The 109915-nt window shown below is 66.3% G+C and carries 115 protein-coding genes and 1 pseudogene (1 of these 116 cut by a window edge); 67 read left to right on the top strand and 49 right to left on the bottom strand.

The features are described 5' to 3' along the window. The 6 genes from VF631_RS12945 to VF631_RS12920 form a co-directional block, all read left to right on the top strand. On the top strand, window positions 1-732 hold the 3' portion of the coding sequence (locus VF631_RS12945; protein WP_431850725.1) for a segregation and condensation protein A. 30 nt of this gene lie to the left of the window's left edge; the window shows 732 of its 762 coding nt (coding positions 31-762); its start codon lies off the left edge, out of view; its stop codon occupies window positions 730-732. Beyond that, the gene (gene scpB / locus VF631_RS12940; protein ID WP_431850724.1) at window positions 729-1307 is read left to right on the top strand and encodes an SMC-Scp complex subunit ScpB; all 579 of its coding nucleotides are present in this window, start codon (window positions 729-731) and stop codon (window positions 1305-1307) included. The genes VF631_RS12945 and scpB overlap by 4 nt, the downstream gene beginning before the upstream one ends. 56 nt (window positions 1308-1363) lie before the next feature. Continuing rightward, complete coding sequence (locus VF631_RS12935) at window positions 1364-1603, top strand: twin-arginine translocase TatA/TatE family subunit (protein ID WP_431850723.1); 240 nt, start codon at window positions 1364-1366, stop codon at window positions 1601-1603. 25 nt (window positions 1604-1628) lie between these two features. Further along, on the top strand, window positions 1629-1952 hold the full coding sequence (gene tatB / locus VF631_RS12930; RefSeq protein ID WP_431850722.1) for a Sec-independent protein translocase protein TatB: 324 nt from the start codon (window positions 1629-1631) through the stop codon (window positions 1950-1952). Next, a complete protein-coding gene (gene tatC / locus VF631_RS12925; protein WP_431850721.1) occupies window positions 1949-2722 on the top strand; it encodes a twin-arginine translocase subunit TatC in 774 nt (257 codons plus the stop codon). Before tatB ends, tatC begins: the two co-directional genes overlap by 4 nt. A gap of 68 nt (window positions 2723-2790) precedes the next feature. Beyond that, window positions 2791-4485: a phospholipase D family protein gene (locus VF631_RS12920; RefSeq protein WP_431850720.1), complete on the top strand. Its 1695-nt coding sequence runs from the start codon at window positions 2791-2793 to the stop codon at window positions 4483-4485. 60 nt (window positions 4486-4545) lie between these two features. On the opposite strand, the gene VF631_RS12915 is transcribed toward VF631_RS12920, so the two are convergent. Beyond that, window positions 4546-4671 (bottom strand): hypothetical protein, encoded by a 126-nt coding sequence (locus VF631_RS12915; protein WP_431850719.1) that lies wholly within the window; start codon window positions 4669-4671, stop codon window positions 4546-4548. A 467-nt stretch (window positions 4672-5138) separates the two neighbouring features. Between VF631_RS12915 and VF631_RS12910 the strand changes: the two genes are divergently transcribed. Both VF631_RS12910 and VF631_RS12905 read left to right on the top strand, forming a co-directional pair. Further along, the gene (locus VF631_RS12910; RefSeq protein WP_431850718.1) at window positions 5139-5327 is read left to right on the top strand and encodes a hypothetical protein; all 189 of its coding nucleotides are present in this window, start codon (window positions 5139-5141) and stop codon (window positions 5325-5327) included. Next, the gene (locus VF631_RS12905) at window positions 5311-5802 is read left to right on the top strand and encodes a pyridoxamine 5'-phosphate oxidase family protein (protein ID WP_431850717.1); all 492 of its coding nucleotides are present in this window, start codon (window positions 5311-5313) and stop codon (window positions 5800-5802) included. The genes VF631_RS12910 and VF631_RS12905 overlap by 17 nt, the downstream gene beginning before the upstream one ends. A 25-nt stretch (window positions 5803-5827) precedes the next feature. On the opposite strand, the gene VF631_RS12900 is transcribed toward VF631_RS12905, so the two are convergent. Both VF631_RS12900 and VF631_RS12895 read right to left on the bottom strand, forming a co-directional pair. Continuing rightward, a complete protein-coding gene (locus tag VF631_RS12900; RefSeq protein ID WP_431850716.1) occupies window positions 5828-7405 on the bottom strand; it encodes a sensor histidine kinase in 1578 nt (525 codons plus the stop codon). 93 nt (window positions 7406-7498) lie between these two features. Next, entirely contained in the window at window positions 7499-7921 is a 423-nt protein-coding gene (locus tag VF631_RS12895; RefSeq protein WP_431850715.1) for a NepR family anti-sigma factor, read from the bottom strand. Between the two features lie 86 nt (window positions 7922-8007). On the opposite strand from VF631_RS12895, the gene VF631_RS12890 reads away from it, so the two are divergent. From VF631_RS12890 to VF631_RS12870, 5 genes are all read left to right on the top strand, one after another. Beyond that, on the top strand, window positions 8008-8802 hold the full coding sequence (locus VF631_RS12890) for a response regulator (protein ID WP_431850714.1): 795 nt from the start codon (window positions 8008-8010) through the stop codon (window positions 8800-8802). An 87-nt stretch (window positions 8803-8889) separates the two neighbouring features. Next, complete coding sequence (locus VF631_RS12885) at window positions 8890-9027, top strand: hypothetical protein (RefSeq protein ID WP_431850713.1); 138 nt, start codon at window positions 8890-8892, stop codon at window positions 9025-9027. A gap of 76 nt (window positions 9028-9103) precedes the next feature. Further along, entirely contained in the window at window positions 9104-9784 is a 681-nt protein-coding gene (locus tag VF631_RS12880) for a sigma-70 family RNA polymerase sigma factor (RefSeq protein ID WP_431850771.1), read from the top strand. Between the two features lie 277 nt (window positions 9785-10061). Further along, window positions 10062-12764: a bifunctional [glutamate--ammonia ligase]-adenylyl-L-tyrosine phosphorylase/[glutamate--ammonia-ligase] adenylyltransferase gene (glnE, locus tag VF631_RS12875; RefSeq protein ID WP_431850712.1), complete on the top strand. Its 2703-nt coding sequence runs from the start codon at window positions 10062-10064 to the stop codon at window positions 12762-12764. Between the two features lies 1 nt (window position 12765). Continuing rightward, window positions 12766-13230 carry a peroxiredoxin gene (locus VF631_RS12870; protein WP_431850711.1) on the top strand — a complete coding sequence of 155 codons (465 nt, stop codon included), beginning with the start codon at window positions 12766-12768 and terminating at the stop codon, window positions 13228-13230. 10 nt (window positions 13231-13240) lie between these two features. Here the strand turns inward: VF631_RS12870 and VF631_RS12865 are convergent, their stop codons facing one another. Together VF631_RS12865 and VF631_RS12860 are read right to left on the bottom strand one after the other, a co-directional pair. Further along, complete coding sequence (locus VF631_RS12865) at window positions 13241-13783, bottom strand: hypothetical protein (protein ID WP_431850710.1); 543 nt, start codon at window positions 13781-13783, stop codon at window positions 13241-13243. 74 nt (window positions 13784-13857) lie between these two features. Continuing rightward, a complete protein-coding gene (locus VF631_RS12860) occupies window positions 13858-14493 on the bottom strand; it encodes a hypothetical protein (protein WP_431850709.1) in 636 nt (211 codons plus the stop codon). Window positions 14494-14745: 252 nt separating this feature from the next. On the opposite strand from VF631_RS12860, the gene VF631_RS12855 reads away from it, so the two are divergent. Next, the gene (locus tag VF631_RS12855) at window positions 14746-17016 is read left to right on the top strand and encodes an ATP-grasp domain-containing protein (protein ID WP_431850708.1); all 2271 of its coding nucleotides are present in this window, start codon (window positions 14746-14748) and stop codon (window positions 17014-17016) included. Then, window positions 16997-17659, top strand: coding sequence for a hypothetical protein (locus tag VF631_RS12850; RefSeq protein WP_431850707.1), 663 nt, complete (start codon window positions 16997-16999; stop codon window positions 17657-17659). The genes VF631_RS12855 and VF631_RS12850 overlap by 20 nt, the downstream gene beginning before the upstream one ends. Before the next feature lie 4 nt (window positions 17660-17663). Here VF631_RS12850 and VF631_RS12845 read toward each other — a convergent pair whose 3' ends face one another. Continuing rightward, a complete protein-coding gene (locus VF631_RS12845; RefSeq protein ID WP_431850706.1) occupies window positions 17664-18596 on the bottom strand; it encodes an oxygenase MpaB family protein in 933 nt (310 codons plus the stop codon). Window positions 18597-18694: 98 nt separating this feature from the next. On the opposite strand from VF631_RS12845, the gene VF631_RS12840 reads away from it, so the two are divergent. Further along, a complete protein-coding gene (locus tag VF631_RS12840) occupies window positions 18695-18922 on the top strand; it encodes a DUF2188 domain-containing protein (protein ID WP_431850705.1) in 228 nt (75 codons plus the stop codon). A 46-nt stretch (window positions 18923-18968) separates the two neighbouring features. Here the strand turns inward: VF631_RS12840 and rarD are convergent, their stop codons facing one another. After that, window positions 18969-19880, bottom strand: coding sequence for an EamA family transporter RarD (gene rarD / locus VF631_RS12835; RefSeq protein ID WP_431850704.1), 912 nt, complete (start codon window positions 19878-19880; stop codon window positions 18969-18971). Window positions 19881-19975: 95 nt separating this feature from the next. On the opposite strand from rarD, the gene VF631_RS12830 reads away from it, so the two are divergent. From VF631_RS12830 to VF631_RS12790, 9 genes are all read left to right on the top strand, one after another. Then, window positions 19976-20485, top strand: coding sequence for a hypothetical protein (locus tag VF631_RS12830; protein WP_431850703.1), 510 nt, complete (start codon window positions 19976-19978; stop codon window positions 20483-20485). 6 nt (window positions 20486-20491) lie between these two features. Then, the gene (locus VF631_RS12825; RefSeq protein WP_431850702.1) at window positions 20492-20878 is read left to right on the top strand and encodes a ribose-phosphate pyrophosphokinase; all 387 of its coding nucleotides are present in this window, start codon (window positions 20492-20494) and stop codon (window positions 20876-20878) included. Between the two features lie 63 nt (window positions 20879-20941). Further along, entirely contained in the window at window positions 20942-21583 is a 642-nt protein-coding gene (locus VF631_RS12820; protein WP_431850701.1) for a hypothetical protein, read from the top strand. Between the two features lie 38 nt (window positions 21584-21621). Next, complete coding sequence (locus VF631_RS12815) at window positions 21622-22719, top strand: RluA family pseudouridine synthase (protein ID WP_431850770.1); 1098 nt, start codon at window positions 21622-21624, stop codon at window positions 22717-22719. Next, window positions 22719-23321, top strand: coding sequence for an FMN-binding negative transcriptional regulator (locus VF631_RS12810; protein ID WP_431850700.1), 603 nt, complete (start codon window positions 22719-22721; stop codon window positions 23319-23321). Before VF631_RS12815 ends, VF631_RS12810 begins: the two co-directional genes overlap by 1 nt. Beyond that, the gene (locus tag VF631_RS12805; RefSeq protein ID WP_431850699.1) at window positions 23318-23980 is read left to right on the top strand and encodes an HAD-IA family hydrolase; all 663 of its coding nucleotides are present in this window, start codon (window positions 23318-23320) and stop codon (window positions 23978-23980) included. Before VF631_RS12810 ends, VF631_RS12805 begins: the two co-directional genes overlap by 4 nt. After that, on the top strand, window positions 23977-24216 hold the full coding sequence (locus VF631_RS12800; RefSeq protein WP_431850698.1) for a hypothetical protein: 240 nt from the start codon (window positions 23977-23979) through the stop codon (window positions 24214-24216). Before VF631_RS12805 ends, VF631_RS12800 begins: the two co-directional genes overlap by 4 nt. Next, the gene (locus tag VF631_RS12795) at window positions 24213-24905 is read left to right on the top strand and encodes an ATP12 family chaperone protein (protein WP_431850697.1); all 693 of its coding nucleotides are present in this window, start codon (window positions 24213-24215) and stop codon (window positions 24903-24905) included. Before VF631_RS12800 ends, VF631_RS12795 begins: the two co-directional genes overlap by 4 nt. A 43-nt stretch (window positions 24906-24948) precedes the next feature. Next, a complete protein-coding gene (locus VF631_RS12790; protein WP_431850696.1) occupies window positions 24949-26985 on the top strand; it encodes a TonB-dependent receptor in 2037 nt (678 codons plus the stop codon). A 45-nt stretch (window positions 26986-27030) separates the two neighbouring features. On the opposite strand, the gene VF631_RS12785 is transcribed toward VF631_RS12790, so the two are convergent. The 5 genes from VF631_RS12785 to VF631_RS12765 form a co-directional block, all read right to left on the bottom strand. After that, a complete protein-coding gene (locus VF631_RS12785) occupies window positions 27031-27258 on the bottom strand; it encodes a WGxxGxxG family protein (protein ID WP_431850695.1) in 228 nt (75 codons plus the stop codon). Window positions 27259-27281: 23 nt separating this feature from the next. Continuing rightward, the gene (locus VF631_RS12780) at window positions 27282-27509 is read right to left on the bottom strand and encodes a WGxxGxxG family protein (RefSeq protein WP_431850694.1); all 228 of its coding nucleotides are present in this window, start codon (window positions 27507-27509) and stop codon (window positions 27282-27284) included. A gap of 77 nt (window positions 27510-27586) precedes the next feature. Beyond that, a complete protein-coding gene (locus VF631_RS12775) occupies window positions 27587-27826 on the bottom strand; it encodes a DUF6894 family protein (RefSeq protein ID WP_431850693.1) in 240 nt (79 codons plus the stop codon). A 97-nt stretch (window positions 27827-27923) separates the two neighbouring features. Beyond that, complete coding sequence (locus VF631_RS12770; protein ID WP_431850692.1) at window positions 27924-28520, bottom strand: hypothetical protein; 597 nt, start codon at window positions 28518-28520, stop codon at window positions 27924-27926. 32 nt (window positions 28521-28552) lie between these two features. After that, on the bottom strand, window positions 28553-28996 hold the full coding sequence (locus VF631_RS12765) for a hypothetical protein (protein WP_431850691.1): 444 nt from the start codon (window positions 28994-28996) through the stop codon (window positions 28553-28555). A 150-nt stretch (window positions 28997-29146) separates the two neighbouring features. Between VF631_RS12765 and VF631_RS12760 the strand changes: the two genes are divergently transcribed. Further along, entirely contained in the window at window positions 29147-29899 is a 753-nt protein-coding gene (locus VF631_RS12760; RefSeq protein ID WP_431850690.1) for a sulfite exporter TauE/SafE family protein, read from the top strand. A gap of 57 nt (window positions 29900-29956) precedes the next feature. On the opposite strand, the gene VF631_RS12755 is transcribed toward VF631_RS12760, so the two are convergent. From VF631_RS12755 to purD, 5 genes and pseudogenes are all read right to left on the bottom strand, one after another. Then, a complete protein-coding gene (locus VF631_RS12755) occupies window positions 29957-30382 on the bottom strand; it encodes a hypothetical protein (protein ID WP_431850689.1) in 426 nt (141 codons plus the stop codon). Between the two features lie 125 nt (window positions 30383-30507). Further along, a complete protein-coding gene (locus tag VF631_RS12750) occupies window positions 30508-31851 on the bottom strand; it encodes a surface lipoprotein assembly modifier (protein WP_431850688.1) in 1344 nt (447 codons plus the stop codon). 45 nt (window positions 31852-31896) lie between these two features. After that, window positions 31897-32700, bottom strand: coding sequence for a serine hydrolase domain-containing protein (locus VF631_RS12745; RefSeq protein ID WP_431850687.1), 804 nt, complete (start codon window positions 32698-32700; stop codon window positions 31897-31899). Between the two features lie 49 nt (window positions 32701-32749). Next, a pseudogene (locus tag VF631_RS12740) lies at window positions 32750-33076 on the bottom strand (serine hydrolase); the annotation flags it as partial. Then, window positions 33073-34314 (bottom strand): phosphoribosylamine--glycine ligase, encoded by a 1242-nt coding sequence (purD, locus tag VF631_RS12735; protein ID WP_431850686.1) that lies wholly within the window; start codon window positions 34312-34314, stop codon window positions 33073-33075. The gene purD and the pseudogene VF631_RS12740, both read right to left, overlap by 4 nt. Here purD and xseA point away from each other — a divergent pair. Genes xseA through VF631_RS12715 form a run of 4 tightly spaced genes read left to right on the top strand, consistent with a single transcriptional unit; the run spans window position 34313 to window position 38036 of the window. Next, the gene (xseA, locus tag VF631_RS12730; protein WP_431850685.1) at window positions 34313-35752 is read left to right on the top strand and encodes an exodeoxyribonuclease VII large subunit; all 1440 of its coding nucleotides are present in this window, start codon (window positions 34313-34315) and stop codon (window positions 35750-35752) included. The genes purD and xseA overlap by 2 nt on opposite strands. A 12-nt stretch (window positions 35753-35764) precedes the next feature. After that, the gene (locus VF631_RS12725; protein WP_431850684.1) at window positions 35765-35962 is read left to right on the top strand and encodes a DUF2093 domain-containing protein; all 198 of its coding nucleotides are present in this window, start codon (window positions 35765-35767) and stop codon (window positions 35960-35962) included. Continuing rightward, the gene (locus VF631_RS12720) at window positions 35959-36807 is read left to right on the top strand and encodes a M23 family metallopeptidase (protein ID WP_431850683.1); all 849 of its coding nucleotides are present in this window, start codon (window positions 35959-35961) and stop codon (window positions 36805-36807) included. The genes VF631_RS12725 and VF631_RS12720 overlap by 4 nt, the downstream gene beginning before the upstream one ends. Further along, window positions 36804-38036, top strand: coding sequence for an aspartyl/asparaginyl beta-hydroxylase domain-containing protein (locus VF631_RS12715; protein ID WP_431850682.1), 1233 nt, complete (start codon window positions 36804-36806; stop codon window positions 38034-38036). Before VF631_RS12720 ends, VF631_RS12715 begins: the two co-directional genes overlap by 4 nt. Here VF631_RS12715 and VF631_RS12710 read toward each other — a convergent pair. Continuing rightward, window positions 38033-38563 carry a hypothetical protein gene (locus VF631_RS12710; protein ID WP_431850681.1) on the bottom strand — a complete coding sequence of 177 codons (531 nt, stop codon included), beginning with the start codon at window positions 38561-38563 and terminating at the stop codon, window positions 38033-38035. The two genes, VF631_RS12715 and VF631_RS12710, sit on opposite strands and share 4 nt — an antisense overlap. A gap of 58 nt (window positions 38564-38621) precedes the next feature. Next, on the bottom strand, window positions 38622-39353 hold the full coding sequence (locus VF631_RS12705) for a 2OG-Fe(II) oxygenase (protein WP_431850680.1): 732 nt from the start codon (window positions 39351-39353) through the stop codon (window positions 38622-38624). A 326-nt stretch (window positions 39354-39679) separates the two neighbouring features. Between VF631_RS12705 and VF631_RS12700 the strand changes: the two genes are divergently transcribed. Further along, window positions 39680-42637, top strand: a complete 2958-nt coding sequence (locus tag VF631_RS12700) for a TonB-dependent receptor domain-containing protein (protein ID WP_431850679.1) — start codon at window positions 39680-39682, stop codon at window positions 42635-42637. Window positions 42638-42746: 109 nt separating this feature from the next. On the opposite strand, the gene VF631_RS12695 is transcribed toward VF631_RS12700, so the two are convergent. From VF631_RS12695 to VF631_RS12680, 4 genes are all read right to left on the bottom strand, one after another. Next, window positions 42747-44519, bottom strand: coding sequence for a tetratricopeptide repeat protein (locus VF631_RS12695; protein WP_431850678.1), 1773 nt, complete (start codon window positions 44517-44519; stop codon window positions 42747-42749). Between the two features lie 18 nt (window positions 44520-44537). Further along, window positions 44538-47159, bottom strand: a complete 2622-nt coding sequence (gene clpB / locus VF631_RS12690; RefSeq protein WP_431850677.1) for an ATP-dependent chaperone ClpB — start codon at window positions 47157-47159, stop codon at window positions 44538-44540. A gap of 135 nt (window positions 47160-47294) precedes the next feature. Next, window positions 47295-48989 carry a serine hydrolase domain-containing protein gene (locus tag VF631_RS12685; RefSeq protein ID WP_431850676.1) on the bottom strand — a complete coding sequence of 565 codons (1695 nt, stop codon included), beginning with the start codon at window positions 48987-48989 and terminating at the stop codon, window positions 47295-47297. A 162-nt stretch (window positions 48990-49151) separates the two neighbouring features. Next, window positions 49152-50783 carry a M28 family metallopeptidase gene (locus VF631_RS12680; RefSeq protein WP_431850675.1) on the bottom strand — a complete coding sequence of 544 codons (1632 nt, stop codon included), beginning with the start codon at window positions 50781-50783 and terminating at the stop codon, window positions 49152-49154. 181 nt (window positions 50784-50964) lie between these two features. Between VF631_RS12680 and VF631_RS12675 the strand changes: the two genes are divergently transcribed. The 3 genes from VF631_RS12675 to VF631_RS12665 all read left to right on the top strand — a co-directional run bounded on the left by VF631_RS12675 (window position 50965) and on the right by VF631_RS12665 (window position 56541). After that, window positions 50965-53109: an acylase gene (locus VF631_RS12675; RefSeq protein ID WP_431850674.1), complete on the top strand. Its 2145-nt coding sequence runs from the start codon at window positions 50965-50967 to the stop codon at window positions 53107-53109. An 87-nt stretch (window positions 53110-53196) separates the two neighbouring features. Further along, on the top strand, window positions 53197-56082 hold the full coding sequence (locus tag VF631_RS12670; RefSeq protein WP_431850673.1) for a M16 family metallopeptidase: 2886 nt from the start codon (window positions 53197-53199) through the stop codon (window positions 56080-56082). A 12-nt stretch (window positions 56083-56094) separates the two neighbouring features. Continuing rightward, the gene (locus VF631_RS12665; RefSeq protein ID WP_431850672.1) at window positions 56095-56541 is read left to right on the top strand and encodes a hypothetical protein; all 447 of its coding nucleotides are present in this window, start codon (window positions 56095-56097) and stop codon (window positions 56539-56541) included. A gap of 58 nt (window positions 56542-56599) precedes the next feature. Here VF631_RS12665 and VF631_RS12660 read toward each other — a convergent pair whose 3' ends face one another. Continuing rightward, window positions 56600-57688 (bottom strand): 5-(carboxyamino)imidazole ribonucleotide synthase, encoded by a 1089-nt coding sequence (locus VF631_RS12660; protein WP_431850671.1) that lies wholly within the window; start codon window positions 57686-57688, stop codon window positions 56600-56602. Next, window positions 57685-58170 carry a 5-(carboxyamino)imidazole ribonucleotide mutase gene (gene purE / locus VF631_RS12655; protein WP_431850670.1) on the bottom strand — a complete coding sequence of 162 codons (486 nt, stop codon included), beginning with the start codon at window positions 58168-58170 and terminating at the stop codon, window positions 57685-57687. The genes VF631_RS12660 and purE overlap by 4 nt, the downstream gene beginning before the upstream one ends. A gap of 133 nt (window positions 58171-58303) precedes the next feature. On the opposite strand from purE, the gene VF631_RS12650 reads away from it, so the two are divergent. Next, window positions 58304-58921, top strand: coding sequence for a GGDEF domain-containing protein (locus VF631_RS12650; RefSeq protein ID WP_431850669.1), 618 nt, complete (start codon window positions 58304-58306; stop codon window positions 58919-58921). Window positions 58922-59048: 127 nt separating this feature from the next. On the opposite strand, the gene gpmA is transcribed toward VF631_RS12650, so the two are convergent. From gpmA to VF631_RS12635, 3 genes are all read right to left on the bottom strand, one after another. Further along, on the bottom strand, window positions 59049-59735 hold the full coding sequence (gene gpmA / locus VF631_RS12645; RefSeq protein ID WP_431850668.1) for a 2,3-diphosphoglycerate-dependent phosphoglycerate mutase: 687 nt from the start codon (window positions 59733-59735) through the stop codon (window positions 59049-59051). Window positions 59736-59879: 144 nt separating this feature from the next. Next, window positions 59880-61010, bottom strand: a complete 1131-nt coding sequence (locus tag VF631_RS12640) for a M14 family metallopeptidase (protein WP_431850667.1) — start codon at window positions 61008-61010, stop codon at window positions 59880-59882. After that, window positions 61007-61498 carry a hypothetical protein gene (locus VF631_RS12635; protein ID WP_431850666.1) on the bottom strand — a complete coding sequence of 164 codons (492 nt, stop codon included), beginning with the start codon at window positions 61496-61498 and terminating at the stop codon, window positions 61007-61009. Before VF631_RS12635 ends, VF631_RS12640 begins: the two co-directional genes overlap by 4 nt. 80 nt (window positions 61499-61578) lie before the next feature. Between VF631_RS12635 and galE the strand changes: the two genes are divergently transcribed. The 5 genes from galE to VF631_RS12610 all read left to right on the top strand — a co-directional run bounded on the left by galE (window position 61579) and on the right by VF631_RS12610 (window position 65147). After that, a complete protein-coding gene (galE, locus tag VF631_RS12630) occupies window positions 61579-62592 on the top strand; it encodes a UDP-glucose 4-epimerase GalE (RefSeq protein WP_431850665.1) in 1014 nt (337 codons plus the stop codon). A gap of 73 nt (window positions 62593-62665) precedes the next feature. Next, window positions 62666-62791 (top strand): type B 50S ribosomal protein L36, encoded by a 126-nt coding sequence (gene ykgO / locus VF631_RS12625; protein ID WP_006833921.1) that lies wholly within the window; start codon window positions 62666-62668, stop codon window positions 62789-62791. A gap of 42 nt (window positions 62792-62833) precedes the next feature. Continuing rightward, window positions 62834-63466 (top strand): HAD family hydrolase, encoded by a 633-nt coding sequence (locus VF631_RS12620; RefSeq protein WP_431850664.1) that lies wholly within the window; start codon window positions 62834-62836, stop codon window positions 63464-63466. Between the two features lie 41 nt (window positions 63467-63507). After that, window positions 63508-64272: a histidine phosphatase family protein gene (locus VF631_RS12615; RefSeq protein WP_431850663.1), complete on the top strand. Its 765-nt coding sequence runs from the start codon at window positions 63508-63510 to the stop codon at window positions 64270-64272. After that, window positions 64269-65147 (top strand): NAD(P)H-hydrate dehydratase, encoded by an 879-nt coding sequence (locus VF631_RS12610; RefSeq protein WP_431850662.1) that lies wholly within the window; start codon window positions 64269-64271, stop codon window positions 65145-65147. The genes VF631_RS12615 and VF631_RS12610 overlap by 4 nt, the downstream gene beginning before the upstream one ends. On the opposite strand, the gene pyk is transcribed toward VF631_RS12610, so the two are convergent. Then, a complete protein-coding gene (pyk, locus tag VF631_RS12605; protein ID WP_431850661.1) occupies window positions 65144-66613 on the bottom strand; it encodes a pyruvate kinase in 1470 nt (489 codons plus the stop codon). The genes VF631_RS12610 and pyk overlap by 4 nt on opposite strands. A 135-nt stretch (window positions 66614-66748) precedes the next feature. Here pyk and VF631_RS12600 point away from each other — a divergent pair, with 135 nt between their 5' ends. The 14 genes from VF631_RS12600 (at window position 66749) to pal (ending at window position 76141) form a co-directional block, all read left to right on the top strand. After that, window positions 66749-66991 (top strand): DUF2312 domain-containing protein, encoded by a 243-nt coding sequence (locus VF631_RS12600; RefSeq protein WP_431850660.1) that lies wholly within the window; start codon window positions 66749-66751, stop codon window positions 66989-66991. 69 nt (window positions 66992-67060) lie between these two features. Beyond that, window positions 67061-67804: a YebC/PmpR family DNA-binding transcriptional regulator gene (locus VF631_RS12595; protein WP_431850769.1), complete on the top strand. Its 744-nt coding sequence runs from the start codon at window positions 67061-67063 to the stop codon at window positions 67802-67804. Next, complete coding sequence (gene ruvC, locus VF631_RS12590) at window positions 67801-68298, top strand: crossover junction endodeoxyribonuclease RuvC (RefSeq protein WP_431850768.1); 498 nt, start codon at window positions 67801-67803, stop codon at window positions 68296-68298. The genes VF631_RS12595 and ruvC overlap by 4 nt, the downstream gene beginning before the upstream one ends. Continuing rightward, window positions 68295-68891, top strand: a complete 597-nt coding sequence (gene ruvA, locus VF631_RS12585) for a Holliday junction branch migration protein RuvA (RefSeq protein ID WP_431850659.1) — start codon at window positions 68295-68297, stop codon at window positions 68889-68891. The genes ruvC and ruvA overlap by 4 nt, the downstream gene beginning before the upstream one ends. Window positions 68892-68912: 21 nt before the next feature. Continuing rightward, window positions 68913-69134: a type II toxin-antitoxin system HicB family antitoxin gene (locus tag VF631_RS12580; protein WP_431850658.1), complete on the top strand. Its 222-nt coding sequence runs from the start codon at window positions 68913-68915 to the stop codon at window positions 69132-69134. Beyond that, the gene (locus VF631_RS12575) at window positions 69112-69330 is read left to right on the top strand and encodes a type II toxin-antitoxin system HicA family toxin (RefSeq protein ID WP_431850657.1); all 219 of its coding nucleotides are present in this window, start codon (window positions 69112-69114) and stop codon (window positions 69328-69330) included. The genes VF631_RS12580 and VF631_RS12575 overlap by 23 nt, the downstream gene beginning before the upstream one ends. Next, the gene (ruvB, locus tag VF631_RS12570; RefSeq protein ID WP_431850656.1) at window positions 69327-70358 is read left to right on the top strand and encodes a Holliday junction branch migration DNA helicase RuvB; all 1032 of its coding nucleotides are present in this window, start codon (window positions 69327-69329) and stop codon (window positions 70356-70358) included. The genes VF631_RS12575 and ruvB overlap by 4 nt, the downstream gene beginning before the upstream one ends. Window positions 70359-70361: 3 nt before the next feature. Then, entirely contained in the window at window positions 70362-71579 is a 1218-nt protein-coding gene (locus VF631_RS12565) for a DUF3089 domain-containing protein (RefSeq protein ID WP_431850655.1), read from the top strand. 76 nt (window positions 71580-71655) lie between these two features. Next, window positions 71656-72111, top strand: coding sequence for a tol-pal system-associated acyl-CoA thioesterase (gene ybgC / locus VF631_RS12560; RefSeq protein ID WP_431850654.1), 456 nt, complete (start codon window positions 71656-71658; stop codon window positions 72109-72111). Window positions 72112-72140: 29 nt separating this feature from the next. After that, window positions 72141-72800: a protein TolQ gene (gene tolQ, locus VF631_RS12555; protein WP_431850767.1), complete on the top strand. Its 660-nt coding sequence runs from the start codon at window positions 72141-72143 to the stop codon at window positions 72798-72800. Next, window positions 72800-73240, top strand: coding sequence for an ExbD/TolR family protein (locus VF631_RS12550; RefSeq protein WP_431850653.1), 441 nt, complete (start codon window positions 72800-72802; stop codon window positions 73238-73240). The genes tolQ and VF631_RS12550 overlap by 1 nt, the downstream gene beginning before the upstream one ends. Continuing rightward, a complete protein-coding gene (locus VF631_RS12545; RefSeq protein ID WP_431850652.1) occupies window positions 73240-74199 on the top strand; it encodes a cell envelope biogenesis protein TolA in 960 nt (319 codons plus the stop codon). The genes VF631_RS12550 and VF631_RS12545 overlap by 1 nt, the downstream gene beginning before the upstream one ends. Next, a complete protein-coding gene (gene tolB, locus VF631_RS12540; protein ID WP_431850766.1) occupies window positions 74199-75560 on the top strand; it encodes a Tol-Pal system beta propeller repeat protein TolB in 1362 nt (453 codons plus the stop codon). The genes VF631_RS12545 and tolB overlap by 1 nt, the downstream gene beginning before the upstream one ends. A gap of 38 nt (window positions 75561-75598) precedes the next feature. Further along, window positions 75599-76141, top strand: a complete 543-nt coding sequence (gene pal / locus VF631_RS12535; protein ID WP_431850651.1) for a peptidoglycan-associated lipoprotein Pal — start codon at window positions 75599-75601, stop codon at window positions 76139-76141. Between the two features lie 186 nt (window positions 76142-76327). Here the strand turns inward: pal and VF631_RS12530 are convergent, their stop codons facing one another. Together VF631_RS12530 and VF631_RS12525 are read right to left on the bottom strand one after the other, a co-directional pair. After that, window positions 76328-77170: a S1/P1 nuclease gene (locus VF631_RS12530; protein ID WP_431850650.1), complete on the bottom strand. Its 843-nt coding sequence runs from the start codon at window positions 77168-77170 to the stop codon at window positions 76328-76330. Further along, window positions 77171-78100, bottom strand: a complete 930-nt coding sequence (locus VF631_RS12525; protein WP_431850649.1) for an isoaspartyl peptidase/L-asparaginase family protein — start codon at window positions 78098-78100, stop codon at window positions 77171-77173. A 144-nt stretch (window positions 78101-78244) separates the two neighbouring features. On the opposite strand from VF631_RS12525, the gene VF631_RS12520 reads away from it, so the two are divergent. The 7 genes from VF631_RS12520 to VF631_RS12490 all read left to right on the top strand — a co-directional run bounded on the left by VF631_RS12520 (window position 78245) and on the right by VF631_RS12490 (window position 84285). Beyond that, window positions 78245-79153 (top strand): SPFH domain-containing protein, encoded by a 909-nt coding sequence (locus tag VF631_RS12520; RefSeq protein ID WP_431850648.1) that lies wholly within the window; start codon window positions 78245-78247, stop codon window positions 79151-79153. 5 nt (window positions 79154-79158) lie between these two features. Then, window positions 79159-79359, top strand: a complete 201-nt coding sequence (locus VF631_RS12515; RefSeq protein ID WP_431850647.1) for a toxin-antitoxin system HicB family antitoxin — start codon at window positions 79159-79161, stop codon at window positions 79357-79359. 54 nt (window positions 79360-79413) lie between these two features. Beyond that, the gene (ispG, locus tag VF631_RS12510) at window positions 79414-80538 is read left to right on the top strand and encodes a flavodoxin-dependent (E)-4-hydroxy-3-methylbut-2-enyl-diphosphate synthase (RefSeq protein ID WP_431850646.1); all 1125 of its coding nucleotides are present in this window, start codon (window positions 79414-79416) and stop codon (window positions 80536-80538) included. A 76-nt stretch (window positions 80539-80614) separates the two neighbouring features. Continuing rightward, complete coding sequence (locus tag VF631_RS12505) at window positions 80615-81097, top strand: retropepsin-like aspartic protease family protein (RefSeq protein ID WP_431850645.1); 483 nt, start codon at window positions 80615-80617, stop codon at window positions 81095-81097. A 109-nt stretch (window positions 81098-81206) separates the two neighbouring features. Continuing rightward, the gene (locus VF631_RS12500; protein WP_431850644.1) at window positions 81207-82124 is read left to right on the top strand and encodes a DMT family transporter; all 918 of its coding nucleotides are present in this window, start codon (window positions 81207-81209) and stop codon (window positions 82122-82124) included. Next, entirely contained in the window at window positions 82124-82438 is a 315-nt protein-coding gene (locus VF631_RS12495; RefSeq protein WP_431850643.1) for a DMT family transporter, read from the top strand. Before VF631_RS12500 ends, VF631_RS12495 begins: the two co-directional genes overlap by 1 nt. 44 nt (window positions 82439-82482) lie before the next feature. Further along, window positions 82483-84285 (top strand): ABC-F family ATP-binding cassette domain-containing protein, encoded by a 1803-nt coding sequence (locus tag VF631_RS12490; protein ID WP_431850642.1) that lies wholly within the window; start codon window positions 82483-82485, stop codon window positions 84283-84285. Here the strand turns inward: VF631_RS12490 and VF631_RS12485 are convergent. The 6 genes from VF631_RS12485 to VF631_RS12460 all read right to left on the bottom strand — a co-directional run bounded on the left by VF631_RS12485 (window position 84274) and on the right by VF631_RS12460 (window position 93786). Next, window positions 84274-84960 carry a TonB family protein gene (locus VF631_RS12485; protein WP_431850641.1) on the bottom strand — a complete coding sequence of 229 codons (687 nt, stop codon included), beginning with the start codon at window positions 84958-84960 and terminating at the stop codon, window positions 84274-84276. The genes VF631_RS12490 and VF631_RS12485 overlap by 12 nt on opposite strands. Before the next feature lie 89 nt (window positions 84961-85049). Beyond that, the gene (locus VF631_RS12480) at window positions 85050-86960 is read right to left on the bottom strand and encodes a CocE/NonD family hydrolase (protein WP_431850640.1); all 1911 of its coding nucleotides are present in this window, start codon (window positions 86958-86960) and stop codon (window positions 85050-85052) included. Window positions 86961-87024: 64 nt separating this feature from the next. Then, a complete protein-coding gene (locus tag VF631_RS12475) occupies window positions 87025-88959 on the bottom strand; it encodes a tetratricopeptide repeat protein (protein ID WP_431850639.1) in 1935 nt (644 codons plus the stop codon). Further along, window positions 88956-90317, bottom strand: coding sequence for a PEP-CTERM-box response regulator transcription factor (gene prsR / locus VF631_RS12470; protein ID WP_431850638.1), 1362 nt, complete (start codon window positions 90315-90317; stop codon window positions 88956-88958). Before prsR ends, VF631_RS12475 begins: the two co-directional genes overlap by 4 nt. Continuing rightward, entirely contained in the window at window positions 90314-92398 is a 2085-nt protein-coding gene (gene prsK / locus VF631_RS12465; RefSeq protein WP_431850637.1) for an XrtA/PEP-CTERM system histidine kinase PrsK, read from the bottom strand. The genes prsR and prsK overlap by 4 nt, the downstream gene beginning before the upstream one ends. Beyond that, window positions 92398-93786, bottom strand: a complete 1389-nt coding sequence (locus VF631_RS12460) for a TIGR03013 family XrtA/PEP-CTERM system glycosyltransferase (RefSeq protein WP_431850636.1) — start codon at window positions 93784-93786, stop codon at window positions 92398-92400. Before VF631_RS12460 ends, prsK begins: the two co-directional genes overlap by 1 nt. Window positions 93787-94050: 264 nt before the next feature. On the opposite strand from VF631_RS12460, the gene VF631_RS12455 reads away from it, so the two are divergent. Both VF631_RS12455 and VF631_RS12450 read left to right on the top strand, forming a co-directional pair. Beyond that, entirely contained in the window at window positions 94051-94251 is a 201-nt protein-coding gene (locus VF631_RS12455; RefSeq protein ID WP_431850635.1) for a hypothetical protein, read from the top strand. A gap of 38 nt (window positions 94252-94289) precedes the next feature. Further along, window positions 94290-95345, top strand: a complete 1056-nt coding sequence (locus VF631_RS12450) for a mannose-1-phosphate guanylyltransferase/mannose-6-phosphate isomerase (RefSeq protein ID WP_431850634.1) — start codon at window positions 94290-94292, stop codon at window positions 95343-95345. A gap of 83 nt (window positions 95346-95428) precedes the next feature. Here VF631_RS12450 and VF631_RS12445 read toward each other — a convergent pair whose 3' ends face one another. The 3 genes from VF631_RS12445 to VF631_RS12435 all read right to left on the bottom strand — a co-directional run bounded on the left by VF631_RS12445 (window position 95429) and on the right by VF631_RS12435 (window position 98313). Beyond that, window positions 95429-96772 (bottom strand): amidohydrolase, encoded by a 1344-nt coding sequence (locus VF631_RS12445; RefSeq protein WP_431850633.1) that lies wholly within the window; start codon window positions 96770-96772, stop codon window positions 95429-95431. A 73-nt stretch (window positions 96773-96845) separates the two neighbouring features. Next, window positions 96846-97493 carry a DUF4893 domain-containing protein gene (locus tag VF631_RS12440; RefSeq protein ID WP_431850632.1) on the bottom strand — a complete coding sequence of 216 codons (648 nt, stop codon included), beginning with the start codon at window positions 97491-97493 and terminating at the stop codon, window positions 96846-96848. A gap of 34 nt (window positions 97494-97527) precedes the next feature. Beyond that, a complete protein-coding gene (locus tag VF631_RS12435) occupies window positions 97528-98313 on the bottom strand; it encodes a 3-hydroxybutyrate dehydrogenase (RefSeq protein WP_431850631.1) in 786 nt (261 codons plus the stop codon). Window positions 98314-98423: 110 nt separating this feature from the next. Here VF631_RS12435 and ypfJ point away from each other — a divergent pair, with 110 nt between their 5' ends. Further along, window positions 98424-99323 (top strand): KPN_02809 family neutral zinc metallopeptidase, encoded by a 900-nt coding sequence (ypfJ, locus tag VF631_RS12430; RefSeq protein WP_431850630.1) that lies wholly within the window; start codon window positions 98424-98426, stop codon window positions 99321-99323. Window positions 99324-99327: 4 nt separating this feature from the next. On the opposite strand, the gene VF631_RS12425 is transcribed toward ypfJ, so the two are convergent. From VF631_RS12425 to coxB, 9 genes are all read right to left on the bottom strand, one after another. Next, the gene (locus VF631_RS12425) at window positions 99328-101475 is read right to left on the bottom strand and encodes a TonB-dependent receptor (RefSeq protein WP_431850629.1); all 2148 of its coding nucleotides are present in this window, start codon (window positions 101473-101475) and stop codon (window positions 99328-99330) included. A gap of 112 nt (window positions 101476-101587) precedes the next feature. Further along, on the bottom strand, window positions 101588-102175 hold the full coding sequence (locus VF631_RS12420) for an SURF1 family protein (RefSeq protein ID WP_431850628.1): 588 nt from the start codon (window positions 102173-102175) through the stop codon (window positions 101588-101590). After that, window positions 102172-102537, bottom strand: coding sequence for a DUF983 domain-containing protein (locus VF631_RS12415; protein WP_431850627.1), 366 nt, complete (start codon window positions 102535-102537; stop codon window positions 102172-102174). Before VF631_RS12415 ends, VF631_RS12420 begins: the two co-directional genes overlap by 4 nt. Window positions 102538-102541: 4 nt before the next feature. Next, entirely contained in the window at window positions 102542-103357 is an 816-nt protein-coding gene (locus tag VF631_RS12410; RefSeq protein WP_431850626.1) for a cytochrome c oxidase subunit 3, read from the bottom strand. 61 nt (window positions 103358-103418) lie between these two features. Then, window positions 103419-103973 (bottom strand): cytochrome c oxidase assembly protein, encoded by a 555-nt coding sequence (locus tag VF631_RS12405; RefSeq protein WP_431850625.1) that lies wholly within the window; start codon window positions 103971-103973, stop codon window positions 103419-103421. Beyond that, window positions 103970-104110, bottom strand: a complete 141-nt coding sequence (locus VF631_RS12400) for a hypothetical protein (protein ID WP_431850624.1) — start codon at window positions 104108-104110, stop codon at window positions 103970-103972. Before VF631_RS12400 ends, VF631_RS12405 begins: the two co-directional genes overlap by 4 nt. Next, on the bottom strand, window positions 104107-105015 hold the full coding sequence (locus tag VF631_RS12395; protein ID WP_431850623.1) for a heme o synthase: 909 nt from the start codon (window positions 105013-105015) through the stop codon (window positions 104107-104109). Before VF631_RS12395 ends, VF631_RS12400 begins: the two co-directional genes overlap by 4 nt. A 98-nt stretch (window positions 105016-105113) precedes the next feature. Further along, window positions 105114-106820: a cytochrome c oxidase subunit I gene (ctaD, locus tag VF631_RS12390; RefSeq protein ID WP_431850622.1), complete on the bottom strand. Its 1707-nt coding sequence runs from the start codon at window positions 106818-106820 to the stop codon at window positions 105114-105116. Next, window positions 106820-108016 carry a cytochrome c oxidase subunit II gene (gene coxB / locus VF631_RS12385; RefSeq protein WP_431850621.1) on the bottom strand — a complete coding sequence of 399 codons (1197 nt, stop codon included), beginning with the start codon at window positions 108014-108016 and terminating at the stop codon, window positions 106820-106822. The genes ctaD and coxB overlap by 1 nt, the downstream gene beginning before the upstream one ends. 175 nt (window positions 108017-108191) lie before the next feature. Here coxB and pyrE point away from each other — a divergent pair, with 175 nt between their 5' ends. From pyrE to acpS, 3 genes are all read left to right on the top strand, one after another. Beyond that, window positions 108192-108776, top strand: coding sequence for an orotate phosphoribosyltransferase (gene pyrE, locus VF631_RS12380; RefSeq protein ID WP_431850620.1), 585 nt, complete (start codon window positions 108192-108194; stop codon window positions 108774-108776). After that, window positions 108773-109519, top strand: a complete 747-nt coding sequence (locus VF631_RS12375) for a pyridoxine 5'-phosphate synthase (RefSeq protein WP_431850619.1) — start codon at window positions 108773-108775, stop codon at window positions 109517-109519. Before pyrE ends, VF631_RS12375 begins: the two co-directional genes overlap by 4 nt. A gap of 19 nt (window positions 109520-109538) precedes the next feature. Further along, window positions 109539-109915 (top strand): holo-ACP synthase (acpS, locus tag VF631_RS12370; protein WP_431850618.1); only part of this gene is annotated, 377 nt, incomplete at its 3' end.

Here is a 109915-nt window from a genome sequence, read left to right as displayed (position 1 = left end):
CCGGCAATCGCAGGCGGCGACCGGCTGACGCTGGACCTGGACGGCTGGGAAGGGCCGCTCGATCTCCTGCTCACCCTCGCTCGTACCCAGAAGGTCGACCTCGCGAAGATCTCGATCCTCGCTCTGGTGGAACAGTATCTCGCCTTCATCGCCGATGCCAAGAAGCTCAAGCTCGAGATCGCGGCCGATTATCTCGTCATGGCGGCGTGGCTGGCATATCTCAAATCCTGCCTGCTCCTGCCGAAGCAGGCGGACATCGAACCTGGCCCGGAGGAGCTGGCGATGCGTCTTCAGCTTCGGCTTCAGCGGTTGGGGGCGATGCGGGAGGCGGGCGCCCGGCTGCTCGCCCGCGACCGGATCGGGCGCGATGTGTTCACACGCGGCGCGCCCGAGGGATTGCGCGTGGTCCGAAAGTCGGCCTGGAACGTCGAATTGTACGAGCTTCTTTCCGCCTACGGCGCGATCCGGGCACGCGCCGAGCCGGCGGTGCACGTGATCGGCCGCCGCCCGGTCATGACGCTGGAGGCCGCGCTGGCGTGGGTGGAGCGCCTGCTCGGCCTGAGTGTCGACTGGTCGGAGCTGCGCTCCTTCCTCCCTGCATCGCAGGATGATGGCTACCGCCGGTCCGCGCTCGCCTCCAGTTTCGTCGCGACGCTCGAACTGGCCCGCCAGGGCAAGCTCCAGCTCGACCAGGCCGACGCGTTCGCGCCCTTGTACATCCGCGCGGCATGAAGGAGCTATCCGACCAACTGCGCGCCATCGAAGCCACGCTGTTCGCCGCGGCCGAGCCGATCAGCGAGGCGGAGATCGCACTTCACGTCGGCGGCGGCGTGGATGTGCGGTCCACCTTGGCCGAACTGGCCGGGCACTATGCGGGGCGAGGCATCAACCTCGTCGAGCGGGGCGGGCGCTGGCACTTTCAGACCGCCCCTGACCTCCGCCACCTCCTCCGCCGCGAGCGGGAAGATGCGCGCAGGCTGTCGCGGGCGGCGGTCGAGACGCTCGCCATCATCGCCTATCACGAGCCGGTCAGCCGCGCCGAGATCGAGGCGATCCGCGGCGTCCAGATCAGCCGCGGGACACTCGACGTGCTGATGGAGGCGGGTTGGGTTCGGCCGGCCGGCCGCCGCGAAGTACCGGGCCGGCCGCTCACCTATGTGACGACGGCTGGCTTCCTCGCCCATTTCGGCCTCGCATCCCGCCGCGACCTGCCCGGCCTTGAAGATCTGAAGCTTGCCGGCCTGCTGGACCCGATCGAGGCTGCGCTGGAGCGGCTCGAACTGGAAAGTGACAGGCAAGAGCACTAGATGAACCTTAAGCTCCCGTCGGGTATTGAACGGGGACAGGTTTGTGGAGAAGCAGCATGGGTGGTCTCAGCCTCTGGCATTGGCTCGTCGTCGGGGTCGTCATCCTGCTCTTGTTCGGCAAGGGACGCTTTTCGGACATGATGGGCGATGTCGCCAAGGGGCTGAAGAGCTTCAAAAAGGGCATGACCGAGGAGGACGAGCATCCGGTCCCGCCGCGCCGGATCGAGGGGGATCGCACCGTCGAGCAGCCGGCAGCATCCCGCGTCGTCGATCCGGTCGAGCGCCGCGAGCCCTGATCGGCCGCTGAGGCCGACGCCTCGAATGTTCGGCATCGATTCAACCGAGCTGCTGGTGGTGGCGATCGTGGCCCTGGTCGTCATCGGCCCCAAGGACTTGCCGAATGTCTTGCGGACGGTCGGCAACTGGGTCGGGCGCGCCCGCGGCATGGCCCGGCACTTCCGGTCCGGCATCGACACGATGATCCGTGAATCCGAACTCGAGGAAATGGAGAAGAAGTGGCGCGCGGAGAATGAGCGTATCATCCGTGAATTCCCGTCCGACCACGACCCCGTCATGCTTGCAGCGCCCGCGCAGGAAAGCGACCCGGCCCCGGCCGCCAAGCCGGGCGAGCAGCCGCTGTCATGAGAGAGCTGGACGAGACCGCCGCTCCATTGATGGATCACCTGATCGAGCTGCGCCGCCGCCTGATGTGGTCGTTCGGAGCCCTGTTCGCTGCGTTTGGCCTATGCTTCTACTTCGCCGACAAGATCCTGAGCTTCCTCGCCCAGCCGCTGATCCGCGCCTTTCCGCCCGGTGAGGGCAAGCTGGTCTACACCAAGCTCTACGAAGCCTTCTTCGTCGAGGTCCGCGTCGCCTTCTTCGCGGCCTTCTTCCTGGCCTTCCCGGTCATTGCCAATCAAATCTGGGCGTTCGTCGCGCCCGGGCTTTATTCCAAGGAGAAGCGCGCCTTCCTCCCCTTCTTGGTCGCCACCCCGATCCTTTTCACGCTCGGCGGCGCGCTCGCTTACTACATCGTGATGCCCAAGGCGTTCGAGTTCTTCCTCGGCTATCAGGGCAATCTGGGCGGCATCCAGCAGGAGGCGCTTCCCGCGATCGGCGATTATCTCTCGCTGGTCATGCACTTCATCCTGGCGTTCGGGATATCTTTCCTGCTGCCGGTGCTGCTGATGCTGCTCGAGCGTGCGGGCGTCGTCACCCGGGACCAGCTCAAGCGCGGCCGGCGCTATGCGATCCTGGGCGCCTTTGTCATCTCGGCGGTTGCTACCCCGCCGGACGTGCTCTCGCAGTTCATGCTCGCGATTCCCCTCATTCTGCTGTACGAATTGTCGCTGATCGCCATCTGGTTCACCGAGCGGCGTCGCGCGCGTGCACCGGCCGGGAGTGAGCTTTTGTAGTGGCAGACGCCGATCCCCGCCGTCCCGGAGTCCATGAGACGGCGCTGTTTTTGGATCGCGGCAACGCCATGCTCGCAGATGCGGAGGCGCCCGAGTGGGCGAACCCGATGCCGGCGCGGGAAGGATGCCGTGTCGTTCCGCTGATCGAAGCGGCGGATATGTTTCCGGCGCTTGAAGAACGAGTGCTGGATGCGAAGCGCTCGGTCTGGCTGTCGTTTCGGATCTTCGATCCCGACACAACCACCCGATCGGAGCGGGCGCGGGAACTCGGGCTGGCAGACTGGTCGGCGCTTATTGCCCACACCGTCAGGCGGGGCGTGGAAGTACGCATCCTGCTTGCGGACTTCGAGCCGGTTCTGGCCGATCATCTGCACGCGGGTTCCTGGCACACATATCTTCGCATCCGGCAAGTCGTCGAGAAGCTGGCGGAAAGCGAGCGGGGTCGCCTCCAGCTGATCGTAATCCAGCATGAAGGCGAGATTGGCTGGTGCTGGCGGCAGCTGCTGCGCCCGCTGCTCCGCCGTCGCATCCGCAACGTGGTCGAGAAGCTGCTTCGGCGCGGCCACAATGATGATGGCGGCTTCGACACCAGGCCTGGCTTGTGGCGCCACCTTGCTTGGGAGGAGGATCGGGCAACCGGGTGGAAGGCTGCGCCGCCGCCGCGTCTTTGGCCTGCGACTTATCATCAGAAATTCGTCGTCATCGACGAACGTCAGGCGATCATCGGCGGTCTCGATCTGGACGAGCGGCGTTGGGACGATCGTCGCCACCGCCAACGCGCCAACGAGACCTGGCACGATATGTCCGCGCTGGTCGAAGGGCCGGCGGTGACCGACGCCGCCCAGCATTTCGCGCGGCTGTGGAATGCCGAATTGCCGCGCTATCGGGAGACCGTGGAGGAGTGGACAAACGGCGCCGCCCGCGCGCTGATGCTCGACCCGTTGGACGACATCGCGCCCGCGACGGAGCTTCAGCCTTGCGTCGGCCAGGCCAAGATCCAGCTTGCCCGAACGCAGTCGAAGCGGAACGACTCTCCGTTCGCCATCGGCCCGAACCACTTCGTGCGCGAACTCAAAGCCGCGCACCGAAACCTGATCAACTCCGCCCGCAAGCTGCTCTACATCGAGGCGCAATTCTTTCGCTCAAAAGACGCAGCCGACTGGATCGAAGCGGCGATGCGTCGCAATCCCGAACTGGAGGTGATCATCCTGATCGCCAATGTTCCGGAAGAGATCGCGTTTGAAGGCCAGACGAAGAACCTGGCCCACCGCCATGGTGAGCACCTGCAAGCTGAAGCGCTCGGGCGCCTCGTGCGCAAGGCGGGTCCGAACCGGATCGGCCTCTTCACCTTGGCCAAGCACGAGGCGGTCCGGCGCAGCGAAGAGAAGTTCGAAGAAACACGAGGCACCGCCTACGGCTCGGGCGTGATCCACATCCATTCCAAGCTGCTCATCGCCGACGATGAGGCTTGCCTGCTCTCCTCGGCCAACATCAACGGGCGCAGCTTCGAGTGGGACACGGAACTGGGCTTCATCTGGCAGGAGAGCGGGGACACGATCGCTCAGTTTCGCGAGCGGCTGTGGTGGCAATTGTTCGGCGGGGCTCTTCCCGAGCCGATGAGCCTCGAAGGCTGGCGCGATGTTGCCCGCTTCAACAGCGGCGTTGAGCCGCATGAGCGCAAGGGTTTCGTCGTCCCTTATCAACTCGGACGGGCGCGGCGCTTTGCGCGGCGTTATTCCTTCATTCCCGACGATCTGGTCTGAAAAGAAGAAAGGCGCCACCAAGCGGTGACGCCCTTCGGAAATCCAGGTGGATCGGTGTGATCAGGTCTTGTTGTCGACCGCGTTCGCGGCGGACTGCACATCCTCGCCGGCGCCGCGGACGGTGTTGCAGGCGGCAAGGGCGAGACTGCCCGAAAGCGCCACAATGGCAATGATCTTACGCACCATAATTCTTCTCCTCACGTCCAGCGCGCTCAGCGAGCGGCTTATAGAAGCACCCCGTAAATGCGTGCGGTCTCCAGTTGGTTCCGAACGCGTCATGAAGGTGAGTTGTTGGTGCGCAAGTTGATCGGTCGCGCGGCTGGCGGTCGACCATCCGCTTCGCCACGGCGCGACACTGCTATTGCGCGACCACAACACTCGCTGAACTGCCCGTCAGGAACAGGCCCCGAAAATGTTGGGCCCGAAAGCGACTACCGGGGGGGGAGGTGGTCGCTTTCGGGCCCATGTTCTGGATAGCGAGAGCGGGGGGGCAAAAGGTCGCTATCCGAGTAGCATAACGTGGAAGGCGGAATCAGGTTCCGGCGCGGCAGTGAATAATTTGGGGCAAGTGAAAGATTCTAAGGCGGGCCGTACGCCCGTTTGAAACTGTTCGCGGCGAACCCGGTTGGTAGGCTTCGAAGGAGTTTGATCAGATGTCAAAACCGCCTCCATCGACGCCGCATTCGGACATAGACGGCGTCCATGCCCATGAGCGGCGCCACACCGACGTCGCGGCCGAGCAGGGCGACAGCGCCGAAACTCTGAAGCGCGCCGCGGCCGACGACAAGGCCCGACCTCTTCATGTTGACGACAAGGAGAATCTTGATGACCGAACGCGATGACGTAGGCCAGGTCTGGGATGCGATCGACCAGCAGCGGATCGCCATGCTGACGGTCGAGGAGGACGGTCGCCTCGTAAGCCGGCCCATGGCGAGCCTCGCGCAACGCGAGGAAGGAAAGATCTACTTCGTGACCCGCACGGACGCCAAGGTGGGAGAGATTGGCGGATCGGCACCCGTTAATGTGGCTTTCAGCGACGAGCACAAGAACACCTACGTTTCTGTTTCGGGCATCGCGCGGACCAGCCAAGACCGGAAGAAGCTGCGCGAACTCTGGTCGATGTTCAGCGAGGCCTGGCTGCCGCAAGGTCCGGACGCGGAGGACGTCGCGTTGATCACCGTTGAACCGGGGGAGGCCAAGCTGTGGGATTCCACCAGCAGCAATCTCGTTTACGCGGCCAAGGTGCTGAAGGCGGTTGCGACGCAACGCCCGCCAAGCGGCGGCACGATCAAGCAGGTAGAGCTGCAGGAAGGCTGAGCGGCCCCGACTGAACTCTGGAGGCTCAGCCGTCGCCGCGGCCGACGATCGCAATTTCGAGCGAGTAGCGGCCCGTTTCCAGATCCTTGGTGAGGACGGAGCGGAGTTGGCGCGACAAGCCCGTGACGATTCGGTCAAACCGCTCGGCGAGCTTCGTGTCGCATTCTATTTTGCCCTGCAGCGCCTCAGACTCGATCGACAACAAGGACGCGTTCGGCCGTACCTGCTCCATCGCAACAGTGACTAAGCGAGCGCCGCAGAACATGGCGAACTCGACCAGCTCGGTGACCAGGAAGGCGACCGAGACGGCTACGTCCTGCGTCGCATAAACAGGCTCCACGGACATCCGGATCTGCATGCTGGCAGCTTCCGCAGGAGCGTTGGCGCGCAGATTGGCGCCCAGTTCGGACAGAAGCGGCTTCAGCGCGACACCGCGATTGTCTTCCAACTCGGCATAATGGTTGCGGTGGACGACCGCCAGCGCGTCGACCCGCCGCTGAATGGAGGCATAAGCGGCCGAAGCGTCGGGGCTCGTGGCCCCTCGAGCGTGCAGATTGAGCAGCGAAGCGACGACTTGCAGGTTGTTCTTCACCCGGTGATGTACTTCGCGGACCAGCCTAATCTGGCGCTCCAGGCCGGCTTCAAGTTCGGCTTCGTGGCGCGATACGGTCTGGGTTACGCGTGCAAAGGCCTGGCCCAGCTCGCCGATCTCGCGAGCCGGGGATGCGCTGGCCGGCAAAGCGAGGTCGCGATCGCCCGGCTGATAGGCCGCGACGGCACGCTGCATGCGCGCCAACGGCTTCAGCAACAGCCGGTCCACGATCAGCCAGCCGATCAGCGCTGCGGCGATCCACATCAAGATCGGCAGAATAATGACAAGAAATTCAACCGGGCTGAGCGCGGCGCGACCGGTGACCATGTTGAGGGTCAAGCGATCGCCCGCTACGGGTTGAGAAAAGGTCAGCTCGCCGCCGAGCGCGCCTTTGCGAACGCCGTCGCGAAGCTGCAAGCGGCGCCCGCCGCCGCTGAGGAAGATGCTGGCGGTCTCGCTCAGCTCCGGCGCTTCCACCAGCGCAGCCAGCTGTTCGCGGTCAACTTCGCCGACGCCCTGCACCGCCCCAGCTGCGTCGATAACGGCAAACCGCAAGGTGCGGCCGTCAGCGGCGATCTCGACACCGGACCGGTCTGCCGGAGGAGCGATGGCCTGATCCACCTGGTAACCAGCCGTTTTGCAGACTGGTAGCCCGCCCGAGAACAGAGCGTATCGACCCGGTAGCTGCTCAGAGGCGGCAATGTTCTGAAGCATAGCGCCGCAACGCGCGGCGTCCTGGACCGGAAGCGCGCCGGTCAGGCTAGCCCCCTTCAGCATCAGCATCCCGCGCCCGATCACGCCGTTTATGCGCTCGGCTTTGAGTTCCAGGCGCGCCCGAACCTCCTCGTAATCTTGCGTGTTGTTCTCGCGGGCGCTTTCGACCGACGCGAGAACCGCGATCAGGCCGAGCGGGAGGAGGCCGAGGCTGAGGAACAACAGCATCTTGGCGCCGGTGGACGCCGTTGTCATGGTGGACGCAATCCAGCCTTGTCGCTCTTGGCTCTCGTCCATCTTAAAACCGCTCAGACCAGTGTTTCACCGCCCGGAGTGCGGCGAGAGGAGCATGAACGCGTTTGCAGTTGCGGTTGCTCCCGACCGGCTCCTTCAGTTCAGCTTGCCAAGCAGGTCGAGCAGATCGTCGGGAATTTGTTCGTTCACAGTCTGCTGGTAGGCTGATCGGAGCGCGCTTCCGAGTTCGGGCGAATCCGACCGCTTTTTGCGTCTGGTAACCCGTGTTCCGGTCATTTCGATTTCCCCGCCGACTTCCGCTCTGGGTCGACGCTCCCCATCCTTTTCACGTGCGAATGTCAAAATTGTCCACCCCTCGCGGATTTGTGAGCCGCGCCCGCTTTTCTCTCGTTCTGACGCCTTGCGCGAGAGCGCTTGAACGCCGCTCGCCGGATGCTCGGAGCCAAGCACGATGAGCGCCGATATGACGCCCGTGCGGGCTTGGAAACAAAAAAGTCCGGCGTTGGTTCCACCCTTTCGAAACGGGCAGTCGGGGGCGTTCCAACTTGGTTTCCACACCTGACCGCGCTCTTGGGGGCGGACTTGCAATGCGTAACGCAGCCGATCACAAGACCGCTTAATTTCGAATAGGAGTCGTAACGATTATGTCGCTCGGTCAGGAACTCGCGCCGCATCTCCCCTTTCTCCGGCGTTATGCCCGTGCCCTGACCGGCAGCCAGGGACATGGCGATGCTTTCGTGCGCGCGACCCTGGAAGCGATCGTGGCCGCCCCCAACGATTTCCCTCGCAACGTCGATCCCCGGCTCGGGCTCTACCGCACCTTCCACGCAATCTGGTCGTCCGCGAACATCGAGGAGGACCTGGACGAGACCGGAGACGACGATGCGCAGGGAATCGCGCAAGCGCGCCTGGCCCGCATCACGCCTTTGTCGCGTCAGGCGTTGCTCCTGACGGCGATGGAGGGCTTCACGCCCGAGGACGCAGGTTATCTGATCGCGGCAGAGCCGGATGAGGTGGAGTCGCTGGTCGCCGAAGCGCTCGCCGAGATCGAGCGCCAGACTCGCGCGGAAGTGCTGATCATCGAAGATGAGCCGATTATCGCAATGGATATCGAAACGATCGTGCGCGATCTCGGCCACAGCGTGACCGGAGTTGCCGTTACGCGCGACGAGGCGGTTTCGCAGGCGATGGCGCGCCGGCCGGGGCTGGTGCTCGCCGACATCCAGCTGGCCGACGACAGCTCCGGCATCGACGCGGTCAAAGACATTCTGGCCGAGTTCCAGGTGCCGGTCATCTTCATCACCGCTTTCCCGGAGCGGCTGCTGACCGGCGAGCGGCCCGAGCCGACCTTCCTCATCACCAAACCGTTTCAGCGGTCAACGGTGAAGGCGGCGATCGCTCAGGCACTCTTCTTCGATCGCGCTACCGTGCCGGCCTGACCGACGGTTCCATTCGTTACGCCAAGGGAACCCCGCCGGAAGGCGGGCGTTGCGGCATCAAGTATCGAAACAGGATTGATTGCATCGATGGTCGAACCGGAATCTCATCTCAACAAGACCGAAGCGCGTGCCGGGACGACGCCACATGTCGCGCGCGTGGTTCTGGTTGTCGGCACGCTCCTCACGATCATCGCGTTCGCGATCATCTTGATTAGCTTCTCCTAACACATACGTTGGCTGGGACGGTTTGGGCCGGCTTATCCCGGCGCCGATCATGATGTTCAAAGCATTTGGGGGCTCGATGGCGGGCGATAAGCCAGCATTGCTCGACGACGAAGCGACCGAACGCGAACCGCCGGTTCCGCTTCCGGATAACGAGTTCAAGGACCAGCTCGCGCAGGTCATCCCGCATCTGCGCGCGTTCGGGCGCTCGCTCTCGGGGAGCCGCGACCTTGCCGACGATCTCGTTCAGGAGACGCTGCTGAAGGCCTGGGCGGCACGAAAGCGCTTCCAAGCCGGTACGAACATGCGGGCGTGGACCTTTATCATTCTTCGCAACCTGTTCCTCTCGCAGATGAGGCGGGCTCGCTTCAAGGGCGAGTGGGACGAGCTGACCGCGTCCAAGCTGCTCGCTGCGCCGGCCAGCCAGGATCGACATGTCGAGCTTGGCGACATGCAGCGAGCACTGATGCATTTGCCGCAGCCGCAGCGGGAGGCTCTGATTCTGGTTGGAGCCGGCGGGTTTGCCTATGAGGAGGCGGCCGAGATCTGCGGCTGCGCCGTTGGCACCATCAAAAGTCGCGTAGCGCGCGGCCGCGTTGCGCTCGAGGCATTGCTCGCGGATGGCAAGCTCCCCTCACGTCGCGATCATGAGACCGATGCGAACAAAACGGCGCTGCAGACGATCATGAGCGAAGTCGACGACCTCAGCCGTGATCGCGACCCGGGTGGTCGCATTTTCGATCAGGATGATCTCGACTGAACTTGTGGGAACTCGCGGCCGCTCAGTCCAGCTTGGCGAGCAGTTCTTCGAACATCTTGAGCGAGCGCAGCTCGCCGTCCATCGCGAAGGCCTCGCGCAAAGCGTTGCCGACCCCGGCGTGAATGGTGGGCGGAGCCACCTTCACAAATCGCCTTGAGGAGGAATGCATCATGGCTTCTCTTCTTGGATTCAGCGTATTCACGCATGTTAGAACGACCGTGCGGCGTTCGGGTTGCAACCGTTGCGCCGCCCGAACGGAACTGATCCGGCTTGTGACATGAGCGCTACAATTGGTGACCAGGCGGTTAAGCGCGCACTAGAACGAGCTCGGCACCATGCGCCTTTCCTGAAGCTTCAGCTCGAAAGGTGCGATCTGGTTCGCAGCGCGCTCGATACGGGTAACCTCGGTCAAGCGATTGAGATCGCGGTGAAATGTGCAGAAGGCACGGCGGATGTAGGGACAGCTTTGCGCAGGGAACGAGCGGCGCTCGCACTTGCGCTTGGGATCGGAGATCTGGCGGGAGCCTTGCCCCTGGAGAGGGTGGTCGAGAGCTTGTCGGACTTCGCCGACCGGGCGTTGGAAGCAGCGCTCGCGGCGGTGATCAGCGGCCGGACACCGGGCGCGGAACCCCGCGGATTCGTGGTGATCGCACTCGGCAAGCACGGCAGCCGCGAACTCAACTACTCGTCCGATATCGACGTGCTCTTCCTCTACGATCCGGCAACCCTGCCGCGGCGAGCGCGTGAAGAAGCCGGGCAGGCGGCAGTGCGGGTCGCGCAGCAGGTGACCGAACTTCTCCAGAAGCGAGATGGTGAGGGCTATGTGTTCCGCGTCGATCTGCGACTGCGCCCCTCCCCCGAGGTGACGCCCATCGCGCTTCCGGCCGACGCTGCCATTTCCCACTATGAATCGAGCGCGCTCCCTTGGGAGCGGGCTGCGTTCATCCGCGCGCGCGTCGCTGCGGGCGACCAGGAACTCGGACGCTATTTCCTGGATGCCATTCACCCGTTCGTCTGGCGCCGATCGCTCGATTTCGGCGCGATCGCCGAGCTCCAGTCGGTCACGGGGCGCATTCGCGACCATTATGCCGAAGGGCAGGGTTTCGGCCCGGGCTACGACGTGAAACGCGGACGCGGCGGCATCCGGGAGATCGAATTCTATGCCCAGATGCATCAGCTCATCCATGGCGGGCGCGAGCCGGCGCTTCGCGAACCTGCGACTCTCCCGGCGCTGACGGCGCTGGCCGAGGCTGGACGTATTCCGCGGGAGGAGGCCGACGACCTGGCGGCCGCGTATCGGCTGCTCCGCACGATCGAGCATCGCCTGCAGATGGTCGACGACCGGCAGACGCATAGCCTTCCCGAGGACGGGCAGGCGCTGGACAATGTCGCCCGGCTGCATGGGCTTGAAACGGGCGAGGAGCTGCTCTCGGTCCTGCGCCCTCACGTAGAGCGCGTGGCCGCAATCTATACGGGGCTCGGGCCGGAAACTCAGACCAGCTTGCCGTTGGCTCGGGACCGGTTGGAGGTGCGCCTTGCCGGGGCCGGATTAACGGACCCGGGCGCGGCGGCGAGCCGGATCGAGGCATGGCGGTCGGGCAAGCCGCGCTCGTTGCGGACGGCGGCGGCGCGCGAGGCGTTCGAAGCGATGCTGCCGGGCCTCGTCGAAGCTTTTGGCGCCGCGCCGGACGGCATGCGGGCGATCAACCGCTTCGATGATCTGGTGATGCGACTGCCAAGCGGGGTCAACTTCTTCCGGTTGCTGGAGGCGCGCCCGGAAATCGGCAAGGTCCTGGCGACCCTGCTGTGCCATGCACCGGCTCTGGCCGATCAGCTCGGCCGCCGGCCGGAGCTGATCGAGGGCCTGATTGACTCCTCGGCATTCACGCCGCCGCCCGCTGTCGAGGAGCTTGTGGCGGATTTTTCCCGCGCGGAACGCGTGGACGAAGACTACGAGCTGGTGCTGGACCGCGTGCGCAGGCGCGTGAACGAACGCCGCTTCGCGCTCGGCGCCCAGCTTGTGCTCGCAAGGACGGATCCGCTGGACGTTGCGGAGGGGTACTCCCGCGTAGCGGAGGCGGCCGTGAATGTGCTGACCGCCGCCGCCGCCGCCGAGTTCGAAAGCGCTCACGGGCGCGTGCCCGGATCGGAGCTGCTGATCCTAGGTCTTGGCCGGCTCGGCGGCGAGGCGCTGACCTATGCCTCCGACCTTGACCTCGTCTACCTGTTCAGCGGCACCCACGAGACCGCCTCGGACGGAGCAAAACCGCTCCGCGCGACCGATTATTTCAATCGCCTGGCGCCCCGGGTCACTGCGGCGTTGAGCGTCGCCACCGCGGCCGGGCCATTGTACGACATCGACACGCGCCTGCGTCCCTCCGGCAAGGACGGATTGCTCGCTATCTCGCTGCCCAGCTTTTCCGACTACCAGCAGCATCAAGCCTGGACCTGGGAGCATATGGCCTTGACCCGCGCTCGTCCCGTCTATGGGTCGGAAGGAGGCCGGGCAGCGCTCGCGCACGTCGTGAGAGACGCGCTCGCCAAGCCGCGCGACCCGGCCAAGGTCACGGCGGACGCGGTCGCAATGCGCCGCGACATGGCACGGCACAAGCCGGCCAGCGGTCCTTTCGACATCAAGCTCGGCGATGGAGGGCTGGTCGATCTGGAGTTCGCGGTCCACACGCTGCAACTGCGCCACGGCATCGCGCTGCATCCCCGACTTGAGGATGCACTCGCCGATCTGGTGGGCGCCGGTCTGGTTTCACCCGAGATTGACCCCGCCTTGCGCCTGCTGACCCGAATGCTGGTCACGTTCCGCCTCGTCTTGCCAAGCTCTGGCGAGCCGCCGCCCGCTTCGCGCCCGCTGGTTGCGCGAGCGTGCGGACTGCCGGACTGGGACAGTCTGCTTGCAGCGCATCGGGAGGCGCGGCAGAGGGTGGCGGATCTGTGGGGCGCGGTCGCCCGAGCCGGCGGAGACTGACATGTTGCAAGAAGGCAATTCGGTTCCGGACGTCAAAATGGAGGGGCCGGAGGGAAAGTCGGTCAGCCCGGCCGATTTCTCCGGGCAGAAACTGGTCGTCTATTTCTACCCCAAGGACGATACGAGCGGCTGCACGAAGGAAGCTCAGGACTTCACTGCTCTGGCCGACCAGTTCACGGCGGCGGGCACGTGGGTGCTTGGCGTTTCAAAGGACAATGCGGCCAAGCACCGCAAGTTCACGGAGAAATATGAGCTGAAGGTTCCGCTCGCGACCGACGTTGACGGCTCAGCATGCGAAGCGTTCGGCGTCTGGGTCGAGAAGTCGATGTACGGCCGCAAATATATGGGGATCGAGCGCGCGACCTTTCTGGTCGACCGGGATGGCGTGGTGAAGCGCGTCTGGCGCAAGGTCAGTGTGCCCGGCCATGCCGAGGAGGTGCTTCGCGCGGCCGAGGAGCTGACTTGAGCCGCGTCGATCAATAGCCTTTCAGGCACACCTTTTGGACGAACAGCTCCCCATCCACGCTGGAAATCTCTGCAACCGCGGGGTTCTTCAGCGGGTCTCCCATCTCGCGCACCACCAGCCGCTCGACCTTGGACGACGGTTTCGCCCTGAGCTGTTTCACGCCTAGTGGACGGCCGAGCCCGTCGGTCGCGGTGATCGTCGCGGTGGCACCCGCGGGGGCGGAATAGTCGATCACGAAGTTGCTGAACTGACCGGTGCAGCCCTCGCCCGCCGCCAGTCGGAAGGCGGCGGCGTCGGTCACCCGAAGTCCGTTCGGCGTCAGCATGTGCTCGCCGGAGGAGATCTGCTGTCCCGCCGAGAAGGTGCGCGCTACCGCCTCGAAGCAGCCCAAGCGCACCGGCTCCTGCCCGATCGAAGCGGCGCCACCTCCCGTTAGATCGGCGCAGGCCGAATAAGGCGCCTTTTCATAAGACCGGTCGTACATCGGCCCGACTACCGCGCAGCCGCTCGCCAGCACGATCATCGGCGCACTCACCAGGTTCTTCGAAACCATAAGCCCCCCACAGCCAGTTTCCGTCGCCACCCTTCCAAATGCCCGGGCGCGACGCAAGCGGCGAGTGAGGGTGTCTAGGCGGTCGCGGTCGCCCAGACCGACGGCGCGGACGAGCGGTTGACGTCCGGAAAGGGGATCATTGCGCGAAACTCGTCGCTGAACACGCCGTCTACCCGGATGCTGAAGGACAGCGCGCCGGTGTGGTCCGCACCATGATATTGATTGACCGTGTCGAACCACGCCGAATGGCCGGCGACGTCGAGCCGTTCGCCCGTTTCAGGGTTCAGCATGTAAAAGGGCTTGTCGAGATTGGTTCGGAACCAGATGAATTCGTGGCACAGTTCCGCGCTGGCATGGTCGCGGTGCGCTGAAACGGCTCGGCCGCTCTCGTCATAGATGATCATCATCCGGGCCGTGCCCTTGAACGGCAGGGTCCCGATGAAATCCATCAGCTCCGGGAATGCCGCGGCTTCGTCGCTCGGCTCCCAAAGCTCCGTCCGGTTCAGATCGTAATAGTCCTCGTCGCGCACCGAGCGGGACAGGTACACCATTCTTGAACCGGGGAGCCTGGGCGCGGCGTCCTTCAGCAGGAAGGGCCCCGTGCAGAATTGCAGATCCCGCGCGGCGTCGATCCGCCATTCGATTCGCTCCCGCACATAGAGGTCCAACGCTCGCAGCCGATCCACATCGATATGGGAATCGAGATCCATGTAGCTCGGGTAGGCAGCGGGAGGGCTCACGAGCGCAGGCCGGCCGTGTCGGTTTCGTAACGTTCGGGGAACCGGAACGGCCCTGTTCCGTTCAGCCGCAACGGAATTAAAAAATATTGGGGCATACTAACCTCTGTTAATTCAAGTGTATAGCGTTCTGAATAGTAGCAAACATCTCAATCGGACATAACCTCTTTCAGGTCGTTCGAACCTCTTGCAAGCCTGCTCCGGGCTGAAGGACAGCTATACGTTGTGACGATAAAAGTTTATGTGAGCGGATTGTATTGCGGTGGCAACCCGCAGCCCGGCGTCGGTATTGTTCGGTCACTTCGGTCCGCCTTTCCCAAGGCGGCATTGATCGGCGTCGAATACTCGAATCGCGTTTCCGGTATTCATTGGGGAGAGCTGGACGATGTCTGGCTCCAGCGTCCGTGGGACGAGCTTGACCTGACCACCTACGCCGATTCCGTGCGGGAGGTGCTCGATTCCGGCGCTTTCTGGATATCGGGAAGCGATCTCGAAGCCATGTGGCTCGCGAGCATCTTCCCCGACGGCCACCGGAATCTTCTCGCGCCGCCGGTGGGGGCGCTGAAGCGGATCACCAAGCCTGCCGTCGAGGCGGCGCAGGGGCTGCCGGTCAAGGTTCCGACCTTTGTCTCGACCGAGCTCAGCGATTGGGATCTTCACGCCTTTTGCCGTCAGCATAATTGGCGCGTGTGGCTGAAGGGTCCCTATTACGATGCCGCGCGCACGCCGAGCTGGGATGTGTTCGAGGCCGCCCGCAACGCACTCTCCAAGGTCTGGTCGACCCAGAAGCTCTACCTCCAGGCGCATGTCAGCGGCTACGAGGAGTCCGTCATGCTGGCCGCCTACCAGGGCGAGCTGCTCGGCGCGGTCAGCATGCGCAAGCGGGACATCACGCCCGAGGGCAAGACCTGGGCGGGCGACGTCACCGAGGTTTCGGATGAGTTCCTTCGGCCGCTGCGCCGAATGGTCAAGGAACTGAACTGGAGCGGCGGCGGCGAGCTGGAAATGGTCCGCGATCCCGCCGGCCAGCTCTGGCTGCTCGAGATGAACCCGCGTTTCCCTGCATGGGTGCATGGCGCGACGCTTGCGGGGCACAACCTGCCGGGTCTGCTCGTCGCAGGCGCGACCGGAGTCGCTCCCAAGCCATCGCTTGCGCATGGCGAGGAGTTCACCCGGGTCGTGCTCGAAGTGCCGGTCCGCAAGGATTACCCGCTGCCGCCTCTCCCCGAGCCCTTTGCCGGCGCGGTTGGGCATTCGATGAAGCATCCGTCGGGCCTGCCTTCGCTCGCCGAGCGGATGCACAAGGCGGAGACCGACCTGATCGAGATCATCAACGACGGTGCGGACGAGCAGCAGGTTGCGCCCGTGCCAGAGTCGATGATGGCGGACCTCAACTCATACGACTTCGCCCAGGTGCAGACGCCGCAATTCCTGTTCATGGATTCGACCGCCGCCGGCCTGTTCAAGGCTGCTTCGGAGCGGGCGCACCGGCTCAGCACCAACCAGGTCGAGGTCATCACCGGCTATTCGATCAAGACCAACCCGGACAAGAGGTTGATCAAGCTGGCGCTCGACAACGGCTTTCTTGCCGAGGCGATCAGCCTGGCCGAAGTGCAATCCGCCCTGGAAGTCGGCTTCCGCGCCGATCAGGTAATTCTTAACGGCCCCGGCAAATGGTGGCCGGAAGGGATGATGCCGAAGGAGCGGATGCACGCGGTCTTCTGTGACAGCGTCGCTGACCTCGATCGCTGCGTCGCCGCGATCAAATCGGGCGAGATGAGCTCGAAGCATGTCGGCATTCGGATCCGCACACCGAACATCAGGTCCCGGTTCGGCATCCCGCTCGACAGCCCCGAGACGTTCGGCAAGCTCGTCGAGGCCGTGAAGCGGCTGCCGACCGACACCGCATTCGGGGTCCACTTTCATATGGCGAGCGCCAATGTCGGCGTCGCGCAATGGTGGCACCTGTTCGAATCGGTCCTGAAATGGTGCCGTGCGATCGAGAAGCTGACCGGGCGCGAGATAGAATTGCTCGACATGGGCGGCGGCTGGTTTCCGGACGATGTTCATGACGGCGATGAGGATCGGTTCGTCAAAGCGGTCGAAACGGTTCGTGCCATGCTCCCTCACGTTCGCCAGATCGCGTCGGAGCCGGGCAAGGCGATGGCTCAGCCCTCCATGGCGCTCGCTATGCGCGTGCTGGAGATCCAGGAGCACGAAGACGATTACGTCGAAGCCGTGGTCGATGGCTCGATCGCCGAGCTACCCATGTACTTCTTCTATCCGCACCGGATGCTGCGACAGTGCGGCCAATCGGGCGAATGGCAGCCGCTGAAGCGCGGCAAGACACACCTCATGGGCCGGCTTTGCATGGAGCACGACATTGTCGCGGCCAATGTCCAGCTCCCGGAAGGGACGCGCGCCGGCGACCTTCTGATCTTTTGCGACGCCGGCGGTTACGACAGGAGCATGTCCTATGTATTTGGCCGCGGCTGAAAAGCGTTCCGATCTGATCATCGATGAGCCGCGCGGGCGCTCCCGCTGCAGCGCAAAATGGCAGGATTTCCCGCACTCCGCGTTGGCCCACCATGCGGAAGGCTGCTGCGATGTCGCGCGGGAGTGGGTGCTTGCGATGGACTTCGCCCAGCTCAATGGCGGCGACCTCGCCAGCGGGCCGCGCTGGATGCGGCAGAAGTATAAGTGGGGTCCGACCTCCTGGCCGATCTACTGGTGTGACGCGGTGTCGCGCGATACTCTCGACTGTGGCGCCCATGCGGCGCTCGCGCACGAGGCGTTCACCGCCCGCGGGCTGACCAGCTTTCCGGCCCAGTTCGTCCAGCAATATACCAAGGATGCGACCAGCCAGTGGCTGAAGAAATGGACGGACGACGACGTCTCGTGCCACTGGATCGACGACGAGGTGATCTACCACGAAGGCGTCGCGCTGCTGATCGACGGCGAAGAGGAGATCAAGCTTTGGGACGCCAGCGCCGGCTGGTGGATCAACCCTCGCCAACAGCCGCAAGGCTATGGCAGCCTGCTTGCGGTGCGCGTGTTCGCGAAGGGTCCGTTCGGCGGCGGCGACGGCCTGCGCTGGGGGGAGCACCGTATCCAGCCCGGGGTGTGGCACGAATTCTGATTCCCTAGCGGGTCCGTTTCGCCCAGGCGGACTGCAGATGATCGATTGGCAGTCCGAGCCGCACGCAGGCCTGGGCAGCAGGGCTGGTGTCCAGCCTGAGCCGCTGCGCAAGGCGGCTGGCGGCTCGGAGCAGTCGCTCCTCGGCCGGTCCCAGGTCCCAGCCTTTCCCGAGCTGGAGCTGCCGACGCGCCCAGGCGGGCAGGATGCTGATCGCCGCTCGAACGAGCATTGGTTGGAGCAGCCGCGCGCCTGGCGGCAGGACCGGCGCCTGCTGCATAATGCCGAGAAACTCGAGAAGAATGGGGGATGCGACCAGTTCCGGCGCCATTGAGTCGAGGATTCTCGCCATGTCCGCTCGGCAAGCCGGCGGCTCCGGCACGCCGTAGAGTCGGCCGGCTTCGACCCCTTCGGCGTAGAAGGCGTCTTGCTCGGTGGCGCTTAGCGGGTGGACGAAGTTCGTGAACCCCTGCAGAAATCCGAACGCGGCGGTGGCGTGTACCCAGGTCAGTAATTCGGGGTCGTTCGCGCTATAAGGGAGACCGCCCGGCGTTGTCCCGCTCACGCCCTCATGCAGGCGAACGATGCGCCCGATCATCGTCTCGGCGACGCTGCGGGGCCCATAGACGGTGACCATAGCGGCCAATCCCGTACGCTGCAGCCGCTCGATCGGCGCGCCGCGAAAGCTGCTGTGAGCCCAAACGCCCTCGCGTACCCGCGGCTCGGCAAGTTCCAGGATCACCGCGGCGATTCCACCCACGAACAGGCTGACGGGATTTCGGAATACCTGCCAGCAGACCGAGTCAGGGCCGGCTAGCGCCGGCTCACCTGGCGGATAGGCGAAATCGACCTTGCCTCCGGCTTCCAGGTAGGACTTAGTCGTGCGCTCGACGAGTCCCTGCAGGCCAAGGGGGAGCTTAAGGGGTCCGTGCCGGCGCATCGGAGCGCGAACGAGCCGCCCGGCCGGGAGGTTGCCGCTGCTTGTCCTACTCTCAGCCGATGGATTAGGGTGCCGCAAGCAAGGGGGAGGAGGACGACATGGTCGGACGCAATTTCTGGGCGGTTCAGCAGGACGGGGGCTGGATCGTGCGCGAGGAGGGACTGCCGGACAGCACGACGAAGCATCCGAGCGAGGACGAGGCCTGGACGGCGGCGAAGGAGCGGGCGGCGGCGCTGCACGGCGAAGCGTTTCTGCAGAACGACATGGGCGAAATCTGCGCCCGCGAGAACTTTCGCGAGCTGCCAAGGGATTTCAGCCCGGTCTAGATTATCAGCATTCCGCATCTTGTGAGCCTTGCCACAGCTCGGCAAGTCAGAGCGTCGCCGCGCGCTCCCGCGCCGCTACCCGGCCGAGCCGCCAGCCCTCGGCAGCGAAGATGACCAGCGCAATCCAGATTGCGCCGAAGCAGATGATGTGAGCGGTCGAAAGACGCTCGCCGAACAGCAGCACCGCCAGCAGGAACTGGATAGACGGGGCGATATATTGGAGGAAGCCGAGCGTGGAGTAAGGCAGTCGCTTGGCCGCCGCGGTAAACAGTAGCAACGGCACTGCGGTGACCGCGCCCGCCAGGACCAGCAAGGCGATCGTGAGGCCGTCCATGCCGAGTCCTCCGCTGCCCGAGCGATTAAGCCACAGGATCCAGCCGAGCGCGATCGGCGTCAGGATCGCCGTCTCGATGGTCAGGCCCTCCAGCGCGTCGACCGGCGACACCTTGCGGATGTAACCGTAGAGGGCGAAGCTGACCGCGAGCGACAAGCTGATCCACAGCCCCTCGCCCGCCCCGAAGGCGAGCACCGCCACGCCGGCCGCGGCCAGCGCCACCGCGAAAGTTCGGGCGGGGCTGAGTCGTTCGCCGAGCAGTGCCACGCCGAGCAGCACGTTGACGAGCGGGTTAAGATAATAGCCGAGGCTGCCTTCCAGCACATGGCCGTTCATCACCGCCCAGACCCAGATCAGCCAGTTCGCTCCGATCAAAGCTGCGGTGACGGTGAGGATACCGAGCATGCGCGAGCTGACGGCCGCGCGCACCGCCGGCCAGCGCTTCCAAAGAACCACCAGGGCCGCGAGGAAAAGCACCGACCAGACGATGCGATGCGCGACGATCTCGGTCGGGCGGACGCTCGCAAGTAGTTTGAAGTAGAGCGGCAGAAAGCCCCACATCAGATAGGCTCCGAGCCCGAACAGGAGCCCGGCCCGGGTGCGGCGATGCTGGTCTTCGGACATGGCGGCGCGCCTAAAGGAGGCTTGTGGCGCTCACAAGGCGGGCTCGACTGAGTTGGCGGATGCGCTAAGCTTCGTCGTTGCTGCAGGAGGAATCGATGCGTTCGGTGTTGGTGATTGGCACGGCGGCTCTGCTCCTTGCCGGCTGCGAAGTGAGCGTGAAGCGGGAAGGCGAGGCGAAGGCGGAGGGCGCGGCTCCGGCCCAAAGCGCGGCGCGGGACGGCGAAATTTCGATCGACACGCCGGGTTTCGACATGAAGCTCGACATTCCGGCGGCGCTGCGATCGCAGATCAGCGGCGACAGCGACATCATCTATCCCGGATCTCAGGTGAACGGCCTCAACGTCACCGCCGACCAGGACAACGGCAAGGGCCGCAGCCAAGTGCAGATGCGATTCACCAGCGCGGACGCGCCGGCCAAGGTGGCCGCCTGGTATCGCGATCCGACCCGCGCCGAGACGCTCGCCGGGGTTTCCGTCCAACAGGAGGGGCCGGGCTTCCGGATCAAAGGCACCGGCAAGGACGGCGGCGATCCGTTCGATCTGCGCCTCTCGGCCGCCCCGGGCGGCGGCACGCAGGCGGAGCTCAATCTCCAAAACCGCAGCTGACGCCCGATGGCGGCGCTGGCCGAGCCCGAAGAGGTGCGCCAGCATCTGATCGCGGCAGCCCGCTCGGGCGCGGCGCTGACCTATTCAGAGCTGCTGGAGCGGCTCGGCTACACCTTCTCCCGGCCCAAGATGCGGGCGCTGTGCGCCATCCTGACGGCTGTCGACGAGGACGCCGAAGCGCGCGGGGAGCCCGAGTTGGCGGTACTCGTCGTGCGGCAAAGCGACGGCATTCCCGGCCAGGGCTGGTGGGTCGCCGGCGGCGCGCGCAGCCGAGGCTATTGTGGGCCGTGGGATGGACCGGAGGCGGATCGCTTCATCAAGGGCGTGCAGGCGGAAAGCTTTGACTTCTGGCAGTCCCGCGCCGGTACAGGTGATTGCGAGACGGGCGATTAACCAGCTTCGCTCACCCATCGCTCGGGGTTTTGCGGCATAGCCTCAGGTGAGGAGCTGTTTGCCATGTCGCCCAAAGCCACACTGTCCCTTGTTACGGTCCTCGCCTTGACGCTCGGCGCCTGCCAGCGGGGCGAGGAGGTCGCCAAGCTCGACAACCAGATCGCGGGGAACGATGCCGATCCCGCCATGACCAGCGCGCTGGAGGATCAGATCCTCGTCGACCCAGCGCTGACCCAGCAATCCAACAAGAACGCGGTGCGTCCGGCCGAAACTCCGATGCAGGCGCAGTATCCTACCGAGAACGGCCCGGCAGGCGCCGCCGAGCAGGCCCGGCTGAGCCTCATGAACGGCGACGGGGCAGGCTGCGGCAATGGCCCCTTCAACTACGATATGGCTTGGGCCAAGCGGCTTCCGGCCGACCTCTCGCTGTATCCGAACGCCCGCGTGACGGAGGCGGCTGGGAATAACGAGCGCGGCTGCTCGATGCGCGTGGTCACCTTCGCCAGCGCGGACAGGCCGGAGCGCGTGCTCGAGTTCTACCGCGGCCGCGCGCTCAACGCCGGCTATTCCGCCGAGCAGCAGCGCCGTGAGGGCGATCACGTGCTGGCCGGCACCAATCCCCGCAACGGCGGCCATTATTACCTGATCGTCACGCCGAAGCCCGCCGGCTCCGAAGTCGCGCTGATCGCCAACAACGGCGCCTGATCCCGCCGCGGGTGGCAAGCGCCCCGGGCGCTCGCTACATGGCGCGGATGAGCGAAGCAGAAGTCCGGCAATTCACCGTCAGCGCAGACGACGACGGCATCCGCCTCGACCGCTGGTTCAAACGCAACCTGCCGGACGCGCGGTTCAACGCCGTTTCGCGCTGGGCGCGGACCGGGCAGCTTCGGATCGACGGCAGGCGCGCGACGCCCGGCGACCGGGTCGAGGCCGGACAGATCATTCGCGTGCCTCCGGCCGAGGGAAAGGAGGAGCGCCCCCGCGCGAAGCCGGAACGGCCTCAGCTCAGCCCCGACGAGATCGCGTTCGTGCGCGACATGGTAATCTACACCGATCCTGCCTGTGTCGTGGTCAACAAGCCGCCAGGCCTGGCCACCCAGGGCGGCACGAAGACCACTGAGCATCTCGACCGGCTGCTGGACGGCCTTCCCGGCGCGGAAGAACAACGGCCCAAGCTCGTTCACCGACTCGACAAAGACACATCCGGCGCGCTGCTGATCGCCCGATCCTCGCGCGCGGCTTCCTACTTTTCAAGATCATTCGCCGGCCGAACCGCGCGCAAGGTTTATTGGGCGCTGGTGGTCGGCGTCCCCGAGATCAGGGACGGCTTCGTCGACCTGCCGATCGGAAAGCAATTCGGCACGGGCGGCGAGAAGATGTGCGTGGACGAGGAGCAGGGCCTGCCGTCCCGCACCCGCTACCGCGTGATCGAGCGCGCCGGCAACCGCGTTGCCTGGGTGGAGCTCCACCCGCACACGGGCCGTACACACCAGCTGCGTGTTCACATGGAGGCGATCGGTCATCCGATCCTGGGCGACGGCAAATATGGCGGGCAGGACGCTTACCTGACCGGCGCGATCAGCCGTAAGCTGCACCTTCACGCCCGGCGCATCCGCATCGATCATCCGGACGGCGATCAGCTCGACGTCACCGCCGACCTGCCCGATCACTTCGCGGCGACCCTGGCGACGCTCGGCTTCGAACTCAGTCAGGGCGACTTGCCGCTTGACGAAGTGAAGTTCTCGGACACGCCGGAGGGTAAGCTTAAGGCCGCCACGGCTGCGGCCAAGGCCCGCCGCAAGGAGCGCAAGGGCGAGCGGCGGAGCAGGGGGAGGGGCTGATGCATCCGAACCCGAAGTTCCGCTGGCAGGATCGGGAGGCGATGGCCGTCTTCGTCCAGCAGGCCGGCTTCGGCACGCTGTTCGCGCAGACGGCGGCTGGTCCGCGTGCGGTCCAAACGCCTGCGCTGCTCGAGGGCGATCGCCTGCGCTTTCACATCGCTCGTGGCAACGCCATCCATCGGCATCTCGCCGCCGGCCCGGCTGAGGCGCTCTACGTGGTCAGTGGCGCCGATGCCTATGTGAGCCCCGACTGGTACGGCATGGCGGATCGCGTCCCCACCTGGAACTATGTCGCGGTCGAGCTGGAAGGCACGGTGCGCTCGCTGGACCGCGCGGGCCTGGTCGAGCAGCTCGACGATCTCAGCGCCGAGCACGAAGCGCGGCTCGCGCCCAAGCGGCCGTGGACCCGCGCCAAGATGAGCGAAGCCCGCTTCGAGGCCCTGCTCGGCGCCATCAGCGGCTTCGAGATGGAGATTGCCGATTGGCGAGGCACCCTCAAGCTCGGGCAGGACAAGCCGGCGCAAGCCAGGGCCGCCGTCGCGGATGCGCTCTCGGAGCGCGGCGACACGCGCATGGCCGCCTTGATGCGGACGGTCGAGTGACGAACCGCCTCGCCATTTTCGATTGCGACGGGACCCTGGTCGATAGCGGCGCCAATATCTGCCTGGCGATGGAGGAGTGCTTCGCCAGGGCTGATCTGCCCGTCCCCGCGCCCGAACGGACGCGGTCCGTGGTGGGGCTGAGCCTGGTGGAGGCGATGCGGGCGATGCTGCCGGGAGCCGAGCCGCAGGTGCATGCTGCGCTGGCCGAGGATTATAAGCACACGTTTCAACGGCTGCGCGGGCGCGGGCTTGTCGAGGAGCCGCTTTACGACGGTGTATCTGAGCTGATCGATGAGCTCGACCGGGGCGATTGGCTGCTCGGAGTGGCGACCGGCAAGTCGGATCGCGGCCTCTCGCTCTGCCTCGATCACCACCGCCTCTCCCACCGCTTCGTGACGCTGCAGACCGCCGACCGGCACCCGTCCAAGCCGCACCCGTCGATGATCGAGACGGCCATGGCCGAAGCAGGCGCCGTACCTGAAACAACGGTGATGATCGGTGACACCAGCTACGACATGGCGATGGCGCGGGCGGCAGGCGTGCTCGGGATCGGGGTGAGCTGGGGCTATCACGCTCGGGAGGAACTTCTCGCGGCCGGTGCGGATTACATTGCCGACCACCCGTCCGAGATCGCCGAACTGGTTAGCAGCCTCAGATGAACCCCGATCCGCCGCGCGTCGACGAGGCCACCTGGCGCAACCGCTTCATCATCATCAACCTGGTCCGGATCGGCGGCACCTTGGTGGTGCTGTTCGGCCTCTTCCTCTGGCACAGCGACTGGTTCCGCTCAGGGGGCGCGGTGGAGATCGGGTTGCCGCTGGCGCTGATCGGCCTGGTCGCCAGTTTCTGGGGTCCGCTCGCCCTGGCCCGCAAGTGGCGCACGCCGCGCCCGTGAAGCGTTTCTACAGGGAAGCCACAGCCGCGCGGACCGAAAGCGGCTGGGAGATCCGGCTCGACGATCGGCCGGTCAAGACGCCCGCGCGCCGGCCGCTGCGGCTACCCACGGCGGCGCTGGCCGAAGCGGTCGCGGATGAGTGGCGCGCGCAGGGGGACAAGGTGGATCCGCGTTCGATGCCGCTGACCGGGCTCGCCAACGCCGCCATCGACCGCATCGCGCCCGACCCGCAGGCCTTCGCGCGCGGGCTTGCAAGCTATGGGGAAAGCGACCTGCTTTGCTATCGCGCGGACGGGCCCGAGCCGCTGGTCCGGCGTCAGGGGGGGGCCTGGGACCCTCTGCTGGCCTGGGCGCGGAACCGGTTCGACATCGACTTCGAAGTGACCACCGGGGTCATCCACTGCCCTCAGCCGGAGCGCACTGTCGAGCAGCTGGCCCGCGCCGTTTCCGCCCGCGACCCGTTCCGGCTAGCCGCGCTGTCGCCGATCGTGACGATCAGCGGCTCGCTGATTATCGCGCTCGCGCTCGATGAGCAGGCAGTCGATCTGGACACCGCCTGGTTGGCCGCGACGGTCGACGAGGCCTGGCAAGCCGAGCAGTGGGGCGAGGACGCGGAAGCGACGGTCCGGATGGAAGCACGGCGCTGGGAATTCGAGGACGCTCACCGCTTCCGCCTCACGCTCGGCTGATCCGCTACTCCCCCTTCAGCTATCAACTGTGTAAGCCGCGCCCATGTTGCGTCTCCTGACGGCCTCAGCCCTTCTCCTTCCCACTGCTGCCCTCGCCCAAGAGGAGATCGTCGTCACCGGCCGCGGGCTGCCGCGCGCGCTCGGCGAGGAGGCTTATGGCGGCGTCGTGATCGGCCGCGAGCGGCTGACCGGCTCCGCCTCCGGCAGGCTCGACGAGATCCTGCGCGAGGTCTCGGGGCTCCAGCTCTTCCGCCGCTCGGATGCGCGCTCGGCCAATCCGACCAGCCAGGGCGTGACCTTGCGGGCGCTGGGCGGCAATGCCTCCAGCCGAGCCTTGCTCATTCTGGACGGGGTGCCGCAGACAGATCCGTTCGGCGGCTGGATCAACTGGCCGGCTTACTATCCCGAGCGTCTCGGCTATGTGCGCGTGGTGCGTGGCGGCGGCACGGGCGCCAGCGGGCCGGGGGCGCTGGCCGGAACCATCGAGCTCGCCAGCGCCGACCCTGCCGATCTGGCCGGTGTCCAGGCGAGCGTCACCGGTGGCAGCCGCGACAGCCTGGACTCGCGCGCCTCATTTGGAGCCGCGCTCGCGGGAGGCTTCCTGACCGCCTCCGCCGCTTACTCGCGCGGCGATGGCTTTGTGCCAGTCATCGAGCGGCAACTCGGACCCGTGGATCGGCGCTCTCCTTACCGGCAGGGCAGTTTGTCGCTGCGTGCAGTCGCGCCGCTCAGCCGGGATCTCGAGCTGCAGGCGAATGCGCTTCTGTTCAGCGACGAGCGCGAGCGCGGCACGGCCTTCACGGCGAACAGCACCACAGGCGCGGATGCCTCGCTGCGGCTGGTCGGCCGCCGCTGGGAGGCGCTGGGCTACGTTCAGACCCGCGATTATCGCAACGACTTCGCCAGCGTGAACGCCTCCCGCACCGCCGTCTTGCAGGCGTCGGAGCAGTACAGCGTTCCGTCGACCGGGCTCGGCGGCCGGATCGAGGTGCGGCCTGCGCTCGGCGAGGGTGTGGAAGTCCGGGTCGGCGCCGACTGGCGTGCGTTACGCGGGCAGACGCGCGAGCGGTTCGCATTCGTGAACGGCGCTGGGACGCGTGGACGGGAAGCGGGCGGTCGCTCGACCACGCTCGGCGGCTTTGCCGAAGCGGCGAGTGAGATCGGCCCGCTCACCATCACGGCGGGAGCCCGGATCGATCACTGGCGGCTGCCCGGCGGCTTCCTGCGCGAGCGGGTGCTCGCCACCGGCGCGACGCTGACGGACACCGCCTTTCGCGAGCGCGCCGGCTGGGAGCCGACAGCTCGCGCCGGCCTCGCCTGGCGGCCCGGCGGAGCGGTTACGCTGCGCGGCGCCGGGTATCTGGGCTGGCGATTGCCGACCCTGAACGAGCTCTACCGGCCGTTCCGCGTCGGTGCCGACGCGACCGCCGCCAACGCGGCGCTCGCGCCCGAGCGGCTGCGCGGTGCGGAGGCGGGTATCGACCACCGTCCGCTCTCGACCGCGCGCGTCGGTGTCACGGTGTTCGCCAGCCGGCTGGAGGGGGCGATCGCGAACGTCACGCTGGGGGCGGGGCCGGGCACTTTCCCCGGCGTCGGCTTCGTCGCGCGCGGCGGCCAGTATCGCCAGCGCGGCAACCTCGACGCGATCGAGGTTCGCGGGATCGAGCTGGATGGCCGGCTGGACCTCGGCGCCTGGTCGCTGTCGGGCGGCTACAGCTTTGCGGATGCAGAGGTGCGGGCAAGCGGGCCGGCTTCGCCCCTGGACCGTCTTCGGCCGGCCCAGACACCTCGTCACCTGCTGTCGGGCACGCTTTCCTGGCGGGGTCTCACAGGTGCCCGGGCCAGCATCACCGGCCGCTATGCCGGAGCCCAGTTCGAGGACGATCTGAACCGGCAGCTTCTGCCCGACGCGCTGACTTTCGACCTGGCGGGCGGGGTTCCGCTGACCGGCAGGCTCAGCCTCGAGGCGCGTGCCGATAACGTCACGGGGGCAAGGGTGGTGGCCGGGATTTCGGGCGATGGGATCGTCGAGCGCGCAACTCCGCGCACCTTCTGGCTCGGTCTGCGCCTCGGCGGCTGAGGTGGCGGTTGCGAGGGAGCCCGGGCCGGGCTCCCTCGACCGCGTTCAGCGCGGCGTGTTGGTGCGGTTGTCGATGTGGACGTCCGGCGCCTTCTTGCGCGGGATCAGGCCGGCCAGGCCGAGCAAGCCAAGCAGTCCCCAGGGGAAATCGTTATCCTCTTGCGGCTGTGGGTCGCCGTAGGATGTGTCAGTGGTGTTCTCGCCGGTCTGCGCGCTGGCGGCGCCGGCGGTCAGGGCGAGGGCAGCGGTGGCTGCGATCAAGGCTTTGCGCATGTTCTGGTCTCCTGATGGGCGCGTCAGCGCCGGTCGTTGTGGTCGGTGCGCCCTGCGCGCCTGAGGCCGAGCAGCCCGGCCAAGCCGAGCAAGCCGAGCCAGTTCAGATCGAAGTCGTCGGTCTGCCCCTCGGACCGCCGCTCCTGCGTTTCGGTGGCCACGCCATTGTCGGCGCCGGTTTGTTGGGCGGGCGCCGCCGTGCCGAGCGCGAGCCCGGCGGCGCACGCGATGCACGCCAATGTTCGTTTCATGTCTGACCCTCCTGTTGCGCCTCCCATGGGAGGCTCGGGTCGGGTCGGAACGGCTCGGGATGCGGGCTCGTTCCCTGCTACACGGCCAGCCCGATCACTTCCTCGAACGGCACCGCCCAGACTTCCTCCCCGCCCTCGTCGAGGATTTCGAGCCGCCGGCCGGGGCGGATGTCGCCGACGCGCAGATCGTGGTCGATGATTTCACGCGCGCTGCGCATGCCGTGGTACCAAGCGGCCTCGGGGTCGGGCAAAGCCACGCCTTCGGGGTCGCTCAAACGGGCCAGGCCATCCTGGAAGTGAAAGAAGTAACGAGGCATGCCTGAAAAACGCGGAGCGTTCCGAGCTGGTTGCGCGGAAAGAACCTCAATGCGGGGTTAAGGACGTTCATGTTGCCGCCGGGCCGCAGTAGCGGCGTCAGGCGCCTCCAAGCTTGCCGAAACGCGCCTCGAACCCGTCCGTGTCGCCGCGGGCGAGATAGCTCGCCTGCTCGACCACGCGGTCGCGCGTCAGACGGCCCTTGAACGGACCGAGCTTGTCCTCCAGCATTGCGATCTCGTTCTCGCCGAGGCCGGCGAGCTGCTCGAAGCGGATGATGCCCTGGTCGGCAAGCTTCTGCGCGAGCTTGGGACCGACACCTTTCAGCAACTGAAGATTGTCAGGGATTTCGGCCGCGCTCGGCAGCTCGGCATGGGCGCGCACGCCAAGCATCTGGCCGGCGACGTCGGCGGCCGCGGCCGCGCCCTGATCGGCGATGCCGCGCCGTTCATTGGTGTCGATTCCGTCGCGGATCGGCCGCGGCCGCGCGGCGGGCGGCGGCGACGTTTCCCGGAGCATGACTGGCGGGCTCGGCGACGGATCAGGTGGATCGAGGTAGGGCCGCGCCTCGCGGTCCACCTCGAGCTTGATGTCGGCGCCGGTGCGGGGCCGCCGGTACAGCCACCAGCCGATCACAAAGCCGATCGCCAGCGCGATGACGAAGAGGATCAGGTTGGCATCGACGACGGTCATCATGGGTCACTCGGTCCTTGGATCATTGAAAGCGGTCAAAGATAGGATTCGCGCTGGCGGCGGCCGAAGAACAGCCAGGCCAGCAGGAGCCCGGCCAGGTAGGGCGGTATGACGAGCAAGATGGTTTCGAGCAGCAGCGGCATCAGCCGCGCCTGGTTGCCCGGGGAAGGAGGCGGCGTTGCCCAGCGGACGTTCGAGATACCTTCGACGCCCGCGACAAGGTCGTTCAGGCCGGGAAGACTGCCCTGACCTTCCCGCTGGAACTCGTTGGCCGGACCGGACAGGGTCGCGTCGCGGGCGAGCGGATCGCGGCTGAGGCGGACATCGATCCCGGGTAGCGCCGCCTTCGCGACTGCGGCGCGCGCTTCGCCTTCGAGCCGGTCGATCAGGCGCGCGCCGCCTCCAAGCGGGCCGTGACTGATCCAGGCCATCAGGATCACCGCCGCTAAACCGACGAAAAACTTCACCAAAGCGGGCATGCGCCACTCCCAGGAGCGTTGGCTCTACTTTGATCTTTCGAGCCGGTCCTGTCCAGCCAGTCGGCAGGTTTCGGGCGAAAAGCGATGCGGCTCGTCGTGCCTCGGGCGACCCTATGGACCCGCCCGCCGGTCCGTGCGCTATGGGCAGCCATGGACTTCGCCTTTGCCGACTTGCTTCCTTTCATCGCCATCGGATTTGCCGCCCAATTGATCGACGGGGCTCTCGGAATGGCCTTCGGCGTGATCTCGAGCACTTTGCTGATCAGCATGGGCGTGCAGCCCAAGGCCGCCTCTGCCGGCGTTCACCTGGTCGAGTGCTTCACCACCGGCGTGTCGGGCGTCAGCCATGCGTTGCACCGCAACATCGACCTCCGGCTGTTCGCCCGGTTGGTGATTCCGGGCGTGATCGGCGGCGTGCTCGGTGCCTACGTTTTGACCCAGATCAGCGCTGAGACCGCGCGCCCGCTGGTACTGGCTTACCTGTCGCTGATCGGTCTTTACCTGATCTGGCGCGGCACAGGCCATCCGCCGCGCGAACGGGATCCCCGCGTGATCGCTCCGATCGGGCTTGTCGGCGGTTTCCTGGACGCGGCGGGAGGGGGCGGCTGGGGCGCTATCGTGACCAGCAATCTGCTGATCCAGGGGGCAACGCCGCGCAAGGTGATCGGGACGGTGAGCGCGGCCGAATTCTTTCTGACCGTCACCATTTCGGCCACTTTCATCGCGGCGCTCGGGTGGGAAGCCTTTACCCACGTCACGGTGGGCCTTCTGATTGGCGGCGTCGTCGCCGCTCCGCTGGGCGCGTTCATGGCCAAGCGCTTGAGGTCAAATCACCTGCTGCTGCTGGTCGGGATCGTGCTCACCGCGACCAGCGCGTACGGCGTCTTTCGCGCGCTGGAGTGAGCCAAAGGACGGGGCGGCGAGCATCGGCCCGCCGCCCCGTCATTTCAGCGCGCCGCCTTACTTGGGCGGGTGCTGGCCGGGATTGAACGGTCCGGCGCCGGGCGAGGGATGCTGGCCGGGGCCGAACTTGTGATCGCTGTTGCCCGGGCCCTTGTCCGAGTTGCCGGGGCCGTCCTTGTTGTCGGCATTGCCCGGCGTCTTGTCCGAATTGCCCGGACCGAAGGAGCCCGGCCGGAAGTTGCCGGTCTTGAAGGCGTTGCCGGGGCCGCTGTTGCCGGGGCCTGCGCCTGGATTGTTGTTGCCCGGATTGTTGTTGCCGGGATTGCCCATGCCGGGATTCTTGTTGCCCGGTCCCGAATTGCCCGGATGCGGCCCGGGGAAGTTGAAGCCGGGCGCCGGGGAATTGCCCGGAGCGGGCGCGGCCAACGCCGCGGCGGGGACGAAGGCCAGACATCCAAGAAGGCAGAAAGCTTTGCTTTTCATGAGTTGCTCCAATGCAGCAGTGAATCCTGCTGGACGGGCAATCCATCAGCACGGCATTTGTTCACCGCTCATTAACCATTCTGAACAGGTTTTTTGGCCGGAGTCCTGTTCGGGACGAAATGGAGTCAAAAACTTTTCGCAAGGCCCAGGCGAAGCCGGTGGCGATCGGCGCGGTAGAAGCCGACGTTCGAAAATGTGCGGTTGAAGCTGTAGCTCAGCGAGGGCGTGATGCCGAGGAAGGCGGGGTTTCGCGTCGCGATGTAGACGCTGCCGAACGCCCGCCAGTCGCGGCGCGGTTGCGGAGAAAGCGTCAGGAAGGGATCGTCGAACAAGACCCGTGTGAGCCCGAGCGAGACGCCGGCGGCCAGATGCTCGCTCAGATAGGCGTTGAACCCGCCATAGCTGCCGAACTCGAAGTTGGAGAAAGGGTCGAACCCGAGCCACTCGCGCCGGCCGTAAAGCGTGATGTTGCCGGACAGGTCCGGTTCGAACACGACCTCGTAGACCAGGTAGGCGCTCGCCTGCTCGCCCTCATAAGCCTCGCCATAACCTGACTCGAAGATGCGCGCGTCGAGGTAGAGCGTCACCCGCTCGTCCGCATCGATCAGGCGCTGGTAGCGGGCGCGAAGGCCAAAGCCCTCGTTCGCGATCAGCCCGCCATATTCGCGCTGGAACAGAGTGGCCTGAACCGCCGCGACCCCGCCTTCGAAGGTGAGTTCTGCACCGGCGGCCAGCAGCAGCGAGATGTCGTCGGCGACCGCATCCTGATAATCGACGATGGAGGCCTCGCCATCTACCGACAGCGCGACCGCTTCGCTGGCCCGCAGCTTGACGCCGCCCGCGGCCGATTTGCCGAACCCGAGGCCCGCCTGGCTCTGGAAGGCGGGATCGAGCTCGACGGGCAGGGTCACGTCGCCGAAATTGACCGGCACCGCGTCGAGGTCGGTGGCGTTGTTGATGTTGCTGTCGGCGATCACGCTGGCATCGACGTTCAGGTACCAGATCGCGCGCTCGGCGCTTTTGGCGCGGCCCTGCCTGACAAGCGCGGCCAGCTCCGGCGACAAGTTCGGGTCCTGCCCGGCGAGCTTATACTGCTCGTCCGCCTCCGCCCGCTTGCCCTGTGCAAGCAGCGCTCTGCCAAGCTCGATCCGGGCGCGCGTATATTCTGGCGCGAGCGCGGCGGCGGCGCGGAAGCGCTGCTCGGCGGTCACAGCGTCGCCGGTCTCCAGCGCGATATAGCCCTGGAGAAAGTTGAACTGCAGCGCATATTCCGGGAAGCTGGCGAGCCGCTCCACCAGCGGCTTTGCCTCCGCGTACCGCCCGGCCAGCACCGCCGCCTCGGCGTCCGCGAGCAATTGCTGCGCCGACTTCTCAGCGACGAGCGCGCCTGCGTCGTAGGGCAGGGCCGGCCCGGTCTGGGCAGTCGCGGCAGGGGCGAGGAGCGCCAGGGCGAGCAGATGCGCGTTCATCCACCCGCCTTAGCAGCCTCTTCTTTCGAGACGGTTGACGCGGGCTCACCGTCCGAGCTTCGCCGCGAGCCACTCCTCGATCGCTCTGAAAGAGGTGCGGCCGGGCGCCGGCCGCTCGCCATTGCCGGTGGCGAAATAACCGATGCCGCGGCCGCGCGCCGGCTCGATCCACAGGCCCGATCGCACGCCATACGCTTCGCCCGCATGGCCCGTCGCCCGCCGGCCGAGTCCGAGCAGGTCGTCCCGGCAGCCAGGCACGGGCAGGCTGTGGGCAGCAAGGCCATAGGCGCAGTAGAAGCCGTCCTCCGTCTTTCCGTTCGCGCCATCGAAGCGCCACTCGGGGTGGAGCATGGTCCGGATGCTCGCCTCACCGAGGAAGCGCTGACCTTTGTGCTTGCCGCGGTTGAGCAGCAGCTGCCCGACCGTCGCGAGGTCCCGCGCGGAGATGCGCAGGCCCCCTTGCGGCGAGAAGAGCGCGCCATTGTCGCCGGGCCGGTAGCCAGCCAGCGCGCAGCTTCCATCCGCCGCCGGCAGGACGGGGCAGGCGGGTTGGCGTCCGCGCAGATCGTCGCGGATTGGCCGCCCGCCGGGCTCGTACAGCACCACGGCCCTTGCCACCGCAGCCTCGCCGCAGGTCGGCCAGTTGAAGCACGCGTCCAGACCCAGGGGCGCGATCACCAGCCGCTGCATCAGCCGGTCGAACCGTTCGCCGGTCGCACGCTCCATCACCGACGCCACCACCGGGAAGTTCAGATTGGCATAGCGGAAATAGGCGGGGCGGGTGCGCCGGATCGAACGCGTTGGAATCGGCCAGCGCCCCGCGCAGCGTCTTGCCGAGCGGAATGGCATAGTCGATCTCGTCCTGAAGCGCCGACCGATGGGAAAGCAGCAGCCGCAGCGTGATCGGCACGTCCGGATAGTTGGGGTGGCGCAGGCGCCAGCCGAGCTGTTCGGACACGTCGGCGTCGAGATCGAGCTGGCCCGCTTCCACCAGCCGCATCACGCCGAGCGCGACCACCAGCTTCGACACGGAGGCGATCCGTACCGGATCGTCGATCGTCAGCTGCCGCCGGGCCGCCCGGTCGGCCAGGCCCGAAGCGCCGCTGCTCCGGACGCCGCTCGCGTCGAAAGCGACCCAGGCATAAGCCACGCTGGACGGTGGCGGGTTGGATGGCGTCGCGCAGCCGCCCAGGGCCAGCGCGACCCCCGCAGAAAGACCTCTCATCGCTGTTCGCGCGCCAGTTCCCGCCAGCCGATATCGCGGCGGAAGAAGCCGGAGGGGAAGTCGATCGCGTCGACGGCCCGGTAGGCGGCCTCGCGCGCCCCCGCGACGCTGGCGCCAAGCGCCGTCACGCCGAGCACCCGCCCGCCATTGGCGGCCAGGGCGCCGCCTCGAACAGCGGTTCCGGCGTGAAAGACCTTCCCTCCGTTCGCCTCCGCCCGCTCCACCCCGCCGATCGGACCGCCCTTTTCAGGCGTGCCCGGATAGCCGGTGGCGGCCATCACGATCGTCAGCGCCGCCCGGTCGGAGAAGCGCGGCGGCTCGGCTTTGTCGAGCCGACCCGCGGCTGCGGCGAGGAGCAGGTCCAGCAGGTCGCTTTCCAGACGCATCATCAGCACCTGGCATTCCGGGTCGCCGAAGCGCGCATTATATTCGATCAGCTTGGGGCCGTCGGCAGTCAGCATCAGGCCGGCGTAGAGCACGCCCGAATAGGGCGTGCCCGCCTCGGCCATCGCCCGCACGGTGGGGCGGACGATCTCGTCCATCACCCGCTTTTCCAGTTGGGGCGTCAACACGGAGGCGGGGCTGTAGGCGCCCATGCCTCCGGTGTTCGGGCCTGTATCGCCGTCGCCCACGCGCTTGTGATCCTGGGCGGAGCCGAAGGGGAGCACCGTGACTCCGTCGGTCAGGGCGAAGAAGCTGACCTCTTCGCCTTCGAGAAACTCCTCGATTACGGCATCGCCCTCAGTCGACGCCAATGCGGCTTCTGCGTCGGCGCGGGTCTCGGCGATGATCACGCCCTTACCGGCGGCAAGCCCGTCCGCCTTGACCACCACCGGTAAGCCAAAGTCGTCCAGCGCCGCTGGGTTACGGGTCCGCACATAGCGCCCCGTGGGAATGGCGGCCCTCGCGCAAAGGTCCTTGGTGAAGCCCTTCGAACCCTCCAATTGCGCGGCGGCCTTGTCGGGGCCGAAGACCGCCACGCCGCCCGCCCTCAGCGCGTCGCCGAGACCCGACACGAGCGGCGCCTCCGGGCCGATCACCACCAGATCGATCCGCTCCCGGGTGCAAAAGCTCAGCACCGCCTGATGATCAACCGGATCGATGTCGACCAGTTCGGCATGTTCCGCTATTCCCGGATTTCCAGGCGCGGCGAACAGCTTGGAAAGCTTCGGCGATTGCGAAAGCTTCCAGGCCAGCGCATGTTCGCGCCCGCCGCCCCCGATGAGCAGAACCTTCATGAACTTGCTTCCTCCAGCCGCAGACGGGCTGTTAGCGACCGAGACAAGGGGCGACAATGCGCCCGCCCAGAGCGTGTCCGAACTCTCCATGTCGCTCAAGCGCACCGTCGAGGACGCGTTCGGCCATGTCCGGGTGCGTGGCGAAATCTCCGGCTTCAAGCGCCACGGCTCGGGCCATTGCTACTTCACCCTGAAGGACGATCGCGCCTGCATGGACGCGGTGATCTGGAAGGGCTGCGCGAACATGCTGCGCTTCCGGCCCGAGGACGGGATCGAGGTGGTCGCGACCGGCAAGCTGACGACCTATCCGGGCCGCTCGAAATATCAGATCGTCGTGGATCGGCTGGAGCTGGCCGGGCAGGGCGCGCTGATGGCGCTGCTCGACAAGCGCCGGCGGGCGCTCGCGGCGGAGGGGCTGTTCGACCCGGATCGCAAGCAGTTGCTGCCGTTTCTGCCGAAGCTGATCGGGGTGATCACCTCGCCGACGGGCGCGGTTATCCGCGACATTCTCCACCGTCTGGCCGATCGGTGCCCGACGCACGTCGTCGTCTGGCCGGTGGCGGTGCAGGGGGAGGGCGCCGCGGCCCAGGTCGCGGCGGCGGTGCGCGGCTTCAACGCGCCAAACTTCTCTGGGTCGCAGCGGCCGGACCTGCTGATTGTGGCCCGCGGCGGCGGCTCGATCGAGGATCTGTGGGCGTTCAACGAGGAGGAGGTGGTCCGCGCCGTGGCGGACTCGGCCATTCCGACCATCTCGGCGGTCGGGCACGAGACCGACACCACCTTGTGCGACTTCGCCGCCGATGTGCGCGCGCCGACGCCGACCGCAGCGGCCGAGCTGGCGGTGCCGGTGCGCAATGACCTGCTCGCCCAGCTGCGCGAACTGGAGCACCGCGCCGGGCGCTGCGCCGCTCGGAAGATCGAGCGCGCGGGCGAGCAGCTTGAAACGACCGCCCGGCGACTGCCGGCGCAGGAGGCCTTGCTTGCGCCCCAGCGGCAACGCTTTGACGACATGTCCGAACGCCTTCCCCGCGCGCTCGGCGCATGCCTTGGCCATGCCCGCGCCGATCTCGGCCAGGCCGCCGGCGCGCTTCGGCCCTCGCTGCTGGATGCCGGGTTGCGGCGGTCGCGCGAGCGGCTCGGGGCGGTTCGGCTCGTTCCGGCATTGGTGACCCGCCGCATCGAGGACGGACGGCGCGCGCTGGACGGCCTGTGGCGGCTCGCGGCCCAGCTCCATCCCGACAAGCCGCTGGAAAAGGGATATGCCCGAGTGGAGGATCGCGAGGGCAAGACCCTGACCTCGGCCGATGCGGCACGGACCGCGGGCAAGCTCCGGCTCGCCTTTGCGGATGGCAAGGTCGACGCAGCGGTCGGCGGGCTTGAGCGCTCCCGCCGCCCCGCCTACATGCCGCCCAAGGCCGAGCAGCCCAAGCTGTTCTGAGGCGCGCGCAGGATGTTGATGTCGAACAAGGGCCGGCTTGCCCGGCTGCACTATCTGGCGGGCACCTACCGGGTGATGAGCCCGGGCGATCATGTCATCTGCGCGGTCACGGGGGCGCGCATACCGCTCGAGGAGCTGCGCTATTGGAGCGTCGCCCGCCAGGAAGCCTATGCCGGCGTCGAAGCTTCCGTCAGGGCAGAACGGGGATGACCCGGATGCTGGGGCTTGCGCTCCTAATCGGGGCGACGGGAACGGCTGCGTTCCAAGCGCCGCAAATTGCCCCGAGCCCGGTTGCGCCCTTCATCCTGCAAGGCAAAGTCGAGCAGGGAGCGCTGGTCCGGGGCGTCGCGCCTTTCGGCGCCGCGCAGGTCACGCTGGACGGGAAGCCGGTTCCGCTTGCGCCCGACCGGCGCTTCGTCATCGGCTTCGATCGCGATGCCCCGCAGAGTGCATTACTCGAAGCCCGCCTCACCGACGGCCGCACCGCGCGGCAAGCCTTGCAGATCCTGCCGCGCTCGTGGCGCATCGAGCATATCAACGTCGCGCGCCGGCCGGCCGGGCCGAGTGAGGAATATCTGCGTCGTCGCGAAGCCGAACTCGCCCGCATCGCCGCCGCACGAGCGGTGGGCGCCGCCAGTGACGGCTGGCGCCAGCCGTTCATCTGGCCTGCTCGTGGCCGGATCAGCGGCCGGTTCGGATCGCAGCGCATCTATCGCGGCGAACCGGCCTCCTTTCATAGCGGCGTCGACGTGGCTTCGGGCGCCGGCGCACCGGTGGTCGCGCCAGCCGACGGCGTGGTCGTTCTCGCCGGCCCGCCCTCCTTCAGCCTGGAAGGCAATCTTCTGATCATCGATCACGGCGGGGGCCTCAACAGCGCCTTTCTCCACCTCGCCAGCCAAGCGGTGCGGGTCGGGCAGACGGTGCGCCAGGGCCAATTGATCGGAACCGTGGGCGCCACCGGCCGAGCCACCGGTCCGCACCTTCACTGGAGCATGAAGTGGCGCGACGCCCGCATCGACCCCCAGGCGCTTGCCGGGGCGATGAGCGGACCATGACGGCGCCCAGCCAGCAATTGCTCGCCCAGGCTGCGGAGGCACGCCGGCGGGGCGACGCGACGGGCGCCAAGCGCCTCCTGGAAGAGTTGGTCGCGGCCGATCCGGCCTGTGCCCCGGCTTACAATTCGCTCGGGCTGATCGCGCTCGGCGGCGGCGATCCGACCGCGGCTGTCGATCATCTTGCGCGGGCCGCGCAACTCAGTCCGCAGGCCCCTCCGGTCTGGCTCAACCTGGCCGAAGCGCATCGCAGTGCAGGCCGCTTTGAAGATGAGATCGCCGCGCTCGATCGGGCGCTCGCCATCGAACCCTATCTGCTGCCGGCCCTGTTCAAGAAGGGGCAAGCCCTGGAGCGGCTGGGCCGCAACACAGACGCGGTGCGGGTTTACCGGGCCATGCTGGCGACGGTGGGGGACCGGACCGACTTGCCGGCACCCGTGCTCCAAGTCCTGGCGCACGCGCGCGAGCGGGTCGAGGCAGCCGACAAGGCCCGTGCGGGTTTACTGTCGGGTTCGCTAGAACAGGTCGTAGCACTGTTTCCTCAGGAGGATCTAAGCCGGGTGCGCGCCTACGCGGACCAGTTGGCAGGCCGGCGAAGGGTGTTCCAGCAGCAGCCCACGGCCGGGCACTTCCCTTATCTCCCGGCGCTCGAATTCTTCCCGCGCACGCATTTCCCGTGGATGGAGACGCTTGAGAACGCGACGGAGGCGATCCGATGCGAACTGATGGCGATTTGGGCAGAGGAGACGGGTTCCCGCCCTTACGTACGTTTCGACGCCTCTGTGCCGGCCAATCAATGGGCCGCGCTCAACCACTCGCCGGCTTGGAGCGCTTATTTCCTATGGGAGAACGGCGAGCCGGTTCAGGAGAATCTTGCTCGTTGCCCGGCAACTGCAGCGGCTGCGCGAGCCCTTCCGTTGCTGGACATACCGGGCAAGGCGCCCACCGTGATGTTCTCTATCCTGAAGCCGCGGACGCGGATTCCGCCGCACACGGGCAGCAGCAATGTCCGGGCCACAGTTCACCTGCCCCTGGTGGTTCCGGAGCGTTGCGGGTTCCGGGTCGGATCGGAAACGCGAGAATGGCGGCCCGGCGAGGCCTGGGTATTTGACGACACCATCGAGCACGAAGCCTGGAACGACAGCAACCAGCCTCGCGCCATCCTGATCCTGGATGTCTGGAACCCGCTTCTTTCCGAACCGGAACGTGCGGCCGTTCGAGCGATCGGTTAGCGCATTCGTCGAACCCGGATCGCCGTCTGGCCATCGATATTGGCGAGGTAGGAGCCCATTGCAGCCTTGCGTATCTTGATGCTGCGGCCTGGCCGGGGCTCAGACGCGAGGCTGCGACTGTCCGCTTGCTCCCACTGCGCGCCATCCGCCAGCGTCAGGATCCAGCGACCATAAGCATTCGGGTATGCCGCCTTGATGGTAGATTCGATCCGGGAGACGCCCTCCTCGGTGTCGCTGTCGTCGCCGAATACCGAAAGGTTCGGCAGCGTCAGACCGAACAGAGTTCGGCGTGTCGTGCGGAGCTGATCGCGATCCACCACCACCAGATCCTTGCGCGCTTCCGCCTGGTCGATCGCGGCCGCAGCGCGGTCGAAACAGGCCAGGCGCGCGGTCGATTCCGCGATCGTCCGGCATCCGGTCAGGTTCTTGAGCAGCGCCGGCCGTTCCTGTTTCGCCGCTTGGCCGATCGCCGGAGCCGGCAGCATGAAACCGGCGGCCAGCGCCGCGACGTAGATCCGCTTCATCATCGACATCCCGCTCCCAATTTCCGGCAAGCTAGATGGAGCTGCCCCAATCTGGCAAGCGCTAGGGCTTTGGCGAGGCCCGCAGCCAGCCAGTGACGGCGTAGCGCCGATTGGGGACGAAAGGCGTCACGTAGCTCACGCTATGCGCCTGGGGGACGGAGAAGATGTTGAGCGCGTTGAAGCGCGGCGCGTAGGCTTCCTCGACATGCCCGTCGGCGCCGTGAAACATCAGCAGCCCGCCCCAGTCGATGCGCCATTCGGGCGTCAGGTTCAGAACATAGGCGGCGACACGATCCTTGCCCGCAACTTCGTCATCATGGACGGTGAGAAAATGGCCGGGGCCGTAAGCGGTGCCTTGCGCGTCCGCGAAGGCGATCTCGGGGCGCCCGGTCACCTGGCGGAAGAAGCCGAGCACTTCGTAGGACGACAGGAAGATCGCCAGTTCAGACAACAAGCTCCCTTCCTTTGCCCGCTCCTGCTCCGGATCGGGCACGCGGATGGTCTCGAACCTGAACTGGAAGCCCTGGCGAGCTGCTTGCCGGACCGCCGTCTCCAGCTGTTCGAGCTGAACCGGGGTGAGTTGTGCTTGCGCCTTGCGCTCGAGCTCGAACAGCTTTTCACCCTGGTTGATGACCAATCGCCAGTCGTCCCGCGCCTTCAGATGCTGCAGCAGGGGATCGCCCCCGTCTGCGTCCAGAAACGAGGGTATATGGAGGCGACCACGCCGGGCGAAGTCCTCGGCAAGCCGCTCACGGTCGAGCCGCGGGTTCAGCGCGAAACGAGATGCTCCCACAGGCCCGGGGCTAAGCTCCCCGCAAGACCTGGTCAAGGACAGCGCTGGGCCCCGGCTTTGTGACCTTTTTGCTACACCGGGATGGTAAGTTCCGTCTGTGCAATGAGCCTGATTGCGTTGCCGCCGCGCTGTGTCCTATTCCCGGTCCTGAAATCGGCTGCTCGGCCGCTTTTGCTGCGTGATGAACAGCTCGGACACGTCCCCCAGCAGAGGGACGGCCGGTGAGGGAGCTTCGACGGCGCGCCGTCAATGTTAGGGGACTTAGAATGCGATCAAATCTTCGGCAGCGGCTATTGACGTCGACTCTGCTCATCAGCTCGCTCGGTATGGTCAGCCCGGCTTGGGCGCAGCCGGCGGACGATGACGTTCAGGAAAGCACGACTTCCCCGGTTCCGGATGCGACCGGAGGAGAGGCGATGCAGAACCAGACCGATAATGCCGAGGAACAGGGCGCCATCGTCGTGACCGGCTCGCGCATTCAGCGGCGCGACCTTACCTCGACCAGTCCGCTCGCGGTTGTGCAGGATGAGGAATTCACCCTTTCCGGCGCCGTCAATGTTGAGCAGGTGCTGAACCAGCTTCCTCAGGTTTATCCGAGCACCGGCGGCTTCTCCAATAATCCGGGCGGCGGCGTCGCGACCCTCGACCTCCGTGGTCTGGGCAACACCCGCACCCTGATCCTGGTCAACGGCCGTCGCTACGTATTCTACGATGTGAACCAGCTGGTCGACGTCAATACCATCCCGCAGTTCCTGATCGACAGCGTTGACGTGGTGACCGGCGGCGCTTCGGCGGTTTACGGATCGGACGCTGTCGGCGGCGTGGTGAACTTCCGTCTCCAGACCGATCTCGAAGGCTTCAAGGCGGGCACTCAGTACTCCATTACCGAGGAAGGCGACGGTCGTCGCTACGGAGCGCACCTGGCGGTCGGCGCCAAGACCGCCGACGGCCGTGGCAGCGTCGTCGCGTTTGGCGAATATTTCAAGCGCGAGCCGATCTTCCAGCTGGACCGCGATTTCTCCCGTTTCTCGACCAGCCAGGCAACAGGCATTGACGTCTGCGTCGACCCGGCGACCGTGAATCCGCGCACGCGCATCGGCACCGTAGTCGGCTCGATTATTCAGACTGGCGCCAACGCAGGCAGCTGCGCCACTGGCGAGCCGGGCTTCGGTGCCGCCGGTTCTGGTACCAACCAGTTCGGCCGTTTCCGTTACACCGGTTCAGCCGGTCCGCGCGGCTTCTTCAATGGAACTGGTGCTCAGTTCGACGTGGCCGGTGGACCCGCACGGCAATTCAGCAGCGTCACGGATGCGTACAACTTCGCTCCCGAAAACTATATCATGGTCCCGCAGGAGCGCTTCCTGCTTGGCGGCTATGGCGAGTTCGAGATCAACGACGCCCTAAACGTGTTCACTGAGGTGACCTACGTCAACAACGTGGTCACCACCGTCCTGGCCGCCACTCCGGTGACGGGCACGTTCGATTTCAATGTCGCCCAGACCTGCCAGTTCATCAACGCGGCGAACTGCGCGCAGCTTCAGGACATCGATGCCAATGAGACTGGGACCAATAAAAACAACGGCATTGTACGTCTGAATACCAACCGCCGCACGCTTGAGGCCAGTTCGCGGTTCAACGAGGACGAGCGCAACGCTTTCCGCGTTCTCGCCGGTTTGAAGGGGGACATCACCGATAATCTGAATTACGAGGCTTACTACCTGTTTGCGCGGACGAGGAACTCACAGCTTCAGACTGGCGGCGTTTCTCGGACGGCGTTCCAGAATGGTCTCAACGGCGTCGGCACTCCAATCAACATCTTCGGGCCCGGCACCTTGACCCCGGCCATGGTGCAGCAAATCACCGTTTCCGCCTCGAACACGGACATCTCGCAGCTTCAGGTTGCGTCCGGTTCGCTCTCCGGCACTTTCGGCAACTTCGGCCTTGGCGCCGAGGACATCGGTTTTGCAGCCGGCGTTGAGTATCGCTCGGTCAGCAGCGAATATCGTCCCGATCCCGTTTCGGGCAGCGGCGACATCATCGGCCCGAACTTCGGACAGGCCACCGCCGGCGGCTACAACGTCAAGGAAGCTTTCGTCGAAATCCGTGTTCCGATCATCGCGGAGCGGCCATTCTTCCATCAGCTTACGCTCGAAGGCGCGTTCCGCTACTCGGATTACTCGCTCTCGGCCGTGGGCGGCGTGGAAACCTATTCCGCGGGCGTGACCTGGGCTCCGATCCGGGACGTCACGCTTCGAGGTCAGTATCAGCGCGCCATCCGCGCGCCCAATGTGTCCGAACTGTTCGGCGGTCAGTCCAACGGCTTCCCGTCTGCGACCGATCCCTGCGCGCAGGCCTCTGCTGCCACCAACGCGACGGTGCGCCAGCTCTGCATTCAGACCGGCGTGCCCGCGGCGCTGGTCGGAAACGAGCTGGTTCAGACGCAGTCGCAGATCGAGGCCCTGTTCGGCGGAAACCCGAACTTGGAGGAAGAGCGGAGCGAGACTTACACGCTCGGCGCGGTGATCCGCCCGTCCTTCATCCCGCGCCTGAACATCGCGATCGACGGCTATGACATCACGGTGGACAATGCGATCAGCGTGTTCGGCGGTGGCCTGAACAACACCTTGGACATCTGCTATAACGTCGTTCAGGATATCAGCAGTCCGTTCTGCCAGACCTTCGTCGGCGCGCGCGATCCGGAAAGCGGCGAGATCACCGATCCGTTCTTTCCCGTCCTTCTGAACGCGAACACGGCGTCGCTTGAAACGCGCGGCATCGATCTTCAGATTGATTATTCGCAGCCGCTTGGGTTCAGCCTGATCGGCGGGGAGGAATCGCGCCTCAACTTCGCCTTCGCCGGAACTTATCTCGACCGGTACAGGTTCCGTCCGTCTCCGCTAACGCCGGATTTGGTCACGGAATGCCGGGGTCGGTTCGGCATCTCGTTCTGCGATGAGCCTTATGCCAAGTTCAAGTGGACGAGCCGGCTGACCCTCATCGACGGACCGGTTACTCTTAGCGGCCGTTGGCGGCACCTCAGCGCCGTTCGTGACGACGACGACGAGACCTTCTACACGGTTGAGCGGATCGGCGCGTACGACCTGTTCGACTTGTCGGCGGCCTTCGACATCGGCGATAACTTCACGCTTGCCATGGGTGTGAACAACATTCTCGACAAGCAGCCGCCGTTGCTCGGCACCAACCAGGAGCAGGCCAATACGTATACGTCGACCTACGACCCGTTGGGCCGCGACTTCTTCGTTTCGGCAAGTATCCGCTTCTAAGAGCAGCTAAGGCGGGCTTTTTTTGGGGCGGTGAGCTTCGGTTCGCCGCCCCTTTCTTTTCCCCACGGGATGGCGAGGGTGCCGTCTCGGCAGCTTTGAACAGCCAAGGTCAGCTCACCGATATGTCGAACGCCGCTGTCAGCCGCTCGCCCGCGGAGAAGGGGCGGGTCCCGTGGAACATGTAGCTTGGGAACAAAGCAAGGCGGCCTGGGGTGGGTTCGATCCGGCGAATTGGCTCGATCGGAACGGGCAGTGCATCAGGGCGGCCGCCGACCTCAAGCCACCCTTCCTGTTCCGTCGCGCCCTTTGGCACGACCAGATAGCAGGCTGACGAGAGCAGGCCGCGGGGGTGGATGTGGGAGATGTGGAAGCCGCCGCCGGTGAGCCGGACCGACCAGGAGCCGTCGAACCGAGGTTGCCGATCGCGATGGCGGAGGAGCGGATGGCGCGGGTCGGTTGGCGGGAGATCGTTCCAGTGGCGATCAACGGCGGCTCGTATGGCGTCTCGGAGCAGTACGACTTCCGGCTCGTCGCGCTCGAACAAGCGGCCGCGCGTTTGCGTCCCCCCACGCAGCGATTGTCCGATCGGGTGGGCGCGGGTGGTGTGGAGACCGCGCAGCCGGTGCGCGATCATGTCGATTTGTTCGGGAGTGAGCTCAAGCGCCCGGGTGCTGACCAGGCCAGGCTGCAGAAGCAGCCACTCCGCGCGCGGATCGCCGGTCAGCCGCCAAAGCAGACCAGTCATGGCCCAGGCGCCGATATCCCAAGGCTCCTCGGCCAGCGCCTGATCGGCGAGTGCGAGCGCTCGCGGATAGTCGCCCGTCCGCACGCGGTGGCGAATTTCCAGAATGCTCCGGCCGCGCATGTCCCGCGGGAGCTCGTCGAACAGCCGGTCCGCGCGGGCCAGCTCGCCCGCTTCGGAAGCATGCATCGCCTCCAGCAGCCGAAGGCTCGGGTCTTCTCCCGACGCCGTTCGTGCTTCCGCTGCGACGTCGGCCGCCCGGCCGGAGAAGCCCGCGGCCGCGAGCGCGGACGCATAGGCCAGCCATAAGGCGCGATTCCGAGGGTGCAGCTTCACCGCCTGCTCGAAATCGCGGGTGAAGCTCTCGCCCTGTCCAGCTTCCCAGCGCATGCGAGCCAGCGATTCCTGGCCCTCGGTCCATGTCGGGTGCCGAGCGACTACGCCGCCGAGCACGTCCGCTGCGCCGGGCCGGCCCTCCGCCTCCAGCGCTTCGGCCAGACCAAGCGAGAGCTCCGGATCGTCGGGCCGCACGGCCAGCGCTCTCCGGTAATGGTCGGAGCCATCAGGATCGCCCCGCTCCATCGCCACCCGGGCCCGTCCATGAAGCGCGGTGACGCGCTTCGGATCGAGGGCCAGAGCGGCGTCGTAAGCGCGCGCCGCCTCGTCCAGCCGGCGGAGCGCGCGAAGAACGGACCCGCGGGCGGAGTGGGCCTTGGCCTCCCCGGGCTGCGCAGCGATGACGGCGTCAAGATCCGCCAGGGCGTCATCGAGGCGGCCGAGCTTCTGGAGGAGGAGAGCGCGATTGTACCGCGCCTCGTGGTGATGGGGGGCGAGCTCGAGCGCGCGGCCGTAGCAGGCGAGGGCGCTCTCCTGCTCACCCAGTTCGGCGAGCAGGTTCGCAAAATTGCTGCTGATCTGCGGGTCGCGCGGCGCCATCGCCAGCGCCCGCTCGAACGCAACGCGGGCGGCGGGGAGATCGCGGCGGCGTTTCTCCACCAGGGCCAGCAGGTGCAGGACGGCCGGGTGAGCGCCGGCGAGGCGCTGCACGTCGAGGAGCTCTGCGCGGGCACGATCGACATGGCCCGCGCCGAAGCTTTGCTGTGCGCGCGCGAACAGGCTGTTGACGTCGATCGCCCTCATGCAGACGATCGATGCCGCTTAGGCCGCTTCAAGTCCAGCCGGCTCCGCAGCCGCCGGCGCGCTGGCGGAACGCAGGGCGAGGCGACCTTCGCCCTCCTCGATCGTGATTGCCTCCCCATCGCTGACCTCGCCGCGAAGCAGCGCATCGGCCAGCGGATCCTGCAGATATTTCTGCACCGCGCGCTTCAGCGGCCGCGCGCCGTAGACCGGATCATAGCCGACGCGGCCGAGCCAGTTGCGGGCGCCTTCGGTGAGCTCAAGGACGATCTTGCGGTCGGCGAGTAGCTTGCCGACACGGGCGACCTGGATGTCGACGATCGGGCCCATATGCTCCTGCGCCAGGCGATGGAACAGGATGATCTCGTCCAGGCGGTTGAGGAACTCAGGCCGGAAGTGGCCGCGCACGACCTCCATCACCTGCGGCTCGACCTTTTCGACTTGCTCGTCGTCGGTCAGGCTCGACAGATACTGGCTGCCGAGGTTCGAGGTCAGGATGATGATCGTGTTGGTGAAATCAACCGTTCGGCCCTGACCGTCGGTCAGGCGGCCATCGTCGAGCACTTGCAGCAGCACGTTGAACACGTCGCCGTGCGCCTTCTCGACCTCGTCGAACAGCACGACCTGGTAGGGGCGGCGGCGGACGGCTTCGGTCAGCACGCCGCCTTCCTCATAACCGACGTATCCGGGAGGCGCGCCGATCAGGCGGGCGACGCTGTGCTTCTCCATGAACTCCGACATGTCGATGCGGACCATCGCGTGCGGGTCGTCGAACAGGAATTCGGCGAGGCTCTTGGTGAGCTCGGTCTTGCCGACGCCAGTCGGGCCGAGGAACAGGAACGAGCCCATTGGCCGGTTCGGGTCCTGCAACCCGGCGCGGGCGCGGCGGATGGCGCGGGAGACCGCTTCGACAGCGGCCCGCTGGCCGATCACGCGACGGCCGAGCTGAGCCTCCATGTTCAGCAGCTTCTCGCGCTCGCCGGCAAGCATCTTGTCGACCGGAATGCCGGTCCAGCGCGAGACGATGCCGGCAATATCTTCGCCGGTCACCTCTTCGCGCAGCATCGCGCCCGCGCCGATCGCTTCGGCTTCGGCGATCTGCCGCTCGAGCTGCGGGATGGTGCCGTAGGCGATCTGGCCCGCCCTGGCCAAGTCGCCCGCCCGCTGCGCCTGGTCGAGTTCGAGCCGGGCGGCGTCGAGTTGCTCCTTGAGCTTGCCCTCCGCCTGCATCTTCTCGCGCTCGCCCTGCCACCGCCCTGTGAGTTCGGCCGATTGCTGCTCGAGGTTGGCGAGTTCCTCTTCAAGCGTGGCGAGCCGATCCTTCGACGCGCGGTCGGTCTCGCGCTTGAGCGCCTCCCGCTCGATCTTGAGCTGGATGATGCGCCGGTCGAGATTCTCGATCTCCTCCGGCTTCGATTCCACCTCCATGCGCAGGCGCGAGGCGGCTTCGTCCATCAGGTCGATCGCCTTGTCGGGCAGGAAGCGGTCGGTGATGTAGCGGTTGCTGAGTGTCGCCGCTGACACGATCGCCCCGTCGGTGATGCGCACGCCGTGGTGGAGCTCGTACTTCTCCTTGAGGCCGCGCAGGATCGAGATCGTGTCCTCGACAGTCGGCTCGCCGACGAAGACGGGCTGGAAGCGCCGCTGCAGCGCCGGGTCCTTTTCGACATGCTTGCGATATTCGTCGAGCGTGGTCGCGCCGATGCAGTGCAGCTCGCCGCGGGCAAGCGCGGGCTTGAGCAGGTTCGACGCGTCCATCGCGCCTTCGCCTTTGCCGGCGCCGATCAACGTGTGCATCTCGTCGATGAACAGGATGATGTCGCCCTCGGCTTGCCTCACCTCGTCGAGGACGCCTTTCAGCCGCTCCTCGAACTCGCCGCGATATTTCGCGCCGGCGATGAGGCTGCCCATGTCGAGCGCCATCAGCCGCCGGTCTTTGAGGCTGTCCGGCACGTCGCCGTTGGCGATGCGCAATGCGAGGCCTTCGGCGATCGCGGTCTTGCCGACGCCGGGCTCGCCGATCAGCACCGGATTGTTCTTGGTGCGGCGGGCGAGGATCTGCACGGTGCGCCTGATCTCCTCGTCGCGGCCGATCACCGGGTCGAGCTTGCCGGCGCGGGCGGCGTCGGTGAGGTCGCGCGCAAACTTCTTGAGGGCGTCGTAGCGGTCCTCGGCGGACTGCGTGTCGGCGGTGCGACCGCCGCGCAGCTGGTTGATCGCGGCGTTGAGCGCGTCAGCCTTGAGGCCCGAATCGGCGAGCGCCTTGCCGGCGCTGGTCGTGGTGGCGAGGGTAAGCGCAATCAGCATCCGCTCGACGGTGACGTAGCTGTCGCCTGCCTTGGTCGCGATCTGCTCCGCAGAGTCGAGCACCCGCAAGGTCTCCCCATCCAGACCCGGCGCCTGCGTGGCGCCGCTCCCCGATACCGCGGGCACCTTGGCGAGCGCCTCGTCCGTCTCCCGCCGCGCCGCTTCCGCGCTGCCTCCCGCTCGGGTGATAAGGCCGGCGGCCATGCCCTGCTCGTCCTCGAGCAGAGCCTTCAAAAGGTGGATCGGCTGAATGCGCTGGTGGTTGTTGCGGACGGCGACGGTCTGCGCCGATTGCAGAAAGCCACGCGCCCGCTCCGTGAATTTTTCGAGATTCATATACCCCTGTCTCTCCTTCGAAGGAGCATGTAGTGTTGTATTTGTGCAACACAAGAGGTGATCACGCCCCCGGAAGTTTGCAGTTGGACCCGGCGCGTCGGCGGGGGAGATGCTTTTCTGCCGAGCGCCCCAAACTCAGTTTCCGCTACGTCGACCGTGCAGTTCCCGCGCGCCGCGGTGCAGGGTGAGGTGGTTCACATCGCCTTCCTCCCGGTGGAAGACGACCCGGAAACCGGCGGCGTCGACGCGGAATTCCGTTTCCGAGACCGGGCGCATGGGCAGCGGCGGCTGGCCGGCAGGCGCGATCGTGAGCGAGCCGTTTTCGGCCAATGCGACCGTCACGACCGGACCTTCCGTTGCATAGGTGCCGACATAGGATTGCAGCACCGCCGCAGCGATCGCCAGCGGCGGCGTGGGCGGCCCGGCGCGAACGGCCCGCTCCGGCTGGGCAGCGCTCACTTCGTGCACCTCCAGCAAATGGGCGCCGTTCGCCTGACGCACAAACCTGACCCAGGTCAGCACGTCCGGTCCGAAAAAGAACCGGTCGTCGCCGCCAGGCAGAGCCTCCATCTGGTTCTCGCCGCGCATCATGTAGAACTTGCCGTCGCGGCCGAAGAACTCGAACGCGCCGCCACTGGCCAGCCTGTAGCTCCCGAACAGCGGCTCCACCTGGACAATGGGCACATCTGCGCGGGTGAAGGACGGAAAAGGCTCGCCCAGGGCGATCGCGGCCAGCCGCCGGGTGAGCGTACTCGGGTCCGTGGCCGGATCGTCGCTGTTTGCAAGCACCGCGACAAACAGATCCTCCGAGGGAAGATAGATGCTGTCCGTGTCGATGCCACGGCCCGATCCGCCATGGACCAGGGCCTTGCGCCCGCGAAGCTCCTGCAGGCGGAGCCCGAAGCCGTAAGGCTGGGTCGACCCGTCGGCCAGTCGCGCCGGTTGGATCATCTCGCGGTACAAGTCAGCCGTCACCACCCGGCCGCCGTGGAGCGCATCCGCCCACTTCGCCAGGTCGCGCGCGCTGCCGACCAGACCGCCAGCGGCATGGGCGACGCTCATGTGGACGCCCCGCGCAGGAAGTTGCTGCCCGCCTTGCAAGCTGTACCCGCGCGCCCTGGCCGGATCGGACTCGCCAGTCGCCGCATAGGTGAGCGACTTCAGCCCCAGCGGCCGCGCGATCCGGTCGGAGATCGCCTCGTGCCAGGCCGTGCCGGTGACATGTTCGATGATCGCACCGAGCACGACGTAACCGCCATTATTATATTCCCAGCGGTGACCGGGCTCCGACGGGGAGGGGCGGCTTCGGGTGACGGCGAGGAGGTCCGCAGTGCTGTTGGGCCGCATTGTCGGCTCACTGCCCATGAAGCCGGGGATCTTGCTGAAATCCTGGATGCCCGAGCTGTGGTTGAGCAGTTGCCCGATGGTGGCGCTACCCCCCGGCTGCGGGAAATCGGGGAAGAAACGGGAGATCGGATTGTCCAAACCGATCTTGCCTTCGGCCACCAGCTGGAGGACGGTCGCGGCGGTAAACTGCTTGACTATGGACCCGAGCTTGAACGCGGTGTCGGGCGTAATCGGCAGCCTCGTCTCGAGATCGGCGAGCCCGCGTCCGGAGCTGTAAAGCGTGCGCCCGCCGCGCGTGACGATCACCGCCGCTCCAGGACCGTCCGCCGGAAAGGAAGCGGTAAGAAGGGCCTCGGCTGCGGACTTGAAACTGGTCGGCGCGGGAGTCTCCGCCCGGGCGGTTCCTGGCCCGGAGGTCATCATGATCGGCATCGCGCAGGCAGCGGCATAGACAGCGACTTTCAGAGACTTCGTCACGCTCATTTGCAAGCACTCCCTCGTGCGCGATTCAGGACTTTGGCCTAGGGGCGCGCGTTGCAGGGTTGATGCCGCGGGTAAGGAGAATTCGTGCAGAGCCTCAGCGCGATCCTGGATCAAGTCCGGGGCAGCGAGGGAGAAAGCGCCGTTCCTGGGTGGTCGATGCGCTTACCGCGCCCGTGTCGCCCTCGGCTGGCTTCCGCCCACCGCCTGTCCGAAGAAGCTGTCAGCGTACCAGCGCGGCGCTTCCGGCGCGTTGGCGATCTCGTTTGCGATCAGGTAGTTGATGCGGGCGAACTTGGCGGCGGCGTTCCAGTCAAAGGGGAGGTCGGTCTGGTCGCTCGGTTTGTGATAGTGGGTGGCGAGGAAGTCGCGGAACTTGGCGCCGCCTTCGGCGCCGAAGCCGGTCATCAGGAACACGGACGGAACGCCCGCCTGCACGAAGCGGTAATGGTCGGAGCGGGTGAACAGATTCTCCTGCGGCAGCGGATCGGGCGAGAGCTTGACGTTGGCCTGGCCGACGGCGCGGGCGACGATCGGGCCGAGGGTGGAATGATCCGCCCCGAATGCGATCACGTCCTGGAAGTCGTAGAGCAGAACCGGCATGTCGAGATTGACGACGCCGACCACCTTGCCGTTGCCCACCACCGGATGGCGCGCGAGATATTCCGAGCCGAGCAGGCCGTCTTCCTCCGCCGTCACCGCGGCGAACAGGATCGAGCGCTTGGGCCGGGTGCCGGACGCGGCCATGGCGCGCGCGACCTCGAGCAAAGTGGCGGTGCCGGTCGCATTGTCCATCGCGCCATTGTAGATCTTGTCGCCCTGGAGATCGGGGTCGACGCCTTCATGGTCGAGATGGGCCATCAGCACGACATATTCGTTGGCAAGCTGCGGGTCCGAGCCGGGCATGACGGCGAGGACGTTGGGGCTGGAGATGCGGCTGATCTCGCTCTGCCGCTCGATCTTCACGGTCGGTTTCAGCGTAAAGCCCTTCGGCTTGCCGCCTTCGAGTGCCGCCTCATCGAGGATCGCGGAAAGCGATCGGCGCGACCCGGCGAACAGCGCCTCGGCGGCGGCCGTGTCGAGCGTCGCGCCGGTGCGGATGCCGGGCGCGCGCGAGAAGGCGCGGCCGTCCTGGCCGATCCAGTTCATCGACGGGCCTTTGGAGAGTTCGACGCGGCGGGCCCAGGGGCGGCGCTCATGGTCGGCGCGGGTCGGGATGGTGATGGTGCCGATGGCGCCGTTCTTCTCGGCCATGCGGCCCTTCTCGGCATTGAGATGCGCGCCCATTTCGCTCGGAGTGCCCATGGGCACGCCGCTCAACGTGGCGACGATCTTTCCGCGAACGTCCAGGCCGCGATAATCGTTGAAGCCGTTGGCGGGGCTGTCGAGCCCGTACCCGACGAACACCACCGGCCCTTCGACGCTCTGATTGGCTTCGAGCGCGGTCGGGCCGACGAGCACCTCCTGGCCGTGGGTGAAGGTGCGGCCGCCGATGGTGACGCGGGGCGCCTCGCTCCCAAGATTGGCGAGCGCGAACGGGACCTGCTGGTACCAGCTGTCACCGGCACCGGGCTTGAGGCCGAGCGACTGGAAGCGGGTGGCGACGTAGCGGGCGGCGATGTCGTAGCCGCGCGTGCCGGTGTCGCGGCCTTCGAGCAGGTCGTGGCTGAGGAACTCGACATGGGCGCGGAAGCCCTCGGGCGTGAAGGCTGGTTCGGCCGCTTGCGACTGCGGTTGCGCCTGGCCGAGACTGGCGAGGCTGAGGGCGGCAAGGGCGGCGGCGGGGATCAGGCGCATGGTCGGGCTCCGGTAAGTCGTTGATGCGCTAGCCGCATTCTCGGTTCTCGTCACCCCCGCGGAGGCGGGGGTCCCGCTTGTTGCTCGCCTCCAGAAAGAAGCGGGATTCCCGCCTTGGCGGGAATGACGAGGTGTGCCGTTGTGCTGGAAAGAGCGAGTCTCTTCATGCAACAGAGTAGGCATGGTGCGGGTGAGGGGACGGCGGTGGAAGGTGCTCGGCGCGCTCGCGCTGCTCCTGGTGCTCGCCGTGATTGCGCTGAGCCTGTGGGAGCCGATCGGGACGTATCGCGCGGCTCCTCCGCCCGCGGGCCGCTACGACGTGCGGATCGTGCGCGATCGGTTCGGGGTGCCGCACATCTTCGGCACGCGTGATGAGGACGTGGCTTATGGCCTGGCTTACGCTCATGCGGAGGATGATTTCGGGACGCTCGAAGAAGTGATGGCGATGACCCGCGGCCGGCTCGGCGCGCTGACCGGCCAGAGCGGGGCGGCGACGGACTATGTCGCGGCTTTGCTCGACGTGCGGGCGACGGTGGACCGCGATTACCTGAAACAGCCGGCGGACGTTCGAGCATTGCTCGACGCGTACGCGGCGGGGCTCAACCGCTATGTCGAGAAGCATCCGGGCGAGGCGCGGCTGGCGGGCCTGTTCCCGATCGACGGCAAGGACGTGGCGGCGGGTTTTGTCCTGCGCTCGCCCTTCTTCTTCGGGCTCGACACGGTGCTGGAGGCGCTGGTCAAGAATGAGGAGATGAGGCCCGAGCGGGGCGCGCCCTTGCATGATGCGCCCAACGTCACGCCGGCCGGGCCGGCGGAGATCGAGAAAGGCTCCAATGCTTTTGCGGTCGCGCCGTCGCGCTCGGCGGACGGGGCGACGCGGCTCGTCTCCAACGCGCACCAGCCCTGGACCGGCGGAGTGGCCTGGTACGAGGCGGTGGTGCATAGCCGGGAAGGCTGGGACTTTGCCGGGGCGCTGTTTCCCGGCTCGCCCTTTCCGCTGCTCGGGCACAATCGCACGCTTGGCTGGACCAACACGGTCAACCGGCCGGACCTGATCGACGTCTACAAGCTCCGGCTGAACGAGGCGGGCGACCGTTACCTGTTCGACGGAAAGTGGCTGCCGCTCCAGTCGCGGCGAATCTGGCTGAAGGTCGACATGGGGCCGGCGGTGCTTCCGGTGCCGCGAACCATCTACAGGTCGGTCCACGGGCCGGTGATCGTGAACAACAAGGGCGCGTTCGCGATCCGCTATGCCGGGGCCGACCAGCTCAAGATGATCGAGCAATATTTCCGGCTCAACAAGGCGCGCAGCTTCGCCGAGTGGCAGGGGGCGATGGCGATCCAGGGGGTGCCTGCGACCAACTTCATCTATGCGGACGCGGCAGGGAACATCGCATTGTTCTACAACGGACTGTTTCCGGAGCGGCGGCCAGGCTTCGCGTGGGACAAGCTGCTGCCGGGCGACCGGTCGGACGCTTTGTGGACGCGCTCGCTGCCGTTCGATCGGGTGCCGCGGCTGGTGAACCCGGCGAGCGGCTACCTGATCAACGCCAACAACACGCCATTCCAGGCAGCCGGGCCGGGCGACGAGCTGCAGCCAAGCGCGTTTTCGCCGCTGCTCGGGATCGAGACGGACTTCACCAATCGCGGGCTGCGCTCGATCGAGCTGATGGAAGCCGACAGCTCGATCAGCGAAGCGGAGCTGGAACGGATCAAATATGATACGGCGTTCAGCCGCCGCAGCTATGCCGGCTCCTGGCTGCGCCGGATCGCGGCGCTCGAGCTCAGCGGCGATCCCGGGCTGCGGGAGGCGCAGGCGCTGATCGCCGGCTGGGACTGGACGTTGGAGGGGCGGGGCAGGGCGGATGCGCTCGCCTTGCTGGTGATGCGCCCGGCGAACCGGCAGCATTATCGCCGCCTCGCTCCGCCCGATCCGCGCGAGGAACTGGAAAAAGCCGCGGCCCATCTGCGCGAGCATTGGGGGCGGCTCGATCCGCCGCTCGGCGCCGTGCTGCGGCTGCGCCGGGGCAAGACCGATCTTCCGCTCGACGGCGGCCCCGACGTGCTGCGCGCCGCCCCGTTGTGGGACCTGGAGAAGGACGGCCGTGCCAAGGTGCGGCACGGCGACAGTTTCATCATGTTCGTGAGCTGGGATCGGGCGGGGCGGGTCCGCTCGCGCTCCATGCAGCCGTTCGGGGCGTCCAGCCGGCCGGGCTCGCCTCACTATGCCGATCAGGCGCCCTTGTTCGTCCGGCACCAGCTCAAGCCGGTGCTGTTCGATCCCACCATGCTCCGCGGCAATGTGGAGCGTGAATACCGCCCTTGATTTTACTGGATTTTCTGGCCCGATCCTTGCTTGCTTCCGGGCGCGCGAGCGCTATGTTGCGCGCACAATACACCCGGAGAATTCCTGATGCGCCATCGCTTGCTGCCGCTCCTTGTCACGTCCGCGTTCCTGACCCCGGGCATCGCCCTTGCCCAGACCGGGCCAATGAACCGGCCGATGATGGCGCGGCCGATGCCGGTCGCGCCTGCCGCGCCGGTTGCGGAGCTGGTCCGCCGGGTCGATATCCCATTCGAGAGCTTCACCCTTCCCAACGGGCTCAAGGTGCTGGTCCATGAGGACCGCAAGGCGCCGGTGGTGGCGGTGTCGGTCTGGTACAATGTCGGCTCCAAGGACGAGCCCAAAGGCAAGACCGGCTTCGCGCATTTGTTCGAGCATCTGATGTTCAACGGATCGGAGAACAGCCCGGGCGACTTCTTCGAGCCTCTGCAGCAGATCGGCGCGACCGATTATAACGGCACCACCAGCTTTGACCGCACCAACTACTTCCAGACGGTGCCGACCGCCGCCATCGAGCGGGCCCTGTTCCTGGAATCGGATCGCATGGGCCACCTGCTCGGCGCGGTGACGCAGGAGAAGCTCGATAACCAGCGCGGCGTCGTTCAGAACGAAAAGCGCCAGGGCGACAACCGGCCCGGCGGTCTCGTCTTCTACAAGGTGCTGGAGGAGCTGTTCCCGGAGGGGCACCCCTATCGCCATACCCCGATCGGTTCGATGGCCGACCTCGATGCCGCGAGCCTCGACGACGTGAAGCAGTGGTTCCGCGACAATTACGGTCCGAACAATGCGGTGCTTGTGCTGGCCGGCGACATCAACGCCCGGCAGGCCCGGCCGCTGGTCGAAAAGTATTTCGGCGAGATCAAGCGCGGGCCGGTCAACGTGCCGGCCGCCGCGAGCGTGCCGGTGCTGAAAGCGCCCAAGGCTTTCACCATGCGCGATCGCGTCGCCGCGACAACCGTCTCGCGCTACTGGCCGGTGCCGGGGCAACTCGACAAGCAGATGGTGGCGCTCGACATTGCGGGCTCGGTACTCGGCGGCCTATCCAGCTCACGGCTCGATAACGCGCTGGTGCGCGACGAGAAGATTGCCGTCCAGGTCAGCGCCGGCTTGTCGCCGTTCCAGCGCGCGGGCCTGTTCAGCGTCTCCGCGACGGTGAAGCCGGGCGTCGATCCGGCGCTCGTCGAGCGCCGCCTCGACGAACTCGTCGCCCAGTTCGTCGCCGAAGGCCCCCGGCCTGAGGAAGTCACCCGCGCGGCGACGACCGAGGTCGCCGCCCGGGTGCGCGGCCTCGAGCAGGTCGGCGGGTTCGGCGGCAAGGCGGTCGCGCTCGCCGAGGGGCAGGTCTATGCGGGCGATCCGCTCTACTACAAGAAGACGCTCGCCCAATATGCCCGGACGAGTCCGGCGCAGGTGCGCGCGGCGATGCAGCAGTGGCTGCGCCGCCCGCCGCTCAAGCTGACCCTCGCTCCGGGTGAGCGGGAAGCTTATGAGGAAGCCAAGACGGTTGCCGCCGCCGCTCCCGCGGCGACCAAGGCGGCGACGAAGCCGCAGGACCCTTCCACTTTCAAGCGCCGGATGCCCGATGTCGGCCAGCTGACCGGCCTCGACTTTCCGGATGTGCAGCACGCGACCCTGTCGAACGGTGTCAAGGTTCACTATGCGCAGCGCACGGCGGTGCCGACCACGCTCGTCTCGCTGTCGTTCGACGCCGGCCAGGCTGCCGATCCGACCAGCGCGCGCGGCACGCAGGCTCTGATGCTCGGCCTGATCGACGAGGGCACGACGACCCGCTCATCGGTCCAGATCGCGGAAGAGCAGGAGCGGCTCGGCGCCAACATCTCGGCTGGCGCGACCATCGATCGGACCAACGTTTCGCTGAACGCGCTCACCCCCAACCTCGCGCCATCGCTCGATCTGCTCGCCGATCTCGTCAAGAACGCCGCCTTCGCGCCCGCCGAGGTGGAGCGCGTCAAGGCGCAGCAGCTGACCGCGATCTCACAGGAGCTGAAGGACCCGAACGGGATCGCGCAGCGCACCCTGCCGGGCCTGCTCTATGGCGAGAACCACCCCTATGCGACTTCCGGCTCCGGCAATCCGGCGGCGGTCGCGAAGCTTGGGCGCGCCGATCTGGTGGCGTTCAAGGATCGCTGGTTGCGGCCCGACAACCTGGAGATTTTCGTCGTCTCCGATGTGCCGCTCGCACAGCTTCGGCCGATGCTCGACCAGCGCTTCGGCAACTGGGCCAAACCGGCCGGCGCCAAGGGCACCAAGAGCTTCGCGGCGAAAATTCCGGTCGCCAAGCCCCGCGTGGTGCTGATCGATCGGCCGGGCTCTCCCCAGTCGATCATCTATGGAGGGCTGGTCACGCCGTTCCGTGGCACCGACGATCTCGTCGACCTCATCTCGGCGAACGACATCCTGGGCGGCAACTTCCTGTCGCGCATCAACATGGACCTGCGCGAGACCAAGGGCTGGTCGTACGGCGTGCGCGGCACGGTGCAGCGCAGCGTCGAGGCGGTGCCCTACATCATCTCCGCGCCGGTCCAGGCGGACCGGACCGGGGACTCGCTCGCCGCCCTGATGAGCAATGTCCGCGAGTTCACGGCCAGCAAGGGCGTCAGCGAGCCGGAACTGGCACGCACCGTCGCCAACAACATCCGCAGCCTGCCGGGCAGCTTCGAAACCTCGCCGGCGGTGCTGAACGCGATGCAGACCAACGTGCTCTACAAGCGTCCCGACAATTATTACGAGACGCTGGCGAGCATCTACCAGGGCCAGACCGTGGCCAAGCTCGACGCGGCGGCGCGCCGGGCGATCAGGCCGGAGAATTTCGTCTGGGTGGTGGTCGGCGAGGCGGCCAAGGTACAGCCGCAGCTCGCCAAGCTCGGCTTGCCCGTGGAACTGCGCGCGGCGGAGCCGGAAGCGGCCCCCGGTATGCCGCCGCGGACGCGGTAACAATTGGACCCTGTGCTCGCGACCGCGCTCGGCCTTGTGGCCGAGGCGGCCCGCGGGGCGCGCGACCCCTGGTGGATCATCGGCAGCGCGGCCATGGCGCTGCACGGGGCCGGGCCGCTGAAGGTCGGCGACATCGATTTGCTGATGAGCCGCGCCGATGCCGCACGGTTGCTCGAGCGGCACGGGCGCGGGGCCGCGCCTGGCTCTATGCACGACAAGTTCCGATCGGACGTGTTCGGCCGGCTGGAACTGGACGACTATGCGGTCGAGGTGATGGGCGGCTTCCACGTCCATGACGGCGAGAGCTGGCGCGAGGTGGTGCCGAGCAGCCGGGTGGAGGTGCGACTGGAGGACACCGAGCTCTTCGTGCCTTGCGTGGAGGAGCTGATCGGGATGTGCCGCCTTTTCGGCCGTCCGAAGGATGTTGAGCGGGAGCGATTGTTAGCCGCTCTGCTCTGACCCGAACTCGTCATGCTGAACTTGTTTCAGCACCCATATCGAGAAGCGGCAGTGCGGCCTATCCAAGCCAGGTCACGTGACCCATCTTCCGGCCCGGCCTCGTCTCGCCCTTGCCGTAGAGGTGGAGGTGCGCGCACGGGTCGGACAGGATTTCGCGCCAGCGAGCCGCGTCTTCGCCGATCAGGTTCTTCATCCGGACCTTGGGCACGACAAGGCCTGCATCGCCGAGCGGCAGGCCGCAGATGGCGCGGATGTGGTTCTCGAACTGGGACGTGACCGCGCCCTCGATGGTCCAGTGCCCGCTGTTATGAACGCGGGGCGCCATTTCGTTGAAGATTGGGCCGTCGACCGTGGCGAAAAACTCGCAGGTGAGGACGCCGATGTGGCCGAGCTGTTCAGCTATTCCCTTGGCAAGCTCGACGGCCGCCGAGGCCTGAGCGAGTACCTCTGGCCGGGCAGGCAAGGTGGAAGTGTCCAGGATGCCTCCGCGATGCACGTTCTCGGGTGTATCCCAGACGACGATCGCGCCGTCCGCGCCGCGGCACAGGATCACGGAAAACTCGGCAAGAAAGTCGACGCGCTTCTCGAGAATGGCCGGAGCGCTGTTCGCGTCCTGCGGGGATGGCGCGCCGATCGCCTGCCAGGCGCCGTCCGCATCCTCCCGCCGATCGATGCGCGCCTGGCCCTTGCCGTCATAGCCGAACATGCAGGTTTTCAGGATCGCGGGCGTGCCGAGCTGATCCACTGCCGCTGCAAGCTCCGCTGGGTCGCGAACCGTACGCCACGGGGCCGTGGCTCCACCCATCCGCTCGGCGCATTGCTTCTCGTTCGGGCGATAGCGCGAAACATCCAGCGACAGGCAGGACGGGCGCAGCGGAACGAAACCGGCGAGCCCCGCCACCGTATGCGGGTCGACATTCTCGAACTCGTAGGTGACGACGTCGACGGCTTCGCCGAAGCGCCGCATGCTCTCCCAATCGTCATAGTCGCCGCGCGTCCAGGCCGCCGCCACTTCCGTCGCGGGGCCGCTCGCCTCGGGTGATAAAATATGGCTGCGATAGCCGAGCTGGGCGGCGGCGATGGCGAGCATGCGCCCGAGCTGGCCGCCGCCGACGATACCGATCGTGGCGCCCGGCGCGACGATCATTCCGGACTGTCGGCGACGCCGTCCGTCTGCTGTCGCCGCCACGCTTCCAGCCGCTCCGCCAGGGCATCGTCCTGGGTCGCGAGCATGGCGGCGGCGAGCAGACCGGCATTGGTCGCCCCCGCTCTGCCGATTGCGAGCGTTCCGACCGGCACCCCGGCCGGCATCTGGACGATCGACAGCAGGCTGTCCAAGCCGGACAGCGCCTTGCTTTCGACAGGGACCCCCAGCACCGGCAGCCTGGTCAGCGCCGCCGCCATGCCGGGCAAGTGGGCCGCACCACCGGCGCCTGCGATGATCAGCTTGAGACCGCGGCCCGCGGCCGCCTTGGCGTAGTCGTAAAGCCGGTCGGGGGTTCGGTGAGCGGAGACGATCCGGGTCTCGTAGGGAACGGCGAGCTCGTCCAGCACGTCGGTGGCGCCGCGCATCGTATCCCAGTCGGAATGGCTGCCCATGATGATCCCGACCAGCGCTTCGTCTGTCATTCGCTTGTTCTTCCGCCCGGCGAAGCGCCACCCCTTAACCGCCGGCCTTCGCCTGCGCAAACGGAGCGCTTAGCGCGGCGTTAACCCTTTCCGCCTAGCCTGTGCGCAACACCCGGTTTGTAAGGACAGGCAGATGGCGGATCAGGCAGGCTTCATCCCGCGCTTCCCGGAAGGGGAGGTGAGCGCCGACGCTCGCGCCATGATCGCGCAGCTTGCCGATCAGAATGCGCTGCTGCGCGCCTCGCTCGTCGAAGCGCGCGAACGGCTGGGGGAACTCGAGCAGATCGCCGACACCGACACGCTGACCCCGCTCCCGAACCGCCGCCGTTTCATTCGCGAACTCGAGCGCGTCACCGCCCAGGCGAGCCGCCACGGCACTCAGGCGGCGGTGCTCTACATCGACCTGGAATGTTTGAATGCGGTCAACGACAAGCACGGCCATTTCGCTGGCGACGCCGCCTTGATCCACGTCGCGCGCCTGCTTGGCGGGCTCATCCGCGCCAACGATTTCGCCGCCCGCATCGGCGGCGACGAGTTCGCGCTGATCCTGGATCACCTCGACCACAACAGCGCGATCGACACGGCAGAACGCATCGCCCGCTACATCGCCTCGGTGCCGCTCGATCTCGGCGGGAGCCTGGTGATGCTGACCGCCTCGATCGGCATCGCGTCGGTGCTGGCCGGCGACAGCGTCGACGATGTCCTGCGCCGCGCCGACCGGAACATCGGCCGGGCCAAGAGCCGAGACTGATTGATCCTCTCCCGCACGGGGGTGGGGGCCGGCCGACGGCTGATGGAGGGTGTCTCGAGGCCCACAATGCGCGTGCAGAGCCCCCTCCGTCGCGCTTACGCGCGCCACCTCCCCGTCCCGGGGAGGATCATCTATCCTTCAGGTAATAGCGTTCGACCTCGCGCAGCCCCTCGTCCAGTTCATAGACGATCGGCTGGCCTGTCGGAATCTCCAGACCGCTGATGTCCGCCTCGGAGATGCCGGACAGATGCTTGACGAGCGCGCGCAGCGAATTGCCGTGGGCCGAGATGAGCACCCGCTTGCCGGCGCGAAGTTCCGGGACGATGCGGGCCTCCCAATAGGGCAGCACGCGCGCGATCGTGTCCTTGAGGCTCTCGGTCTGGGGGATCGGCACGCCCTTGTACCGCACGTCCTTGGCGAGGTCCCAGGGGCTGCCCTCCTCGGGCAAGGGCGGCGGCACGTCGAAGCTGCGGCGCCACAGCTTGACCTGGTCATCGCCATGCCGGGCGGCGGTCTCAGCCTTGTCGAGGCCTGTGAGGCCGCCATAATGGCGCTCGTTGAGCCGCCAGTCCTTCTCCTCGGGCAGCCAGAGCCGGCCCATCGCTTCGAGCGCGATGTGCAAGGTCTTGATCGCGCGGGTCTGGAAGCTGGTGAAGGCAAGATCGAAGTCGAGCCCGCGCTCGCGCATCAGCTCGCCGGCCTCGCGCGCCTCCTGCTCGCCCTTCGGAGTCAGGTCGACGTCCCACCAGCCGGTGAAGCGGTTCTCGAGGTTCCAGGCGGACTGGCCGTGGCGGATCAGGACGAGGCGGGGCATCATGTCTCCTTGACCGCTCATCCTGAGGAGCCGCTGAGCGAAGCCGAAGTGGCGTCTCGAAGGACGAACAACGATCCTTCGAGATGGGCCTTCGTCGGGCTCAGTCCCTCCTCAGGATGAGCGGAATGGGCAGGTTGTGACCAACTAACGGCGGAACGGCAGGTCGTCGATGATCGCGTGGAGCGCATCGAGGCATGAGCGGGCGAGGAGGCGGGAGCGGTCGGGGGACCAGCCTTCGTCTGGGTCGGGCAGGTCGTCATTGTCCTTGAACGGCATTTCCAGCGTCATCGCGATCGCCCCGAAGCGCTCGGCGAGCTGCGCTGTCGACATGGAGAGGTTCGCCTGGCCGGGACCGGCAACTTCGTAACCCTTCCTGGTCTGGAAGTCGGGCGAAAGGCGGACGAGTTCGGCGCTGTAGCGGTTGTACAGGTCCTGCTGCCCTTGAGCGAAACTTGGAATGCCTTCGAAGCCGGCCATGAAGTTGGCCGCGATCGCCTCGTCGCCATGCACGTCCATCGCGAAGTGGACGCCGGTTTGATCCATTTCATTGCGGACATGGAGCACTTCGGGGCTGCGCTGGAGGCTCGGATCGTGCCACTCGCGGTTTAGATTGATGCCGACCGCGTTGGTACGGAGGTGGCCGCGGCGGGAACCGTCCGGGTTCAGGTTGGGAACGATGTGGAAGGTCGCCCTGCTGCGCAGCCGGCGAGAGACCGGATCGGCATCGTCGAGCAACTTGTCCAGCGCGCCTTCCATCCACCAACTCGCCATGGTCTCGCCGGGATGCTGGCGGCCGTACAACCAGACCTGGACCGGGCCCTGGCCGAGCTTGAAATAGTCGATCTCCTGCCCGTCGAGCGTTTGCCCGAGCGAACGATATTCGACTGCCGGATTGCTCGCCACGGCCGCGACCAGATCGTGGTGCATCTCCATCGTATACGGGGCGAAGTAAGCGAACCAGACGCTGTTCGCCGCCGGCGTCACCCGGATGGTCAGAATGCCGCCCTGGTAGCTGGTCTCGACCCGCTCCCAACGGTCCCGGTCCTCGCTCATGCAGGCGCGGTAGCCGGGCCAGCCGAGCGGGTAAGCGGATTCTGCGCAGTTGATGATGCGAAGTTCGACCGGCTGACCGGCCGCACCGGTCAGCCTGAAGTAGAACCACTGGTAGAATGTGCTGCGATTGTCCTTGACGATTTCGAGGTTGATACGGCTGCCGTCGATGGCGACGAGACGGATGTTGCCGCCGTCAAAGGCGCTCGTAACGGAAAGGGTCATCGCAGCCTGATAGTGCGGCCCGAGTCTCCGGGAAAGTCTCGAAACACCGCCTCTGCGAGCGTCTGCACGGCGGCTACGCGGCCGGCAGCCGAGCCGTAGGTTCCAGGCTGGGACGTCGCCTGGCCCTGCCAGAAGACACTGCCCTCGGAGCGGCGTTTCAGCCCGACCTCGAGCCTGGTCGCGCCGCCGGCGTCGGAAACGTCGACGAGCGCCACCTGTTCGCCCTGACCCTGGTTCGGCAGCACCGTCCAGCCGAGCCGGGTCAGCTGCTGGCGCACGGCGGCGGCATAGGTCGGGAATTCGGGGCTGGTCGCGTCGGCCGCATCGGACGCTTCCACCGCGATCTGCCCGCGCGCGATCGGCTGGCCGAGATGGGTGCGCATCACTTCCAAACCCGCGGTTTGCTGGCCGCCGCTGCCGCCGTCGCGTGCGCATGCGGCGAGCGCGATCGTCAGGATGAGCGCCGAACTTCTCAGAAAAGCGTTCATTTCCCGAATCCTCCTCGCTAGACCGCTGCATCGTATAGGCGGTGAAACGATCTTGTCGCCCCTTTGCTGCAAGGATGATCATGAACGGACGAGTGGAGAAGCTGCCCGTGCTGGTGACGGGCGGGGCGGGCTATATCGGCAGCCACGCCGTACTGGGCTTGCTGGATGCGGGCTGGCCGGTGGTGGTGATCGACAATCTGGTGACCGGTTTCCGCTGGGCCGTTCCCGAAGGCGCGGTGTTCGCGCAGGGCGACATCGCCGACCAGGAACTGATCGCAAGTTTGATCGCCGAGCACGGGATCGGGGCGATCATCCACTTCGCGGGCTCGATCGTGGTTCCGGAAAGCGTTGAGAACCCGCTCAAATATTATGAGAACAATACGGTGAAGAGCCGCTCGCTGATCGAGAGCGCGGTCAAGGGCGGGGTTCGCCACTTCATCTTCTCGTCGACCGCGGCCACTTACGGCATCCCGGAAGCGGTGCCGATTACCGAGCAGACCCGCACCCAACCGATCAATCCCTATGGCTGGTCCAAGCTGATGACCGAGCGGATGCTTGCCGATGTCGCCGCCGCCCACCCGCTCAATTACTGCGCGCTACGTTATTTCAATGTGGCCGGCGCCGATCCGAAGGGCCGCTCGGGCCAATCGACGGCGGGAGCGACCCACCTGATCAAGGTCGCGGTGGAAGCCGCGATCGGCAAGCGCGGCCACGTTTCCGTGTTCGGCACCGACTATGGGACGCCCGACGGCACCGGCATTCGCGATTATATCCATGTCAGCGATCTCGCAGCCGCCCATGTCCACGCGCTCGAGAAGCTGATTGTCGATCCCGAGACCAGCCACGTGATGAATTGTGGCTACAGCCGCGGCTTTTCCGTGCTGGAAGTGCTGGACAGCGTCGACCGCGTCACCAACATGACGATCGAGCGCCGGATGGAGCCGCGCCGCGCAGGCGATCCCGACGCGCTCGTCGCCGACAATTCGAAGATCCTCGCCACCCTGCCGTGGCGGCCCCAGCGCGCCGATCTCGACACCATCGTCCAGGATGCGCTCGCCTGGGAGCGCAAGCTTGCAGAGCGGCAGAATGCTTGACGGGACCCGCGCTCATGACTAGGTGGGCGGCTTCCCATTTCAGCTTGGTTTAGAAAGACGGGCGTTTACGGCCATGAAGATCCGCAACTCCTTGAAGTCCTTGAAGTCGCGCCACCGCGACTGCCGCGTGATCCGCCGCCGGGGCCGCACCTACGTCATCAACAAGACCAATCGTCGCTTCAAGGCGCGCCAGGGCTAAGCCCAGCGCATCAAAGTGGTACTTTGATGCGGGTTTCAGAACGTGGCTAAGCCGACGGCCGTCATCTTCGATGTCGGCAACGTTCTTTACGGCTGGGATCCAGACAGTTTTCTCGTCCGGCAGATCGCCGACGATGAAGCGCGCATGCGCTATATCGAGGATGTGGATCTCTGGGCCTGGCACGACACGCTGGATGGGGGCCGCTCGTTCGGCGAGGCCGCGGCCGAATTGTCCGAGAAGTTTCCGGATTATGCGCATCTGATCTCCGCCTGGGGCGATCGCTTCGGCGAGACGATCAGCGATCCCGTTCCCGGCATGCACGCGCTCGTCGGGGAACTCGACGCGCGCGGCGTGCCGCTTTTCGCGATCACCAACTTCTCGGCCGATTTCTGGCAGCCGTTCCGGGCACGCGAGGAGGCCTTCTTCTGCCGCTTCCGCGACATCGTGGTGTCCGGCGAGGAGAAGCTGCTCAAGCCCGATCCCGCGATCTACTATCTCGCGCTCGATCGGTTCGGGCTGAACCCCGCCGATGCGCTGTTCGTCGACGACCGCCTGGTCAATGTCGAAGGCGCGCGTGCCGTTGGGATGCACGGGCATCTGTTCACAAGTGCGGATGAATTGCGGGCGCGCTTAGCCGAGGAGGGACTGCTCTACTCTCTTCGTGGGGGGTTCTAGAGTGAGCGCAACCTCTCCCGCCCTCACTCATTGTTCCGTCCATGCGGCAAAGATGGCCCTCCCGCCTTTGGATCGTCCGTCACGGGCAGAGCGCCGGCAATGTCGCGCGCGAGGCGGCGGACAAGGCGGGGCTCAGCGAGATCGATATCGCGCATCGCGATGTCGATGTGCCGCTGAGCGATCTTGGGCACGCCCAGGCCCGCGCGGTGGGGCACTGGTTCGCCGCTTTGCCGGAGCATGAGCGGCCGGAAATCATGCTGGCCTCGCCCTACGTCCGTGCACGTCAGACCGCGCAGGCGATCTGCGAAGCGGGCGGCGTGGCCGGCGCGACCCGGCCGCCGATCATCGACGAGCGGCTGCGGGAGCGCGAGTTCGGCGTTTTCGATCGACTTACCGTCGCCGGCATCAAGCAGAAGTTTCCGGACCTGGCCGAGCACCGCGCCCTGCTCGGCAAATTCTACCATCGCGCGCCCGGAGGCGAGAGTTGGGCTGACGTGATCCTGCGCCTCAGGAGCGCCCTGGATTCGATCAGTCTCCATTATTCCGGGCACCGCGTGCTGATCGTCTGCCACCAGGTGGTGGTGCTTTGTTTGCGCTACATCCTGGAAGAAATGGACGAAGCGCAGGTGCTCGCCGTCGACAAGCGGGGAGAGGTGCTGAACTGCGGCGTCTGCGAATATGATTTCGACTGCTCGGACCCGCTCGGATGCCAACCCAAGCTCGTCCGCTACAATTTCGCGGCCCCGCTGATCGAGGAGAATGCCCCGATCACCTCCGCGCCCGACGCGGTGGTCGCCGCGCGGTGAGCGAGCCGGAGGTCCTGGACGTCGAGTGGCTGAAGCGGAACCCGTTGCCGCACCATTCCGACGATGGCGACAAGGAGGATCGCGGCCGCCTGCTCGTGATCGGCGGCAGCCGCGAACTGGCCGGGGCCGCCTTGCTGGCCGGTGTGGCGGGTCTGCGCGCCGGGGCGGGCAAGCTCCAGATCGCGACGGCGGCGAGCATTGCCATTCACATCAGCGTCGCTGTTCCCGAGGCGCGGGTGATTGGGCTTGAGGAAACTGCCGAGGGATGCATCGCAACCAGCGAGATCGATCGGATCCTTGGATGGGCGAAGGACGCGCAGGCCATCCTGCTCGGCTGCGGGCTGCAACATGGCGCGCCGCTCGGAAAGCTGCTCGACCGGCTGTTCGAGACCGGGCTGGAGGTGCCGCTCGTGCTGGATGCGGCCGTACTGGGGAGCCTGGCCGAGCGGGCGGAGGCGCTCAAGGACTGGCCCGGCGGCGCGATGCTGCTTCCTCATGCCGGGGAGATGGCGCGGCTACTCGGGACCGACCGGGATGCGGTATACGCGGATCCTCTCGCCGCGGCTCGGCAAGCGGCCGAGAGATACGGCGCCGTCACTCTCATCAAGGGGGAATACAGCCACATCGTCGCGCCGGACGGCCGTGCGGTGCGGTTCAAGGGCGGAGGAGTGGGTCTCGCGACCTCAGGCTCGGGCGACACCCTGGCCGGCATCGTGGGCGGTCTCGCCGCGCGCGGCGCCGACCCGTTCACCGCCGTCTCCTGGGGCGTCCACCTCCACGGTGAGGCTGGGCGGACGCTCAGCCGCGATGTGGGCAGGGTAGGCTTCCTCGCGCGGGAGCTGCTCGACCTCGTGCCGGGATTGATGTTCGACTAAGCCGGCTTGTGCCGCTCCAGCTCGTCGCCGGCCAACCGCACGACATGCACCACGTTGGTCGATCCGGGCGTCCCGAAGGGAACGCCGGCGATGACCACGATCCGGTCGCCCGCTTTGCCCAGCCCGTGACGCAGCGCCATGCGCTTGGCCTTGCCGACCATCTCCTCGAAGCTGGCGACATCGCGCGTGCGCACGGCATGGGCCCCCCACAGCAGGCCCATGCGCCGCGCCGTCCTCGCCGAGGGCGTCAGCACCAGTAGCGGCACCGACGGGCGCTCGCGCGCGACCCGCCTCGCGGTCGAGCCCGACAGGGTGAAGCAGACGATCGCAGCCGCGCTGACGGTGCCGACGATGTTGGCAGCGGCTTCGGCGATGGCGTCGTTGGTGGTCGGATCGGCCGGCGTCTCCGTGAAGTGAACGCGCGCGCTGTAGCCGGGATCGCGCTCCACGCTGGTCGCGATCCGGTTCATCATCGACACGGCTTCGAGCGGGAACTGGCCCGATGCGCTTTCGGCCGAGAGCATGATCGCGTCCGCGCCGTCATAGACCGCGGTCGCCACGTCCGACACTTCGGCCCGCGTCGGCGAGGGCGAGGTGATCATTGATTCCAGCATCTGGGTCGCGACCACCACCGGCCGGCCCAGCCGTCGGGCCGATTCGACGATGCGCTTCTGCATCGGCGGCACTTCCTCGGGCGGCAGTTCCACCCCGAGGTCGCCGCGCGCGACCATCACGGCGTCCGATAATTCGAGAATGCCGTCGAGCCGGTCGAGCGCTGCAGGCTTCTCGATCTTGGCAAGCAGGGCCGCGCGGCCCGCGATCAGCCGCCGCGCCTCCGCCACGTCCTCCGGCCGTTGCACGAAGGAAAGCGCGATCCAGTCGACGTGGTGATCGAGCGCGAAGTGCAGGTCCGTGCGGTCCTTGTCGGTCAGCGCCGCCATCGGCAGCACGGCGTCGGGCACATTCAGGCCCTTGTTGTTCGAAATCGCGCCGCCAACCTCGACCATCGTCTCCAGCCGGTCGGGCGAGACATTGGTGACGCGCAGCACGAGCTTGCCGTCATCGATCAGGAGCCGCGTGCCCGCCGCGACGGCCTCGAAAATCTCGCGATGGGGCAGGTTGACGCGCTTGGTCGTTCCCGGCGTCTCGTCGCGGTCGAAGACGAAGGTCTGGCCGTTCTCCAGCATCTGCTTGTCGCCTTCGAAGCGGCCGACGCGGAGCTTCGGCCCTTGCAGGTCGGCAAGGATGGTGGTCGGTCGCTCGAGCTCCTTTTCCATGCTCCGGATGATCTCGATCCGGGCGAGGTGATCGGCGTGACTGCCATGGCTCATGTTGAGCCGGAACGCGTCGGCGCCCGACTTCAGAAGCTGGCGGATCATCTCGGGCGTGGCGCTAGCGGGGCCCAGGGTGGCGAGAATGCGGACCTTGCGGCTGCGCGGCGTGAACTGGCTCGGCGACTTGCTCATCTGGGCTCCTGGCTCGCGCTTGGTGGCCGAATAGCCACTCCCGGTGACAGTTCAACCCGCCGCGGCCCGGGAGCCGCTTGAGCCTGCCCAAGCGGATGCCTAGACGGGCCGTTCACCATCATTTTGGAGCAGAGAATGTCTGAAGGAACGATCGCGGCCGACGAACTGCGATTGCTGATCGAACGCATCGAGCGGCTGGAAGAAGAGAAGAAGTCGATGGCCGACGACGTCAAGGACGTTTACGGCGAGGCCAAGGCGCGCGGCTACGACACCAAGACGATGCGCACCATCATCCGCCTGCGTAAGATGGAGAAGCATGTCCGCGACGAGGCGGAGATGCTGCTCGACACCTACAAGGCGGCGCTCGGGCTGGGCTGACGTTGAAGCGGGCATCGCGCGCGGCTACAGCTTGGGCCAGCATCAACAACGAGAGTGAACCACCGCGCGATGGCCGGCCATTCCAAGTTCAAGAACATCATGCACCGCAAGGGCGCGCAGGATAAGAAGCGCTCGGCGATGTTCTCCAAGCTTTCCCGCGAGATCACGGTCGCGGCCAAGATGGGCACACCCGATCCCGACATGAATCCGCGCCTGCGCGCGGCGGTGATGGCGGCCAAGGCGCAGTCCATGCCCAAGGACAATATCCAGCGCGCGATCGACAAATCCTCCATGGGCGACGCCGCGGATTATGAGGAGCTGCGTTATGAAGGCTTCGGGCCGGGCGGCGTGTCGCTGATCGTCGAGGCGTTGACGGACAATCGCAACCGCACCGCCACCAACGTGCGGACGATTTTCTCGAAGAATGGCGGCAATCTCGGCGCCTCGGGATCGGTCAGCCACGGCTTCAGCCGGCTCGGCCTGATCGGCTACCCTGCCAACGCCGGCAGCGCCGACGCGGTGTTCGAGGCCGCGATCGAGGCCGGCGCCGAAGATGTCGAGAGCGACGATGAGGGCCACCAGATCTGGACCGCGCAGGAGGATCTGCACGAAGTCGCCAAGGCGCTCGAAAAGGCCCTGGGCGAACCGGAAAGCACCAAGCTCGCCTGGCGCCCGCAAACGCCCGTCGAAGTCGGCGAAGACGAAGCCGGGTCGCTCCTCAAGCTGATCGACGCGCTCGACGAGGACGACGACATCCAGACCGTCTGGGGCAATTACGAAGTCTCCGATGAGGTCATGGAGCGGTTGAACTGATCCTGATCGGCCTTGATCCGGGGCTCGGCTGCACGGGCTGGGGCGTGATCGCGGCGGAGGGCAATCGGCTCCGGCACATCGCCAACGGGCAGGTTCGCACCGATGTGAAGGCCGAGCTGGCAAGCCGGCTGCTCCACCTGCACGACCGGCTGTTCGAGGTCATCGCCGAGCATCGGCCGGTCGCGGCGGCGGTCGAGGAGGTGTTCGTCAACGACAACGGTCAGTCGACGCTCAAGCTCGGCCACGCCCGCGGCGTGCTGCTGCTGGTCGCGGCGAGGAGCGGGCTCCCAGTCGGAGAATATTCACCGTCTCTAGTCAAGAAAGCGGTGGTGGGAACGGGCGGCGCGGACAAGGCGCAGGTTCACGCGATGGTTTCGCGGCTGTTGCCCGGCATCAAGATCGCCGGCGCGGATGCGGGCGATGCGCTCGCCGTCGCGATTACGCATGCGCACCATCTCGGCACGCGCCGCGCGCTGGGGCTCACGGTCGCATGATCGCGAGCTTGCGCGGACGGCTGCTGAGTTTCTCGGCCGATCACGCCGTCGTTGATGTTGGCGGCGTCGGCTATCTGGTCGGCGCCTCCACCCGCACTCTCTCCAGCCTGGGCGCGATCGGCGACGAGGTCGTGCTCCACACCGAGATGCTGGTCGCCGAGGATTTCATCCGTTTGGTCGGCTTCGGCTCGGCCGAGGAGCGCGACTGGTTTCGCCTGCTTACCTCTGTGCAGGGCGTCGGCGCTCGCGTCGCGCTCGGCATCCTGTCGGCGCTGACCGGCAACGAACTCCACCGCGCGATCATGAGCGGCGACAAGGCGATGGTGGCGCGGTCGCAAGGCGTCGGCCCCAAGCTCGCCCAGCGCATCGTGAACGAACTCAAGGACAAGGCCGGCGGCATCGTGCTTGGCGCGCAGACGGTGCCTCCTGCCCCGGCTGGAAGCCACGCCGCGGACGCCGTCTCAGCTCTCCAGAATCTCGGCTTTCGCCCCGCCGAAGCGGCGGCTGCTGTCGCCAAGGCGGAGGAGGAGATTGGAGTGGGCGCAAGCCTCGATGCGCTCGTTCGGCTGGCGCTCAAGAAGGCGGCGCGGTAAGATGTCGGCGAGGAGCATGTCATGCAAGTTTCAGCCGTCCTGACGCCAGCCGAGGAGGGCGGCTACATCGCCTACAATCCGGAGACCGGATCGACGACTCAGGGTGAAACCATCGAGGAGGCGCTCGCCAATCTCAAGGAAGCGGTCGAACTCTACCTAGAGGTTGCTCCCATGCACGCGAAGGGGCCGCCTATATTGACGATGTTGACTTTGGACGGCCATGCCGCGGCTGCCGCGGCTTAGCGCGCGCGAGACCATCCGCGCACTCGAGCGACTAGGGTTCGTGCAGCTTCGGCAACGTGGCAGCCATGTCGTCCTTCAGAAGGGCAAGAACACCTGCACGGTCCCGCTCCATCGTGAGCTGAAGCTCGGCACCTTGGCGGGTATTCTCGGCCAAGCTGACATCAGCGTCGAACAGCTTATGGATGCTTTGAAGTGACCGATCCCGATCGCATCCTGACCGCCAGTCGCCGTCCCGAGGACCTCGACGCAGCTCTGCGCCCCAAGACGCTCGACGAGTTCGTCGGGCAGAAGGCGGCGCGGGAGAATTTGCGGGTGTTCATCCACGCCGCCAAGGCGCGCGGCGATGCGCTGGATCATGTGCTGTTCTTCGGGCCGCCGGGACTGGGCAAGACCACGCTGGCGCAGATCATCGCCCGCGAGCTTGGCGTCGGGTTCCGCGCCACGTCCGGGCCGGTAATCGTCAAGTCCGGCGACCTGGCTGCCTTGCTCACCAACCTGGAAGATGGCGACGTGCTGTTCATCGACGAGATCCATCGCCTCGCGCCGGCGGTGGAGGAGGTGCTCTACCCGGCGATGGAGGATCGCGCGCTCGATCTGATGATCGGGGAAGGGCCGTCGGCGCGATCGGTGCGGATCGATCTACCGCGCTTCACTCTGGTCGGCGCCACCACGCGTCAGGGGCTGCTGACGACGCCCTTGCGCGATCGCTTCGGGATCCCGGTGCGGCTCAACTTCTACACGGTCGAGGAGCTGGAGCAGGTGGTGCGCCGCGCCGCCCGTCTGCTCGCGCTCGACCTGACTGAGGACGGCGCAACCGAAGTCGCCCGCCGCTCGCGGGGAACCCCCCGCATCGCGGGGCGGCTGCTGCGCCGGGTGCGCGACTTCGCCCACGCCGCCGGTCAGGAAACGGTCGATGCTCGTGCCGCCGATGCAGCGCTGACCCGCATGGAAGTGGATGCGCTCGGCCTCGATGCGATGGATCGGCGCTACCTGCTGATGATTGCAGATATCTACAAAGGCGGGCCGGTCGGCGTGGAAACGCTCGCGGCCGGCTTGTCCGAGCCGCGCGATACGATCGAGGAGGTGATCGAGCCTTACCTCATCCAGCTCGGCCTGATCGCGCGGACGGCGAGAGGGCGGTGCCTCACCGGTCGCGCCTGGACGCATCTCGGCATGGCGCCGCCGCAGGGTTCGGCGCAAGGTGGCTTGTTTGAAGGGAAATAAGGAATGCCAGTGCGCTTTGTTCTGAGCTCGGTTGGCGGGGCGATCCTTGCGTGCGCGGGGCTGTGTGTATCGACCCTGGCACTGGCTCAAACCGCGCCCGTCGCGCAGCGGCCTGCAGTGCAGACGCAGACCTCGCTTGCACCCAATTACACCGATGACACGAATTGGCTGTGCCTGCCCGGCCGCGACGATCCCTGCTCCGCGCCGCTCGCCACCACGGCGCTGAATGCGAACGGATATGGCTCCACCGGCCAGGTCACGCCCGCCAAGAGCCCGCCAGCCGACTGCTTCTACGTCTACCCGACCGTGTCGCGGGATCGCGGACTGAACAGCGATCTGCTGCCCGGCCTGGAGGAGCGCGGTGCCGCGACGAGCCAGTTCGCCCGCTTCGGCACCGTGTGCCGCGCCTTCGCGCCGGTCTATCGGTCGGTCACGCTCGGCGCCCTTCCACTCGCCTTTGCCGGGACCAACCTACAGCCCAACTTCGACACGGCCTATGGCGACGTGCTCGCCGCTTGGCGGGAGTTTCAGAGCCGTCGCGCCAAGAACCGGCCGTTCGTGATCATCGGCCACAGCCAAGGCTCCATCCACGCGATGCGGCTGATCAGCCAAGAAATCGAGGGCAAGCCGGTTGCGAAACGCATGCTGTCGGCGATCCTTCTCGGCTGGCCGGTGGAGGTGCCGGCGGGCAAGCTGGTCGGCGGCAGCTTCAAGTCGACGCCGCTGTGCACGCGCACCGGCCAAACCGGCTGCGTGCTGACCTATATGAGCTTCCGCGCCGAAAGCCCGCCGGCCGCCGGTTCCTTCCTCGGCCGCGCGGCCCGGCCCGGCATGACGGCGGGCTGCACAAATCCGGCCGCGCTCGGGAGCGACAAGCCGGCGCCGCTCGATTCTTATTGGTTTGCGCTCGCTCCGACCCAGGGGCCGCAGCCGATCGCCTGGTCCAGCCAGGGGCCGCCGCCGACGCCCTTCCTGCGCACGGAAGGCCTCGCCACCGGCCAGTGCGCGCATGACGGGCAGGCCGGTTATCTCGCCGTTCGGGTCAACGCGGACCCCAAGGACGCGCGTACCGATCACATTCCGGGCGACGTCTTCATCGCGGGCCAGATTAACCGCGGCTGGGGCCTGCACGTCGCGGACATGAGCCTGGGGCAGGGCGACCTCATCCGTCTTGTCGAGGCCCAGTCGGGCAGCTACCGCGGCGCCCGGCCAGCCCGTTAACCTAAAAAAGCCCCGGCTCGTCGACGGCGAGTCGCGCGGTCTTTCCAGTGGAATCTCCGCCCGATAGACCAGCCGGGTGGGCGGGGAATTCGGGTCAGCATATCGCGGCGGCTTTGTGGGGCGTACCCACTGCTTCGCGCTGCGCGTCTATTTCGAAGACACTGACGTGGCCGGCATCGTCTACTACGCCAATTACCTTCGCTTCATGGAGCGGGCGCGATCCGACATGCTGCGCGCAATCGGCGTCGATCAGCGCGCCGCGCTCGAGGGCGGCGAGGGCGTCTATGCCGTCGCGGACCTGCAGATCCGCTATCGCGCGCCCGCCAGGCTCGACGACGAGCTGCTGGTCGAAAGCGAAGTTCGCGAAGTGCGGGCGGCGTCCTGCCTCATTCATCAGCGAGTCATGCGCGGGGAGGCCATTCTGACCGACGCCGTGGTGACCGCAGCCTTTCTCTCGCCGGAAGGCCGACCCAGGCGCCAGCCGCGCGAATGGGTGGAATTGTTCACGCGGCTGCTGGAGGAGGGTAAGTGAGCGTGTCAGGTGCGGCTGCGGCCGAGATGATGTCCCCGATCGCCTTGTTCATGCAGGCCGACATCGTCGTCAAAGCCGTGATGATCGGCTTGTTGCTGGCCAGCATCTGGACGTGGGCGATCATCATCAGCCAGGCGCGGCGCATCCAGCGCGCGGTGCGCGACGGCGAGCGCTTCGAGAAGGAATTCTGGAAGGCGGAGGATATCGACCGCTTCCACGACAAGCGCGGCGACGATGATCTGCCGAGCGCCAAGGTGTTCACAGCCGGGCTCACCGAATGGCGGCGCTCGACCGGCGGCAAGACTGTCGACAAGGACGGGACGCGCTCGCGGCTTGCGATGGCGATGCATTCGGCGGTGACGGAGCAGGTCGACAGGCTCGCGGAGCGGCTGAATATTCTCGCAACTATCGGATCGGTGGCGCCGTTCGTCGGCCTGTTCGGCACCGTTTGGGGCATCATGCGCAGCTTCAGCGACATTGCCGGCGCGAACAACACCAGCCTAGCCGTGGTCGCGCCGGGCATCGCGGAGGCGCTGTTCGCGACCGCGCTGGGCCTGTTCGCGGCCATTCCGGCGGTGATCGCCTATAATCGCATGAGCTACGGCATCAACCGCATCGAAGCGCGCCTGACCCGGTTCGCCGACGCCTTTCACGGCACGCTCAGCCGCGAACTGGAGTATGAAGGCTGATGGCGATGGGCCCGATCCTCGGCTCCAATCGGCGTGGCCGCCGTTCGCCGATGGCGGAGATCAACGTCACGCCGATGGTGGATGTGATGCTGGTGCTGCTGATCATCTTCATGGTCACCGCGCCGTTGCTGGTCGCCGGCGTGCCCGTCGATCTGCCGGAAACAAAGGCGGGCGCGCTCGATCAGGAAGCCAAGCCCATTCAGATCTCGGTCGAGGGCGGCGGCGCGGTGTTCGTCGACGACACCGCCGTGCCCGAGGGGGAACTCGGCGCTCGGCTTGCGCAGATCGCTGCAACGTCTGGCGAGGAGGGCGGCCCCCGCATCTTCCTGCGCGCCGATCGCGGTCTCGATTACGGCCGCGTGATGGCGGTGATGGGCGAGATCAACGCCGCCGGCTTGCGCAAGGTCGCCCTGGTCAGCACGCAGGGAGAGGCGCGCTGATGGACCGCGCCGAAGCGACAGGTTTCGGCGTTGCGCTGGCGGGGCATGGTGTCCTGCTCGCGATCCTGTCGCTTGGGCTGGCGAGCGTGAAGCAGCCGCCTTTGATAAATGAGCCGATGGAAGTCTCGATCGTCGACGAGGTCGGGTTGCAGAGCGCCGTGACGGAAGTCGCGACCGAAACTCCAGCACAGAGCGTGGCGCCGGAACTCGGACCGCCCGAAGAGCCCGCGCCCGTCGAGGAACCGGCCCCGCCCGAGCCGACCCCACCCCCGCCGCGGCCCGAACCGGTTCCACCCCCGCCGCAGCCCAAGCCAGTTCCCAAGGCGGTGATCCCGCCGCCGCCAAAGCCGACGCCCAAGCCCGTTTCGAAACCGGCGCCGGTCGCGGCCAAGCCCGCGCCGCCCAAGCCGCAGCCCAAGCCAGCGCCGCCCAAGGCCGTCGCGAAACCGGCGCCGGCCAAGCCTGCGCCTGGCAAGCCCACCAAGGCAGCGGCTGCACCCTCACAGGTGTCCGGCAAGGGTCAGGCGCAGGCCGCGCGCGGCTCGCGGCTCGGGCCCAACTTCCTGAAAGGGATCGGATCGGACCCGAGCCCAACGACGTCCCAGAAGCCGACCGGCGCCGTCATGAGCGCGATCGCCTTGTCCGGCATCAAGTCGGCCATCCAGCGCCAGATCCAGCCGTGCGCGAACAAAAACGTCGATCCCGGGCCAGGTGCAAATCAAATTCTGGTAACATTGAACGTACGGCTCAATCCCGACGGGTCACTGGCGGGGAGTCCGACTGTGGTCGAAACCAAGGGCGTGAACGAAGACAACCGCCGGTACGTGAACCGCGTTAAAGACTTGGCGATCGCCGCTTATCGCGGCTGCGCGCCGCTCCGCGGCCTGCCAAACGAACTCTACCGCACAGCCAAGGGCGGCTGGAGCAACATCAACATGAACTACAAATTGCCCGGATGATGGGGGATGTACGCGTGAAACTGATCAGAACTTTCGCCCTGCTCGGGCTGGCGCTCGCCACGGCGGCTCCGGCCCAGGATGCCGCCCAGCCCGCCGGCGACGGACCGGCGCTTGAAGTCGACATCGTCGGCGGCATTTCCGCGCCGATGCCGATCGCGGTGCCGGTGATGCCGACGCCCGCCGTGGTGCAGGTCGCTGAGGGGCTCAACACAGAGGCAATGGGCCGGCAGGTCGCTGAGATCGTCGCAAGCGACCTTCGCAACTCCGGGCTGTTCACGCCAACAGGGCCGTCCGGTTTGCCCGGCGTGAGCTTCCCGCAAGTCACCGCGCCCAACTTCAGCCTGTGGAGCAACGCCCAGGCGCTGGTGCAGGGCTTCGTCCAGGCTGGCGGCGACAACAGACTGACCGTCGGCTGCTACCTGTACGATGTCGCTGCCCAAACCGAACTTACTCGGCAGGGCTTCGTCGTCGAGCCGCGCGATTGGCGCCGCGCCGCGCACAAATGCGCCGACGCTATCTATGCAAGGCTGACTGGCGAGGGCGCATATTTCGACAGCCGCATCGTCTACGTCGCGGAGAGCGGGCCCAAGGGCAAGCGCACCAAGCGCATCGCGGTCATGGACCAGGACGGGGCCAATCACCGCTTCCTGACCAACGGCCAGTCGACCGCGCTGACGCCGCGCTTTTCGCCCGACCAGAAATGGCTCACCTACATGAGCTACGATGGCGAGCGTCCGCAGGTGTGGCTCTACGACATGGCGGCGGGGCGGCAGCGGCTGCTCGTCACCCAACCCAACATGACCTTCGCACCGCGTTTCTCGCCGGACAGCCGCTCGGTCGTCTTCTCGATGGCCGTGAACGGCAACACCGACATCTATCGCGTGCCGGTGACCGGTGGCACGCCGCAGCGGCTGACCAACACGCCCGGGATCGATACGGGCGGCAGCTATTCGCCGGACGGCAGCCGGATCGTGTTCGAATCCGATCGCGGCGGATCGCAGCAGCTTTATGTCATGCGCGCGGACGGTTCGGACCAGCGCCGGATCAGCTTCGGCGGCGGGCAATATGGCACGCCGGTATGGAGCCCGCGCGGCGACATGATCGCTTACACTAAGATCGGCGGCGGATTCCGCATCGGCGTGATGAACGCCGCCGGCGGCGGCGAGCGGACCCTGACAGAAGCCTGGCAGGACGAAGGCCCGAGCTGGGCGCCGAATGGCCGCGTGATCAACTTCTTCAGGACCGCGCAGGGCTCCGGGAAAACCGAGCTCTGGTCGGTCGATCTGACCGGCGTGAACGAGAAGCGCATCCGTACCCCGCTCGACGGCTCGGACCCGTCCTGGTCGCCGCTGCAAAACTGACTTTGTAATCTGTTGCTTACCTTGGGAGGGAATATCACATGACCAACAATGCTCTGAAGCTGCTGGCGATCGCCGCTGCGTTGGGCCTCGCCGGCTGCTCCAAGAAGAAGCCGGCCCAGTTGCCGCCCGCGCCGATCGGCGCTGACGGCGCGGCAGGCCAGGACGGCTCGGGGGTTGATGGGGTGGACGGATCGGGCGGGGTCGGCACCACCGGGCTGCCCGGCAGCCGCGCCGATTTCCTGGCGAGCGTGCCGTCCGAGAGTATCCTGTTCGAAACGGACAGCTACAGCGTCGATGCACAGGACCGCTCGATCCTGGACGCCCAGGCCGCCTGGCTGCAGCGCAACGCGACGGTGCGGGTCACGATCGAGGGTCATGCCGACGAACGCGGCACCCGCGAATACAACCTCGCCCTCGGCGACCGCCGCGCCAACGCCGCCAAGAACTACCTTGCCGCGCGCGGCATCTCGCCGGCCCGGATGAGCGTGATCAGCTGGGGCAAGGAACGCCCGGCCGCGACGGGCTCGGACGAAGACTCGTGGGCACAGAACCGCCGCGCGGTGACGGTGCTGCCGGAGTGATGTCGACCCTCTCCCTTAGATGGGAGAGGATACAGAGCCTTAGCGACGAAGGAGCTTAGGCGAAGTTGGAGAGGGTGACACCGAATGTGGTTGTCCGTTCATGCTGTCACCCTCTCCCAGCTCCGCCTAAGCTCGCCGAAGGGGCTCGCCAAGGCTGCGCAACCCTCTCCCATCAAGGGAGAGGGGCTAACTTAGCGCATCGTCGAGCAATCTCCCGAGCCTCAACCCGCCGCGCGCGATCTGAGTGCGGATAACCGGGATCAGCGCCCGCACCGTCTCCTCGCCGATCACTGGCCGCGCGTCCGGCTTGGGCCCGCAAGGATCGGCCATGACGGTGCCATAGGCATATTGCCGGCTCGCCTCCCAACTCTCCCGCGCCCAATCGGTCACCGTTCCGCCCCGCATCGTCTCGCGCTCGCCCGGCATCAGCGCCGCCAGGATACCCCGCGCGCCCGCAGCCGGCGTCGAAATCCCGCGCTCCGCCAGATAGCCGTCCCAGATCGAATGCAGGTTCGCCCGCCCGGCGATCACGCCGTAGGAGGCCGCGAAATCGTTGCCGCCCTTGTCGCCGCGGTCGCCCGCATGGAGCGGCATGTGCAGGTCGCCAACGAAATGGGCCAGGAAGGCGAGCGCCATCAGCCGCTCCCGCACCGGCAGCGCCTTGTCGGCGAGCAGCTTCTGGTTGCGCTCGATCTGCGCCGAGACGCAATTGCCGTCCCGGCACGCGCTGGCTTGGTCGAACGGCTTGCACACATCGACATTCTGATAGTGCCAGGGAAAGCTGTAGCTGAACCGATCACGCAGCTTGCGCACGCAATCCGGCCAGTAGGACGCGTCCTCGATCGTGCGGATCGGGCATGTCGGCGTCTCCAGCGCCGCCGATCGCGCGATCAGCCGCCGAATTTGCGCGCGGGTGGCAGGCCGGACACTATCCTCCGCAATCCGCGCGACCGTGTAGTGGCCATATTCCCACCAAGCCAAAGCGGGCGAGGGGAGCAGCAAAGCCGCCAACAGCAATATCAGGCGCACTCATTCATCCCCGTAGATCGCGACCGTGCGGCCGGACGGGGTGGCGAAGCCGCGGTACATACCATCGGAGTTGAACGAGAAGACCGGCTCGCCTGCAGGCGTCACCACGATCACGCCGCCGTCGCCGCCGAGCGCTCCGACATCGGCTATGACCGCGTCGGCCGCAGCCTGCGCATCCTCGCCCAGATACCGCATGCGGGCGGCGATCTCGTGGGCAACCGCGGCGCGGATGAAGAACTCGCCCGACCCGGTCGCCGAGACGGCGCAGCTACGGTCGTCCGCCCAGGTTCCCGATCCGATTACTGGGGAATCTCCGATTCGCCCCCAACGCTTGCCGGTGATGCCGCCGGTGGAAGTGGCCGCGGCGACGTGCCCGTTCACGTCCCGCGCAACCGCCCCGATCGTGCCGAACTTCATATCGACGTCGAACCAGTCGGCCCCCATCGCCTTGAGCTCCTCCAGCTGCTTGCGGCGCAGGGGCAAATCGAAATAGTCACGGCCGGCCTGCTCGATCCCTTGCTCCTGCGCGAACTGGTCCGCGCCTTTGCCGCCGAGAAAGACGTGCGGGCTCTTCTCCATCACCGCACGCGCCAGACTGATCGGATTGCGGGTCGCGCTCACCCCCGTGACTGCGCCCGCGTCACGCTCGCGCCCATCCATGATCGCTGCGTCGAGCTCGGTCGTGCCATCGTAGGTCAGCACCGCTCCGCGTCCGGCATTGAACAGCTCGTTATCCTCAAGGCTGCGGGCCGCGGCCTCCACCGCATCCAGCGCGGAGCCGCCCTCCGCCAGCAAGGAGGCGCCGGCCTGCAACGCCGCGTCCAGCCCCGCCCGGTGCTGTGCGTCCAGCTCCGGGGTCATTCGCGAGCGTTCCAGCACGCCGGCACCGCCATGGATGACGAGCGTCCAGCTTGGTTGTTGGTCGGGCATGAACGAGCGTCTCCAAGCGAATAGGTCCAGATCAGTCGCGAGCGCTTAGCGTCGGGCCGCGGTTCCCGCCAGCAGCTCCGCTTTCCCCTTGACGAACGCAGCCCAATATAAATATGATATCAACATAACGAGAAGGGGTTTGCCATGATCGAGAACAAGTCCGGAAGCCTGAACGCGCTGCGGCTGTCGCGAGAGCGGCCAGCCGCGACCCAGAACGGTTATCTCATGCTGCTGGTGCTGCTCGCCGCCCTTAGCGCCGGCGCTTACGCATTCTGGCGCGCCACCCAAGGCGAATTCGGCTCCGCGGTCCCGCTGCTGATCGTCTCGGGCCTCGTCTCCCTGTTCGTGCTGTCCGGCTTCTACCTGCTCCAGCCGAACCAGGCCGCCGCAATCCTGCTGTTCGGCGATTATCGCGGGACCGACCGCACCTCCGGGCTTCGCTGGGTCCTGCCGTGGCTGACTCGACCGAAGATTTCGACCCGCGTTCACAACGTCACGTCCGAGCGGCTCAAGGTCAACGACCTGCGCGGCAACCCGATCGAGATCGCCTCCAACGTCGTCTGGCGCGTGACCGACACCGCGCAGGCGCTGTTCGACGTCGATGACTACACCAAGTTCCTGTTCATCCAGATCGAAAGCGCGCTTCGCCATGTCGGCGCGAAATATGCCTATGACGATATCGAGCATCAGGAAGTGACGCTGCGCAGCCATGCCGACGTCGTCTCGGCCGAGATCGCCGCCGAACTCCAGGAGCGAGTAGCGGTCGCGGGCATCTCGATCGACGAATGCCGGCTCACTCACCTCGCCTACGCCCCCGAAATCGCGCAATCGATGCTGCGCCGCCAGCAGGCCGAAGCGGTGATCGCCGCGCGGCAGAAGATCGTGGTCGGCGCCGTCTCGATGGTCGAGACCGCGTTGCAGATGCTGTCGGAGAAGAACGTGGTCGAACTGGACGACGAGCGCCGCGCGGCGATGGTATCGAACCTCATGGTGGTGCTCTGCTCCGATCGTGACACCCAGCCGGTCGTCAACGCAGGCACACTCTACCAATAGCTGCCGTGCCGCCCCCACCCAAGAAGGCGTTTCCGCTGCGCATCGAGCCGGCCCTTTGGGACGCGCTCGAACGCGCGGCGGCGTCCGATTTCCGCAGCGTCAACGCACAGATCGAATGCCTGCTGCGCGAGGCTCTGAACCGGCGCGGAGTGAAGGTCGAGCCGCCCGAGCAGCGCAAGCGAGGTCGTCCGCCCAAGGAGGATTGAAGGAGGCTGGCCGGCTTTCTTTCCCTTGTCACAGGCTCGGCCTATATGATCGCCATGTCCATTCGTCCGTGGCGCGATATTGCGCGCCGTCCTTCGCGCCAGATCATGGTCGGGAACGTGCCCGTTGGCGGCGATGCGCCGGTAACGGTGCAGACCATGACCAATACCCCGACGAGCGATGCGCGCGCGACGATCGACCAGATCCGGCGTTGCGAGGAGGCCGGCGTCGACATCATTCGCGTGTCCTGCCCCGACATCGAGAGCACCGCGGCGCTGAAGCAGATCGTTCGCGCCGCCCGCGTGCCGATCGTCGCCGACATCCACTTTCACTACAAGCGGGCGCTGGAAGCGGCCGACGCAGGCGCGGCATGCCTGCGCATCAATCCGGGCAATATCGGCTCGGCCGAGCGGGTTCGCGAAGTGGTCAACGCAGCCAAGGCGAACGGCTGCGCGATCAGGATCGGGGTCAACGCGGGCAGCCTGGAGCGCGACCTTCTGGAGAAGTATGGCGAGCCTTGCCCCGAGGCGCTGGTGGAATCCGCGCTCGACCATATCCGGATCCTCGAGGAGCATGATTTTCGCAACTACAAGGTGGCGGTGAAGGCGTCGGACCTGTTCCTCGCCGTCGCCGCCTACCAGCAGCTTGCCGAGGCGGTCGATTGCCCGCTCCACCTGGGCATCACCGAGGCTGGCGGCCTGCGCGGCGGCACGGTCAAAAGCGCGATCGGAATCGGCTCGCTCCTGTGGTTCGGCATCGGCGACACGATCCGCGTCTCGCTTTCCGCCGAACCGGAGGAGGAGGTCCGGGTTGGCTTCGAAATCCTGAAGAGCCTCGGCATCCGCAATCGCGGCGTCCGCGTCGTTTCCTGCCCGTCCTGCGCGCGCCAGGGCTTTGACGTGATCCGCACAGTGCAGACGCTGGAGGAGCGCCTCAGCCACATCCGCACGCCCTTGTCGCTGTCGGTGCTCGGCTGCGTGGTCAACGGCCCGGGCGAGGCGCGCGAGACCGACATCGGCATCACGGGTGGCGGCCAGGGCAAGCACATGGTCTATCTGTCCGGCGTCACCGACCACCATGTTCGCGATGCCGACATGGTCGACCATATCGTCCGGCTGGTGGAGGCCAAGGCCGCCGAGATCGAAGCCGGCATGATCGACGCGCCGATCGCGGCGGAGTGACGCTGCGCCTGCCGGATTAACCGGATCGAAGTATCGGGCCCGCTACGCTGCGTGCATGGGCAAGCCGCTATTCTGCATGATCCTTTTCGGCCTCGTGATCGGCCTCGCCTGGCCAAGTGAGGATGCAAGTTCGGACGCCGGCAGGGCCTCGCCTGCCGCGGCGCCGGACGATTCCGATCCCTTCAGCCGCGATGCTCCGCCGGAAACTTCCCTGCGCCGGGAGAGTGACGGCCATTTCTACGTCAATGCCGAAGTCAACGGGCGCACTGTCCGCTTCGTGGTGGATACCGGGGCTTCCTCCGTAGCCTTGACCGAGGAAGATGCGCGCCGGATCGGGTTGCCCTTCAATCCAGCCGAGTTCCGCGTGATCGGGCAAGGCGCATCGGGCGATGTACGCGGCACGACGGTGATGCTCAGTACCGTTTCCGTCGACGGAAAGAAGGTGCACGATGTGCGCGGCGCGATCATCCAGGGCGGCTCGCTGTCGCTGCTTGGTCAGTCCTACCTGGCGGCGCTGACCTCGGTGAACATGAGCAGGGACACGATGACGCTCCGGTAATTTGCGCTGATCGTCGCGGAGTCCTGAATCCGGTCCGGCCGACCTCGCTTCTATTCGGGCGGAGGCCTTCGCGATTGCCTTCGCCGCGCTCCGATCCCAATGGGTCGCCATGCTGCAGCCGCCGGACCGTCAACTCACCAGCACCACCGTCGCGTTCAGCGTCGCTGCGCTCGGCATCGCCTTGTTCTCCGGCATGGACGCGCTGATGAAGGTGCTCAGCCTGCAGATCGGCACCTACAATGCGCTGTTGTGGCGCACCCTCGCCAGCGCGGTCCTGGCAGGCTCCTTGTTCCTGGCCACCCGCAGCCGCTGGCCGGCCCGGCCGGTGCTCCGGGTTCACCTCACCCGCGGACTCATCTCCCTTCCGATGGCCCTGCTCTTCTTCTGGGGCTTGGCCCGCGTGCCGATGGCGCAGGCGATTGCGCTTTCTTTCGTGGCGTCCCTGCTCTCGCTGTATCTCGCCGCGGTGCTGCTCGGCGAACGGATCGAGCGGCGCGCGCTGGGCGCATCGCTGCTCGGCTTCGGCGGCGTGCTGCTCATCTTCGCAGGGCAAGCGGAGGCGAACCTCGGCCCCGAAGCACTCGCCGGTTCGCTCGCGATCCTGTGCTCGGCGGGCATCTACGCCTACAACATCATCCTGATGCGCCGGCAGGCTTTGCTGGCCGGACCGGTAGAGGTGGCGTTCTTCGTCAGCACGATCATGGCCGCTGGCTTCGCCGTCGCAGCACCGGTGCTGGCCGAGCTGCCCGCTCTGAAACAAGTTCCTGCGATCATCGGCGCGGCGGTGCTCGCCTTTGGTTCGTTGATGCTGCTCTCCTGGGCCTATGCGCGTGCCGAGGCGCAGCATCTCGCGCCGGTCGAGTACACCTCATTCATCTGGGCGGCGATCCTGGGCTTGCTGATCTTCGACGAGCAGGTTCGACCCTTTACCGTAGCCGGCGCGGTGCTGATCGTAATCGGCTGCATCATCGCCGCCCGCCGCCGCGCCCCGCCCGACCCGGACGTCGACGCGGGGGTGCACGCCTGATGGCCTGGCTCCTGCTCATCGTCGGCGGACTGTTCGAAGTCGGCTTCACCACCTGCCTGCGGTTCGTAGACGGCTTCCGCAATATTCCCTGGACGCTCGGCTTCCTTGCGTCTGTGACGCTCAGCATGGGGCTGCTGGAGGTCGCCTCGCGCTCCATCCCGCTCGGCACCGCCTACGCCGTCTGGACTGGCATTGGCGCGCTCGGCACCGTGGCCGTCGGCATCCTGTGGTTCGGCGAGCCGACCACCACCCTGCGCATGCTCCTGATCCTCGGTGTGGTGGTTTGCATCGCGGGGTTGAAGCTCACCGCCTGAGCGCTGCCGTTGAGCGCGGGGCAGGGCGCACCTATGTGGCCGCCATGGCAGCACCTGTTCTCGCTTACGAAAATCTCGGGCTCGTCCAGGGCGCCGGCTGGCTGTTCCGCGCGCTCGACCTGTTCATCGGGCCGCGCGACCGGCTGGCGCTGATCGGGCGCAACGGCGCGGGCAAGACGACCTTGCTCAAGTGCCTCGCCGGCCTGATCGAGACGGACGAGGGCCGGCGGACCATCCAGCCCGGCATCAAGGTGGTGCTGCTGGAGCAGGATCCGCAGGTTGCGGAGTTCGCGACGCTGCGCGATTTCGCGCTGGCGGGGCCGGCTGCGCCGTCCGCTCATGAAGTCGATGCCATCGCCGGCCAGATCGGCATCGATCTTGGCCGCGATGCGGCGACGGCCAGCGGTGGCGAGCGCCGGCGGGCAGCGATCGCGCGGGCGCTCGCGCAAGATCCAGACGTGTTGCTGCTCGATGAGCCGACCAACCATCTCGACCTGGCGGCGATCGAGTGGCTGGAGGATTGGCTTGGTCGCTATACGGGCGCGTTTATCGCGATCAGCCACGACCGCACGTTTCTGAAGCGCCTGACCCGCTCGTCGCTGTGGCTGGAGCGCGGAACCGTACGCCGCGCGGAGATCGGGTTCGGTGGGTTCGAAGCCTGGACGGAGAAGGTGTTCGAGGAGGAGGCGCGCAACGCCGAGCGTCTGGACGCCAGACTCAAGCTCGAGGAGCATTGGCTGCTGCGCGGCGTCACTGCCCGGCGCAGGCGCAACCAGGGCCGCCTCACCAAGCTCCTCGAGATGCGCGCAACCCGGGCCGCCATGCTGGGGCCGGCAGGAGTGGCGAAGATCGGGATCGCCAGCGACGACGTTCGAACCAAGGTCGTGATCGATGCCGAGAAGATCACGAAGCGGTTCGGGGAACGCGCGGTGATCAGGGACTTTTCGCTCCGAATCACGCGCGGCGATCGGATCGGGGTGGTTGGCGCGAACGGCGCCGGCAAGACGACGCTGCTCAAGCTGCTGACTGGCGAGATCGATCCCGACGAAGGCAGCGTGAAGCGCGCCAAGACGCTGGACGGCGTGATCATCGACCAGCAGCGCAGGCTGATGGACCCGGCCAGATCGGTGCGCGACATCTTGGCCGATGGCGGCGACTGGGTCGACGTGCGCGGGCTTCGCAAGCACGTCCAGGGCTATCTCAAGGACTTCCTGTTCGAACCCGGCCTGATCGATGCGAAGATCGGCACGCTATCGGGCGGCGAACGCTCGCGCCTGTTGCTCGCCCGCGAATTCGCGCGCCGATCCAACCTGCTGGTGTTGGATGAGCCCACTAACGATCTCGACCTGGAAACGCTCGACCTGCTCCAGGAAGTGATCGCCGACTATGACGGCACCGTCCTCATCGTCAGCCACGACCGCGATTTCCTCGATCGCACGGTCACGATTACCCTTGGCCTCGACGGCTCGGGTAAGGTCGACATCGTGGCAGGCGGCTACGAGGATTGGGAGCGCAAGCGCAAGAATCCTCCCCGGAACGGGGAGGGGGACCGCGCGAAGCGTGGTGGAGGGGGGCCTCCGGAAGCGCGGCCCGGCCCGCCATCTGCTCGCACCAAGCTCACCTACAAGGATCAGCGCGACTACGACCAGCTGCCCGCGCGTATCGAGGAAATCCAAGCCGCCATCGCCCGGGACGAGGCCGCTCTGTCCGACCCGGACCTCTACGCGCGCGACCCGAGACGCTTCGCCCAGCTCACCGCTGCAATCGAACGCGCCCGGACCGAACGGGATGCCGCCGAAGAACGCTGGCTCGAACTTGCCGAGCGAGTTGAGGCCTTAGTCGGGTGATTCTTCCGGGCTCGAGATCAAACTGACCGGGTCCCCACTACCATGAAACTGCACTTGCTGCGTGATCGACGCGCGCTTGGGCTGGCCGTCTCGCGTGTGCGCCGGCTTGAAGCTGCCCCACCGCTTGATCCGCTTACAAACAAGCGCGTCCACCTTGCTCACGCCGGTCGGCTCGAGCAGGTGGCAACCGGCCAGCTTGCCGGTTTCGTCGATGTCGAGGCGAACAGTCGCAGTCGTTTTCTGGATGGCCGCAAGTTGAGCGAAGAGGCCATCCCGCACCTTCAAGGGAAAGCTCTCGAAGCTGCGAATGGGCATCTCGTACCCGGTTGGGGTAGGAACGATATTGGGAAGTTTCCAGTTCACGCGACGGCTGAATGTAGCTGGGACGGTTTTCCCTTGGTCGTCGAGAGCGGGAGAAAAGCGAGCCCGCTCGAGCATCATCTTGCAGGTTGCTGCGTCCAACGTGGCTGAACCGCTCGATTCCGTGATCACGCAATTTCCGGGACGCCCCTCCGCATCTACTTCGACCTGAAATTGCGCTACGCCCTCTTCAAACTTCTTCAGCGCTTCCAGCGGGTAGTCCGCCTCCGGTATCCAGGCGCTGACTTCCCGAGCGGGGCTATTCTGCGCAAGGGCAGCCGATATCAGCCATCCAAAAGCCAGCGCACCGACCATCTCAAACCCCTTTTCGCCCCTGGCTCAGCTGCGATCAGGATACAGTGACTCTGCTGGCGGTCAATTTCGCGTTTGGTGGAGAGCCGTGCTCAGCGCCCCGTCACCACCGGCACCTCGACATAGCTGGCCTGCGTGCCGCCGAGCGAGATGCGGTGCGTCGCTGCGCGATAGTCGCCGGGCCGCGCCTTGCCGATATTGTCGACGAAGGTCTGCGGGTTGCGGTCGTAGAGCGGGAACCAGCTCGATTGCACCTGCACCATGATGCGGTGGCCGGGCTGGAAAGTGTGGTTGGCGTGGGGCAGCCGCACGCGGTATTCGGCGACCTTGCCGGGCGCGATCGGCTTGGGATTGGACGGGTCCTCGCGGTAGCGGCCGCGCATGATGTCGCCCGACACCATCAGCTGGTAGCCGCCGAGCTGCTGGTTGGCGCGAACCTCGGGCGGATAGACGTCGATCAGCTTCACCACCCAGTCCGCGTCCGTGCCGGTCGTCGAGGCGAACAGATGCCCCATGACCTCGCCGCTGACCGTGAGGGGCTCGGTCAGCGGCTCGGACACGAAGGTCAGCACGTCCGGCCGATCGGCGAACGGGCGCTGATCGTCCACCAACCAGCGATTCCAGCTCGATTCCGTGTTGTACATGGAGAGCACGGGACGCACCCGGTACGGCACCGGCTTGGCCGGATCGGATACGAACTGCGCGGTTCCCGTCCTTCCCAAGGGCGCCGACCCAATGCCGAGCCGGCCGCCCGGCTCCAGGACAAGCGACCGCTTCTGCACCGCGCCGCCGGCGGGCCAGCTGGGATAGGTCCGCCACTCGTTCGCGCCGGTATCGAAGGCGAGCACCGGCGGGGTCGGCTGAGCGGGCGCGCGGCCCCACAGATGCTGGTCCCAGAAGGGCAGCAGCACCTTTTGCCGGAACCACAGGCTGGTGTCGCTGTCCCACTTGATCGCGCCAAGCGAGGAGCCCTCATTCTGGCTCTGCCCGTGGTTCCACGGCCCGAGCGCCAGATGGACCATGTCGTTGTTGCGGTCCTTGGTCTCGAGCGCCTGATAAGCGGCGGTGCCGCCGAAACTGTCCTCCTGGTCGAACAGGCCGTGCACCACCAGCACCGGCAGCTTGAGTTCGGTCTTGGCGAGCAGGTCCTGCACCGCCTGTTCTCGCCAGAACTGATTATAATCGTCATTGTCGACCAGCTTGCGCCACGTCCGCAGCTTGTCGCCGCCATAGCGCGCCGCGAACGCATCGGCGGACCCTGCGTTGAGATAAGCCTCGTACATGTCGCGGTAGCCGAAGGGGGGCGAGTAGGCGCTGCTCTTGTGGCTGCCCATCTGGTAGATCCATTCGAACATGGTCTGCCGGAACGCGCCATTGTGGTAGAAATCGTCGCCGATCCAGCCGTCCACCATCGGGTACATCGGCACGGCCGCCTTCAGCGCCGGATGCGGATCGAGGATGCCCATCAGGGTCAGCCAGCCCGGATAGGAGACGCCGGTCAGCCCGACCCGGCCATTGTTGCCGGCGACGTTCTTCACCAGCCATTCGATCGTGTCGTAAGTGTCGGTGGTGTGATCCACCTTCCACCTGTTGATCGGCCCGCGGACCGGGAGCGTCATCACATACTCGCCCCCGCTGCCGTAACGGCCGCGCACGTCCTGGTAGACGCGGATGTAGCCGGCGCGGATCAGCGGTTCGTCGGCGATCGGCAGCACCATGGCCGCGTTTGGGCTGTGCGCCTGGCTGGTCGGCTTTTCGGCGCCATAGGGCGTGCGGGTGAGGATAATCGGCGCGGGCTTGGGGCCGTTCTTCGGGATCACGATGACGGTGTGCAGCTTCACTCCGTCGCGCATCGGGATTTCGACCACCCGCCGCTCGTGATCGAACGCGGCCGTGACGGGCGAGAAGTTGGGCGGTATCTCGCCTTGCTGCGCCGCGAGCGGAGCGGCGCCGAATCCGGCGAGGATTGCGAGGCAGAGGCCGGTCAGGCGGGCGCGGAGCATAGGCTCTCCCTTGATGTCGGAAGAGCCTATGCGGACCGCGTCGCGCTTAGCAACCCAGCAGCTTCTATGTCTTCTTGGCCTGGTTCAGATGAGCCTGGATCTGCTTGTCGGTCGGTGCGCCGCGCGAGGCCTGCTCGAGCAGGGCCAGGCCGCGGGCGCGGTCCTTGCCGCTCTTGAACAGGAGCCAGCCAAGCGTGTCGGTCGTCGCGGGATTGTTCTTGTCGAGGCTCCACGCCTTTTGCGCGAGCGGGATCGCCTTGTCCCAATTGCCCTGCTCGCCATAGGCGTAGGCGAGGTTGTTGAGCAGGGCGGTGTCGCGGTCGCCGAGGCGGCTGCGAATGCCCTCGTAGATTCGGATAGCCTCCGGCCACTTGCCCATTTCCATGAAGCCGTTGGCGGCGAGCAGCATGGCCGAGACGTTGCGCGGATTCTGCTCCAGGAAGAGCTGCAGCACCTTGGCGGCGGCCGGGCCCTGGCGCGAGCGGCGCAGCGCCTCGATCAGCCGCATCGCGACCGGCTCGGTAAAAGTCAGGTTCGAAGCCTTCCTATATTCCTGCGCCGCCCCGGCGAAATCGCCCTGGATACCGAGCGCATCGCCGACCAGCAGGTGCGCGTCGGCAGCGCCCGGATGCGCCGCCTGAAGCCGACGCGCGCGGTCCAGCGCCTCGCCGGTTTCGCCGCGCGAGAGCAGCGCTCCGATCAGCAGCACCTGCGCCTGCACCTCGTTCGGCTTGGCCTCGGCGAGCTTGCGAAGCGCAGTGACCTGAGCCTCGTTCATCGCCGGGGCCAGCAAGGCAGCCTGGGACGGCCGCTGCGGCTGCGCCGCGCGGGCGAGCAGCTGCGAGGCGCGTTGATTGTCGCCCTGCTTCTGATAGGCCTTGGCGAGCAGGGAGAGCGAATAGCTGTCCGCATCGGGACGCTCGGCGACCGGCTCCAGCGTCCGGATCGTCGCCTCGACATCGCCGCGCTTCCAGTTTGCGGCGGCGAGCAGGCGACGCGCCTTGCGGTTCTCCGGCTGCATTGCGATCAGACGCTCGAGGCGGCCGACCGCCTGCTCGACGGCGCCGGTCTGGAACTCGATCGCGCTGGCGAGCAGCATGCCTGCCGGTTGCTCGTCGAGCGCACCGCCGGTCTTCTGATAAAGCGAGCGCGCAAGATCGAACTTGCGGGCGCGGGCGGCGAGCATTGCCTGGAGGTAGTAGGCCATCGGCTGGCTGGGCGATGTCTCCAGGACCCGCCTAGTCTCGGCGAGCATGTCCTGCATCCGGCCCATGTCTCCCAAGGTGGCGGCCTTTTCGAGCCGCGCGGCGACGTAGGTCTCGTCCACCTCCAGTGCCCGATCGAACCACGGCAGGGCGGCGGCCAATCCATATTGGCTGCGGGTCAGCTCACCGCGCAGGGTGAGTGCTTCGATGTCGGCGGGCCTGAGCTTCACCGCCTGGTCGGCCGCAGCGAGCGCGCCCGCCGTGTTGCCGATCGAACGGCGGAAGCGGGCGATGTCCGTCCACACCGCAGGGTCCTTGGGCGAGGCGGCGACGGCGGCGTCGAACGCTTCGGCCGCGCCGGCAACGTCGCCGGAATTCATCTGCGCCTGGCCGCGGATGCGGGCGGCATAGGCCACGAACTTGGCGGGAACCGAGCGTGATTCCTCGACGGCGGCGTCGTTGCGGTTCTGCAGCAGATAGGCATGGGCGAGCAGGTGCCGCGTCTGGTCGACAGGCGTCCCGAGCTGCCGGGCGCGCTGGACCTCGGCTTCGGCAGCAACGCCGTCGCCTAGCTTCAGGTAGGTTTCCGCCTGGAGCAGACGCAGACGCGCGTTGCTCGGCTCGACCTTGATCGCGTTCAGGAACTCGATCCGGGCGGTGCGAGGCTGGCCTTCGCGCAGCGCCTGCTCGCCGCGCGAGATCATGTCCTTAGAATTCCCACCGCCCATGGCGTTGGAGCAGGCCGCAAGCCCGGCCAGGAGAGCGCAGGCAATCAGGTGCTGAGACTTGGTCATGGCTGGAGCCCATATTGCTTGAGGAGATCGTAAAGCGTCGGGCGGCTGATCCCGAGCAGCTTGGCGGTGTTGGAGATGTTGTTTTCGGTGCGGGCGAGGGCCTGGCGGATCGCCTTGCGGTCGGCCTCTTCCCGCACTGACTTCAAGTTGACCGGCAAGGTTTCTTCCGCACCGTCGCCCAGGTCGAGATCCTCGGCGGTGATGAGTTTGCCCTCCGACATAATGACGGCTCGCTTCATCCGGTTTTCGAGTTCGCGGACGTTGCCGGGCCAGGGCCAGTTGTTGATCGCCGCGAGGGCGCTCGGCGCGAAGCCCTTCACCGCCGGGTTCATCTCCTTGGCGAACTTGTTCAGGAAGTGCTTGGCCAGCAGCGTCGCATCACCGTGACGCTCGGCGAGCGTGGGGATGCGGACCACGATCTCGGCGAGGCGGTAGTAAAGATCCTCGCGGAAGGAGCCGGCCTTGATCATCTCCGGCAGGTCCTGGTGGGTCGCGCAGACGATGCGGGTGTCAACCGGGATCGGCTTGCGGCCGCCGATCCGCTCGATCACCCGCTCCTGCAGGAAGCGCAGCAGTTTGACCTGGAGCGGCAGCGGAATGTCGCCGACTTCGTCGAGGAAGAGCGTCCCGCCGTGGGCAAGTTCGATCTTTCCTTCGGTCGTCTTGATCGCGCCGGTGAACGCGCCCTTTTCATAGCCGAACAGTTCGGCTTCTAGCAGGTTCTCCGGGATGGCGGCGCAGTTGATCGCGACGAAGCCGTGCTCGCGCCGGCTACTCGCCCGGTGCAGGCCGCGGGCGAGCAGTTCCTTGCCGGTGCCGCTGGCCCCGAGCAGCATCACCGAGACGGCAGCGTTGGCCACTCTCTCGATCGTGCGGGCGACCTTCAGCATCTCCGGCGCGGCGGTAATCATCGTGCCGAGGACCGTGCGATCGTCGCCGACCCGTTCTTCGAGCCGGCGATTCTCGTTTTCGATGCCGTGCAGCTGGAAGGCGCGGCGGACGATCAGGCCGAGCTGATCGATATCGACCGGCTTCTGGTAGAAATCGTACGCGCCGGAGGAGATCGCCCGCAACGCACTTTCGCGAGCGCCGTGGCCGGACGCAACGATCACCTTCGTCTCGGGCTTCAACGACAGCATCGTCTCGAGCGTGGCGAAGCCTTCACTGACGCCGTCGGGATCGGGCGGCAGGCCGAGGTCCAGCGTGACCACGGCCGGCTCCTGCGAGCGCAACAAGTCGATCGCCGCATTGCGATCGGATGCGACCAGCACCTCATAGTCGTCATAAGCCCAGCGCAACTGGCGCTGCAGCCCTTCGTCGTCCTCGACGATCAGCAATTTGGCTTTGTCCGAGCTCATGCGCGTATCCGTTCGATCTGGAGCTGTGCCGTGACTTCGCCGGCGGGGAGGACGATGGTGAAGCGGCTGCCTTCGCCTTCGCGGCTTTCCACTTCGATCCGGCCGCCCATCGCCGCTACGAGGCTTCGCGCCTCGAAGGCGCCGATGCCGAAGCCGTTATCCTTGGTGGAGGCGAAGGGCTGGAACAGGCGGGTTCGCATGAACTCGGCCGACATGCCCGCGCCCGAGTCGATCACCTCGATGCTGACTTCGGCGCCCTGGCTGCCGCACAGGATACGAACGGATTCGCCCGGGCGGCTCGCGTCTATCGCATTCTGGACGACATGAGCGACGGCTTGTTCGAGCCGCGCCGGATCGGCGCGCACCCAAAGGCCGCAATCCCCGAACAGCTCGACCGGATGCGATCGCCGTTTGTGCTCCGCGATCGCGGACAGGACCGGCCGAAGCGCAACCGACCGGAGCGGCTCGGGTTCAGCGCCCTTGCCGCGGCTCAGCCGGGCCAGGAGGTCGTTCATCTTCTTCACCGAGCTTTGCAGCGTCGCGATCATGTCGGCCCGGAACTCGGGATTCTCCGCATGCCGCTCGGCATTGCGCGCGACCAGGCTGAGCTGGCTCACCAAATTCTTGATGTCGTGCATGATGAAGGCGAAGCGCCGATTGAACTCGTCGAACCGCTGCGAGTCGGCGAGCGCCTCCTGGCTGCGCGCTTCGGCAAGGTAGCTCGCCGCCTGGATGCCGGCGGTGCGGAACAGGTCGAAATCCTCCCAGTCCAGCGGGCGCCGGACGATCGGGTGCTCAAGGATCACAAGGCCGACTAGATGGTCAGAATGGAGGAGCGGGATGCCGGCCCAATTGTGGCCACCCTCCGTCATCCAGGCAGGAATGGGCACGGCTGCGCCTTCGTGCATGAGCCTACCGTCCTGCAGCGCTTCGAGGTCCAGGACGTGCGCCTTGGATTCGAGAAAGCGAATGAAGCCTGGATCGACCGACTGCGTACCGCTTGCCGGGTGATGCCAATTCCAGCGTGCCGCCGGCGTGAGCCGGTAATTGGGTTCGGCAAGCAGGAGCAGGCCGGCGGGCGATCCAGCGATATCGGCAAGGGCCTTGACCACCCGGTCGCCAAGCGGCGCGGCGTCGTCGCCGCCCAGCCCGACGGTGCGGGTGAAGCGGAGCCATTCCTCGCGATAATCGTAGCGATGCTCGAAGAAATGCTTGGCCAGCATGACTCTCAGCCAGGCGCGCGCCTTGCCGGACGGCAGGAAGACGAACGCGACCACCGTCATCACGAAGATCAGCCCGATCTGACCGATGCGCACCCATTCGCCGCCGATCACCTCGAGCGCCTGCGTCGCCGACATCATCAGGATGAGGTAGGCGAGGATCGCGATCACCGAGATCGACTGGAAGGTCGCGGCGCGCGACAGGTGCATCTTCCAGTGCGCGTTGCGCTTGCTGGCCAGCGCGAACAGCGGAACCAGCATCGCCGCGATCGCGCCGCGCATGGCGATCAGATCGTTGACCGGTTCGCGGGTCAGGTAAGCGATCGTGTAAAGGTGAAGATCGTAAGCCCACATCCCGGCCAGCGCGATCATCGGCAGCCGGATGCCCCAGCGCGAATCGGGGGCCGCTTGGCCGTAGAGATTGTGAACCAGGACGAGCGAACCGGCCGCGATTGTCAGCCCGAGCACGTGAGCGGTGGTGAGCAAGGCGCCGAACACGACTGGATTGGCTTCGAAGCGCGGGAGCACGCCGGCCACCACGATCTGAAGCCCGATCACCCCGGCGACGGTGGTGTAGACCACTCGCACCGCGCGCTGCCGCTCGATTTCAGCGGCGCCGCGAACAATGCCGTACATGAAGGCGAGAAAGCCGAAATTCCGGGCGCTTTCGGCGAGCCCGGACAGCAGGTGGTAGGGCCCGAGCAAGGCTACGAATACCGCCCAGAAGGCCATCACCCCGAAGGCGGCGACCAGCGGGCGATTGCGCTTCTCACCGTTCCAGTGGCGCAGCTGCCAGACCGCCAGCGCCCCGTACAGCAAGGCGGCGAGTCCGTGACTCCAAAGGCCGACAAGCCCGAGCATCAGCGCGCGCCCTCCGGTTGAAGGATGACGCGCACGGTGGTGAGCAGGATCAGCAGGTCCAGGAAGGGCGTGTAGTTCTTGGCGTAATAGAGATCGAATTCGAGCTTCTGGCGGGCATCGTCGATCGACGCGCCATAAGGGAAGTTGATCTGCGCCCAGCCTGTGATGCCGGGCTTCACCATGTGCCGCTCGGCATAATAAGGCAGCCGCGCTTCGAGATCGGCAACGAATTGCGGGCGCTCCGGCCGCGGCCCGACGAAGCTCATCTCCCCCTTCAGGACGCTCCAGGCCTGGGGCAGCTCGTCGATGCGCAGCTTGCGGATAATCGCGCCGATCCGGGTCACGCGCGGGTCGTCCTTCTGTGCCCAGACGGCGATGCCGCCCACTTCGGCGTCCTCTCGCATCGAACGGAGCTTCAGGATCTCGAACGGCTGGCCATAAAGACCCACCCGGCGCTGACGGAAGAAGGCCGGACCGGGGCTCTCCAGCTTGATCAACCCAGCGGTGATGGCGATCAGTGGGGCACTGAGGGCGAGCAGAACGGCGCTGACCGTGACGTCGAACAGGCGCTTGCCCATGCTCGATAGCCGCCGTCCCGAGGAGAAGCCGTCGGAAAAGATCAGCCAGCTCGGATTGAGGCTGTCGAGATCGACCCTTCCCGTCTCGCGTTCCAGGAACGACGACAGGTCGGTAACGTGGACGCCGGTCGTCTTGACCCGCAACAGGTCGTTGAGCGGCAGGGCGTTTCGCCTTTCTTCAAGCGCAAGGACGACCTCGTCCGCCCGCAGCGAGACGATATGCGCGCCCAGATTGGTAATTGCGCTGCGGTTGACCGCGTCACGTACGGCCACTCCCCCGTCGTTCATGCTGATATACCCGGCGACCCGAAAGCCCGCACCGTCCCGCTCGGCCATGCGTCCGAGCCGCGCCGCGCGCGGACCCGCGCCAAGCACCAGGATACGCCGCTTGAAGGTCTCGGCGGCGAGCGTCCGGCCGAAGGTAAGGCGAACCACGCTCAGACCGGCCAGCGCGAGCACCATTGCGTAGAGCAGGTTGGACCGCCAGAAAGTGATCGCTGGCACGAGAAAGAAGATCAGCGCCAGGCCGAGCAGGGCCAGAGATGTCGAGACGAACAGCCGCGGGATCGAGACCCGCAGGGAATGCAGCGCATCGGACCCGTAAACGCCGACGCCCACCATCGCCAGCTGCACCGTGATCGCGAAGGTGAGCATGTGCGGCAGCCGCTCGACTTCCGGATCGACCTCGCCCGCAATCTGCCAGATGCGCAACGTCCAGCCCGCCTCGGCCGCAAAAAGGAGGAGGACGAAGTCGATCACGCCGAGCAGGAGCACGGCATGCGGGACATAATGTTTGAACAGCCGGATCATCAGCCGATCCGACCGGCGGGCTTACGCCAGATTGTAAGTTCCTCCGACACGCCGGCACATGTCGCTCAAATTGACAAAGAAATCCTAAAGGCGCCGGAAACCTTCGCGCCGAGTCCGCAAAAGGCGCTGAGAATTGTCGCTGATCGAGGTTAGCAACGCCTGCACCTCAGGCGACGATGGTATCGTTTCGCGACCAACACGGTTTGACTTTCCGGTCGATCCTGTTAGTCGCTGGCTGGCGGGGGCAGTGAAAGGGTCTGCCATTTGTCTCAGCGTGAATTCTATGCGGCCCGGGCGGCCGAAGCTCGCAATGACGCCGAAGCGGCAACGCTCGACAACGTCAGGTCCCGCTGTCTTCGCTCCGAAGCCGCGTGGAACGACATGGCGCAGCGCGCCGGAAGGGCCGAGAAATTCCGCGCCCGCCTGGAAGCCGAGAAAGCCGGCATCGCAGTTCCGGCCGAATAAGCTTTCTTGTCCGATCGGGGCCGCGCTAGACCGCCCCGATGTCCAAACGGATCGTCCCTGTCATCCTGTCCGGCGGTTCGGGCACGCGGCTGTGGCCGTTGTCCCGTCTCGATCGCCCCAAGCAACTGATCGCCATCGCCGGCGAGCACAGCCTGTTGCAGGAAACCGCGCTTCGTACCCGTGACCCGAACATGTTCGACCGGCCGGTGGTCGTTGCCAGCGCCGGTCATGCCGAGCAGGTCGAGTTGCAGCTGGACGATATTGGCGTCTCGCCGGCTCAGCTGATCATCGAGCCCGAGCCGCGCAACACCGCCGCCGCGATCGCGCTTGCCGCTCTGGTGCTTGGGCCCGGCGACATCCTGCTGGTGTTGCCGAGCGATCATGTCGTCAAGCAGCCGGACGCCTTTCGCGCAGCCATCGAGTCCGCTCTGCCGCTCGCGCGAGACGGCATGCTGGTGACGTTCGGGATCACGCCGGACCGGCCGGAGACCGGCTATGGCTATATCAAGCGCGGGGCGGAGCTTAGCCCCGGCCTGTTCCAGGCCGAGCGATTCGTCGAGAAACCGGACTCGGTCACCGCACAGGCCTATCTGTCGGACGGCGGATATCTGTGGAACGCCGGCATCTTCCTGTTCAGCGCCGATTCCTTTCTGGATGCGCTCGAGCTGCATGCGCCCGAGATACTCTTTGCTGCGAGAGCGTCGATCGCGGCGCAGCGCGCCGACGGTATTTACATCTGGCCCGACGCGCGCGGCTTTGGCCGGGCGCCGGGGCTGTCCATCGACCATGCCGTCATGGAGAAATCGGACAGGGTGGCAGTCGCCCCCGTCGCGATGGGTTGGTCGGACGTGGGCAGCTGGGAGGCTCTTCACGCCATCGGCGAAAAGGACGCTTCCGGCAACGTCCTGACCGGCGATGTCGTCGCAATCGACAGCCGTGACTGCCTGATCCGATCAGACGGGCCGGTGATCGTCACGCTCGGCGCACAGGACCTGATCGTGGTCGCAACCGAGCGCGCCGTCCTCATCGCACCCCGCGGTGAGAGCCAGCGGGTCAAGGAGGCCATCGACGCCCTGCAGAAGCGGGGAAAGTGACTCCGGTCCCGTCATGCTGAACTTGTTTGAGCATCCACTCCAGGTGCGGCAGAGCGCACGACCAGCTGGACCCTGAACCAAGTTCAGGGTGACGTTTGTGCGCCAGTCCCGGAGTTCTTTCCCAGCACTCCCAATGCCGCAGCCACCATCGCCTCCGTCGCCGTCGCGATGGTCGGCTCGGCGTCCGGCGCCCAGAAGGGGCTGTGCAGCGACCGTAGTTTGGCCGGATCGCCGCCCGCCTTTTGCCACTGCGCCTGTGGAACGCCGCCGACCCAGAAGATCAGGCTCTGGATCGACTTGTCGGCAAGATAGAAGCGGCTGAAATCCTCTCCGCCCATCACCGCCGGGGTCGCGACCACCCGGTCCGCTCCGAACCGCTCGGTGAACAAGGCGGCGGTGCTCTTGGTGATCGCCTCCGTGTTGAAGGTGGCGGGCGTATATTCCGCCTCGCGCACCGTTACCACCGGCATGCGGTCGTCCGGCATGCCGGCCGCGATCGCCTCGCCGCGCACGATCCGCTTGATCCCGTCGAGCAGCAAGCGACGGGTCTCGTCCGAGTAGCTGCGCACGGTGAGCAGCATCGTCGCCTCGTCCGAGATGATGTTGTGCTTGGCGCCGGAATGGAAGCTGCCGACCGTCACCACCGCAGGGCTTTGCGGGTTGTTCTCGCGGCTGACCAGGGTCTGCAGCGAGTTGACGATCCGCGCGGCGAGCACGATCGGATCCTTGGTGGTGTGTGGGTAAGCGCCGTGTCCGCCGACGCCCTTCACCTGGATGTCCACCGAGTCGACGTTCGCAAGCGCGTAGCCGTTCGAGTAGCCGATCATGCCTGCCGGCAGCGACGCGGAATCATGAAAGGCGACTGCGTGTGTGGGCTTCGGAAACCGGGTGTAGAGGCGGTCCTCCAGCATCGCCTTCGCGCCTTCGCCGGTCTCCTCGCCGGGTTGGGCGATCATGACGAGCGTGCCCGACCAGGCATTCTTCATCGCCACTAACTGGCGCGCGGCTCCGATCCAGGCGGTCATGTGCGTGTCATGGCCGCAGGCATGCATGATCCCGGTCTCGCCGCCCGCGCGGCTAGTGCCCTTGACCTTGCTCGCGAACGGCAGGCCGGTCTGCTCGATGACGGGCAGGCCGTCCATGTCGGCGCGAAGCAACAGCACCGGGCCCGGCCCGTTCTTCATCACCGCGACGACACCGGTCTTGCCGACGCCGGTGGTCACCTGGAAGCCGAGCTTCTTCGCCTCGGCGGCGAGCTTGGCGGAGGTCTTCACCTCCTGCATCGACAATTCCGGATTGGCATGGAAGTCGCGGTAGAGGCTCAGGAGCGACGGCATGTCTTTAGCGACCGCGTCGCGAAGAGCATCGGCTTGGGCGGGGGCCGTGAGCGTGAGTGTCGCGGCGGCAGCGATCGTGAGCTTTCTCATGGCGCTGAGCTAACCACAGGCGTCATTCCCGCGAAAGCGGGAATCCCGCTGCCTGGGGCGATCGAGACGGGAGTCAGGCCCGAGTGTCGGCGGGGAGGAGTTCGACAATATCGATCGTCGACTCGAAATGGGGATAGGGGAGGACCAGCCGCCAGCGGTGCTCGCCGATCCGCTCGACCACACCGGCCATGTCGCGCTCGCGGTCGCGGCCATACTGCAGCGCGCGGGGCTCGTCGCCGAGCTGGAGCGTGCCGAGAAACACCATGCGCTGCCCGACATAAGGCAGGAAATGGCCGAGCGGGCGCTGCGAGCCGGTCATCTTGGCGAAGCTCATCAGCGCGCCTTCCTGGCGGATGCGGCAGGTGAAGGCAGGGTAAGCGACATAATCGAGCATGCCGCGGGTCTTCGCGCCGACCTTGATCACCCGGCAGCGATAATCGCCGGGCGGAGGGTTGCGCCAATCGATCGCGGCGTCGGGATCGAGCAACGCGCCTTCGCGAGCGATGACCGCGCCATGCCCGTTGGCCTGCGCCTTGCGCACGCCCTCGATCCAGGCCGTGCGCCAGCCGCGCAGTCGCTCGCGATCGTCGGGAGTGGCGATGGCGCGCCAGTCGGGCGCCGGGATCGGAGCGCGGGCGGAGCGCGTCTCGGCCTGGACATTCCGGGAGCCGCAGGCCGCGAGGGCGGCGACGAGAAGAAGGGGAAGAGCGGCAAGCCTCATCAAGTTCCTCGATCTGCCCCGTTACGCTCCATCTCTACTGCGCGGTCCAGCCGCCGTCCATCGAGAGGTTTGCCCCGGTGATCGCTGCAGCCTCGTCGCGGCACAGGAACAGGGCGAGCGCGGCGACCTGGTCCACCGTCACGAACTTCTTGGTCGGCTGGGCGGAGAGCAGAACGTCGTTCATCACCTGCTCGCGCGTTAGTCCCCGCGCCTTCATCGTGTCCGGGATCTGGTTTTCTACCAGCGGCGTCCAGACATAGCCGGGGCTGATGCAATTCACGGTGACCCCGCTGGTCGCGGTTTCCAGAGCGACCGCCTTGGTGAGGCCGGCCACGCCGTGCTTGGCCGCGACATAGGGTGCCTTGTTGGGGCTGGCGACGAGGCTGTGCGCGGACGCGGTGTTGATGATCCGGCCCCAGCCGCGCGCCTTCATCGCGGGGAGTGCAAGCCGCGTGGTGTGGAACACGGCGCTGAGATTGAGCGCGATCAGCAGGTCCCACTTCTCGAGCGGGAACTGATCGACCGGCGCGACATGCTGCATTCCGGCATTGTTGACCAGGATGTCGACCGCGCCAAATGCATCCGCAGCTTCACTCATCATGGAAGCGATCTGGTCGGGCTTGGTGAGGTCGGCGCCGCTATAGGCGACCCTCACATTGCTCCCGCCCTCGATCTCGCTCCTGAGCCGTTCGATCTCGCCCGCGTCGCCGAACCCGTTCAGCATCACGTTCGCGCCTTCGCCGGCGAGCGCGCGTGCCATCGCCAAGCCGATGCCGGAGGTAGAACCAGTAACGAGCGCCGACTTGCCGTTGAGAAACATGAGGGTCCTTCCTGTCGCTTGAGCGCGTCTCTTCGAGCCGCGGCATGGCAAATGCAACCAGCAGGCTCCGCCCGGCATTGTCGCTGCGATCCGGCGTGAAAGGACCGCACATGCGTCTCGATGATTACCGAACCAGCGACAATGTCGGCGAGCAGCGCGGCGGCGGATTTGGCGGCGGCGGTGGCGGCTTCGGTGGCGGTGGCCTCGGCCTCATAATAGGTTTGGTGGCAAGCCGGTTCGGCATCGGCGGCGTGCTCGTGCTCATCGCCGGGGCCTGGCTGCTCGGCTTCAGCCCGTTCGGAGGGGGTAGCGGCGTCGTATCGCCCGGGGCGCAGGTCGCGCCGGCGAAGGGCGGGAGCGCGGCCCAGGTCTGCTCGGCAGACCAGACAAGGCGCTTCACCTGCCAGGTTCTGGCCAGCACGGAGGATACCTGGGCGACGGTGTTCCAGGAGATGGGCCAGCGCTATCGGCCGGCCGGGCTCGACTTCTACACCGGCAGCGGCCGCTCAGGCTGCGGCGCGGCACAATCGGCGATGGGCCCGTTCTACTGCCCGACCGACAACAAGATCTATATTGACGCGAGCTTCTACAATGAGCTCCAGAACCGCTTCGGCGCGGCTGGAGATTTCGCGCAAGCCTATGTTATTGCTCATGAAGTTGGGCACCACATCCAATTCCTGACGGGCACGCTCGAGCAGGCCAACACGGCGCAGCAGCGACTGAGCAAGGCTGAGGGAAATGCCGTACAGGTCCGGGTCGAGCTGCAGGCGGACTGCTATGCGGGCGTTTGGGCGGCCCGCAATCGCGCCCGGCTGGAGCAAGGCGATGTCGAGGAGGGCATGCGCGCAGCCGAGGCGATCGGCGACGACACGCTGCAGCGCAAGGGCCAGGGCCGCGTCGTGCCTGAAAGCTTCACCCACGGCAGCAGCGCGCAACGCATGGCCTGGCTACGTAAGGGACTCCAGACCGGCGACCCGCGCGCCTGTGACACCTTCAACGGCGCGGTGTGACGCTTTAGAAGTTAAAGCGCAGCGTTCCGCGGACCGTAGTCGGCGCGCCGGGCGTGATGTTGTTGTCATTGTGTGCGGTCGCGAAATAGCGTTCGCCCAGCAGGTTCTCGACGTTGAGCTGCGCCTGCACCTGCGGCGTGATCCGGAAGTAAACCGCCGCGTCCAGGCGGGTATAGGCCGGCAGCACCACGGCGTTGGTGATCGAGGCGAAGCTGCGCGACTGATGATGGGCGCCAAGACCGAAGCCGATCCGCTTCGATACATCGTAGCGCGTCCAAAGGCTGGCCTGGTGCTTCGGCACTTGCGGAACGTCGCAGCTGCCGCTCGTGCAGGCGGTTGTCGCTGAGCGGATTTCGGCGTCCTGCAGGGCGTAGCCGGCATTGAGGTGCCAATTGCGGCTGATCTCGCCCGCCACCTGCAGCTCGAGCCCGCGGCTGCGCTGCTCGCCGCTCAGCACGATCACGCCGCCCGACAGCGGCGCCCGCGTGTTGGTGCGATCGAGCTGATAGAGGGCCGCCGTGAACAGAAGGGCAGGGCGGATCGCCCACTTCAATCCGAGCTCGTAATTGTCGAACTTCTCAGGCTCCAGCGTGGCACTGGTGATATCGAGCGAGAGGAACTGGTCCCCCGACTGCGGCAGGTAGGAGCGGCTGTAGCTTGCGTAGATCGAGACCGGCTCGACGGGCTTGAAGACGAGCCCCAAGCGCGGCGACCAGAGATCGTCGGTACGGCGGAAGCTCTGATTGTTGAACAGGTTGGTGACGGCGAGCTGGAAACGGTCGTAGCGGATGCCCGCGATCAGATCGAACATGGGTCCGATCGAGACCTGGTCCTGAAGGTAGAAAGCGAGCACGTCCGCGTCTGTCTCGACCGCGCGATTGCCGGCGCCCGCCGGTCCGGCGCGGAATTCGACACTCGGAACGGTCAGCGGATCCGAGACCGGAACGACCGTCCGTCGCCCACTGCTGGTGGTCGGCACGCCGACGAAGAAGCCGTTGATCCGCTCGTTGCGCGTGTCCTGCGTGCCGATCTCGAACCCGCCGAGCAGGACATGGCTCAACGGACCGGTCGCGACCTCCCAGACGAGGTCGGTCTGGCCGAACAGATTCTCGCGCTGCGTCGGATCACGATACGCCTCGATCCCGACCGTGCGGGCGCCGGTGGCAGCGTTGGTCGACACGGCCGTTGCCGCGAAGACGTTCTGATACGCCTTGTCATAGTCGCCGTAGAGCAGCCTGCTGGTCAGCGTCAGGCTGTCGCTGAGCTGGTGCTCGACGCGGCCGCGCAGCACATGGGCGTCGAACTCGGACCGGTTCACCTCCGGGTCGCCGAAAAACGCGTCACGAAACCCTCTGAGCGGGCGCGCAGGCTCGGCGATCGTGCCGGGTCCCGCGGACGGGATGCCGCGATCCACGACGCGATCGTCGCGATCATATTCGTAGGACAGGTCGATGCGCGTCAGGCCGCCGATCGAAAGGGCGAAGGTGGGGTTCAGAGCATAGCGCTCGCCCTCGTAGAAGCGCCGGTGCGTATCGAACCGCTCATAGACCGCATTGAGCCGCCCGGCCGCGGCTTCCGAGAAGGCGTGGTTGAGGTCCGCATCGATCAGATATCCGCCCTCGCTGTCGATCGAGCCGGTCGCGCGAGTGAAGCTGCCTGCGGCTGGCCGCTTCAGCACGCGGTTGATGATGCCGCCGCCGCCGCCGCGGCCGAAGATCATCGCGTTGGGGCCCTTCAGGACCTCGATCCGCTCCACATTGTAGAGCCCGCGATAATATTGGACGTCGTCCCGGATGCCGTCGACGAAGAAGTCGGCCGTGCTGTTGTTGCCGCGCAGGGTCACCTGGTCGCGGTGGCCTTCGCCCTGGCCGAAAGTCGCGCCGGGCACGTAGCGAAGCACATCGGCGATCGAGCGGAGCGCCTGATCGTCGATCTGGGTCTCGGTGACGATGCTTACCGCCTGAGGAACATCCTGAAGCGGTGTCGGCGTCCGCGTTGCGGAGGAGGTGATCTCCACGCCGTACCTGTCCCGCGCGCCCGTCACGATGATCGTGCCGCTGTCCTGGGTGTCGACCTCGACGTCGCCCGCGGCACGAGCGGGGGCAGCGAGCGCGCAAGCCAGCGCGACCGCGGATGCGGTTCGAACAAACATGGAGACAACCCTTGTGCTCAGCGCATCTTTGCGTCTGTGGCAGTGGTGCTAGCGTTAATGCGACTTAGTCGCAATAGCAATCTAAGCGCTTCAGAAGCGGGCTCGGTGGCCGCTAGCCATCCGAAGTGGCCTGCTTCCGGCGCAGCGCCAGTATATAGATTACCGCCGCGGCGAGCGCGAAGAAGAACCATTGGCCGGCGTAGAGCAGGTGATTGTTCGTCATTGCGCGTGGCGAGGGCGGAGCGCTCGGCACGAGGCCGGGCGCCGCGTTCGCCGACACCAGTCGAATGCGATGCAAGCGGTCTGGAGCGATGATCCCGGTCACCTCACCTCCGCGCCAGGTCGCGGGCGCGGCGCTCTGGGTCGACCAGCCCATGTCCACCTGCATGCCCGGTCCCTCCGTGCCGGTGCGGCAGGTGGCGATATGGCTCCAGCCGGTCTTGTCCTCCAGGTTTCGCCCGGCCTCGGCGCGCCAGGCGACCGGCTCCAGGCACAAGGCCGTTGAGCGGCGGTAGAACAGGTCATTGCCTGCCGGCGGAACCGCCGGATAGGCGGTCGGCGCAAGCTGGCTTGCGCGCTCGAACTGGGCAATCAACTCCCGCTTCTCGTCGGCGCGACGTAATTGCCAGATGCCGAGCGCGACCATCGTCGCGACGGCGGCGGCGACGAACAAAGTCGGGATGACCGGCAGCCGCATCATTCGTCGCTCGCGACCCGCCCCTCACGCGCATTGTTCCTGTACTCCATTGCGAGGAGCAGCGCCTTGGCGAAGCGAAGGCAGCCGAGCACCGCCACGGCCGTGATCGGCACCCACAGCAGGATGTGCACCCAGAAGGGCGGGTTGACGCCAAGCTCCAGCCCGATGGCGAGCCCCGTGATGATGGCGCCAACGATCAGAGTCAGGAAGGCCGCGGGACCATCCCCGACGTTGAAGGCGCTGAAGTCAAGCCGGCAGGCGCGGCAGCGCGGCGCGAACCTGGCAAGGCCGTCGAAGAGCGTCCCGGCGCCGCAGCGCGGGCAGAGGCCCTTGAGGGCGGCGGAAGCAGGCGAGGGCCGCTCCACCGCCTCAGTGATATTCGGCGCCCCAGCCGCCCCAGATGTAGATGGCCAGGAACAGGAACAACCACACCACGTCGACGAAGTGCCAATACCAGGCCGCCGCTTCGAAGCCGAAATGCTGGCGCGGGGTGAAGTCTCCGCGATAGGCGCGGATCAGGCAGACGATCAGGAATATGGTGCCGACGATGACATGGAAGCCGTGGAAGCCGGTCGCCATGAAGAAGGCGGAGGTGTAGATGTTGTCCGCGAAGCCGAACGGCGCGTGGGCATATTCGTAGGCCTGGATGGCGCTGAACAGCAGGCCGAGCCCGATCGTCGCCCACAGACCCATCTTGAGACCTTGGCGATCGCCGTTGATCAGCGCGTGATGCGCCCAGGTGACGGTGGTGCCCGAGCAGAGCAGGATCAGGGTGTTGAGCAGCGGATAGCCGAATGGATCGAGGACCTTCATGCCCTCCGGAGGCCAGACGCCGCCGATCGTCTCGACCGGCGAAGGGAACAGGGCCGCGTTGAAATAAGCCCAGAACCAGGCGACGAAGAACATCACTTCCGAGGCGATGAACAGGATCATCCCGTAGCGCAGGTGCAACTGCACGATCGGCGTGTGATCGCCCGAATGCGCCTCGCGGATCACGTCCACCCACCAGCTGAACATGACGAACAGGACGGCGGCCAGCCCGGCGTAGAAGACATAGCCTCCCGACGGATTGTCGTGCATCCACATGATCCCGCCCGCTGCCATGGCGAGCGCCGCGAAGCTGCCCAGCAACGGCCAGATGCTCGGCGGCAGGATGTGATATTGGTGGTTCTTCGCTCCGGCCATGTGCGGCGTTCCTCTGTCTTCGTCGCGCCCTGCGGCAAAGGCTTGCCCGGACGCTTTGCTCCTAGCTTTGCTTCTTGGCTGAATCCACCGGGTAGAAGGTGTAGCTCAAGGTGATCTCATCGATCCGGCTCGCATCCGCATCCTCCAGGATTTTCGGATCGACGAAGTAGACCACCGGCATCCGCACTTCCTCGCCCGGCTTCAGCGTCTGCTCGTTGAAGCAGAAGCACTGAATCTTCGTGAAATACTGCCCGGCCTTGGCGGGAGTGACGTTGAACGTGGCGGTGCCTGTCACCGGTCGATCGCCGAGGTTGCGGGCCGTGTAGAACGCCATTTCGCGGGCGCCGATCGCGACTCGCTCGACCTTGGATTCAGGGGCGAAGCTCCATGGCAGCGCCGAGTTGGTGTTGGCGTCGAAGCGGACGCGGATCATCTTGCCGGCGGGTGCGAGCGAGCCGGCATAATTCTCGGCGCGCAACGGCGTGCCGCCGAAGCCGGTCACCTGGCAGAACAGGCGGTAGAGCGGTACGCTCGCGAAGGCGAGCCCGACCATGCACGCGACCAGCAGCGCTGCGAGCGCAGCCGTGCGGCCGTTCCGGCGGGCGAGCGCGGTCACGCCGAGCCTCCGGCCATCTTCGCGATCGTGATGAAGTAGAGCAGCACGACGAAGGCGGCGAGCACGAGCGCCATGGCGATGGCGCGGCCGCGCTGGCGGCGGCGATGCTCGTCGGTGTCGGGTCCGCCGCCCGTCATGCGATCAGCCAGCGGTCCAGGACCAGAGCCCCGAACAGCACGAACAGGTAGAGGATCGAGAAGGCGAACAGACGCTTCTCCGGCCTCATCCCGGCAGGCTCCGTCGCGCGATTGGCGAGCACCTGCAGGGAAAGCAGGATGAAGGCCAGGCTGAGCGCGGCGGCCACGACGCCGTAGAGGCTTCCGGTGAGCCCGAGCGGCCACGGCGCGACGGCGCAAGCCGCCATAGCGACGGTGTAAAGCGCGATCTGCTGACGCGTGAACCTGGGGCCGGACACGACGGGAAGCATCGGCACGCCGGCGGCCGCATAGTCGGAGCGGACGAACAGCGAGAGCGCCCAGAAATGCGGTGGGGTCCACAGGAAGATGAGCAGGAACAGCAGGCCCGGAAGCAAGGAAACGTCGCCAGTTGCGGCCGCCCACCCGATCACCGGCGGGAAGGCGCCGGCCGCCCCGCCGATCACGATATTCTGCGGCGTCCGGCGCTTGAGCCAGACCGTATAGACCAGCACGTAGAACAGGATGGACGCGGCGAGGATGCCCGCTGCGAGCCAGTTAGTCGCAAGCTCCATCAGCAGCACCGAGAAGACGGCGAGCACGATCCCGAAGTGCAAGGCGGAATCACGGCTCATCCGACCGGCCGGAAGGGGGCGGCCGGCGGTGCGCTTCATAAGCGCATCGAGGTCCGCCTCGTACCACATGTTGAGGGCCGCTGCCGCGCCGGCGCCGAGTGCGATGCACAAGATGGCGGTGAACGCCAGCACCGGGTGCAGCGGCACCGGCGCGGCGAGCATGCCGGCAAGCCCGGTGAACACGACCAGGCTCATCACCCGCGGCTTGGTGAGCGCGACGAAATCGCGCCAGTCGGCGGGAAGAGCGGGAGAGGCGAGCGAGGCGGTGGTCATGGCTGGATCCGGGTCCCTCGCCCTTCAGCGGGAGGGTAGTGGGGAAAAGAGTTCAACAGGTCAAACCCCGGGGAGCGCCCTCTCCCCGGGGAAGGTCTTCAGTGATCCTTGCCGGAATCGATCACCGGCAGGGTTTCGAACTGGTGGAAGGGCGGCGGGCTGGTGAGCGTCCATTCCAGTGTCGTCGCGCCCTCGCCCCAGGGATTGGGCGGGGTCTTCTTGCCGAACAGCAGCGAGTAGAAGATGTTCAGGAAGAAGAAGATCATGCCGACGGCCATGATGATGTAGCCCGTCGTCGCCCAGCCGTGCCAGCCGGCGAACGCGTCCGGATAGTCAGGAACGCGCCGCTGCATGCCGTCCATGCCCAGGAAGTGCATCGGCATGAACAGGATGTTCACGCCCACGAAGAACACCCAGAAATGAAGCTGACCGAGAAGCTCGTTGTAGTTGCGGCCCCACATCTTGCCGAACCAGTAATAGAAGCCGGCGAAGAGCGAGAAGACCGCGCCGAGCGACAGCACGTAGTGGAAGTGCGCGACGACATAGTAGGTGTCGTGCAGGTTGTTGTCGACGCCGCCATTGGCGAGCACGACACCGGTGACGCCGCCGACCGTGAACATGAAGATGAAGCCCAGCGCCCACATCATCGGAGTCTGGAAGCTCAGCGAGCCTCCCCACATCGTCGCGATCCAGGAGAAGATCTTGATGCCGGTCGGCACCGCGATCACCATGGTCGCCGCGGTGAAGTACATCTTGGTGTTCACGTCCATGCCGACGGTGAACATGTGGTGCGCCCACACGACGAAGCCGATCACGCCGATCGCGACCATGGCGTAGGCCATGCCCAGATAGCCGAACACGGGCTTGCGGCTGAACGTCGCCACCACCTGGCTGACGATGCCGAAGCCCGGCAGGATCATGATGTAGACTTCGGGATGGCCGAAGAACCAGAACAGATGCTGGTACAGGATCGGATCGCCGCCGCCCGACGCATCGAAGAAGTGCGTACCGAAATTACGGTCGGTCAGCAGCATGGTGATCGCGCCGGCGAGCACCGGTAGCGCGAGCAGCAGCAGGAAGGCGGTGACCAGCACCGACCACACGAACAGCGGCATCTTGTGCAGGGTCATCCCCGGCGCGCGCATGTTGAAGATGGTCGTGATGAAGTTGATCGCGCCGAGAATCGAGCTGGCGCCGGCCAGGTGCAGCGACAGAATGGCCATGTCAACCGCGGGTCCGGATGATCCGGAAGTCGAGAGCGGTGCGTACACCGTCCAGCCGGTGCCGGCCCCAAGGCCGGTGCCGCCCGGCACGAAAGCCGATCCGAGCAGGAGCACGAACGCCGGAACCAGCAGCCAGAAGCTGATGTTGTTCATGCGCGGGAAGGCCATGTCCGGCGCGCCGATCATGAGCGGCACGAACCAGTTGCCGAAGCCGCCGATCATCGCCGGCATGACCATGAAGAAGACCATGATCAGTCCGTGCGCGGTGATGAGGACGTTCCACAGGTGGAGCCCCTCATCGAAAGTCGCAGCGCCCTGCCCGACGATCGAATGCTTCATCGTCGTCCAGCTTTCGAGCCACTGGATCCCCGGCTCCGCAAGCTCCACGCGCATCAGGCCCGAGATCGCGCCGCCGATGATCCCGGCGATGATCGCGAAGATCAGGTAAAGCGTGCCGATGTCCTTGTGATTGGTGGACATGAACCAGCGCGCGAAGAAGCCGGGCTTGTGATCGGCATCGTGATGCGCGTCGTGCTCGTGCTTCGTCTCGAAATGGACCGCATTGGCAGTGGTGTCGGTCATTACTGGCTACCGCCTCTTCTGGAATTCGTCGCGCCCTGGCTGGAAGCAGGAGCGCCGGTTGTGACATCGATGATGCGATTGTCGCCAAGGTCAGGCGTGGTCTCCGTCGCGCCGGAACCGGCCGTCGGAGTGGCGGCGCCCGGATTGCTGATCGAGCTGTTCACGGTCGCCTCGGACGAGGTCGGACGCCGCTCGCTGGGCAAGGTGCCACCCTTGGAACGGACCCAGGCCGCGAATTGCGCCGGGGGCAGCACTTCCACCGCCACCGGCATATAGCCGTGGCGCGCGCCGCACAGCTCGAAGCAGACGCCGTAATAAAGTCCCGGCCGATCGGTCTTGAACCAGGTCTCGTTGAGGCGGCCAGGAACCGCGTCCATCTTTACCCAGAAAGCGGGCACGCCCCAGCTGTGGAGCACGTCGGCCGAGGTAACGATCAACTTCACGGTCGCGCCGGCGGGCACCACCATGCGCTCGTCCACCGCCAACTGGCGCGGCTCGCCCCTTTTGTCGGCGTCGGCATCGGAGATCGCGTTTGAGACCACCTCGAAATCGCCATTGTCCGGATATTGGTAGGTCCAATACCATTGATTGCCGACGACCTTGACCGTGAGGTCCGCCTTGGGAGGGGAATATTGGTTGGCGAGCAGCCGGATCGACGGCACCGCGATCGCCACCAGGATCAGCACCGGCACCAGCGTCCAGAGCACCTCGATGAGCGTATTGTGCGAAGTGCGCGAAGGCACCGGATTCGCGCTCCGCCGATAGCGAACGACCACCCAGAGCAGCAGAACCAGGACGAGCAGCGAGATTGCGGTGATCAGCGGCATCAGGATGACATTGTGGAACCAGGCCGCTTCCTCGCCGATCGGAGTGACCTGATCCTGGAACCCGAACCGCCCGTCCGGCTGGCCGATCCCCGGAGTTGGCATGGTGCGGCTCGCGACCGTCGCCTGCGCGACCTGCGCATTGCTGGGCGGCTCATCGCCGACGGTGGCCACCTCAGGATCGGAGATGGCGGAAGGCGGCGGCGGGAGCGGCTCCGACTTCGGAGCGGCCGGCAGGCTTTGTTGCGGCGAAGCTGGTACTGCCGCGGTCGGAGCCGGATTGCCCGTGCGCGGGGCCGAAGCCTGCGACAAGGCGGGGCTCGAAAGGCCAAGCGCGAGCGCGACGGCAGCAAGTTTCAGCGAAATCTTCATCTAAGACCCTTTGACCCCGTCCGGGCGGCGGGCGGGAATGGATTCGGTCGGCAAACAGGCAAGCGTGGCGGCCTTATAGGGAGGGTGCCGCGCCGCCTCAAGCAGCTTGCTCCGGGCCGCCCTGTCAGCCTAATGCGCCCCGGTCAAGTTCGCCGAAACAAGGAGCCCGGCCCGAGTGACCGAAGCTGAAGTCCTTGCCGAATTCAGGGACGCAGAGGCGCTGCTGGAAGGGCATTTCATCCTGTCCTCGGGCCTTCATAGCTCCCGCTATCTGCAATGCGCCCGCGTGCTGATGGACCCGGCGCGCGCCTCCCGGCTTGGCTCCGCCCTGGCTCGCAGCCTGCCGATGGCGATCAAGTCCCGGATCGAAATCATCATCTCGCCAGCGATGGGCGGCGTGATCATCGGGCACGAGGTTGGCCGCTCGCTCGGTCTCGAGGCGATCTTCGTGGAGCGCCCGACCGGTCGGTTCGAGCTTCGCCGCGGCTTTCGCCTGAAGCCTGGGCAGAAGGCGCTGCTGGTCGAGGATGTGGTGACCACAGGCCTCAGCTCGCGCGAGGCGATGGCGGCGGTCGCCCAGGCCGGCGGCGAAGTCATCGCGGCGGCTGCGCTCGTAGATCGGTCTGACGGCGTCGCCGACCTTGGAGTGCCTTTCTTCCCGCTGCTCCGGCTGTCGGTGCCGGCCTACGCGTCCGACGCGCTTCCGACCGAGCTTCAGGCCATTCCCGCCGAGAAGCCGGGAAGTCGCAAGGCGGCGTGACCATCGCACAAAGTCAGCGTAGCCTTCGCCTTGGCGTCAACATCGACCATGTCGCCACCATCCGCAACGCGCGTGGCGGGGAGCATCCCGATCCCGTCCGGGCCGCCTTCGCCGCGGCTGCGGCCGGCGCGGACGGCGTCACCGCGCACCTGCGCGAGGACCGGCGCCACATCACCGACGACGACATCTCACGGCTGATCGAGAAGCTCACGGTCCCGCTGAACCTGGAGATGGCCGCCACTGACGAAATGGTGGAGATCGCGCTTCGGCACCGGCCGCACGCCGCCTGCATCGTGCCTGAGAAGCGCGAGGAGCGGACGACGGAGGGCGGGCTCGATGCGGCGGGCCAGCATAATCAACTGGCACCCTTTGTCAGCCGCCTGGTCGACGCGAATATCCGCGTCAGCCTGTTCATCGAGCCGGATCCGCGGCAGGTCGAGGCCGCGATCCGACTGAAGGCGCCGGTGGTCGAGTTCCATACCGGCCGCTACGCGCATCTGGAGGGCGAAGCACGATCCGAGGAACTGCGCCGCATCTCGGATGCGGCGGCGCTTGCGGTCAAGAACGGGATCGAGCCGCATGCGGGCCACGGTCTCACATTCGACAATGTCCTGCCGGTCGCGGCGATCCCGCAGGTCCAGGAACTGAATATCGGGCATTTTCTGGTTGGCGAGGCGATTTTTACCGGACTTGAGGCCAGTGTCGCAAGAATGCGCGGCCTTATGGATGAGGCAAGAGGGTGAGTGCTCCTCGGACGCCATGCTGATCATCGGTATCGGATCGGATCTGTGCAATATCGAGCGGATCCAGAAGTCGCTCGACCGGTTCGGGGAGCGCTTCCTTGCGCGCGTGTTTACCGAAACCGAGCGTGCCCGCGCCGAAGCACGGCCGTTCACCCGCGCCGGAACCTACGCCAAGCGCTTCGCTGCGAAGGAGGCTTTCTCCAAAGCCGTGGGCACCGGGTTCAAGCAGGGTGTGTTCATGAAAGATATAGGCGTGGTGAATAAAAGGGGAGGACAGCCGACAGTGGCGCTGACCGGGGGCGCAAGGCAAAAGCTTGACGAACTCACTCCTCCGGGCCACGCGGCGGAGATATTGTTGACCATGACCGACGACTTCCCTTTCGCGCAGGCGTTCGT

This window comes from Allosphingosinicella sp. (assembly GCF_036387615.1).
In the GTDB taxonomy this organism is placed as follows: Bacteria; Pseudomonadota; Alphaproteobacteria; order Sphingomonadales; family Sphingomonadaceae; genus Allosphingosinicella.
Note: the sequence above shows the minus strand (reverse complement) of the source record. Positions and strands in the feature narration are given on the sequence as shown.

Coding starts and splice junctions, on each gene's coding strand:
- scpB (WP_431850724.1), top strand. CDS start 729: ATGAAGGAGCTATCCGACCAACTGCGCGCCATCGAAGCCACGCTGTTC.
- VF631_RS12935 (WP_431850723.1), top strand. CDS start 1,364: ATGGGTGGTCTCAGCCTCTGGCATTGGCTCGTCGTCGGGGTCGTCATC.
- tatB (WP_431850722.1), top strand. CDS start 1,629: ATGTTCGGCATCGATTCAACCGAGCTGCTGGTGGTGGCGATCGTGGCC.
- tatC (WP_431850721.1), top strand. CDS start 1,949: ATGAGAGAGCTGGACGAGACCGCCGCTCCATTGATGGATCACCTGATC.
- VF631_RS12920 (WP_431850720.1), top strand. CDS start 2,791: ATGCTCGCAGATGCGGAGGCGCCCGAGTGGGCGAACCCGATGCCGGCG.
- VF631_RS12915 (WP_431850719.1), bottom strand. CDS start 4,671: ATGGTGCGTAAGATCATTGCCATTGTGGCGCTTTCGGGCAGTCTCGCC.
- VF631_RS12910 (WP_431850718.1), top strand. CDS start 5,139: ATGTCAAAACCGCCTCCATCGACGCCGCATTCGGACATAGACGGCGTC.
- VF631_RS12905 (WP_431850717.1), top strand. CDS start 5,311: ATGACCGAACGCGATGACGTAGGCCAGGTCTGGGATGCGATCGACCAG.
- VF631_RS12900 (WP_431850716.1), bottom strand. CDS start 7,405: ATGGACGAGAGCCAAGAGCGACAAGGCTGGATTGCGTCCACCATGACA.
- VF631_RS12890 (WP_431850714.1), top strand. CDS start 8,008: ATGTCGCTCGGTCAGGAACTCGCGCCGCATCTCCCCTTTCTCCGGCGT.
- VF631_RS12885 (WP_431850713.1), top strand. CDS start 8,890: ATGGTCGAACCGGAATCTCATCTCAACAAGACCGAAGCGCGTGCCGGG.
- VF631_RS12880 (WP_431850771.1), top strand. CDS start 9,104: ATGGCGGGCGATAAGCCAGCATTGCTCGACGACGAAGCGACCGAACGC.
- glnE (WP_431850712.1), top strand. CDS start 10,062: ATGAGCGCTACAATTGGTGACCAGGCGGTTAAGCGCGCACTAGAACGA.
- VF631_RS12870 (WP_431850711.1), top strand. CDS start 12,766: ATGTTGCAAGAAGGCAATTCGGTTCCGGACGTCAAAATGGAGGGGCCG.
- VF631_RS12865 (WP_431850710.1), bottom strand. CDS start 13,783: ATGGTTTCGAAGAACCTGGTGAGTGCGCCGATGATCGTGCTGGCGAGC.
- VF631_RS12860 (WP_431850709.1), bottom strand. CDS start 14,493: ATGGATCTCGATTCCCATATCGATGTGGATCGGCTGCGAGCGTTGGAC.
- VF631_RS12850 (WP_431850707.1), top strand. CDS start 16,997: ATGTATTTGGCCGCGGCTGAAAAGCGTTCCGATCTGATCATCGATGAG.
- VF631_RS12845 (WP_431850706.1), bottom strand. CDS start 18,596: ATGCGCCGGCACGGACCCCTTAAGCTCCCCCTTGGCCTGCAGGGACTC.
- VF631_RS12840 (WP_431850705.1), top strand. CDS start 18,695: ATGGTCGGACGCAATTTCTGGGCGGTTCAGCAGGACGGGGGCTGGATC.
- rarD (WP_431850704.1), bottom strand. CDS start 19,880: ATGTCCGAAGACCAGCATCGCCGCACCCGGGCCGGGCTCCTGTTCGGG.
- VF631_RS12830 (WP_431850703.1), top strand. CDS start 19,976: ATGCGTTCGGTGTTGGTGATTGGCACGGCGGCTCTGCTCCTTGCCGGC.
- VF631_RS12825 (WP_431850702.1), top strand. CDS start 20,492: ATGGCGGCGCTGGCCGAGCCCGAAGAGGTGCGCCAGCATCTGATCGCG.
- VF631_RS12820 (WP_431850701.1), top strand. CDS start 20,942: ATGTCGCCCAAAGCCACACTGTCCCTTGTTACGGTCCTCGCCTTGACG.
- VF631_RS12815 (WP_431850770.1), top strand. CDS start 21,622: ATGGCGCGGATGAGCGAAGCAGAAGTCCGGCAATTCACCGTCAGCGCA.
- VF631_RS12810 (WP_431850700.1), top strand. CDS start 22,719: ATGCATCCGAACCCGAAGTTCCGCTGGCAGGATCGGGAGGCGATGGCC.
- VF631_RS12800 (WP_431850698.1), top strand. CDS start 23,977: ATGAACCCCGATCCGCCGCGCGTCGACGAGGCCACCTGGCGCAACCGC.
- VF631_RS12790 (WP_431850696.1), top strand. CDS start 24,949: ATGTTGCGTCTCCTGACGGCCTCAGCCCTTCTCCTTCCCACTGCTGCC.
- VF631_RS12785 (WP_431850695.1), bottom strand. CDS start 27,258: ATGCGCAAAGCCTTGATCGCAGCCACCGCTGCCCTCGCCCTGACCGCC.
- VF631_RS12780 (WP_431850694.1), bottom strand. CDS start 27,509: ATGAAACGAACATTGGCGTGCATCGCGTGCGCCGCCGGGCTCGCGCTC.
- VF631_RS12775 (WP_431850693.1), bottom strand. CDS start 27,826: ATGCCTCGTTACTTCTTTCACTTCCAGGATGGCCTGGCCCGTTTGAGC.
- VF631_RS12770 (WP_431850692.1), bottom strand. CDS start 28,520: ATGATGACCGTCGTCGATGCCAACCTGATCCTCTTCGTCATCGCGCTG.
- VF631_RS12765 (WP_431850691.1), bottom strand. CDS start 28,996: ATGCCCGCTTTGGTGAAGTTTTTCGTCGGTTTAGCGGCGGTGATCCTG.
- VF631_RS12760 (WP_431850690.1), top strand. CDS start 29,147: ATGGACTTCGCCTTTGCCGACTTGCTTCCTTTCATCGCCATCGGATTT.
- VF631_RS12755 (WP_431850689.1), bottom strand. CDS start 30,382: ATGAAAAGCAAAGCTTTCTGCCTTCTTGGATGTCTGGCCTTCGTCCCC.
- VF631_RS12750 (WP_431850688.1), bottom strand. CDS start 31,851: ATGAACGCGCATCTGCTCGCCCTGGCGCTCCTCGCCCCTGCCGCGACT.
- VF631_RS12745 (WP_431850687.1), bottom strand. CDS start 32,700: ATGCCATTCCGCTCGGCAAGACGCTGCGCGGGGCGCTGGCCGATTCCA.
- xseA (WP_431850685.1), top strand. CDS start 34,313: ATGAACTTGCTTCCTCCAGCCGCAGACGGGCTGTTAGCGACCGAGACA.
- purD (WP_431850686.1), bottom strand. CDS start 34,314: ATGAAGGTTCTGCTCATCGGGGGCGGCGGGCGCGAACATGCGCTGGCC.
- VF631_RS12725 (WP_431850684.1), top strand. CDS start 35,765: ATGTTGATGTCGAACAAGGGCCGGCTTGCCCGGCTGCACTATCTGGCG.
- VF631_RS12720 (WP_431850683.1), top strand. CDS start 35,959: ATGACCCGGATGCTGGGGCTTGCGCTCCTAATCGGGGCGACGGGAACG.
- VF631_RS12715 (WP_431850682.1), top strand. CDS start 36,804: ATGACGGCGCCCAGCCAGCAATTGCTCGCCCAGGCTGCGGAGGCACGC.
- VF631_RS12710 (WP_431850681.1), bottom strand. CDS start 38,563: ATGATGAAGCGGATCTACGTCGCGGCGCTGGCCGCCGGTTTCATGCTG.
- VF631_RS12700 (WP_431850679.1), top strand. CDS start 39,680: ATGGTCAGCCCGGCTTGGGCGCAGCCGGCGGACGATGACGTTCAGGAA.
- VF631_RS12695 (WP_431850678.1), bottom strand. CDS start 44,519: ATGAGGGCGATCGACGTCAACAGCCTGTTCGCGCGCGCACAGCAAAGC.
- clpB (WP_431850677.1), bottom strand. CDS start 47,159: ATGAATCTCGAAAAATTCACGGAGCGGGCGCGTGGCTTTCTGCAATCG.
- VF631_RS12685 (WP_431850676.1), bottom strand. CDS start 48,989: ATGAGCGTGACGAAGTCTCTGAAAGTCGCTGTCTATGCCGCTGCCTGC.
- VF631_RS12680 (WP_431850675.1), bottom strand. CDS start 50,783: ATGCGCCTGATCCCCGCCGCCGCCCTTGCCGCCCTCAGCCTCGCCAGT.
- VF631_RS12675 (WP_431850674.1), top strand. CDS start 50,965: ATGGTGCGGGTGAGGGGACGGCGGTGGAAGGTGCTCGGCGCGCTCGCG.
- VF631_RS12670 (WP_431850673.1), top strand. CDS start 53,197: ATGCGCCATCGCTTGCTGCCGCTCCTTGTCACGTCCGCGTTCCTGACC.
- VF631_RS12660 (WP_431850671.1), bottom strand. CDS start 57,688: ATGATCGTCGCGCCGGGCGCCACGATCGGTATCGTCGGCGGCGGCCAG.
- purE (WP_431850670.1), bottom strand. CDS start 58,170: ATGACAGACGAAGCGCTGGTCGGGATCATCATGGGCAGCCATTCCGAC.
- VF631_RS12650 (WP_431850669.1), top strand. CDS start 58,304: ATGGCGGATCAGGCAGGCTTCATCCCGCGCTTCCCGGAAGGGGAGGTG.
- gpmA (WP_431850668.1), bottom strand. CDS start 59,735: ATGCCCCGCCTCGTCCTGATCCGCCACGGCCAGTCCGCCTGGAACCTC.
- VF631_RS12640 (WP_431850667.1), bottom strand. CDS start 61,010: ATGACCCTTTCCGTTACGAGCGCCTTTGACGGCGGCAACATCCGTCTC.
- VF631_RS12635 (WP_431850666.1), bottom strand. CDS start 61,498: ATGAACGCTTTTCTGAGAAGTTCGGCGCTCATCCTGACGATCGCGCTC.
- galE (WP_431850665.1), top strand. CDS start 61,579: ATGAACGGACGAGTGGAGAAGCTGCCCGTGCTGGTGACGGGCGGGGCG.
- ykgO (WP_006833921.1), top strand. CDS start 62,666: ATGAAGATCCGCAACTCCTTGAAGTCCTTGAAGTCGCGCCACCGCGAC.
- VF631_RS12615 (WP_431850663.1), top strand. CDS start 63,508: ATGCGGCAAAGATGGCCCTCCCGCCTTTGGATCGTCCGTCACGGGCAG.
- pyk (WP_431850661.1), bottom strand. CDS start 66,613: ATGAGCAAGTCGCCGAGCCAGTTCACGCCGCGCAGCCGCAAGGTCCGC.
- VF631_RS12600 (WP_431850660.1), top strand. CDS start 66,749: ATGTCTGAAGGAACGATCGCGGCCGACGAACTGCGATTGCTGATCGAA.
- VF631_RS12595 (WP_431850769.1), top strand. CDS start 67,061: ATGGCCGGCCATTCCAAGTTCAAGAACATCATGCACCGCAAGGGCGCG.
- ruvA (WP_431850659.1), top strand. CDS start 68,295: ATGATCGCGAGCTTGCGCGGACGGCTGCTGAGTTTCTCGGCCGATCAC.
- VF631_RS12580 (WP_431850658.1), top strand. CDS start 68,913: ATGCAAGTTTCAGCCGTCCTGACGCCAGCCGAGGAGGGCGGCTACATC.
- VF631_RS12575 (WP_431850657.1), top strand. CDS start 69,112: ATGCCGCGGCTGCCGCGGCTTAGCGCGCGCGAGACCATCCGCGCACTC.
- VF631_RS12565 (WP_431850655.1), top strand. CDS start 70,362: ATGCCAGTGCGCTTTGTTCTGAGCTCGGTTGGCGGGGCGATCCTTGCG.
- tolQ (WP_431850767.1), top strand. CDS start 72,141: ATGTCCCCGATCGCCTTGTTCATGCAGGCCGACATCGTCGTCAAAGCC.
- VF631_RS12550 (WP_431850653.1), top strand. CDS start 72,800: ATGGCGATGGGCCCGATCCTCGGCTCCAATCGGCGTGGCCGCCGTTCG.
- VF631_RS12545 (WP_431850652.1), top strand. CDS start 73,240: ATGGACCGCGCCGAAGCGACAGGTTTCGGCGTTGCGCTGGCGGGGCAT.
- tolB (WP_431850766.1), top strand. CDS start 74,199: ATGGGGGATGTACGCGTGAAACTGATCAGAACTTTCGCCCTGCTCGGG.
- pal (WP_431850651.1), top strand. CDS start 75,599: ATGACCAACAATGCTCTGAAGCTGCTGGCGATCGCCGCTGCGTTGGGC.
- VF631_RS12525 (WP_431850649.1), bottom strand. CDS start 78,100: ATGCCCGACCAACAACCAAGCTGGACGCTCGTCATCCATGGCGGTGCC.
- VF631_RS12520 (WP_431850648.1), top strand. CDS start 78,245: ATGATCGAGAACAAGTCCGGAAGCCTGAACGCGCTGCGGCTGTCGCGA.
- ispG (WP_431850646.1), top strand. CDS start 79,414: ATGTCCATTCGTCCGTGGCGCGATATTGCGCGCCGTCCTTCGCGCCAG.
- VF631_RS12505 (WP_431850645.1), top strand. CDS start 80,615: ATGATCCTTTTCGGCCTCGTGATCGGCCTCGCCTGGCCAAGTGAGGAT.
- VF631_RS12500 (WP_431850644.1), top strand. CDS start 81,207: ATGCTGCAGCCGCCGGACCGTCAACTCACCAGCACCACCGTCGCGTTC.
- VF631_RS12495 (WP_431850643.1), top strand. CDS start 82,124: ATGGCCTGGCTCCTGCTCATCGTCGGCGGACTGTTCGAAGTCGGCTTC.
- VF631_RS12490 (WP_431850642.1), top strand. CDS start 82,483: ATGGCAGCACCTGTTCTCGCTTACGAAAATCTCGGGCTCGTCCAGGGC.
- VF631_RS12485 (WP_431850641.1), bottom strand. CDS start 84,960: ATGGTCGGTGCGCTGGCTTTTGGATGGCTGATATCGGCTGCCCTTGCG.
- VF631_RS12480 (WP_431850640.1), bottom strand. CDS start 86,960: ATGCTCCGCGCCCGCCTGACCGGCCTCTGCCTCGCAATCCTCGCCGGA.
- VF631_RS12475 (WP_431850639.1), bottom strand. CDS start 88,959: ATGACCAAGTCTCAGCACCTGATTGCCTGCGCTCTCCTGGCCGGGCTT.
- prsR (WP_431850638.1), bottom strand. CDS start 90,317: ATGAGCTCGGACAAAGCCAAATTGCTGATCGTCGAGGACGACGAAGGG.
- prsK (WP_431850637.1), bottom strand. CDS start 92,398: ATGCTCGGGCTTGTCGGCCTTTGGAGTCACGGACTCGCCGCCTTGCTG.
- VF631_RS12460 (WP_431850636.1), bottom strand. CDS start 93,786: ATGATCCGGCTGTTCAAACATTATGTCCCGCATGCCGTGCTCCTGCTC.
- VF631_RS12450 (WP_431850634.1), top strand. CDS start 94,290: ATGTCCAAACGGATCGTCCCTGTCATCCTGTCCGGCGGTTCGGGCACG.
- VF631_RS12445 (WP_431850633.1), bottom strand. CDS start 96,772: ATGAGAAAGCTCACGATCGCTGCCGCCGCGACACTCACGCTCACGGCC.
- VF631_RS12440 (WP_431850632.1), bottom strand. CDS start 97,493: ATGAGGCTTGCCGCTCTTCCCCTTCTTCTCGTCGCCGCCCTCGCGGCC.
- VF631_RS12435 (WP_431850631.1), bottom strand. CDS start 98,313: ATGTTTCTCAACGGCAAGTCGGCGCTCGTTACTGGTTCTACCTCCGGC.
- ypfJ (WP_431850630.1), top strand. CDS start 98,424: ATGCGTCTCGATGATTACCGAACCAGCGACAATGTCGGCGAGCAGCGC.
- VF631_RS12425 (WP_431850629.1), bottom strand. CDS start 101,475: ATGTTTGTTCGAACCGCATCCGCGGTCGCGCTGGCTTGCGCGCTCGCT.
- VF631_RS12420 (WP_431850628.1), bottom strand. CDS start 102,175: ATGATGCGGCTGCCGGTCATCCCGACTTTGTTCGTCGCCGCCGCCGTC.
- VF631_RS12410 (WP_431850626.1), bottom strand. CDS start 103,357: ATGGCCGGAGCGAAGAACCACCAATATCACATCCTGCCGCCGAGCATC.
- VF631_RS12400 (WP_431850624.1), bottom strand. CDS start 104,110: ATGACGGGCGGCGGACCCGACACCGACGAGCATCGCCGCCGCCAGCGC.
- VF631_RS12395 (WP_431850623.1), bottom strand. CDS start 105,015: ATGACCACCGCCTCGCTCGCCTCTCCCGCTCTTCCCGCCGACTGGCGC.
- ctaD (WP_431850622.1), bottom strand. CDS start 106,820: ATGACCGACACCACTGCCAATGCGGTCCATTTCGAGACGAAGCACGAG.
- coxB (WP_431850621.1), bottom strand. CDS start 108,016: ATGAAGATTTCGCTGAAACTTGCTGCCGTCGCGCTCGCGCTTGGCCTT.